We start from the raw sequence: 115,343 nt of genomic DNA, 5'->3' as shown, positions 1-115,343 counted from the left end.
CGCTGCAGGAACAACGCTGTATTACAGCTTGTATGCCGTGGCAATGACTCTGTTCGTCTTTACTTTGATCATGAACCTTGTTGCGCAATATATTTCACGCAAGTTCAGGGAGGAATATTAATATGAAATATATTGACAACACAGTGGTTGAGAGGAAAATGGGCAAGCGCCTTTTTGCCAATCGCATGGCGAAAATCCTTTTTCTGCTGGCGACGCTGTTTGGCATCGCCGTCCTGGCGGTCCTGATTTACAGGGTTGTTATGGACAGCATGGGTTGGATTGACAGCAGCTTTCTGCTGAACAAGCTCTCAACCGATCCACAAAGGGCAGGAATTCTTGGGGCAATCTACGGAACACTGTGGCTAATGGCCGTGGTTGCGCCAGCGACGATGATTCTCGGGGTAGGAACAGCGATTTATTTGGAGGAGTATGCGAAGAAAGGGAAACTACAGTCGTTTATCCAAACGAATATATCCAATCTGGCCGGCGTCCCATCCGTTGTATTCGGGATTCTTGGCTTGACAGTTTTCGTCCGGGCGTTCGGTTTGGGCTCGGTTGTCCTCGCAGGTGGCTTGACAATGGCCCTGCTCGTCCTGCCGGTTGTTGTTGTCGCGAGCCAGGAAGCGATTAGGGCTGTTCCGTATTATTTGCGGGAAGCATCTTACGGAATGGGGGCAACGAAATGGCAGACAATCAGGAATGTCGTCCTTCCCGCATCATTGCCGGGTATTTTAACAGGCGTCATCCTTGCATTGTCCCGGGCGATCGGAGAAACAGCGCCGCTTGTCGTAATCGGTATACCAGCGCTGTTAATACCACTTCCGAACAGCGTTTTTGACAAGTTCACCGTGTTGCCGGTCCAGATTTATTATTGGACAGTCGATTCCGCACTTACGGCTGAGTATGCGAACCTTGCGGCAGCTACTATTGTCATCCTGCTGGTCGTACTATTCGCGATGAACTCGGTTGCCATTTTAATACGAAACAAATTCCAAAAAAGATTCTAGGGCTGGAGGGAGTTACCTATGGGGATTACAGCAGGATATGCAAATGGAACATCTATTCAGGCAAGCGGCAAAAAGAATACCGTTTATCGTACAAAAGACCTCAACTTATGGTATGGCGAGGGCCATGCTTTAAAGAATATTAATCTTGATATTATCGAGAATGAAGTGACAGCCATCATCGGGCCGTCGGGATGCGGGAAATCTACCTATATTAAAACATTGAACCGCATGGTGGAACTTGTCCCGATTGTCAAAATTTCCGGAGAAATCCTCTACCGTGAAAAGAATATTCTCGATAAGGATTACAAAGTCGAGGATCTACGGACCAGGGTTGGAATGGTTTTCCAAAAGCCGAATCCATTCCCGAAATCCATCTATGAAAATATTGCGTACGGTCCGAAAATCCACGGGATAAAAAATAAAAAAATCCTTGATGAAATCGTCGAACAGAGCCTTCGCGGAGCGGCGATTTGGGATGAAGTAAAAGACAGGCTCCATCAAAATGCGTATGGCCTTTCAGGCGGACAGCAGCAGCGCCTTTGCATCGCTCGCTGCCTTGCAATCGAGCCGGATGTCATATTGATGGACGAACCAACTTCAGCGTTGGATCCTATTTCAACGTTAAAGGTGGAAGAGCTTGTCCAGGAATTAAAGAAAGACTTCAGCATCATCATCGTCACCCATAACATGCAGCAAGCTTCCCGCATTTCCGATAAAACTGCGTTTTTCCTGAATGGGGAAGTCATTGAATTTGCCGAAACAAGCACGATTTTTTCCAATCCTTCCGACAAACGGACGGAAGATTATATTTCAGGGCGGTTTGGCTGATTGGGGCCATTCCAGCACGGACAAGGTGGGATACAATGGGGATGAGAACCAATTTTGACAACAACCTGAACCAGTTGAAACAAATGCTGATGGAAATGGTGAAAATGGCAAAGGAGCAAGTCGAAGATTCGATCAGCACGTTCATTTCGCAAGACTTGGAAAATGCCAGAAAAATAATTGAAAAAGATGAAGAAATAAACCTTCTGGAAACGCAGATTACCGAAAAGGCGATTTTGCTCATTGCGACGGAGTCTCCTGTCGCGACCGATTTAAGAGCCATTCTGGCAGCCCTGAAAATTTCTTCGGAGGTTGAGCGGATTGCCGACAATGCCGTCAATATTGCCAAATCAGCCCTCCATATCGGAAAAGAAAAGCATATTAAAGAAATAAAGGATATCCCAAAGATGAAGGAACTGGTCGTTGACATGCTAGATTGCGCCCTGCAATCCTTTTATACAAACGATGCTGTTTTGGCAAAGAAATGCGCTGAAATGGATGACCGTGTTGATGAAATGTATGGAATGCTCGTCCATGAACTTTTGGGGTATATTCCAGGAAAACCCGAAGCGACAAACCAGATCGCGCAAATGGCGTTTACGTGCAGGTATTTGGAACGCATTGGAGACCATTCGACCAATATAGCCGAGCAAGTTGTGTTTTTGGTGACAGGTAAACGATACGACCTGAACCATTAAGGAATTGCAGATGGTGAAATTTGTCCCCTATTCGCAAAAAGAAGCAGTCATTTTGTCGAAAGAAAGAAGGGGAGAAAGAACTAAAGGCCCCGGGAAAAATTTTTTTAGCCCCCGGAAAGAGTGTGTGTACGGGCAGGCGATTTCCGACAATTTGCGTTTATTGTAAGCCTTATTGACAGGTGCTACCATTATTTATGAGAGCTGGCGGTATTAAAGCAGCCTTCAGCAGAATAGAATGGTTAGTTATCTAAAAAGGGCGGTAGTGGTCATGCTGAAAACAAAAACGGAAACAAGGCCTGGGCAAACAGAACTGGCGGCGGAAGGAATTGCCTATCCCGCGGAAAAACTCGCCATTGCAACCGGGTTATGGATTAATGGACACGTCTATGGGCGATTTGAAGCGAGAGAAACGCTCCTTTACGAAGAAAAACTCACACTAAAGGTATCCGAGGAATCCCCCCATTCAAAAATCGCTGTCCTGAATTACTTTATTTGCAATCATGGCAACGAAGAAAAAAGGATCAAGCTATTGGTTATGCACCTGCCAAAAACATTTATTATGAACCACTTTTCCTTTATCGCCCCCGCCGACCAAACGATTTTCCATCTTGCGGGGGAGAAGATGTTCCTCGTTGGCGGCCTTCCAGTGGAAGATGCAAAGTGGGAGGCAACAGTCATCCCGTCCTGGCATATAAGTTCAGACAGTATATGGGAGGATATAGGGAAGGGCACCCTAAAATATTCTCCTTTGGCAAAAGGAAATCCCGCCAGCATCCTTTCAACGGATATTGGAGTACCGCCCGGAAAAACGGTACGGTTGGCGTCATGGCTTATTTCAGGGGAAGACAAGAATGAGCTGGTTTCCCTTAGAAATGTACTTTTAAAAAACAGACTAGCATTTGCAAATGAAAAGTGATATTATATAAAAGTCGTATAACGAACATGCTGTGAATGTTTGGAGGGATAATAATGCGCGTGAATATTACGTTAGCTTGCACTGAGTGTGGAGAGCGCAACTATATTTCTAAGAAAAATAAACGGAATAATCCAGATCGCCTTGAGCTGAAAAAATATTGCTCCAGGGAAAAGCGTACAACTTTACATCGCGAAACAAAATAAGCAGTGGGGCTTCCTGCTGCTTTTTTTGTTGTCTAAAAATAGGTAAATAGATATAGGGGGAATGGAAAATGGAAGAAAAGCAGAATTCGCGACAGGCCATGATGGAGCGCCTCAAATCAATGGCCGATGGGGAATACCGTGAGCGTTCAGAACGAATCGCTTCTAACTTCTTCGGGAATCCCGTATGGGAGAAAGCCCAGGTAATCGGCATTACCATTTCCAGGCCGCCTGAAGTTGATACATACGGAATTATTGAAAAAGCCTGGCGGGAAGGAAAGCGTATCGCTGTTCCGAAGTGCCTCCCTGCTACAAGGGAAATGCAGTTCCGGTATCTTACCGATTTTTCTCAACTCGAGAAGGTTTACTATGGGCTTTTGGAGCCAATAGTAGAACAGACCGAGCACGCAGACTTGAATGATATTAGCCTGCTCGTTGTTCCCGGGCTGGCGTTTACCCGCGATGGATACAGGCTTGGTTTCGGAGGTGGCTATTATGACCGTTTCCTTGCTCGTTACAAAGGGGAAACGGCATCGCTTGCCTTCAACTGCCAAATCGTTGAACAGCTTCCAATCGAGGAGCATGATAGGCCGGTTGGGCTCATTTTGACGGAAGAGGCGGATTTTCACAAATGACTCCGGCAATGATTTTTTGCACAATCCTGATTTTTGCGGCGGCATGGACAGGATGGAAGCTTAACGCGCTTACTGTGACAGGTGCGATGGGTGCAGTAGGAATCGGGTTTATCACCTTGGCGGGCGCGGGAGCCGAGGGGCTTGTCCTGCTTGGGGCTTTCTTCGCTTCATCTAGCCTATGGTCGAAATTTAAAGCGAAAAGCAAGTCGGCAATGGATGAAAAGCTTGCAAAAGGGGCCACGCGTGACTGGAGGCAGGTCGCCGCGAATGGCGGTCCGGCCGCTATTTGCAGCGGAATATTCCTCGCAACAGGGAACCCGGTCTGGCTTACCTGTTATGCTGCCGCAATTGCCAGCGCCAATTCGGATACGTGGGCATCGGAAATAGGGCCCATTGGCAAAAGCGATCCAATTAGCATTAAAGGGTTTAAGCGGGCCGAACGCGGGACCTCTGGCGCTGTCAGCCTGCTCGGTACAGGTGCGGCCTTGGCTGGAGCCGGATTCATTGCGGTTGTTGCCAGCTGCCTCTTCAATCTGCCATACCATGCCGGTTGGATTATTTTTATTTCCGGGTTCATGGGGAACGTTGTCGATACGTTTCTCGGCGCCTATTTTCAAGTATCATACAAATGTCGCGTTTGCGGGCTTGAGACCGAGAAAGCCCGCCATTGCGGGGCAGCTACAGAAAAAATAAAGGGAAGCGCCCTGCTCGATAATGATGTGGTCAACTTTTTATCCTGCGCCGCGGCCGTAGTTGGAACGTACTTTGTCCTTTAATAGTTCATCCGGCATGGGACACTAGTGGAATGTGTATAAGGTATTGCCACAAAACTATACGGGAGGGCTATTTTTATGAGGCGAGTTAGCAGAGTTGCAATCATTGGAATGGGTTCGGTAGGTTCGAGCTACGCCTTTGCACTATTGAATCAGGGCATCACGGAAGAAATCGTTTTGATTGACCTGAATACGGCAAAGGCCGAGGGTGATGCGATGGATTTGAACCATGGACTTCCTTTCGCCCCTTCACGGACGAAAATCTGGCATGGGGATTACCCAGACTGCAAGGATGCGGACCTAGTCGTCATTTGCGCGGGAGCCAACCAGAGACCGGGTGAAACGCGGCTTGATCTTGTCGATAAAAATACCCGCATTTTTAAAGGGATTGTAGATAGCGTCATGGGAAGCGGATTTGACGGGATTTTTCTGATCGCCACCAATCCGGTCGATATCCTTTCCTTTGCCGTGTGGAAATTTTCGGGACTGCCGAAGGAGCGTGTCATTGGGTCCGGTACAATTTTGGATACGGCCAGGTTCAGGTTTTTGCTTGGCGAATATTTCAATATCGACCCGAGGAATGTCCATGCCTATATTATTGGAGAGCACGGGGATACTGAACTTCCTGTTTGGAGCCATGCGGATATTGCGGGTATGAAAATAGGCGTTTCGGCAAAAAAGAAGGACGATTTCACCCAGGAAGAACTCGACTCCATTTTTCCAAACGTCAGGGACGCCGCCTACCATATTATTGAGAGGAAGGGTGCCACCTATTACGGTATCGCAATGGGGCTTGTCAGGCTGACAAAGGCAGTCCTCGGAAATGAAAATTCGGTATTGACTGTCTCGGCTTGCCTACAGGGGGAGTATGGGCAGGAAAATCTCTATATAGGGGTTCCGGCAATTGTAAATCGGAGCGGGATAAAGGAAATAGTGGAACTTGATTTGAATTCGGAAGAAAAAGACAGGTTCGCCCATTCAGCCGGCATCCTGAAGGACATTCTTGAAAAAGCCATGAAACACTATTGACATCAATAAGCCTTTTCGTATAAACCTCCTCCTTCGGGAAACGATAAAAAGGGAGGTTGGTAATATGAATAAGGCGATTTCATCCGCCGTTATGTTCAGCGCGGCGGGGTACCTGATTTACAGGAACAGGTACAGGCTAATGAACATCCTGCTCGGCACAGGCTGGGTTAGGAAAGCGGCTGTCCGGACAATTATGGGCATGCCTGGGGTAAAAAGAAGAATGATGGATTCTGTATTTGGAGAGCCGAACCGGCTATAAGCCGGTCCGGCTCTTTCTCTTATTAGTATTAGTTCAACCTGACTTCGATTATAATGGTAGTGAGATAAGGCTTACTTATACAACAAGAAGCCTCGGGAAAGCAGGGAAGTTTTTTGAACACTCAGGAAGAAATTTTATTTTGGAAGCTTGCGGAATTATTTATCATTCACTCAGGCTACAGGATTGTGAAATTGTTTCCGGATGAAAAAGAGCTCTGGCTGGAAAAAGGCGAATCCGCCGAGGCCCCTATTATCCGTCTCTACCGTGAGGGTTTTGACTGGAGCAACAGAATGCAACGGGATATGGAGCTGACCGCGGCGACGGGGGCGAGAATCAGGAGCCAGTTGCGCATTAAAAATTTGCGGATCCTCAATGTTTATGTAAGCGAGCATCCTCCTGTAGATGATTACCAGCAAGTGTTGCTTGAGCCATTTATTTATCGGGACAGGGTTTCTGAAACGTCGGTCCACACAATCCTGTTTGCAAACGGAATTTATGGACAAGCGCTGGAACGGCTAACCGGTTTTGTGGATGCCAGCTCCCTTGATTTAAGCAATATGGAGGGGCCTAATTACGGGGATGCCGCTGAGACAAGGCGCAGGACGTTGGAGTTCGCCGAAAACGCGGCCAGGCGGGAACAGGCCATTTTTAAAGCGGGAAGGCCGATTTTCACCTACTTTTTCATGGCCTTGCAGGTACTGGTGTTTTTAATGCTTGAATTTTATGGAGGAAGTACAAATCCAAACACGCTCATAAAATTTGGGGCGAAATTCAATCCGTTAATTTTGGAAGGGGAATGGTGGAGATTTATTACCCCCGTTTTTCTTCATATTGGCTTTCTTCACTTGGCGATGAATACACTGGGGCTTTATTTTGTCGGGACAGCAGTGGAAAGGATTCTTGGGAGCGCGCGATTTTTGTTTGTTTACTTGTTTGCCGGTTTTGGCGGGTCGCTCGCCAGCTTTCTTTTCAGCCATGAGGTATCGGCTGGAGCGAGTGGGGCGATTTTTGGCTGCCTTGGGGCGCTTCTCTATTTCGGGATGGTTTACCCGCGTCTTTTTTTCAGGACAATGGGCCATACAGTCTTTTTAATCATCATTGTCAACCTCGCTTTCGGATTTTCGGTTTCTATGGTGGATAACGCCGGGCATCTTGGCGGCCTTGCCGCGGGATTCCTTGGAGCGGGCATTGTCCATTTTCCGAAAAAGAAAAAGCTATTAAGTCAAATCGTTTTTGCTGCGGTATCGATTCTGCTGGCTGCGGCAATGGTGCAGCATGGTTTCAAGGAAGGGCTTGGGCCAAGGGATGAACATTCCGTCATCCTGCATGCGGAAGAACAAGTGAACCAAAAGGATTATAATGAAGCTTACTCCATTCTTCGTAAATATGAGAAAGAAACCGAAGTATCCGAGAAGACCTACTTTCTGCTTTCCTATACGGAAATCAAATTGCAAAAATTTGCCGATGCCAAGGCCCATTTGCTAAAAGCGATTGCCTTGGATGACAGCTTTCCGGAAGCTCATTTTAATCTCGCGCTCCTCTACCTCGAAGAGCGGGATCTTGTTTCCGCGAAAAAGCATGCCGAAAAAGCGGCGGGCCTGAAACCGGGACAAAAGGAATATCAAAATCTTGTTGATGAAATTGACAAAGCGCTCTCTGCCCAGCGGGGAGCTTAACTGGAATGATTTTTGAAGTTACTTTAAGCATGGAGATTGAGGGGAAATTACGTGAAAACCATTTATGACATCCAGCAATTCCTGAAAAAGTACGGTGCCATTATGTATGTGGGTGACAGGGTCGCCGACTTGGAACTCATGGAAGAAGAACTGATCGAATTGTACAATTCCCAGCTAATTGAACACGGGGAATTCCAAAATGCCATCATGCTCTTGCGGCAGGAAATACAATTGGAAAAAGAAAAAAACAACAAAAAAACGGGTGAGTGAACATGGAAAAATGGTTGGCAGGAATCGACTTGGGAGGAACAACAACGAAGATTGCATTTATATCTTCCTATGGCGAAATTATCGACAAATGGGAAATCGCTACCGACAATTCGAATGAAGGCAGGAATATTGTCCTTAATATAGCAAAATCCATCGATGATCGACTGGATGCAATAGGGCAGGGCAAGGAGAAGCTTGCGGGTATTGGAATGGGTGCTCCGGGACCGGTCAATTATGCCACAGGCGTCCTATATAACGCGGTCAATCTTGGGTTGAAGGAAAATTATCCATTGCGGCAAATCCTAGAAGTGGAAATGTCCCTTCCGGCGGCTATTGATAATGATGCAAATTGCGCCGCAATCGGAGAAATGTGGAAGGGGGCCGGTGATGGAGCGAAAGACCTCGTCTGCGTGACCTTGGGAACGGGGGTAGGCGGCGGTGTCATTGCCAATGGCCATATTGTTCAGGGAGTAAGCGGGGCTGCTGGTGAAATTGGCCATATTACTTCTATTCCCGGCGGCGGCGCCCAATGCAATTGCGGAAAAACAGGCTGCCTTGAAACCATCGCATCGGCTACGGGCATCGTAAGGCTGGCAATGGAGTCCGTCAATAAGGGAGAGAAAGGAAGGTTGGCTGATATCTTTGCAGCCAATGGGATTGTTAGTGCGAAAGATGTATTTGATAGTGCTAGAGATGGAGATTTGGCTTCTGGGCGGATTGTGGACGAGGTTGCCTTCCATCTTGGCCTCGTTCTTGCGAATGTAGCCAATACGCTTAATCCAGAGAAGATTGTCCTGGGCGGAGGGGTTTCGCGCGCGGGTGATATTCTAATAAATAGGGTTAGGGAACAGTTTGCCCGCTATGCCTTCAAAAGGGTGGGGGAAACAACAACGATTGCTTTGGCGACGCTAGGAAATGATGCGGGAGTCATCGGCGCCGCGTGGCTCATCAAGAATCGGCTGTCACTATAGAGAATGTTGCATGAAGGCTCCCTTTTGAGGGGCCTTTTTATTTGTCTAGTAAATTATAGAATTGAACCTTGTGATAACTCGAATTAAGTTATTGTAATCCAGCTCCAGCGCCTAGCCCCTCGAGGTCATAAGCCGGTTCCCTCCGGAGGGCAGGCCCATCCTGCGGGCCCCGTCTTATGCTGGTCGGGGCTGACCAAGGCGCTTGCGCATCTTGTTCGTTACTTAGCTCTTCAACATAAGTTGTGGTTATCCTTCTTTAAGTGCCCAAAGGACGTGCTTTCAACAGCAGTTCGGGGCTAGATATTCTTTTAGTGATCGATGTACTGTTGGGGGTGCCGGCTGCTGTTCGGACGCTAAGCCATCCTTTAGTGCCAGAAGTACCGGCTGCCGACTGCGTTAAATCTTCTTTTAGTGAATTGCATGAATCCCTGTTATTTTCATACATTTTAATGAACCAACGCGTGAAGGCAATCATGGGCTAGGGGGAAAATCATGCTCATCAGCGGACTGCCTGGCAAGACTCCAGCAGATTATGGACGTATGTTTCGTTTGCATCCTGAACTGATCCGTGAATCCAATGGCCCTGGCAGAGTCCATTTGGAAATGGAGGGGGAGATTCGTATCCCCGGTTTTACCGGGATGCGTTATGATTTGAAAAATGGGGAGGCATTAGACTCGGTGGCTTCCAGTTTGCTTATTGATCCGGAAGGCATACACCTTTTGAATGGCGGTAACCTGAAAAATAACGATAGGAGCATTCTCATTCCCTATAGGGTAACAGCCCCGGTTCTGATTGGCAGGGCGAAATACTGTTCTGAAACTCTTGAAAGGGATCTGGAAGCACTGACAGAAACCTATCCATTTGCAAAAGCCTCGGTGATTGGCAGAAGTGTTTTAGGGAAACCGATTTGGGAACTGAAAATTGGGAGCGGAAGCCGAAAGATCCATTTTAATGGGTCTTTCCATGCAAACGAATGGATTACTAGCGGAATCCTTATGGAACTTGTTAATATGTATTTGCTTGCCCTTTGCGGCAATCGAACTTTATTGGGAAAAGAAGCGATATCGATTTTTGAAACCACCGAGCTTTCGGTCGTTCCGATGGTGAATCCCGATGGAGTAGACCTTGTCTTGCACGGTCCGCCTCCGGACTTGGATGGGATGCTAACGGCAATAAATGATGGCAAAAAAGATTTTTCCGGCTGGAAAGCGAACATCAGGGGGGTGGACCTGAATAATCAGTTCCCCGCCAATTGGGAAATAGAGAAAGAACGCAAGGAGCCAAAGTCTCCCGCCCCCCGTGATTTCCCCGGAACTTCTCCGCTGTCCGAGCCGGAAGCTGTCGCACTCGCCAGCCTCGCAGTAAACAGCGGCTTTGATATGGTGGTCGCATTCCATACGCAGGGCGAAGAGTTTTACTGGGGGTATGGAGGGAAAGAGCCCGCAGTTTCCTCGTCCATTGCCGCGGAATTCACCCGGCTAAGCGGATACAGGGCGGTCCAAACAATCGACAGCCACGCCGGATTCAAGGACTGGTTCATTCAGGAATACGAACGTCCAGGGTTTACAATTGAGCTTGGGAAGGGTATTAATCCTTTGCCGCTTTCGCAATTTAATAAAGTATATCGGGATGTCTCCGGGATTTTTCTATATGCAATAGGAGAACCTTTTTAAAATAGTGAGAAAAACAAAATAATATGAAACTATTGGCGTTGGTAAATCGTCTAATAAATATCTGCTAAAAAGGGGGAAGGAAATGGGCGAAAGTCTGCGTAACATATCCAATCAATTTTCAGCACCTGCCAGGCTACTATTCATTTGCCTCCTTTTCTTTTCCCTGGCGTCCTGTTCGCATCCAAAAGAGAAGGCACGGCCCACCGAACATGCCGGAAATCCGGCAGTGGAGGAGGGGCAGCCGGCGAACCCGAGGGAAGGCTGGAAGCTTCCGCTTAAAGTGCCGGAAGGAGAGTTTTTCAAGGTGTTCGGATGGCTTAGTGACAACGAAATCATTTTTGCCTCCAATTTATCTTCTAGCTCCAACCTTTATCGCTATTCCCTGGAAAAGGGGGAAAGCGAATTAATAGTAACGACCGGATATCCGATAGTTACTGTCTCTATCAATCCCCAAAAAACAAGGCTGATGGTCCATACTTCCCCATCTTCTTATGAAGCGGTTGTAACTATATATGATACAACCGGCAATGAATTGGCAAACCAGTCCTTTCCATCGTCAGAACTGCATAGCGAATGGAACCCCTATCGAGAAGATGACCTGCTGATTGTCGCTTTTAATGAGGATTGGACTTATAAAGCTTTTCGTATGAATGCCGCTGACAGGAAAGTAGATGAGATCGGCATACCCGATCCGTTTGTTGAATGGATTGGAAAAGACAAGTATGCCTATCTTGAATGGGATGAAGACACTCCGACGTTTTTCGCGCCGCTCGTTCTGCAGGACATCCAAGGGGAGAAAACAACTGCGCAAATCGTGAATCTCTACCATCTCGAAACGTATAAAGACCTGATTATGGGGATTAGAGCGGCTGGTGATGCGCTCGATAAAGCAATTTTTACGTTTTACGATACACGGCTTAGTGAATTATTTTCTTTCGAGCTTCCCCAGTTGGGCAGATTCTCAGGCTGGCTCGTTCCATTCATGGATTTTAATGGCAGCAAACAGGAATTTACCATTTTCGAGCCAGTCAAAAGCGGGGATGCGGACTCCTACACAGAGGGATTCATCCTTGCCTCCCATGCTCTCGGGGGAGGAAGGAAGGTTCTGTTGGAGGGGGCTGAAAATCAGCCGATTGAATCGTCACCAAACGGAGAAGCATTCCTATATGGCTACAGGTTCGAGAAGATTATTGATGCCGCGGGAAAAAAGGTTTTGAGCCTCATCCAGGAGTAAAAAAAGGACTGCCCACTCACAATGAGGGGAGTCCTTTTTGTCTTTTGTTTTTAAGTTCCAGCAGGGTAACCGCTATGCAGGATTGTCATAAAAGTAAACCAGCCAAAAACCAGGAGTGTCGCAACGGCAAAAAATAGCCCGAGGAAATTTTTATTTTTTAGTGCGGTAAATGAACTATATCCCGCCAGCAAAGTGACAAGCGCGAAAATAATAACAAGCCCTACTTTAAGCATATTTAAAAGCCCCCTTTACCATATAGTCTGCGGGCGGCCAAGCCCGGCCCAATTATGTAACAAATCATTTCCATTCGATTTCAATTCTATATTTTTTTATCGGATTTGTCGAGCGTTAGTGTACAATAAGGCTATCACATAGTGCAACAGGAGGTTTTCAGATGAATTGGTTTCCGATTCCGCTAGGCGGATTGCAGACGAATTGCTATGTCCTTTACCGTGAGGACCGGACATGCCTTATTTTTGATCCGGGGGAAGAGGCGAATAAACTTATCAATATCCTGGCGGAAAAAAAGCTTGAGCCGAGGGCGATCCTGCTGACTCATGCGCATTTTGACCATATCGGGGCGGTTGACACAATCAGGGACCGTTACCGCATCCCTGTTTATCTTCATGAAAGGGAGGCAAAATGGCTTGGCGATCCCGCTTTGAATGGTTCAGCCCTATTTCCTGTCGGGCCGCCGATGAAGGTAAGGGAAGCGGACCATTTACTAAAGAATGAAGGGAAAATGAACATAGACGATTTTACATTCGAGGTTTTCGAAACGCCAGGGCATTCACCGGGAAGCGTCTCCTTTTATTTTTCCGAAAAAGGACTTGTCGTTTCAGGCGATGCACTGTTCATGGGGAGCATTGGGAGAACGGATCTTCCTGGGGGAAACGAGAAGCAGCTTATGAAAAGCATCCATACAAAGCTTTTGTCCCTGCCTGAGGAAACAATTGTATTGCCCGGCCATGGCCCTGTGACAACGATTGGTGACGAAATGGATTCGAATCCATTCCTGCATGGATTTGGACTATAGCTTTTAAGCGGTAGATTAAGGATAGGGGAGAAATGCATGCTTGCTTACCTCGAGGATGTTATCGGGAAATCAAAAAATGGGCTGATTTCCTATGCGGATTATATGGAAATAGCCCTGTACCACCCAGTCCATGGCTATTATATGGGGGAAACCGAAAAAATTGGCAGGTCAGGCGATTTTATTACTACAAGCAATGTTTCGGATATTTTTGGGAGGGTTTTTTCAAAGTGGTTTGCCCGTCATGTTGAAATGAACGGCATTGTCCCAGCTGTTTGCGAAATCGGTGGTGGAAACGGCCGCTTTGCAAAAGCGTTCATGGAAGAATGGACAAACCATTCTAATGAAAACCTTATTTATTTGATTATTGAGGCAAGCCCTTATCACCGGAAGCTTCAGCGGGAGGCGCTTGGTGGCTTTCCTGGATTTTCCCAAGAGAGCGGGATGCATAACGTCCGGCATTTCAAAGGGCTCATCTTTTCAAACGAATTATTCGATGCCCTGCCAGTCCATGTCGTCGAAAAAAAATCCGGAGCACTCATGGAAGTGATGATTGGTATGGACAATGGCAAGCTTTATGAACAGCTTGTGCCATTAAAGAATGGGGATATCGCCCTATTTTTGGAGGAAAACGGGCTTGAATTGAACGAAGGGCAGCGGATTGAAGTACCATTGGCAATGGGGAAAATGGTGAGCGAAATTTCCCGTTCCCTGGATGAAGGGATTGTCGCCACGGTCGATTACGGGTATACGGCTGAAGAGTGGATGATGCCTGAAAGGAAACAAGGAAGCCTGCGGGGTTATATGAACCATCAAATGGTCCATGATGTGCTGGCCAATCCGGGAAGGATGGATATTACGACGCATATCCATTTCGATGCCCTCGTAAAGGAGGGGGAAAAACAGGGCCTTGAATCGCTCGCGAAGCTAAGGCAGGATGAATTCCTGATTGCCGCCGGAATCCTCGCCGAACTTGAGGAGCATTACGACCCGAACCCTTTTTCGGAAAAAAGCAGGAGGAACCGGGCGATTCGAAGCCTTGTCCTTCCTTCGGGGATGAGCGCCTTCTTCCATGTTCTTATCCAGGAAAAGGGGCTGCGGCTTGGTGCCGATCGGATTTTTCCGTAGTTTATCATTCATAAGGCTAAAAGGGAAAAACCGCCGGGGAGTGGCTCCCCGGCGGTTTTCTCGAGCATATTTGGCATTAATGGCCTCCGCCTAATGGCATCATAAAGGTAGTCCAGTAGGTGAATCCAGCAAAGAAGATTGTCAAATATGCCCCAAAAACGTACATATACATGCGTTCGGATAATTTAAGATAGCTTAAAAGAACAAAGAATCCGGTCTGTGCCAGGAAAAGCAGGGATGTTTTTGGCATATGCCCCAAGTAAAACATCACTGTGAAAATCCCGGTCCAGAACCCGAGCACCCTGTACATTCGCTCCATATGTAACCCTCCCTTTTACCCGCGATACCATCGTACCATATTATAAGATAAAAGAGATGGAAAAGTAAACTATCGACTAAAAAGTTAATTTGATACAAGCGCCTGATAAGTGCAAGTATCGCAGCCATTTGCGATATTTTGATGCTCAATCAGTTCGGCCGATTCAAATAACGCTTCAAACATGCCTTTCAAAAATTCGTGGTGCATGCTGCATACTGCTTCTGAATGGTCAACAGCGATTTCCTTGAACGGGCAGTTGTAGATTTGGAAAAAGATCTTTGTCTGGTTGTCATTCACTTCAAACTCGGGATAAAAGCCCGCAAGCGTGGCAGCGCTTTTCAAGATGGAGAGCTTTTGTTCAAAATCCAACTCGGATCCCGCCTGCAGCCTTTTGGAGATTTCCTGCTCAATTATTTCCGCTCCAAAACGCTTCCCTGTCATATATAAAGCTTTTTTTCCTTCTTCCCCAAGTGCCAGCATGGTTTGGATGGCTACTTTTGACAATAGCATATAGTCACGGTATGGAAAGTGGAGCTGGATGACATCGTCGGAAAGCCGGTAAAGCCTGCTCGGCCTGCCGCCTTTTCCGGTTTTCTTTGTTTCGGATGCGAGCATGTTTACATCCTCGAGCTTTGAAAGATGCAGGCGCGCGACATTCGGATGGATATTGAAATTGTCGGCTACCTCTTGAACAGTTACTTCCTGGTGGCGTTTAGTGATGTATTGATAGATGTAATACCTGGTTGGATCAGATAAAACGTTGGTTATTTTTAAAGTTTGCTCCATTATGGTTCACCTCGGACCCCTCAATTTACTCTATTATAATACAGCGCAAATCCCATTGGAATGAGGTTAACAATGTTAACACTTTATGTTTGGAAAGTGTTCACAATTCACCTATTGTCATTTAGCAAAATCTATACAAATGGTGAGCAAACTATATACGGTGTTTCTGTCAATACTCGTTTTCTGAACATTTGCATTAAATTCCACTTTTTTTCTGCGTGAAATAGTAAAAACCGGTTATGCTTCCAGTTTGCCCGGCAGAGTCCTCTTCCTGAGGTGCAAGTACCATCAATAAAGTAGGCCGCGGGCTTGTTAACAAAAAATTCACAAATTTTCGACGGCTAAAATTAGTAATTTTTTCGCATAGCTGTATAATAAAAATGAAAGGTGGTGTTTTCCATTGCTAGTGCCATAGAAGCTCTTGCCGACAGGATTATCGCCAATGCTGTCGAGTATCATGCAACAGATATACACATCCTCCCCCGCAAAGAAGATACGCTGATCCAGTTCCGCATTACGAACAAACTAAGCCCACGAATGACCCTTCCGAAAGAAGAATGCGACAGGCTCATTTCCCATTTTAAATTTACCGCCCATATGGATATAGGAGAGCGGCGAAGGCCCCAGAGCGGCGCTGTTTTTACCGAAGTCAATGGCCGTTCATTCGGGCTTCGGCTGTCAACCCTTCCATCCAATAACCGCGAAAGCATGGTCATCCGGCTCCTGCCCCAGCATGATAAATATTCCTTCGACAGATTGTCCCTCTTTCCGGACATGGCAAGAAAATTGCTGAGCCTGCTCAAGCATTCCCATGGCATGATTATCCTCACCGGGCCGACTGGAAGCGGCAAGACGACAACCCTTTATTCCCTGCTTAATGAAACAGCGAGCAAATACCAGCGTAGTGTGATTACCCTCGAGGATCCAATTGAAAAAGAATGCGGCACGGTTCTGCAGGTGCAGGTGAATGAAAAAGCAGGCGTAACGTATGCTGCTGGGTTGAAAGCGATTCTCAGGCATGACCCGGATATCATTATGGTGGGGGAAATCCGCGACGCTGAAACAGCCAGGGTCGCGGTGAGAGCCGCCATGACCGGGCATCTTGTCCTAACAACAATGCACACAAGGGACTCAGCCGGGGCAATCCATCGGCTCCATGAATTCGGGGTGAACTGGTTTGAGGTTGAGCAAACACTTGTCGCGGTCACCGCCCAGCGGATTGTCGAATTGAACTGTACTTATTGCAGCGGGGAATGTTCCCCTTTTTGCCATTCGGGCAGAGGGAGGAAACAGGCAAGCGTTTTTGAGCTCCTTTACGGAAAAGCCCTTGAAGCGGCTATTAAATCATCAAGGGGAGAAACGGAAAAGCTGGAATATGAAACTTTGGGCAAGGCAATCCGGAAGGGGATTGCACTCGGTTATATTAAAGAATCGGAATATGAAAGGCTGGTATTTTCCTATGAGGAGACGTAAATGGCCTTTAAAGGAACAGGCGGAATTCCTGAAAAAGGCGGGGGAATTGCTCCAAAGGGGATACCACATGTCGGAAGCGATCGAGTCACTATCGTATCAGCTTCCGGCAACACGGAAACACGATTTGGAAAATTGCTTGGGCCTTCTTAAAAACGGCGTCCCTTTCCATAAGGCTCTTGAAGGTATGGGGTTTAACAATGAGCTATCCGGATATGTCTACTTCGCGGAGCAGCATGGAAACTTTTCGGAAGCCGTACTCGAAGGGAGCAAAGCGCTTCTCAATCGGGACAGGGATGCAAGGAAGCTGATGAAACTACTGTATTATCCTCTGCTGCTTTTTGGATTTACAAGCATTCTACTTATATTTGTCCATGAATCTCTCCTGCCCCGCTTTTCACTTTTATTTGACTCCATGGGCCTAAGGGCGAACTTCTTCACAATCTTTATTTCTTCAATTGGACAAGCCATCCCCATTGCCGGGGGAATTTTATTAGCCTCGTTATTTATTGGCGGCGCACTTTATCAATTACGCTACAAAACCCTCCCGGCCCTTGACAAGAGAAAGCTTCTTCTTCAGATTCCATTCGCAGGGAGCCTGCTCAGAACCCTCCATACCCATTATTTTTCCATTCAATTATGTTATTTGCTCTCAGGGGGACTTTCTGTTTTTGAAGCACTGTCCTTTTTTGTGGAAAATAAGAAACAGAAATTTTACAGTGAAGCGGCGGCGCTCATTAAAGAACAGCTTGCTGGCGGCGAAAGGCTCGAATCCATCTTGGGCTCCTTGCCTTTCTTTGAACGGGAATTCCCATTGGTTGTCCGCCACGGGCAGGAAAACGGCAGGCTTGCGGAAGAACTGCGGTTTTACAGTAAACATTGCCTCATCAAGCTTGAGGGGAAAATAGAGAAACTGACCAGGATAATCCAGCCGGCTATGTTCCTGGTAATTGCTTTGCTCGTTATTTGTATGTACATGGCAATTTTACTGCCCATGTTCCACATGCTTGACGGTTTATAAAAGGAGGAGAAAAAATGAAACGAATACTCAAAAACAATCGAGGCTTTACATTGATTGAAATGATGGTCGTCATGCTTGTGATTTCAGTCCTGCTTGTAATCACCATCCCGAATATCGCCAAGCATAATGAAAATATCAACACGAAAGGCTGCGATGCGTATAAAAAAATGGTCGAAGCCCAAGTGCAGGCATATGAGCTCGAAAAAGGGAAATATCCATCCTCAATCGAAGAGCTTATCGCCGGCAAATATTTACCTGAAAATGCCGGTGGGTGCCCTGGCGGTAAAACAAAGCTGACAATCGGCGTAAACGGGCAGGTAGTTGAAACCACGGACGTTACAGCAGCCAAATGATGGCGTCTGAAAAGGGCTTCAGCATGGCTGAAGCCTTAATAGCATTGGCTGGGTTTCTGGTTATTTCAACATCCTGCCTCGCCACCGCGGTACCCCTGTATGAAACAGCCAGGAAGGAAGCGTTCTTTAACGTTCTGAAGGCGGACCTTTATTATTCACAGCTCTACGCGTTATCGCATCAGCGGGAAGTAGCATTCACTATCGCAAGCGATAGAAACTATTATTATGCCTACGAAAGATATGACATGCCGCACATCGCAGAACGTTCGTATCCGAAGGAAATCAATATTACAAGAGGAACCATGCCATTATTCTTTAAATTCCAAATGGACGGGAATGTAAATACGTTTGGCACGTTCTATATCTATGTCAAGGATGAGAAATACAAAATGACAATCCAAATTGGCAGGGGAAGATTTTATGTTGCAGCGGAGTAGGGGATTTTTTCTGGCTGAAATGCTTTTGTCATTAACCGCTCTTGGAATAGCGGCCTTGTTTTTAATACCCGCCCTCGGATTTCTTTGGGAGAAAGGGGAACGGATCAGCTTTGAAAAAACTGCCAGGCAACTGATGTATTCCGAACTGATCCGCACAGCTTCCGAGGGGTCAGGCCCTTTTTCCCGAAGAGAGACAATTGGCGGATATGAATATAAAGTCTTCGTTAGGCAAGATGGCAAAGGAAACAGAGAGGTGTGCGTGTCCTATGAACATTCAGCCAATGGAAACGGAACAGTTTGCGGATTTGTTGAATGAAAAAGGATTCAGCCTAGCTGAAATGCTCATCGCGTTAGGGGCTTTTTGTATCATTGCCTATTTGCTCGTTCCATCCGTATTCGTTATAGCTAGTAATCAGAAACATGCTGGCAATAGGCTGCAGGAAATGGAATGGGATGTTTTCCTTAACCAGGCGAAAAAGGAAATGAGAATGTGCAGCTCTGCCGAAGTGGTGGCAGGAAGGTTGGTCATGATCAACGGCAAAGATACGATCATTTATGAAAAGTATGGAAACCTGGTTAGAAGAAGGGTTAATAGTACCGGGCATGAGGTCCTGCTGCAAAATATCGCCTCAGTGACGTTCTCAAGGAACGGGCAAACCATCATTATTCTCCTCAAGGATGTGAATGGGAAAGAATACAAAGGCAGTATCCATTCTTTTGTGAAATGGGGGGCAACCTAATGCCTAAATGCGATAGGGGATTTACCTATCCGCTGACATTGGCGGTTCTTTTGGCTATCTCCGCCACGCTTGCCGCGGCATCGGAGCTTTTGCTAGTTGAAGCGAGGATGGTAAATGAAATTGAAACAATCCAAACCCAGGAATACTACATGGTTAGTTCCCTGAAAAAAATCGAAAAGTCCTTGAATGAAGGAAGCGGGGCACCGGCAAGCGGAAGCTTTGCTTATCGGAAAGGGCTTGTCGCATATACCGTATCGGCAGCATCTCCTGGCACGCTGAAGGCCACAATTTCCGTTAAAGTGGATGGCAGCGTTCCTGTTGAAGGATACGGCTATTATGACATAACGCTTAAAAAGATGGTAAAATGGGTGGAAAAAAACTAACGGAGCTGAATATGGAAACTATATTTTTAATCGGGTTCATGGGATCTGGCAAATCAACAGTCGGGAGGCTCTTGGGTGAAAAGCTCGGCCGGCGGTTTATTGACACGGATGAGGAAATTGTCAGGCAGGAAGGGAAAAGCATTAACGAACTTTTTGTGGAATTTGGGGAAGCCCATTTTAGGGAACTGGAAACAGCCTCGCTAAAAGCGCATCCAAAAAGCCAGACAGTAGTGGCGACTGGCGGGGGAGCACCGCTTAGCGAAAACAACCGGCGCGTCATGAAGGAAGAAGGAATTGTCATTTTCCTTGACGCCCCCGCTGATGAAATCTTATCGAGGCTCAAGGATGACCAAACGCGCCCGCTACTTCAAGGCAATAAAAAAAAGGAAATAGACGAGCGGCTAAGCCGGAGAATGCCAATCTATTTGGAATCAGCGGATATCCGAATCGACACGAGGGGGAAAAACCCCGAAAGAATCACCGAAGAGATTATTGCCAGTTTGAAAAAAAGGAGCCGAGGGCATACTTGCTAGCAGGGAAATGAAAGCAGGTGTGCGAAATGAAAACCAATGACTTTGTCAACTATATAGCCCAGTCGTTCGTAAAATATGCTGACCAGCCAAGAGATGAGCGCAAAAGGCTCCGTGCCGCCAAAAAAGAGGGCAGGGCCTCCTTTTGGTACCGGTGGTTTGGCATTTTGCCTTATATCGTCTATCTGGGCGTGAAAAGAAAAAAACAATGAGAAGCGGCCATCCCGTTTCCCATTGTTTTTTTTTACTCATTAATCTAAATGGCATCATCTTTCAAATAAAAAAGCCCTCCGTTTATGAGCGAAATAATCACCTTGGGTTCATACTGCTCCCGCAAGGCGGTCTTTTCAATTTTGTAGCTTTCTGGATCTTCTTCTGTTGACCCTTCGTAAAAATGAGTGAGAAGACGCTCGTCCTTTTCCCATCTTGCAATCGCCGCTTCCGCCCAGCTGTGGTCTTCGAGTTCGATACCTGACCTTAAATAATTCTCGACCCTGATGAAACCGCTCTTTGGCATAATTAGCGGGGAAATGGTATATGAGTAATCGGGAATTTTCGGCGTAAGAGGGATGGACAGCAGCCTATCATGAAATTCTTCTACCATTCTTCCGTTAATCATTTGGAGTCCCACCGACCGTATTACATCCCGCTTTCGATCGCATTTATAAGAGACTTTCACGTTCAGGACAAGCCATGGAAGAAGGGGAGTCTGCCGCCCCTCATTATGGAGATGGTATTGCCGGGTGAAGCACGAAAGTTTTTTTGCCGATTGAAAGATTTGGTGGAGGCGGGGAGAACCAAGGTGGATTTGCTCCCCTTTTAAATCCGGAGGGCATTTTTCCTGGTCGGTAATGAACGAAACCGACATCGGATTTGGAACCCCGCCAGTCTTTTCAAGGTAGTGCCAATAAAAGGGGCGGTTCATGAGCTCCTTATCAATTTCCTCGGTAAGCTGAACTGTTAAATGGCCAGGTGAATGTCCGGTTATGGCGCAGTCGTTCGCCTGGAAATAATCCGCGAGGAACTTATGGATTTCCTGCTGCAGCATGCTGTGCACCCTCCCTGTAACGATTCGCGAATTCAATCATCGAAGTTAAGTTTTCCATTTTAATTCTCATTTCTCCCTCTGATAGGGAATGGCCGAAAATATCGGCCAAATGGTCTTCCATATTTCCAAGTTCCAATTTTGCGAGGATATCGTCCAACTCGCCGATGACCTTTTCGAACAAGTGGATTTTTTCATACAAAAGCTTGAGGACATGTTCTTCCATCGTGTCTTTTACTGCAAAATTATAAATCATTACATCTTTTTCCTGGCCAAGCCGATGGACACGGCCAATTCTCTGCTCAAGCCTCATCGGGTTCCAGGGGAGGTCGAAATTGATAATGTGGCTGCAAAACTGCAAATTTATTCCTTCACCCCCAGCCTCCGTGGCAATAAGTACCTGGGCGTGTTTTTGGAACAACTCCTTCATCCAGTCCTTTTTCCCCCTTTTAAAGCCTCCGCGGAAGGGAACGGAGCTGATGCCATGCTGCTTCAGGTACCATTGCAAGTAAAGTTGCGTAGCGCGGTATTCGGTGAAAATAATCACCTTGTCCCCGATCGTCTTAATCAATTCCAGCGCCTTTTCTGCTTTTGAGTTCCTGTCCACACGGTTGACAAGCTCAATCAGTTCATTGATTTTACCTTCGAATTCGCTGGAAGGGCATTCCGCACGGAGAAGCATATTTTTCAAGGTGTAATAAACCGCTTCACGGCTACTGCAAGCCTCGCGCTGCAGGGTAATGAACGAGAATGCGCTTTTTGGGGCCCCATCCCCGGATAAACGCAAATCGGTAATGGCATCATAAAGGTTTCGCTCAGTCCCGGAAAATTCAATCGGTATGGTTTGGACATGGCGCTTTGTCCACTCAATGCCGGTATCGCCGCGCCGGTTCCGAATCATTACCTTATTAACAAGTTCTTTTAAATTGGCATCATCGGCCAGGGTGCGTGAATCCTTCCGGTATTTGTCGTAAAAGGATGACTCGTTCCCGAGGTGGCCAGGTTTCAGGAGCGATACTAAATTGAATATCTCGTCGACCTTGTTTTGAATTGGCGTTGCCGTCAGAAGGAGGCAGAATTTCTTTTTCAGGTTTTGGACAAATTCGTAATTTTTCGTTTTATTATTTTTCAATTTATGGGCTTCATCAATGATAACCATGTCATAGTCTTGCTTATAGACGAGGTCCCGGTGCGGTGGCCTTTTGGCAGTATCAATTGACGAAACAACGACATCGCATTGTTCCCACACGTATGCTTTTTTCTGGGGAACCGCCGGAATATGGAATTTCGAGTTCAATTCCATCGCCCATTGGGTAACGAGGGAAGCGGGGACTAAAATCAGCACTTTCCTGACCAGCCCCCGGATCATGTACTCTTTCAGGATTAAACCTGCCTCAATCGTTTTGCCAAGGCCGACTTCATCAGCAAGAATTGCTTTGCCATTCATATTTTCAACCACTTGCTTCGCGGCTTCAAGCTGGTGCGGGAGAGGCGTAAGCCCGGGAAGGTATTTTGGCGCCTGCAGACCTTCAAATTCAGGAATGGCCAATTGCTTTTCTGCGGCGGTGGCAAGTTTGAATAGCTCCCAATTCCCCCAGGGTCCGTCCTGGCTTATCCTTTGCAGGAAATCGTCGTGCCAGGAACTATCAATGTCAATTTGAACAGGCATGACGGTAAGCTCCTTTCCAAAAGGTTAAGAGAATCCACCAGAAAATGTAAACGCTTTCTGTTTTGGCCCCAAACCGGGGCAATAAACCGACAAAACCGTTGCGAGTGGGACTGGTTTAATGGTAGGATGAAGATGGTTTTAAAAGTTTCAATAATTGCAATAATCTCTGCTCTCACTTGTTTCCAGCACTGCAGGCAGGCTTTGGCCAAACCTGTATTGAAATGGGAATGCGGTGGACCAGGCTCCGCTTCTGATGCGAAGCTGGGAAATCCCATACTCGAAGTTTCGCTGAATGTTAGTATTGCCCGTTTGAAAAATATTATAATAGCGGATGATAACAAGGGGAGAGACTACGCCAGTAGCGCCGAAGGAGCAAGCAATTATGCGAATCTCTCAGGCAAAAGAACCCTTGTTGGACGCAGCTCTGGAGAGCGCTTTACATAAGATGAAGCCACCAAAGGGGAAAACCTGCTACAGGTAAACTTTCAGGTGAAAGGACAGAGACCTCTCTTACATTCAGGGGAGGGTTCTGTCCTTTTTTGCAGGTAAAAGTTGTTTCGGCTACGGGAGAAGCAACTAAACAACAAATGGGCCAGCGAATGCGGGATTTTGTGGAGAAGATTTGAAACTTGAGAAGATATCATCAAAGAAGGGGGATTAAGGGATGGCAGAACTCAAACGGACGCCGCTTTTCGAGGTCTACAAGGAATACGGCGGAAAGACGATTGATTTTGGCGGCTGGGAATTGCCTGTCCAATTTTCAGGGATCAAGGAAGAACATGAGGCCGTGAGGACAAAGGCAGGTTTATTCGATGTTTCCCACATGGGTGAAATCGAAGTGAAAGGACCAGACAGCTTGAATTTTTTACAAAAAATGATGACAAATGATGTTTCAAAGGTTCAGGACGGTGCCGCGCAATATACAGCGATGTGCTACGAAAACGGTGGTACGGTCGATGATTTGCTTATTTACAAAATGGGGCCGGACCACTATCTGCTTGTCGTCAATGCTTCCAATACGGATAAAGATTATGAGTGGCTAAAGGAACATCTTGAAGGCAATGTCACAATGGAAAACCTTTCTGATCAGTACGCCCAGCTTGCCATACAAGGCCCTCTTGCCGAGAGTGTCCTTCAAAAGCTTGCCAAGGAAGACGACCTTTCCGAGATTGGTTTCTTCAAGTTTAAGGATGGAGTGGACCTGAATGGCGCGAAAGCCCTTGTCTCCAGGACAGGGTACACAGGGGAAGATGGGTTCGAAATTTATTGCGGCCCTTCGGATGTGGTAAACCTATGGAATGCCATCCTCGAAGCAGGCAAGGAAGAAGGCGTGCTCCCTTGCGGCCTTGGGTCCCGTGATACGCTCCGTTTTGAGGCGAACCTTGTCCTATATGGACAGGAACTGTCGCCTGAGATTTCTCCTCTTGAAGCGGGAGTGGGTTTTGCCGTAAAGCTGAATAAGGAAAATCATTTCATCGGCAAGGAAGCGCTTAAGCAACAAAAGGAAAATGGCCTTCTAAGGAAAATCGCCGGCATTGAAATGATCGACCGGGGCATTCCGCGCCACGGATATCCGATTTACTCCGGCGATGAACAAATCGGCGAGGTTACGACCGGGACCCAATCCCCGACCTTGAAGAAGAATGTCGGGCTTGTCCTGATTAAATCTGAATTTGCCGGATTGGACAATGAAGTGGAAGTTGAAATTCGCGGCAAAAAGCTGAAAGCGAAAATAGTGCCAGTACCTTTTTACAAAAGGGCAAAGAAATAATTAGGGGGAAATCCTGATGAAACACCGCTATTTACCGATGACGGAACAAGACAAGGCGGCCATGCTCGAAGTGATTGGCGTCGAGTCTGTTGAGGAGCTTTTTAAAGATATCCCTGAGAAGGTTCGTTTCCAGGGCGAATACAACATTAAACCCGCCAAATCAGAAACGGAGCTAATGAAGGAGCTTGCTGCGCTTGCAGCCAAAAACGCGGACTTCAAAAGCCATGCTTCCTTCCTGGGCGCAGGGGTTTACGACCATTACATGCCTGTCATAGTCGACCATGTTCTTTCCCGTTCCGAATTTTATACGGCTTATACACCTTACCAGCCAGAAATTTCCCAAGGGGAACTGCAGGCAATTTTTGAGTTTCAAACAATGATTTGTGAGCTTACCGGAATGGATGTGGCGAACTCGTCAATGTATGATGGCGGCACCGCCCTCGCGGAAGCGGCAATGCTTAGCGCCGCTCAAACGCGCAGGAAGAAAATCCTCATTTCGGAGGCTGTCCATCCTGAATCCCGTGAGGTTGTAAAAACTTACGCGAAGGGACAGTACATTGAAGTGGTGGAAATCCCTGCAAAGGACGGGCTGACCGACCTGGATGCCCTGAAAGAACTTGCGGGAGGGGATATTGCCGCGGTTATCGTCCAGTATCCAAACTTCTTCGGCAGAATTGAACAGTTGAAGGAAATCGAAGAAATCGCGCATGAGCATAAATCGATGTTTGTTGTTTCAAGCAATCCGATGGCATTGGGCGTGCTTACACCTCCGGGCAAATTCGGAGCTGATATCGTCGTGGGTGACGCGCAGCCGTTCGGAATTCCCGCCGCGTTCGGAGGCCCGCACTGTGGGTATTTTGCGGTAACCGAAAAATTGATGAGGAAGGTTCCGGGAAGGCTTGTCGGCCAGACACATGACGAACAGGGCCGCCGTGGTTTTGTTCTGACCCTTCAAGCCCGTGAGCAGCATATCCGCCGCGACAAGGCAACATCCAATATTTGCTCGAACCAGGCTTTGAACGCACTGGCCGCGTCGGTCGCAATGACCGCCCTCGGCAAAAAAGGCGTCAGGGAAATGGCTGCGGCCAATATCCAGAAAGCCCATTATGCGAAAAAAGCCTTGAAGGAAAATGGCGTTGAAATCGTAATGGATGGGCCGTCCTTCAATGAATTTGTAATTAAGCTTAATAAACCTGTTAAGGAAATCAACCAGGCCCTTCTCCAAAAAGGGATAATCGGCGGCTATGACCTTGGCCGTGATTACAAGGATCTATCAGGCCACATGCTTGTCGCTGTAACAGAGTTGAGGACCAAGGAAGAAATTGATACATTTGCTAAGGAATTGGGGGATCTGCATGCATAACCAGGACCAGCAGCTAATTTTCGAGGTAAGCAAACCAGGCCGTATCGGCTACAGTTTGCCGGAAATGGATGTTCCCGAGCTTGATTTGAACGGCCTTCTCCCGGTGGGCTATGTACGTGAGGAGGAGCCGAATCTCCCGGAAGTGTCCGAACTTGATATTATGCGCCACTATACAGCGCTATCAACGCGTAATCACGGTGTTGACTCAGGCTTTTATCCGCTTGGATCGTGTACGATGAAATACAATCCAAAAATCAATGAGAATGTTGCCAGGTACAGCGGTTTTGCCCACATCCATCCGCTCCAGGACGAAAGCTCCGTACAGGGCGCGCTTGGCTTGATGTATGACCTGCAGGAGCATTTGATCGAAATCACCGGCATGGACGAGGTAACGCTTCAGCCGGCAGCCGGAGCACATGGCGAATGGACAGGGTTGATGATGATCCGCGCATTCCATGAGGCCAACAATGATTTAAAGAGAACAAAGGTTATCGTTCCTGACTCCGCCCATGGCACGAATCCCGCATCGGCGACAGTAGCCGGCCTTGAAACTATTACCGTAAAGTCCAACGAAAACGGCCTTGTCGATTTGGAGGACCTTCGCAGGGTTGTAGGCGAGGATACGGCGGCACTTATGTTAACGAATCCGAACACTCTTGGGCTGTTTGAGGAAAACATCCTTGAAATGGCCGAAATTGTCCATGGTGCCGGCGGTAAGCTTTATTACGATGGCGCCAATCTGAACGCGGTTCTGTCGAAGGCACGCCCGGGAGATATGGGATTTGATGTCGTCCACCTTAACCTGCATAAGACATTTACCGGCCCTCATGGAGGAGGCGGACCAGGATCAGGCCCTGTCGGCGTAAAAGCGGATTTGATTCCATTCCTGCCAAAACCGGTTGTAACAAAACGCGGCGATGAATATGTATTCGACTATGACAGACCTCAAGCAATCGGCCGCGTTAAGCCATTCTATGGAAATTTCGGCATCAATGTCCGTGCCTACACATACATCCGCTCCATGGGGCCGGATGGCCTGAAGGCAGTGACCGAATATGCGGTGCTGAATGCGAATTACATGATGAGAAGGCTGCAGCCTCATTTTGACCTGCCATTCGACCGCCACTGCAAGCACGAATTCGTATTGAGCGGCCGCAGGCAAAAGAAGCTGGGGGTCCGTACGCTTGATATCGCAAAGAGGCTCCTTGATTTTGGCTACCATCCGCCAACCATCTACTTCCCGCTTAATGTCGAGGAGTGCATTATGATTGAGCCGACTGAAACCGAGTCGAAGGAGACCCTCGATGGATTCATTGATAAGATGATCCAGATTGCAAAGGAAGCAGAGGAGAACCCGGAGATTGTACAGGAGGCACCGCACACGACTGTCGTCGGACGGCTCGATGAAACAACAGCGGCAAGGAAGCCGGTACTTCGCTACCGTCCCGAATAAAGATTTTTAAATGCAAAGCCCGCACAATTTTTTGTGCGGGCTTTCAGAGTGTTGAGAAACCCTAATTTTTTCTTGTTCATCCTAGAAAAAGAGGGTTTTTGCATGTTGAACTACCGTATTTAGCGGTTTGGTTTTAAAAGTAAATCTATATATAGTGGTGAAATGATCAAAAAATTCAAGATCAGACTTATTCAACAGCCTGAAAGCCCGCACAATTTTTTGTGCGGGCTTTTTATATGGCATGATGAATGAAATGTTCCTTCGGTTGACGGCTATGGCCATATTCGGGCGTTTTTTCAAAAATTAAAGGCCTCCTGCAACTCTGCAAGGGGCCCTGGCCTTAATTTTTTGCTTTAATTTTTCCAGACCATTTCTTGAATCCACCTGCAAGCTGGCTTAAATCCTTGTAGCCTTTCCTATAAAGGAATTGCGCCGCACGGCCGCTGCGCAATCCGCTTTGGCAATATAAATAAACCGGCATGTCGGGACGGATTTCCTTCATGCGTGTTTTCAATTGGGATAGCGGGATATTCCTAGCGCCAAGGATATGGCCTGCATTGAATTCATTCGTCTCGCGCACATCAATGAGCTGCGCTTTCCGGTAACCAGCCCGGAACTCGTCCTCCGAAAGCGTTTTGACGATTTTGCGTTGATAAAGCCACATGATGACCGAGTATACAAGGAAACCGGCAATCGCTACTAGCATAAAATAGAGTGGACTCACGTTTATGTACCCCTTTCAAGCTTTGCTGCACAACAAATACTATTATATAAGCCAAAGCTTGCTAGAGTAAAGGGCAATTCCTAAATTCTTTTCCTGCTGTGTTTTTGGCAATTCATACTGCTATGATTTTCAGTGCCATTCTGATAGACTAAAAATCGCGGCATTAACTAGTTAACCAGTAAAAGAGGGGCTTTTATGAAGGAAAAATGGTATTTCATTGATTCAGGGGCTGGTTCTCCCTCCTTTAACATGGCACTCGATGAATTGCTGATGGAGTGGCATAGCGAGGGGAAAATGCCGCCTGTGATCCGTTTTTACGGATGGAATCCCGCAACACTTTCAATCGGCTATTTTCAAAAAGCTGAAAAGGAAATTAATATGGAAGCTGTTCGTGGACATGGCCTTGGGTTTGTCAGGAGGCCAACTGGAGGAAGGGGCGTACTGCACGAAAATGAGCTTACATACAGTGTAATTGTATCGGAAGACCATCCGAAAATGCCTCCGTCGGTTACCGAAGCCTACCGGGTCATTTCCGAAGGCATCCTGCATGGGTTCAGGAATTTGGGGCTCGACGCTTACTTTTCCATCCCGAAAACGGAAGAAGAGAAGGATTCGCTCAAAAATCCAAGATCGTCCAATTGCTTCGATGCGCCAAGCTGGTATGAGCTTGTTGTTGAAGGGCGCAAGGTTGCCGGAAGCGCTCAGACAAGGCAGAAGGGGGTAATCCTCCAGCACGGTTCCATTCTTTTGGATCTTGATGAAGAAAAGCTCTTTTCGCTATTCCACTACCCGAGTGAACGGGTGAAGGAACGAATGATGGCTTCCTTCAAAAATAAGGCTGTTACTATTAATAAAGTCAGTAAGCGGCCAATCAGCCTGGAAGAAGCGAAGGCAGCATTCAAAAATGGATTTGAAACCGGACTGCAAATCGAATTGGTTCCCTATACCCTCACGGAGGGGCAACGTCTGGAAGTGGAAAAACGCGCTTCGGACGTTTATGAGAACGACGAATGGAATTATAAAAGATAAGGAGCGGACTGCCGCTCTTTTCCTGTTTTATTGGAAAAATATTCTTGTTCTTTATTGAATTATCCCTGTTAAGAGCAACCCTCGAAATATGTCAAAATTAATAATCTCATGTAGGAATTCCTGCGAAATCTCTAATTATCTCCGTTTTTTAATCAATTTTGATTTTGACAAAATTTTATTAATTTGTCTTATACCCAATATATAGTATTGATAAAAATATTTTAGGTACTATATATTGATTTTGTTGGTTTCGGTGTGTTAGGTTTAGGGTATTCCAAATGAACAACTGGACATAACATAACAACCAAGATTTCGACAACAGGGGAAAGATATTATTTGTACAAGGAGATGTGATCATGTCTGTTGCGTTGAGAAAAAAACTAAATATTGATTTTGAAAGGCTGAATGAGGATATCCGCCTATTTCCGCAGGTTCACCCTGTTACGCCGGATATGCACATTACCCATAAGGGTGTGTCCCGCCTGGTCATGCTTGACCGGTACACTTTCAAGGACACCGAAAAGATTACCCTGACTAAGGGAGATTTCATTGTCCTAACCGTGAAGGAGGACCCGAAATTCCCGGCAAGGGGACTAGGCTATATCCTTGATATCGACTGGGAAAAGAAAACTGCCCAGGTGATGGTGGAGGAAGAGTACCGCGGCGTTCTGGACACCCCTGAGGAAGTCACTACCGGCGTCATCACGAGGTCGCTCGATGTGATTGAAAAGCCTCTTGAAATCTTTTATGAACAGATTGCTCTAAGAAACGCTACAGGCCTGGCATCAGTTGAAAAAACAGAAGAAAAACGGCTTGAGTGGTTCAACAAGTTCTACGAAGAACTTGTGAACATGAACTTCATTCCGGCGGGACGTGTGCTTTACGGTGCAGGCGCCGGAACGGATGTAACATTCTTTAATTGTTACGTCATGCCTTTTGTGCAGGATTCGCGTGAAGGGATTTCCGACCACAGGAAACAGGTCATGGAAATTATGAGCCGCGGAGGCGGAGTGGGGACGAACGGTTCAACGCTCAGGCCGCGTGCGACATTGGCAAGGGGCGTAAATGGTAAGTCATCCGGTTCGGTATCATGGCTCGATGACATCGCCAAGCTGACACATCTTGTAGAGCAAGGCGGGTCAAGACGTGGTAAATAAGTGCCTCGTCTATAAATAAACCTCGTGAATTGCTGGGAACTCTTTAAATGGCTTGCTGGCTACAACGTAACTGGAAACGGTAAACGTGAATGCTTTAAAACAGCGAGTGGATAAAGACAATCAGCAGCCAAGCTCCTAAGTTCTTAAAGAATAGGGAGAAGGTCCAACGACCATCGAAACCACGCTTTATGCGGAAGGAAGTAGAGTAGGGGCCAAGCGGTTCCGAAGTGCGAGGGCACTCTTGTAGTGCAAGATATGGTCTGAACTCTAAGGTGACTTAGAGAGCTGAAGTAGCGATTCAGCGCAACATGATTGGCCCAGATGATCATGCTAGCGGACTGGCATCCTGATATTATTGAATTCATCATTTCAAAAATGCAAAACCCAAGGATCCTAAGGTTCCTTATTGATAACACAACCGATGAATGGATACAGAAACAGGCGAAAAACAAGCTTAAGTTCACCCCGCTCACTGAGCAGGAAAAAGCTATGTACCAGGGTATCATCAATTATAAACACATCCCTGGATACGGCGGATTCAGTGAAAGAATCATAGCCGATGCGGAAGAAAAGCTTGTGGAAGGCGGCAATTATACCGTCCACAATCTTGAATTTTTAACAGGGGCGAACATTTCGGTTACCCTGACAAAAGAATTTATGGATGCAGTCGAAAATGACGCCGAATATGAACTTCGTTTCCCGGCTGTCGAAAGTTACGACGAGGAAACGATGAAAATTTACAACGAAGAATGGCATAAAGTCGGCGATGTTCGTGAGTGGGAAAAAATGGGCTACAAAGTCCGTACTTATAAGAAGATCAAGGCAAAGGAACTTTGGAACTTGATTAACATATGCGCCACTTATTCGGCTGAGCCGGGAATCTTTTTCATCGACAATGCTAACGACATGACAAACGCCCGAGCGTATGGGCAAAAGGTGGTTGCAACCAACCCGTGTGGTGAGCAGCCTCTCGCACCATATTCCGTCTGCAACTTGGCTGCCGTAAACTTGGCGGCAATGGCGGACAAAGAAACAAAGACAGTAAATTTTGAAAAACTGAAGAAAACAGTCGCTACCGGCGTAAGGATGCAGGACAACGTTATTGATTCCACTCCATACTTCCTGGAGGCCAACAAGAAACAGGCCCTCGGAGAACGCCGCGTCGGACTAGGAGTAATGGGCCTTCATGATCTATTAATATACTGTGAAACAGAGTATGGATCCGAGGATGGAAACAAACTGGTTGATAAAGTGTTTGAAACCATCGCGGTAACCGCCTATAAGACCTCAGTCGAATTGGCGAAGGAAAAAGGAAGCTTCCCATTCTTAACAGGTAAAACACAAGAAGAAACCAATCGTCTTCGCGAAGCGTTCATTAACACTGGTTATATGAAAAAAATGCCTGAAGACATTAGACAATCAATCTTAGAGCATGGAATTCGCAACTCACACCTACTAACTGTTGCACCTAAATAATTTGGGCTTTTATGTGGTGACACATAATCGAAACCTCTTTAATTGCTGGGACACCCTAAAGCTGTTTCAACCACAACGTAATTGGTGACAATAAGCGTGATGGTTTGAAAATGAAACAGATATTACAATGGGCAATCAGCAGGCAAGTTATCTTATTTAGCAGTAATAAGATAAAAGCTTCAACGACTAGAGCGGCAGCTCGTACCGCGCAAGCTATTGGCGTGGGAAACAGGAGGGCACTCACCCGAGTGTTTGATATAGTCTATCCTTGTGTGAAAGCACAAGCAGCTTATAAAGCGGTATAAAGAGTAGCGTCTTTATATGAATAAAAGAGACAGGATCCACAGGTACGATGGTAGGTGTATCAACAGGACTTGAACCATACTTCTCCTTCTCTTACTTCCGAAGCGGAAGACTTGGAAAGTTCATCGAAGTTAAAGCAGATATCGTAAGCGAGTACTTGGAAAAGAATCCGGAAGCAGATCCAGAAAATCTACCACATTGGTTTGTAACAGCAATGGGATTAAAACCAGAAGCTCATGCAGATACACAATGTGTCATCCAACGCTGGATTGATAGCTCAATTAGTAAGACGGTTAATGCACCAAAAGGCTATAGTGTAGAACAAGTAGAAAAAGTATACGAGCGTCTTTACAAAGGTGGAGCAAAGGGTGGTACTGTCTATGTAGACGGTTCACGTGATACCCAAGTTCTAACCTTAAAAGCTGAAGAAAACCACGTGGACGATGTATATGATCAAAAACAAACACATACGGATACAACGGAGAAGCCACATGTAGTTTTACTAGATACCATTAATGATTTACGCTCGACTTCTGTTACAATCGGTTCAGAAGTAGGTGATACATGCCCGGTGTGTCGTAAAGGGAAAGTCGAAGAAATTGGTGGATGTAATACTTGTACAAACTGTAACGCTCAATTGAAATGCGGGCTTTAATTTTTCGAAAGATAAGAAGGTATGGCTTTTAAAGAAGTTTCAATGTTAATAAAATAGATCAATTAAAATAATCGTCTTGTATAGTGAGGAATGTTGTTAAATCAGCATTCCTTATTTTTTTTGAACAATTTTTCCTTACTATTTCTCTACTGTAAATTATTTGGCGAACATGTGTTTTTATCCTATAATATTATTAAACAACCTTAAACTTAAAAGTTTGAATTTACTTTTAATTTACATTTACTAATATAACAACTGACCAGTAAATAAAGAAATTAATAAATCCTATGAAATATGTATTTGATTTTAATATAGAACCAATAAATTAGGAGGGATAAATAATGAGTAACTATAAAGAGGAAAACGACTCTATGTTTAGTATTAGAAGTTATCCCCATTATAAGGAGTTTGAATATTATGAATGCATAATTTGCCAACGTGAGTTTCCTTCGCCCTTAAGGTACTCAAAAAAATTATTTACTTGTAGTAAATATTGTGAAAACGTAAGAAATGGACTGTTAAGAATTAAAGGATTTTATCGTCTTTGCAAAGTTTGTGATAAACCGATTTGGGTTATGTCCTGTCACTCTAAAACAAAATTCTTTTGCTCACAACTTTGTAAAAGTCTAAGCCAAACATTCTGTCGTTCGTTAATTTCTAATGGTTTAAAGACAGGTGCTAAAAAATATTACGGTCCCAATTGGATACAACAGAGGAAAAGGGCAAGAAAACGTGATAGTTATACATGTCAAAATCCAAATTGTCGAATAACAGAAAAAGAATACGGGCAGGAATTATCAGTTCATCATAAAAAACCATTTGTATTTTTTAAAGATTATTTTGAAGCGAATAAATTAGAAAATCTTATTTCATTATGCGAACCATGTCATCGAAAAGAACATGTTGGAGAACAACATCCTTTAAAATTTGATACGGAAAAGATTGTTTTTGAGAATGCCTTGAATAGGGTAGGAGCAAAACAGTTGGAAGTGGCAAAAAGGGTTGTTGATTTATTACTAAACACGGACAAATCCCTAAAGAACATATCTGAGGAAACAGGATTATCATATTTTAGAGTTCGCTCCATTTACATTGGAGAAAGATGGAAACAATTATATTCTAAACCGCCTATAGAGATAAGGCCGAGAACTATGGGCCTAGCTAAAGATCCGGATACATCAAGGGAAAAAATAAAAAAAGCCGTTTACTTACTGCTAAATACTGATTTAAAAATGGAGGAAATAGTTGAAAAAACAGGAGTATCGAAGACAAATCTGTACAGAATTTATAATGGAAAAACAAATCAGGATCTTTATGAAATTGCACCTCGTTTAGTTAGACCTAGAGGTAAGGTTAAATAATAAATAATGGATACCTAATTTTTATAAATATTGCTCAATGTTTCACAGAGAATAAACCCGTTTTAATCAATCTTTTTTTCAAAACGGGTTCTTTTAAGTTAACATAAGATGTGAGTTTTTGAGATATTTTTGATCAAACTTTAATTCAAAGCTACAGATGGAAATATTTTTCCGTCCTCTTTTTTTGTTTCCTTCCGTTCTTTTGCCAATACTAGGTTAAATACATTTTTGCAAAAGAAAGGGGCCGGAAGATGAAGCCATTCATGCCACAATTGGTTTATATCGAGCCGCAGGCCTTGGAATATCCGTTAGGCCGCGAACTGAAGGAAAAGTTTGAAGGAATGGGGATTGAAATCCGTGAAACAACTTCCCATAACCAGGTCCGGAACATCCCGGGTGAAAACGAACTACAAAAATACAGGAACGCAAAATCCACTCTGGTTGTTGGGATAAGAAGAACTCTGAAATTCGATACCTCGAAACCGTCGGCTGAGTACGCCATCCCCCTCGCTACCGGTTGCATGGGCCATTGCCATTATTGCTATTTGCAGACTACGCTTGGTTCAAAGCCGTATATTCGGACGTATGTGAACCTGGACGAAATTTTTGAGCAGGCACAAAAATATATGGATGAGCGCGCTCCGGAAATTACCCGGTTTGAAGCGGCCTGTACATCCGATATAGTTGGAATCGACCATTTAACGCATTCCCTCAAAAAAGCAATTGAATTCATCGGGAAGTCTGAGTTCGGGCAATTGCGGTTTGTGACAAAATTCCAGCATGTCGACCATTTGCTCGATGCGGAGCATAATGGCAAAACCCGATTCAGGTTCAGCGTCAATTCCCGTTTTGTCATTAAAAATTTTGAACCTGGGACATCCTCCTTCGATGAAAGGCTTGAAGCAGCAAGGAAGGTGGCCAATGCCGGTTATCCGCTCGGATTTATCGTCGCGCCGATTTACAGGCATGAAGGGTGGGAGGAAGGCTACCATGAGCTTTTTGAGCGGCTGAGGGCGTCGCTGGAGGGGGTTTCCATCAACAAGCTTTCGTTTGAATTGATTCAGCACCGGTTCACGAAGCCGGCCAAAAATGTCATCCTGAAGCGCTATCCGAAGACAAAGCTTGAAATGGATGAAGAAAAACGGAAATACAAATGGGGCCGGTACGGGATTGGCAAATACGTTTACCCGACGGAGCAAGCCGCTGAACTTGAAGAGACGATCCGCGGATATATTAACGATTATTTTCCGGAAGCCGAAGTGCAGTACTTTACTTGAACAATTGCCTTTTGTGGAAATTTTAAATTTGTCCATTGTACTAATTTGTCAGGAAGCCGCTTAAAGATGTAGGAGGAATACATCGACGGGAGTGGCTTCCATGCTGATTGATGGCGTTTTCTCCGGTGGCGGAATTAAGGGCTTTGCGCTTATAGGTGCTTACGGGGCAATAGAAGGGCGGGGTTTCAGGTTTTGCCGTGTGGCCGGAACAAGCGCCGGTTCGATAGTGGCAAGCCTGATCTCCGCCGGATACACGAGCATGGAAATGCATTCCCTGCTTGACGAGCTTGAACTGTCAAGGCTATTGGATCCGAGAAAGCTGCTAATCCCGGGCCCGATAGCAAAATGGATTCTTTTGTATTGGAAGTTAGGATTATATAAAGGCGAGGCTCTTGAAGAGTGGCTTGCTGAAAAGCTTGCCTTAAAAGGATTGAGGACATTTGGCGACATCCCCCCTGATGCGCTTCGCGTCGTCGCTTCCGACCTTACGAATGGAAAGATGATTATCCTTCCCGATGATCTGCCGAAGTACGGAATTTCGCCGGCAGACTTTCCGGTTGCGAAGGCGGTCAGGATGAGCTGCAGCATCCCTTATTTTTTTGAACCGGTCAAGCTTGCCGGGGCGGGAGGAAAGAACATTGTTGTTGACGGTGGGGTGCTTAGCAATTTTCCGATGTGGCTATTTGACAAGGAAAACGTGAAAAAGGTAAGGCCGGTTCTTGGAATCCAGCTAAGCCATGAGCCGGAGAACCATCCGAAGCACAAAATAAAAAATGCCATCCAGCTCTTTGAGGCGCTGTTTGAAACGATGAAGGATGCACACGATGCAAGGTATATTTCAAGGAAACACGCAAAAAACATAATATTCATCCCGACAGCAGGGGTGGCCTCCACGGAATTTGGGCTAACCGCTGAGAAAAAAGAAAAGCTTATCCTGCACGGCAGGCAGTGTGCGGAGAACTTCTTTAAAAAATGGAGCTATTAATCTCGGAAAAGAAAAACCGGATTTCCTAAAAGGAAGCCCGGTTTTTCTTTTTGCCTTTTTTGCCTTCTATTACGGTCAGATGAGCCGCAGTTTTCTTTTTCGGCTTCCTTAATGATGCGAGTGAACCATGGACCACATTACGCCCGGCAGAGTCATTTTTATGTCCGTTCCGTTTTCTGGATTCCCTGGCAGCTTTGAGGAATGCCCGTTGCTCTTTTCTTGCGGGACCGGGACCGGCTCCCATAAATCGGCGGAAAACAAAAAATACAATAAAGCTGATTAGGGCAATGAATGCGATTCTCCGAATAAAGCCTGCTGGATTATCGACAAGCATTTCAACCAAGCCAATTGCCGCCAGAAGTATAAGTGCGCCTGCAAAAAGAACGGATTTCCGTTTTTTCAAAATAGCCACCTCCCTAAGAGCATCATAAGCATATTCCCCCGATTTTAAACACACGCCAAAAGGAATTTAGACAATTTCTTCTGTCTCTTCTGGTTTCTCACTATCCTTTTCCATTTTTAGAAGTTCTTTAAACGAAAGGATGGCAATTTCCGCCTGGCTGTCATCCGGTTCTTTTGTTGTCAAAAGCTGAAGCCACAGGCCAGGAAGCCCAAGCCATCTCAGTACGGGAACATCTCGCAATTTATTCGTCAGCTGGAGGACTTCAAAGGAAATACCAAGTACAACAGGGATGAGCGCAAGACGGTTTAAAAGGCGCACCCATAATGGTTCTGCCGGAACAAGCATATAGACGAAAACTCCGACAATCACCGTAAACAATATAAAGCTTGAACCGCAGCGGTAATGGAGGCGGGAGCTTGACTGGACGTTCTTTACGGTCAGCTCCAATCCGTTTTCAAAGCAGTTGATTACTTTATGCTCCGCGCCGTGATATTGGAATACCCTTTTTACGAGAGGGGTAAGCGATACGGTGTATATATATGCGAGAAGAAGAATCAGTTTGATTAAGCCTTCAATAAGGACCTGTGCGGTACGGCCGGGAAAAATTGGCGATGCCAGGTGGGCAAGGAAGGCGGGAATCAGCGTGAAAAGGAATTTCCCGAATAAAAAGGAAATTACCCCGATAGCGGCGACGCCCAGGTACATGGAAAGCTTTGAAGTTTCCTGCTTTTCGATCTGTTCGTCATCCTTTGGGTCCACATCAAAGCGCTCTGTCGAGAAATTCAAGTGTTTGGAGCCGTTTGCGCTCGCTTCCACTATGGCGGCAATTCCCCGCAGGAATGGTATTTTCTTCAGAAAAGCGACAAACGGGTGCGTTTTGCGGGGCAGCCGGAAATAGTCGACCGTTCCATCTTTCCGCCTGACTGCCGTAACGTAGTGATATTTTCCGCCAAACATGACACCTTCGACGACTGCCTGGCCTCCGTATATTGGTTTAGTTCCACTTGCCATTTTGACACCAACCTAATCATGAAGTTGCACATTCAGCTGTAGGCTGGATGTACTTACCTATATTTTACTAGAAAAACGCCAAAACAACTAGGTATGAGTTCCTGAACCTCATGAAAAAATGCCAATTATGAAGGAAAAGCATATAAACGTACATACTAAGCCTGACAGCGATAATTTCTTTTAAAAGGATTGGTCTATGTGGAGAATAGCAATGGCAAAGAAAAAAAGGGTTTTTCGGTTGAAGGCGGGTTTGCAAAGCTTGTCGTGCTTACAGGCCTTTGGGGTGGTTTGTTCTGGAGCTTTATAGGGCAGATCGGATATTATTTTCATTTTACGAAAATTACCCCAAGGGAAATTCTTGGCCCATGGGCGCTTGGTTCCTGGAAAAACGGCTGGCTGGGAACGCTCATTGCAATTTTGCTTATTGCGATTGTATCGATCGGTGCGGCATTTGTTTATTCCGCCTTGTTCAAGAAAATGGATGGGTTGATATCCGGAATCCTGTATGGGGCAGTGTTATTCCTGCTTGTCTTTTTCCTGCTTAATCCTATGTTTCCCGGCATATTGCCGTTTGGGGCGCTTGATAAAAATACTTTGGCGACCTCTATTTGCCTGTTCATCCTTTATGGCGTTTTTATCGGTTATTCAATTTCCTGGGACTACCACCATCGGGATGAGTGGTGACAGCTGTCCCAGTAGGAGAATGAAAGGGAATATGGTAGAATGAGTTAGAAAATAACCGTCCCTTTGCGGGGAAATTTAGGATTTGGGGAAATCGGGATATGAAGAAAATCATGTTGTTGAATGGACCGAATTTGAATATGCTTGGCAAACGCGAGCCCGGCGTATATGGCCAGGGGACTTTACAGGATGTCGAAGCCGCCGTTGCCAATCTCGCAGCAACCCATGGCGCGGAGGTGGACTGCAGGCAATCGAATCACGAAGGGACCCTTGTTGACTGGCTTCAGGAAGCAGATGAAGCAGGCTTTGCAGGGGTTATTTTTAATCCAGGGGCCTATACGCATTATAGCTATGCAATCCGGGATGCGATTGCAGGAATTCGGGTGCCTGTTATCGAAGTACATATATCGAATATCCATGCACGGGAAAATTTCAGGCATACTTCTGTTACAGCCGCTGTTTGCAAAGGGCAAATTAGCGGCCTTGGCACAAAGGGTTATGAACTTGCATTTTTTGCCCTCATGGAAATGGAGAAGGAGAGGGAACTGTAATGTCAAAACTGGAGAAACTGAGAAGTGAATTTGGCAAATTGGGAATTGACGGCCTGTTGATTACGAGCGGGTTTAACCGCCGTTACATCTCTAATTTCACGGGGTCCGCCGGCGCTGTGCTGATTAGTGGTGAAAAAGCGCTCTTCATAACGGATTTCAGGTATGTTGAGCAGGCGTCGAAACAATGCGTGGGCTTTGAAATTGTAAAACACGGAGGCGTGATGCAGGAAGAAGTCGCCCAGCAGGCAAAGCAATTGGGAATAACCAAGCTTGGCTTTGAGCAAAATCATGTTACATATGCATTATACAAGTCGTATGATAAAGAGTTTGATGGAGAACTCGTTCCGGTCGATGGCGCGATTGAAAAGTTGCGCTTGATTAAGACGGATGCAGAGATTAAGATATTAAAGGAAGCAGCGGGCATTGCAGATGCTGCATTTGCACATATCCTGGAGTTTATCCGCCCGGGCAAAACAGAACTTGACGTTTCAAATGAGCTTGAATTTTTCATGCGGAAGGCGGGTGCCGCCTCCTCTTCATTCGACATCATTGTCGCTTCCGGCCACCGTTCGGCTTTGCCGCATGGCGTTGCCAGCGATAAAGTGATTGAGGCGGGAGATTTTGTAACTCTTGATTTTGGTGCCTATTATAAGGGATATGTATCCGATATTACCAGAACCGTTTCGGTGGGTGCTGCGGACCAGAAATTAAGGGAAATTTATGATATAGTGCTTGAAGCCCAGCTGCGCGGCATGGCGGGCATTAAGCCGGGAATGACCGGGAAGGAAGCCGATGCGCTTACCCGAAATTTTATTGCCGAAAAAGGCTATGGAGAGTATTTCGGACATTCCACAGGGCACGGCATCGGGCTTGAAGTCCATGAAGGCCCGTCCCTGTCGAGGGTTTCCGAAACGATCCTCGAACCTGGCATGGTTGTGACAGTGGAACCTGGCATTTATATTCCGGGGCTTGGCGGCGTCCGTATCGAGGATGATACCGTGATAACGCTTGACCACAATGAATCCCTAACACATTCACCGAAGGAACTGATCATTCTTTAAGGAACTAGGAGGAACACACATGATTTCAGTAAACGATTTCCGCACAGGGCTAACGATTGAATTTGACGGCAGCATTTGGCGGGTTATGGATTTCCAGCATGTGAAACCGGGGAAAGGCGCGGCTTTTGTCCGTTCCAAGCTTCGTAATCTTCGCACTGGCAACGTAAATGAAAAAACATTCCGTGCAGGGGAAAAAGTCGCGAAGGCGCAAATTGACAACCGCAAGATGCAATATCTTTATGCAAGCGGCGACCAGCATATTTTCATGGATAATGAATCCTACGAGCAAATCGAACTGCCTGCAAGCGCGATTGAATACGAATTGAAATTTCTAAAGGAAAACATGGAAGTTTTCATTATGATGTACCAAGGAGAAACATTGGGTATTGAACTTCCGAATACGGTTGAACTGGAAGTAACGGAAACAGAGCCGGGAATCAAGGGAGATACAGCTTCCGGCGGCTCCAAACCGGCAACAATGGAAACAGGCCTTGTTGTCCAGGTGCCATTCTTCGTCAACCAGGGCGACCGTCTGATTATTAATACATCCGACGGAAGCTATGTATCACGCGCATAATTTGCGGTAATTATTTTTCAAACGAGCCCGGCCCTGCCTTCAAGCAGGAGCCGGGCTTTTTTTCTTTTCATTTTCCCGGTATGCCCTTAGTAAGCACACACTTATGAAGATATTGTGAAGATTTCCCTGTGTAATTATGAACATTTTTCAAAAAGCGATGGAGGTAACTAGTCAGTAGTGGCAAGGGCGACTACAATGGAATCAATCGACAGTAATTAAGTGGGAAATGCAATTATTGGATTGGCAATCGGCCGCCTGATCCGGTAGTTCCGTGGCACCCAGAATAAGGGAGGCTTCAGCTTGATGGAAAAACTGAAAGTATTAATTGTTGATGTGAATTATATGTTTCTTAAAGGGCTTGAATCGATTTTAAAAGAGGAGCCTTCCGTTGAACTGGTTGGTGAAGCGAGGACAGGATGCGAGGCTGTGGCACTTGCAGCCAACGTGAAGCCGGATGTCATTCTTATGGATGTGAATATGCCAGCCGAGGATGGAATCGGGGTAATGAAAGGGATTATCGAAAAATTGCCCGAAACGAATATACTTGTACTTGCCGTAGACGGTAATGAAGAAGAAATGATAGAAGCACTTCGCAATGGAGCAAAAGGTTATTTGCTGAAAAGCCTGCTCCCAAATGAACTTTTGGCGTTCATCCAGATGGCTAACCGGGGTGAATATATCATTTCCGGGCCCGTAGCCAAGGAAATCATCAATAATCTTGCAAAACTCGATCACCTTTATACTTCTCGCAATTCTTTGCCGAATAGCGATTTGTTAACGAAAAGGGAAAAAGAAATTCTTTCTGAGGTTGTAAAAGGGATGACAAACCGGCAAATTGCCTGCACCCTCTTCATCTCTGAAAACACGGTAAAGAATCATATCCGGAATATTATGGAGAAACTTCATATGAATAGACGCGGGCAAGTGGCAGCCCTTGCGTTGCAGGAGGGCTGGCTGCAGAAAACTGTGTAGCCGACTCGAAGCCCTGCCTGCTTTGAAAATCAGACAAGAAAAAAATTGACCGAATGCAATGAAGGGCTTTGGCCTAACTACCGTTTCTTGGGCCAAAGATAGGGTGCTGCCATGAAAAAGAAAGTATTAATCAGCATTTATATTTTAACCGTTTTGATTGGGGTCGCCGTTTTTATTACGGCGAATGGTTTCAAAGGGAAAAATACAGAAGCTGTCCAGGCGGGAGAAAAAGTATATAAACTGCAATGCGCCGTTTGCCACGGTGAAACAGGAAAAGGCGAAGGTGCCAAAGTGGGTACAGCGATCAATAGCCAAATATTTTTAAGTTCCGCGAGCGACGAAGACCTCAGCAACTATATTAAATATGGAAGGCCCGAAGCTGCAATGCCTGCTTATGGGCCAAGGCTCAGTGAAGAAGAATTGCAAAATGTCGTTGCGTTCATCCGAAATTGGCAAAACGGCGAGATGAAATTGGAAGTACCGGACCGGGTCGTTGGAAATCCTGAAAATGGTGAAAAGATTTACAACATGTCATGCATCCAATGCCACGGGGAAAGAGGGGCAGGGAAACAAAAGATGGGCACCGCCCTTGCAAACCGTGAATACCTGAAATACAGCACCGACGAACAAATCTGGATTAACACTGCCTACGGGCGGGAAAATACAAGAATGGCACCATCCCTGAAAGGGCTAGAGGGTGTCCGCCAGTTAAGCAAAAAGGATATTTCGGATGTCGTTTCTTACATCAGGTCCCTTGAAAAACAATAAAAAATGAAACCCCCGCCAACTTGGCGGGGGTTTCATTTTTCGTTTATTGTTCAATTTCCCCGGTCCAGGCATTCATTCCTCCCTCCATATTGAGAACCCTGAACCCTTTGGACGCAAGAAGCTCGCTTGCCTGCCTCGACCTGTTTCCGCTTCTGCAAACAATAAGATAGTCCTCATCCTTGTCGAGGTTTTCCGCCATGCCGCCAAGAACCTGAAGGGGAATAAGTTCGGAGCCCGGAATATGGCCCCCTTTGTATTCTTCGGGAGTCCGTACATCCAGGACCTTAACCTCACTTTTCTTAACCAACTCCATCGCTTCATCAACAGAAACTGACTCATATTCGGCTGCGCCGCATCCAGCCAGCAGCAATCCGAACAGAAGGATAAAAAGTTTCCTCACCATAAATCACCTCATGATTTTATTATAGGGCACGAACGAAAGCACGTACATTGGGCAAATAGAAGGGTCGCCAGGTTTAACAAAATAGTCAAAAACTAGCTAACTGATAAAAAACAATAAGCTTTATAGTTATCATGTGGCAGAAAAAGGGTTACGCCGTTTGAATGGCGGATAACAATTGCCTTCCGTTCAGGAAAACGCGATTGGTAAAGGGTTCATTAGGCTTTACTTGGCCACCATAACAGGCGATGTTTATCGGCAGATTATCCCGTTTATTGGCAAGAAGGGGAATTGTGAACAATTTATGTTGTTTTTTTGTCCAAACCGCAACGTTTTCCACCCTTTAACAAAATGTTCAAGAGTGCCTCAACAATTGGGTTGTCCTGTCGATTATATTTATTCCAAAGAGGACTATAGTGAAAAGTAGTACGTCCTAGTCATATGCTTTTCACTACCCAAGGAGGACTACTATGCTGAAAAAACTGATTGTGTTTCTACTGATTGTTTCGTCCGGTTTTTATGTGGGCGCTTCCGGTACAAAGGCGGAAGGGAAATTTACTCCTGAGCAATTCCCATACAAGGAAATGCAGATCCAGGTAATGCCGGAGTTCGATTATCCGGAAAATTGGCCAAAGGAAGAACCATCCCTTTTGGTCGGCCAATACGGAACGATTGTAAACAAAACCGGCCAGGATTTCAGCGGAAAGATTGAAGTTCCGGTGCCGGCGAACGAGAAAAACTTCCAGGTTTACCTAGTTGCCGAATTTCCTAGTGACGATAAGCCGGAAGTACAGCGGCCCTTCGAAGTAGATAAAGAAAAAGGCGTAATCTCTTTCGCCCCGGAGAATCCGATAAAGAAGGATGCGGACTATAAGTTTGTTGTTGAATACTATTCCAATCCTATAAACGTGATGGAAAAGAAAAGCTTTACCTATGAATATACTGCTCCCGCAGCCATTGAAACGCTGGATGTCATTGTATACGCACCTTTGAAATCAACCGATATCACCCTTGAACCAAAACCCGCCAGTACGCAAAAAAGCGATTATGGGGAACAAATTGCGTTTTATCAAGTAAAGGCGGCCGAAAAAGGAAGCAAACATAAATATACTGTTTCCTATAAAAAGGAAGGGGATGCTTCCACCCTCTCGATGATTGATAAAAATAAAGCTCCTAACGACGAAAATCATAATGGCTCATCAGCAACAGATCAGCTTGCGGCGAACAGCGGTGGAACTGGCGGGGACAACAGACGCCCAATCATTGGGGCAGCAGGCGGAGTCATCATCGGCGTATCGATCATCATTGCCGGGATGTTTGTCTTCTTTGGCTTAAGAAACAAACAGGAAAAAAGGAAAAACCCCGCTGTGTTTAAGAAGGATAAGGGCAAAAAAACCCTGCAAAAGCAAAAGATGAAGCCATCAAACGATGAAGAAATCAAGGAACTTCGGAAAAAGCTAGTGAATGGGAAAATTGACCAGGAAACGTACGATGAACAAGTAAAAAAACTAATTTAAGGGGGAGAAGGTTATGAAAAAAAATACAATTGTCATGCTTGGCGGATTTATCATTGCAGGGGCAATCGTCTTTCTCTTGATGGCCGCGACTCCGGGTTCGAGCGGGGTAGAACTGACTTTGAAAGACTTGCTTGCCAGCCAGGATAAGCATAAGGATGATTTTGTCACAGTGGAAGGATTGCTCATTGAAGAATCCATCAAGTGGGATGCAGATAAAATCGAACTAAAATTTGATGTAAAAGATAACGAAGGTAATGTCATGCACGTAATCCACAATGGCGTTAGGCCAGACAATTTTTCGGAAGGCGTCATTACAATTCTCCAGGGGGCGCCGACAGGCAATGATACATTCACAGCCGAAACGGTTAAAACGAGATGCCCGTCCAAGTATGAAGGCGAAGACATGAAGAACTACGACCCTGAAAAGCACAAGGATAAGTTAAATAAAATGCCTTCCAGCGAAGAATAGAGGCCAAAACTAAAGAAGGTGGAGACAAATGTATTTATTTGCGAACGCTACAATCTATGTTGGCCTTGCACTGGCTGTGTATGCTTTGCTTGTGACAACTTACGGCATTGCCGTTAAAAATCAAAAGCTGATCAATAGTGGAAAAGGGGCAGTCATTGGATTGTTCATCAGCACCGCCCTGGCAATGGCTTCATTGCTCTATTTGCTTGCTACATCGCAATTCCAATATGAATATGTCAATGATTATACGAGCAGCGAGCTTCCTATTATTTATAAGCTTACTGCACTATGGGCTGGAAATTCCGGATCGCTCCTATTATGGACTTTCTTCCTGACCCTTTACATCGTGATGGTTGTTTTCTCTCGGAAAATGAAAGGGAACCCGATGATTCCCTATATCCTGTCAATCCTGGTTGGGAACGCTGTATTCTTCTTCCTGATTCTCGGTTTTGTCGCAAAACCTTTTGCACTCTTACCTAATGTGCCGATTGAAGGAAAGGGCCTTAACCCGATGCTGCAAAACCCGGGGATGATCATCCATCCAGTTACGCTTTATTTGGGATATGTTGGCCTGGCGGTACCATTCGCATTCGCGATGGCGGCGTTAATCCTGAAAAACATGGATGATTTTTGGATTAAGATGACGAGAAGATGGACCATTATCGCATGGCTATTTTTGAGCCTTGGCAATATTTTCGGAGGCCAATGGGCTTATGTGGAGTTGGGATGGGGCGGTTACTGGGCATGGGATCCAGTTGAAAACGCATCCTTCATGCCATGGCTGACTGCCACCGCATTCCTGCATTCCGTCATGATCCAGGAACGCAAGAACATGCTGAAGGTATGGAATATTAGCTTAATCATAATCTCTTATGCTCTTACTCTCTTTGGAACCTTCCTTGTACGAAGCGGCGTCCTTACATCGGTCCATGCATTTGCGAATTCAAATCTGGGCTTATATTTCCTGATTTTCATGGGAGTGGCCGTCATAGGCGCGATGTATGTCCTGATGAGCCGTTACAACCTGATAAAGCGGAGTGCAGGCGAATTCAATTCATTCGTTTCAAAGGAAAGTTCTTTCTTAATCAATAACCTGCTGCTTGTCGGATCGGCATTCGCCGTATTCTGGGGAACGATATTCCCACTCGTATCAGAGGCCGTCCGGGGAACGAAAGTAACGGTCGGTATCCCGTTTTTCAATGCGGTTCAGGCACCAATTCTGTTGTCCATGATGTTTGTCATGGCTGTCTGCCCGCTCCTTGCCTGGCAGAGATCGTCTTTGAAAAACTTGAAGAAAAACTTCCTGATTCCAGCCATTCTGGCGGTTGCCGCAATGGTATTGATGGTTGTGCTCGGAATCCAAAAGGCATGGGCTGTCATCGGTAATGGCGTTATCATTCTTCTCCTAATTACACACTACCTCGAATTCTACAGAGGCGTAAAGGCAAGGAGGAAAATGACCAGCGAGAACGTGCCTGTAGCCCTTTACAGGCTAATGACTAAAAACCGGCGCCGCTATGGCGGTTACATCGTCCATTTGGGTATTGCTTTCATAGCCCTTGGAATAATCGGGTCGCAAAACTATGACCATGAAACGATGAAAACAATTCCAATTGGCGGGTCGATGGAGATAGACGACTACCGGATTAATTATGACAAGCTTGACCAAAAGTCGGAAGGCATCAATGATATTGTGTATGCCGATCTGACGGTTTTCAAAAACGGGAAACGCCTTGGAAACTATGAAGTAGAGAAAGTATTCTATGGAAATTGGGATCAGCCTTCTTCGGAAGTAGCCTTGATATCCAGTGCCAGAGAAGACCTTTATATCATTCTCAGTGCGTGGGAGGATGACGGAAGGGCAACCTTTATTGTAAAAGTCATCCCAATGATGGCCTGGATGTGGTTCGGTTCATTCCTTATCGTAATTGGCTCGATATTCGCAGTCTGGAATGGCAGGTTCCAAGGCGTAACGCCAAGGTACACCGGCGCTTCCAGGGAGGTGGCCTAACATGGCGGGGAAAGTAWATCCGGTAATCCTGCTCGTCCTGATTTTGGTTCAGGCGGCAGGGTTCCCTGCATTCGCGAAGGAATTTGATTACAAATCGAAAGAATTCAAGGCGGTCGCCTCCCAGTTTTCCTGTACGTGCGGCTGCGGCCAGGACCATTATGAATGTGACCCGAACACGTGCAACCTGACAGTTGAATTTAAGAAAGACCTTGTTGACATGATGAACAAGGGCATGGATAAAGATGAAATCCGTGCATATTATGTTGGTATTTATGGTGAGGAAATCCTCACGGCCCCTGAAAAAGAAGGGTTTAGCCTGACAGCATGGGTCCTTCCGTTTGTTGCGCTTGGAGGAGCGGGGACTGCACTGTTCTTTGTTATCCGGAAGTGGGTCAAAAAGAAAGGGCCAGCCTCGGGGCTGGTTGAAGAAGCGACCGGGCAGGACGAAGTGGAAAGTGAAATTCTTTCTTCGATCATTGACGAGGAACGAAAAAAGTATCTTTAGGATGTGAACAGGATGGAAGATATTTCAATCATTTCAATGCTGCTGACCGCAGTATTTGCGCTCGGCTGCCTCTACCTTGTGGTAATGCCGTTTTTTAAGGAAGAAACATTCCTGGACCATACGAGGAAAAGCAAAACCAATGGGTCGACAAGGGAAGCATTGCTTACAACACTGAATGAAATAGAGTTTGAATATAAAATGGAAAAACTATCTGAAAGCGATTATCGCCAACTAAAAAAACAGTATGAGAGCCAGGTAGCGAAGCTGATGCGGGATGAAGATGCTTCCGATGAGAAGGCAATCGACAAGGATTTAATGGCTGAAGTCGAGCGGGAAATTGAGGCTTCCATCCAGCAGAAAAGGCAAAAGGGGGGAGGAAAGTGATTAAGAAAATCACGGTTCTCCTCCTCGGCCTCCTGATTCTGGCGCCTGCCCGAGCGTGGGCCGATGCCGAACCGAAAATCACGGTCGATATGCATTATATCGTCGTAAGCCCAGCGGAAGATGGCTCCGCGAATATGATGAACATGGTCAATTACACCAATTTGGATTCTTCTGAATATAAGGGTGACGGCAAAAGTGAAGCTGTACTGACGGTGACATTGCCTGAAGGAAGCATGGGCCTGAATTTTCTTGATGGAAAAATAGCCATGAAGCAAACTGGAAAAGGGTTTATTACAACCGACCCAATCCCGGGGAGCCAGACGATTGTCCTTCCATACAGCTACCGGATGCCAGCGGGAAAAGAAATCAACCTCTCCTTTGATTACCCGGTTCAATTGATGCAAGTGCTAGTACCCGAGGGAATGGGCAGCATTGAATTCAAGGGTGTGGAAGCGACGAATCAGGGAGTATTCAATTTTGAGGACCAGAAATATGTCGGATACAGCGTGGAAGCGATTCCCGCCCACGAGCCGCTTACCATGGTTTACAACAAGGACATCCAGCCGAAAGCCGGGGAAGCAAAGCAGGCGGGGGCGGCTTCGGAAAATGGAAGCGTCGTGACAAAACATGCGCCCGCCTTCCATAATCCTGGCCATTTGCGAATGTGGTACCAATCACCATTAAAAAGCTTTAATCCCCATGTTTTAATGATTGTGCTCGGAGCCATCGTTATCGCTGGAATCTCCTACTTTTCCTACTTCAGCATTAAGAACAGGGCCAAGGCCGAGAAACTGGAAAATGATACGGATGAAAAAGCTTTTAAACTTCTCATGGCCAAGCAAAATACGATAATGGATAAAATCCTTGAACTTGAGGAGACCTTCGGAAACGGGCTGCTCACCGAAGAGGAATACAACGCCAAAATTGATGCCTACAAGCAGCATCTTGTAAAAGTGAAGCTGGGACTTAGAAGATTCGTAGAGTAACGGCGGAGCGGGAGGGTCTCTGTATGATAGAAATAAAAAAGCTAACAAAACAGGCGGATAATAAGATGATCCTAAAGGGGATCGACCTCTCCATTCGTAAAGGGGAAACAGTCGGCATACTTGGTCCGAATGGTGCTGGAAAAAGCACTCTTCTAAAAGTGCTGGCCACCCTTATTAAACCGTCATCCGGGGAAGTGGCAATCGGCGGGTTCGACCTGAAAAAGAACGAGGGGGAAATCAAGAAGCTGTTTGGGTATCTCCCCCACTCCAGCCTGCTCTATGAACACTATTCTCCCCTTGAAAACCTTGTTTTTTTCGGAAAAATCTACGGGGTGAAAAATGCGGAAGAACGCGCTGTCCAGCTCGTCAAGGAAGTAGGATTGTCATTCTTCCTGAACGATCCCGTAAAGAATTTTTCACGGGGGATGATTCAAAGGATTGCGATTGCGCGCGCGATTATCCATGAACCCGACATCCTGTTGCTTGATGAGCCGCACACCGGGCTCGACCAGGGCGCAATTGGCATTTTGAACAATGTAATCGTTGAGATGAGGGAAAAGGGTGCCACCACCTTAATGGTCACCCACGACTTCAAGCAGGCGGCGGAACTATGCGACAGGATTATCATTGTCAAAAACGGAAAAATAGCCGAAGATTTTAAGCTGCTAGATCGAAAACTCAGTACTTTGAATGAGAAATATTTGTACCAGGTGGAGGGAGTCTCATGAACATTTTCAGGCCTGCCCTCTTAATCGCAGCAAAAGAACTGAAATCAGAACTGAAAACAAAACAAGTGTTGGCAACCATGCTCATTTTTGCGGGCCTTGTCATCCTGATTTTCAGCATAGCCTTTGACCCGCAAAACAATTTTACAAAAGCGGTCGTTCCCGGAGTCATTTGGGTTATCATCGTTTTCTCCGGAATACTTGGGCTCAATAGATCGTTTATCTCTGAACAAAGAAACGATACGATGCAGGGGCTTCTCATCGCTCCGATTGAGGCATCGGGCATTTATCTTGGGAAGATGCTCGCAAATTTCGCAATGATGCTCATTGTTGAAGTTGTTTCATTGCCGTTTTTATTCCTTCTCTTTGATTTTAAATACATGGGAAGCTTTGCGTATTTCATTCTTGTCCTATTTATCGGAAGTTTTGGCTTTATCGCCATCGGAACATTTCTTGCGGCGTTGGCCGCGAATTCAAAGAGCAGCGAAATGCTCTTGCCGCTCCTGTTATTTCCGATAACAAGCCCGATCTTAATTGGCGCAGTCCAGTCGACAAAGATTATCCTGACCAATATTGAAAAGCTGCCGACAGCGATTGCGTGGATGCAATTAATCGGCGCTTATGATGTGATTTTCTTCGTCCTTTGCTTTTTGTTAATAGACTATGTGTTGGAGGTATAGGAGATGAGCGTAAATCTCGAAAAGCAGCATCCGCCGCTCACCCATTCGGGCGTGGCGGAGATAGGAAAACCGGTGATGCCAAAAATCCTGTTCGGTGGAACCATTGTATCCGTACTCACTGCAATTTATCTTATATTTATGTATGCAAAGATTGAAGTAACGATGGGGGCCGTCCAAAAGATATTTTATATCCATGTCGCGTCCGCCTGGACAGGGTTCCTCGCATTTTTTGTAACGTTTGTTTTCAGCATTTTATACTTGTTTAAAAGAAAGCGCATTTTTGATACGTATGCCTTCGTTTCAGCGGAAATCGGTGTCGTTTTCACGACAATCGTCCTGACAACAGGCCCAATCTGGGCGAAATCATCCTGGAATACGTGGTGGGCATGGGAGCCGCGCCTGACGACGACACTCGTACTTTGGTTCATCTACATGGCTTATATCATGATCCATCAAATGGACGGCGTATGGGAGAAAAAGGCCCGCCTGGCTGCTGTATTCGGAATTATTGGTTTCGCGGATGTTCCGATTGTCTGGTTCGCGATCCGCTGGTGGAATTCGAAGTTCCATCCAATTGTTTTCGGTGAAGGGCCATCCCAAAAGGGCGGCGGCATCGACGACACCATGCTGGTTGCCTTGCTAGCGACCATCACAGCCCTGACCTTCTTCTACGCGTTTTTGCTGAATAAAGGTGTAACCATTGAAAATATGAAAATAAAAGTTTCACAGTACAAGGAAAAACTAAGGGAATCAATTGAAAATTAGGAGGAAACTAAAATGGAATACATGTATGCGGCTTATTCGGTAGCCTGGATTGTGATTTTTTCGTACCTAGTGGTTTTGGGCAAGCGCCAAAGCAACCTTCAGAAAGAAATTGAGTTTTTGAAACTGCACGATAAATAGATTTCTGCCTGTGATGGAACGAGACGGATACCGCCAATGGTTCCACCGCGACTGCAGGGATCAGGCAATTTGGATTTGGAGGAAATACCATGATGCAGGAAGAAATCAAGGTAAATACGGAAGAGGTTCAGCCTGGAGAAATGGCCAAGATGGCTCCGGCCAGGAATCGAATCATCAAGCTGGCCATTCTCTTGCTGGCAATCGGAATGTTTGGCTATTTTTCGCACACAATGGCGAATAAACCGGATATCCCGCGCCAAGGGGATCGCGCTCCAAAGTTTGAACTTGAAAACCTTGATGGGGAAATGGCCAGCCTGTCCGACTATGAGGGAAAAGTTGTCGTCCTTAATTATTTTGCGACCTGGTGCGTTCCTTGTGTTGATGAAGCTCCGGAACTCGAAGCCTTTTCTAGGGAATATGGTGATCAATATGAATTGCTTATCATCGACAGGGGCGAAACCCGCGACCGTGTGAAAAAGTTCATTGAAAAGCACGATGCCGGATCATCAACTTATTTATTCGATTATAATTCAAAGGTTTCAAAAATGTATGGCGTGCTGAAGCAGCCTGAATCATTCGTGATTGATAAAAAAGGGATTATACGCGAATACATCCAGGGGCCGATCACCAAAATGGAACTCTATAATCTTGTCAGCAAATATGATTAAAGGATTAAGCTCTCCGGGGCTTAATCCTTTTTTTTATTTATCCGCCATCAAAAAGGTATTCCGAGATGACTGCCGCTTCAATTGTGAGTTTCCCGGGCTGGATTTGGGTGGTCGAAATGCCTTTAACCATCGGGGTATGGAATTCGGTAACCGGCCGCGGGAATTCGTTCCCTTCAATCACCTTCAAGGGTACCGGATTCAGTTTCACGCCAAGTGCAGCGCTGATTGTTTTTGCCTTTTCGTATGCGTTTTGCACTGCAAGCGCCAAGGCTTCCTTGTAATAGGCATCCTGTTTGCTTGTTGTAAAATGAATGTCCGAAACATAATTGGCCCCATTCCTTACCGCAGTATCGATAACAGTTCCAGCCTTATCCAAATCGGTTATCTTTACTTGAAGGAGATGGGTGACTTTATATCCGCGAAAAATTTGCACTCCCTCTTTGAAATCATACAGGGATTCGATCCTGTAATCGAAGGTCCGTATATTCCCGGCTGGAATCCCGAGGGCAAGCAAGGCGTTCACAACCCATGTGGATTCCCGGGCATTTTGCTGCTGGCCGGCCACCAGATCTGTTTGTTCCGTCGAAACGCCGATAACAGCTGTCGCGAGATCGGGCCTCGTTGTTGCCGTTCCCTCCCCCTTAACCCTGATTGTTTTTCCGATGGATGGCCCTTCCGTATCAATTGGCATCCTAATATCCCCCTTTTGAAAATGTCCTCTTTCCTCCATTAGAAGCTTACGGACTTTTTTGTGAAAAATGACCGTTCCGTTTATTTCCATTGTAGCTGAAATCAGCGAAACAACTGACGCTCACCCATCCATAAATGGAGGGGGTTCCACCTTTAATCAACCTCATCTCTTCCTTATCCTGAAAAAAAACCCAGAAGAAGAACTTCAATTTGGTCTAAAAGGCTTCGACAGCCGAAATCGTTCTAATGCAAATAATCGAAACAGGACTATTTACATGGGCTCGGATTTTCCTTGCCACTCACAACTTATTGACCGTTTCGGGGTACGTCTGCACCGAGAGAGTTAACCYATTCTCAAAGGTTGTTTATAATCCAAATGTAGGATTGAACTTCTTTTCTGACTTCATTTTTTTCATTTTTGCTATACACTCATCCAGGACCATGGAAAATCGATCCCATTYYTTTTTCGCCTGTTCCAGTCCCAGACGATTGGTTGTTGTGACAAACCTGGCTAGAAATGCACTGTATAAATCGCGTTGTGCTTCAACGCCGCATTCACAACTATGCCAACGCTCTTTTAGTCGTTTTTTCTTCACTGCWCCRCAATGAYAGGACTGGGATAACTTTGTGGAGTAGGTAGGGAATTCYCTGAACATTCCCCCTTGCGATTTCACTTTTCTCTTTAACATGTTCAAAAACATACTTGGTGCTTTCCTGCCAATACTTTTGCCGAACATCTTCTGAAATGCTTTATACGAGAGTTTTTCTGTTTGGATGGAGGAGGCTAGTTGAAGGATTTGATTCGTATCCCGTCCATGGAGCTGTTTTCTCACTTCTTTTATCCTGCGTTCCAGTTCCCTGTATGCTGAACGGGTCTTGATGTAATGATGGGAGTTGGTCCATTTCTTTTTCCCTTTTTTCACAACGCCRTTGCTGTGGTAATTGTTTGGGTTATTTGCCCGGCGTTGGCGGTCTAACTTGCGATGTAGTTTTCTTTTTTCTTTATCTAGATAAACGACTTCCTCACAAAAYTCCTTTAACTCGGCTTTGGATTCCCCGACAATCGCGATTGTGGATGGACCGATATCCAGCCCGACTTTTTCTTTTCCTAATTGATATTTCCGAAAGGGATGTCCTTCCAGGATTAGTTGGACATAAAACCGATTTTTCCCCTTAACTTCCTTTTTAATCAGCCGGCAATATTTTATCCTTTGCTTTAAAGCGTGCTGCATCCATTGGTCTTTGGGGTCGATCAGGCATTTCAACGATAGGGTCTTCCCAACGGAGAGATAACCATTGGAATAGGWAAGAAAGGTTTTGTTGTTTTTGCCCTCTAAAGAGACAAACTCTCCTTTTCGTTTAAACCTTACCTTTTTCGCTTTCTTAAAGGCCAATCTTTGTACCGCTTTAAAGGCTCTTGTAGAGATTTTTTGGCAGATGTGTGTCCCTAAATGTTCCGCAATAAACTTTGAATCATTTTTCGTTTTTGTYCCGAACGACTGAATCGAATAATCAGTAAAACCAAAGGTTTCATTAAGATAGGCAAAGTTTGCCCGGCGTTTTTCAATMTCTTTCTCGAGAGTTTTGGATAATTGAATYGTCTCTTTATACAATTCARTGGATTGGATCGCTTTCAGTCTCTTCAAACTTTCCCCGAGACAGGCATTGTAAAGCTGTCGAGCACATTCTGACAGCACCAAAAGCTGTTTTCCTGCTTTCGTATCCGTTTTTAGCCGAATCGTGGCAATAAAAGAGGGAGTCCGATCTTTTGGTGCAGCCATGGCCTTACACTCCTTTTTGATTTTCTATGTACTGCTTTACGACATCAAGCGTAGTACCGCCTACAGTGGAAACAAAGTAGCTATTCGTCCATAAGGAAGGRATTCTACTTTTTAACCACGGGAATTCGCTGCGGAGGTAGCGGGAACTTCTTCCTTTCATCATTCTAATTAGTTTATTAATGCCAAACTGCGGGTCGCATTCAACGARAAGATGAACATGATCAGGCATAATCTCCATTTCGATTACTTCCGAATTCGTCTCGGCAGCAACCTCCATTAGAATAGATTTAAGMCGTTCATCTACTCCATCSACCAACACCTTCCGTCGATACTTAGGACACCAAACCACATGATACTTACATGAATATACAACGTTATTATTACTTTTATATTGTATTAGACTTTTCATACTTCTATTATATCAAATGGATAAAACGAATACAATTATTTTGAGAACATTTGTTCGAAAAAATAAACAACAACCTTACCCCATGCATGAATGCAGGGGGTAAGGTTGTTTGTTTTTGTCATATCGGGCCTGTACAAGCATACATTTTAACAATGGTGCTAGCATTGGGGAGGTGTATGCCAGTGGATATGATTAAGCCGTTTTTGCCGCATGCAGTCGCGAATGCTATCGAAGGCATCCCTTCTGCGGATAGAGAAAAGGTCGAGGAAATCAGGATTAGGGTCAACAGGCCGATTGAAGTGACAGTCAGGGGAGCTCCTTTGTTCCTTCCCTATAAGACGAACCAGGGGGATGCAGATTTGCTTTTGCAAAAAATCAGCCAGCATTCAATTTATGCGATGGATGAAGAGTTGATGAGGGGCTATATCACAATTGCCGGCGGCCACAGGGTCGGGTTGGCGGGAAAAGTCATCCTCGAAGACGGAAAAGTGAGGGCTATCAGGGATGTATCTTCGTTCAATATCAGGATTGCAAGGGAAAAAATTGGGATTGCCAATCCGCTTGTTCCCTTTTTATATAAGAACGGAAGGTGGGCGCATACGCTGATTATCGGCCCTCCCCAAACAGGAAAGACCACTTTATTAAGGGATTTCGCAAGGCTCGTGTCAAGCGGCAATGGGGGAGTGTCTCCACGAAAGGTTGGCATCGTTGATGAACGATCTGAAATTGCCGGATGCGTCAACGGAGTACCCCAGCTCACATTCGGCACCCGGATCGATGTCCTTGACGCTTGTCCGAAAGCGGAAGGGATTATGATGCTGATCAGGTCGATGAGCCCCGAAGTCATCATTGCGGATGAAATCGGCCGGCGCGAAGACTCGGAAGCCATCCAGGAAGCCGTCCACGCGGGAATTAAAATCATTACGACAGTACACGGCGGCTCGCTGGAAGAAATAAGGAACAGGCCGACACTTGATGGCATAATCGGCACGCGCGTTTTTGAAAGATACATCATTCTTGGCCGCAGGGAAGGGCCGGGAACAATCAACGAAATACTGGATGGCACGGGGTTGCCGCTCGCCGGAAAAGTGAAGGTGATGTAAATGGTGAAACTGTTGGGAGCCCTTTTTATTTTGGCAGCCACTACTTGGACGGGCTTTGAATTTTCCCGCCACCTAAGCGAGCGGCCAAAACAGCTCCGCCAGCTTAAAACGGCGCTCCAATCGCTTGAGGCCGAAATCATGTATGGCCATACCCCTTTACATGAGGCAGCAAGGCGCCTTTCCGTCCAGCTTCCAAAGCCTTTGTCCTTTTTGTTCGAGTCTTTTGGCTCCAAGCTGACACGGACGGAAACAACGGTAAAGGACGCCTGGGAAGCAAGCCTTCGGGAAGTTTGGAAGCTGACCGCCCTTGGGGAAGGGGAGCTTGAAATCATGTTTCAATTCGGGGAAACGCTTGGCAGGCATGACCGCTTTTCCCAACAAAAGCAAATCCAGCTCACGCTTACCCATTTGGAAAGGGAAGAATCGGAAGCTCGGGACCGGCAGTCGAAATATGAAAAAATGCTGAAAAGCCTCGGCTTTCTATCCGGACTGTTGCTCATCATTGTATTGATTTAGGGGGGATTGGAATGGGATTGGAAGTGGATATCATTTTTAAAATCGCCGGGGTGGGCATTGTTGTTGCCTTTTTGCATACAGTCCTTGATCAGGTAGGAAAAAAGGAATATGCCCAATGGGTCACATTGTTCGGTTTCATATATATCCTGTTCCAGGTAGCTGTCATCGTCGACGGCCTGTTTCAAAAAATCAAGTCGGTCTTTTTGTTCCAATAGAGGGGAGGGGCTTTCCAATTGAAATCTTAAAAATCGTGGGCATTTCGCTTACAGCCACTTTCCTGGCGATGATCCTCAAGGAGCAAAAACCGAATTTCGCATTTCTTCTTATCCTTTTTGCCGGTTGCATGATATTCCTTTTCCTTGTCGATAAAATCTATGAAATTATCGCGATGATTGAACGGATTGCCGTGAACGCAAAAGTAAATCTTGTTTATGTCGAGACGATTCTGAAGATCATCGGTATTGCATATATCGCTGAATTTGCAGCACAGGTTACAAAGGATGCAGGCCAGGGGGCGATTGCCTCGAAAATTGAGCTTGGAGGCAAAATCATCATCCTCGCGATGGCTATCCCCATCTTGACGGTCCTGATTGAAACTATCATTAAGCTCATACCAAATTAGCCGAATACCCTGTATTGCAGAGGTGGAAACATGAAGCACATTACTTGCCAGGCCGCAGTAGCGATCCTAATTATTTTTTTCGTCTTTTTGCCTGAAGCGCATGCGTCCCCGAATACACAGTCGACGCTTCCCGATGAACTTGTGGATGCCCAGCTCAAATCAATGGATATCTCGGAATTGATGGGTTTTTGGGATGGGCTATCACAAAAATATGGAGGTTTCCTGCCTGAAAGCCAGAAAGGGAGCCTTTATGATTTTTTAAAAGGGGACAAACAGTTTTCACCAAGCGAGTGGGGAAAGGGATTTTTGAAATTTGCGTTCCATGAATTCATCGCAAATGGAAAACTCCTCGGGTCGCTTATTTTGTTGACCGTTTTCAGTATGTTTTTGCAATCCCTGCAAAACTCTTTTGAAAAAAGCACCATCAGCAAGGTAGCATATTCGATTGTTTTTATGGTACTCGTGATTCTCGCGTTGAATAGCTTCCATATTGTCATTGAATTTGCTAATGAAACAATCAGGACGATGACTTCGTTTATCCTTGCGCTCATTCCTCTTTTGCTGGGCCTAATAGCGTCATCCGGGGGCGTTGTCTCGGCGGCGTTCTTCCATCCGGTCGTCCTTTTTCTGATGAATACGAGCGGGGTGCTCATTGAACATATCGTCCTGCCGCTCCTGTTTCTCTCAACATTGCTCAGTATTGTTAGCGCCATGAGCGAACAGTACAAAGTCAGCCAGCTTGCAAGTTTACTAAGGAACTGGAGCATCGGGCTTCTAGGCATTTTCCTCACTGTCTTTCTTGGCGTGCTGTCAGTCCAGGGCGCTTCAACCGCGGTATCGGACGGGATTGCAATCAGGACCGCCAAATTTGTGACCGGGAACTTTGTGCCTGTCATTGGAAGGGCATTTACCGACGCGGCGGACACAGTCATAGGAGCTTCCGTTCTTTTAAAAAACACAGTCGGCCTCGCCGGGGTAGCGATTCTGCTCATTATCGTGGCATTTMCCGCGATAAAAATCCTGATGATCGCGTTTATTTATAAATTTGCCGCCGCAATCTTGCAGCCTCTCGGCGGAGGCCCGATCATTTCCTGCCTCGATACGGTCGGCAAAAGCATCATCTATGTATTCGCTTCCCTTGGGATTGTATCCCTCATGTTCTTCCTTTGCATCACTGTAATAGTCGCGGCCGGAAATATAACGATGATGATGAGGTGAAAGGAGGAACCGGCGTGGGATTTTTAATAGAGTGGGTTACGAACATCATCGTTTTCATCCTGCTGGCGACAGTCATTGATATGCTATTGCCAAATTCGTCCATGCAAAGATACACAAAAATGGTGACCGGCCTCCTTTTGATAGCGATCCTTCTCGGACCGGTACTGAAGGTTGTTTCAGGAGATTTCGAGGATGCGATGCTCTCGCTGCCGGCTCTGCAGGCCACGGCCGGAATGGAAAATAGTAAAAATTTAATAGAAGTGAAGAAAAAAGAAATACAAGCGTCCCAACAAGCATATATTTTAGAACAAATGGCTGTCCGGTTAAAAAAGGACGCCGAGGAGGAGTTGATGGAACGCTTTGGCCTCCAGATTGCCGGTTTGGAGATTGATGCCGGAAATAAGGACGGGCAGGGCCTGGCGGGGTCCATTGAACAGGTGGCGGTAAGGCTTTCCAAGCCTGAAGAGGAAAGTGGCAATGTCAAGGTGGTGGAGGCCGTCGTCATCAACGCATCTTCCCCGGCCAGGGATAATGGGGATGATGAATTGCGGGAATCGGTAGCCTCATTTTTAGCGGAGAAATGGAGTATCCCTGAAAATGCGATAGAGGTAGCCATTGAAGGGGGGTGACGAGGGTGGTGAAAAACAAAAACAGCCCGATTGACTGGCTGAAAAGCAGGCTGTTTGACGGACAGCCGCAAGGAAAGAAAACGAAGTACCAGTATATGGCCCTGGTCCTCTGCCTCGGCGCGGCCTTCATGCTGATTGGCAACTTGTTTTTGCCAGGTGGCAAGGAGGATGAAGCGGCCCTCCAAGTCGCCACAGGACAAGGGAGCGGGGATGTTGCCGCTTTCGGGCAAAAAAAACAAGCCAGGAAATCAACATTATCCGATTATGAACAAGCATATGAAAACCAACTGAAGGAAGCCCTCGAAGATATGCTTGGAGTGGGGGAGGCCACCGTGATGGTCAACCTGGATTCCACCGAGTCGAAGGTACTTGAAAAAAATACCGTTACAAAAAGGCAAATGACAAATGAGCGTGACCGTGATGGCGGTACAAGGGAAGTTGAGGATGCTTCAGTCGACGAACAGCTTGTCCTCATCCGCAATGGCGATAAAGAAGAGCCAATCGTCATTGAAACAAAAAAGCCGGAAATACGGGGAGTGCTTGTTGTTGCCAAGGGTGCGGATAACATAGAAGTGAAAAAGCGAATCATTGAAGCGGTCACCAGGGCTCTCGGAGTACCAAGCCACAGGGTCGCAGTGATGGCCAAAAAAAATTAAGGGGGAAACAGTAGGATGCTTTTGAAAAAACAGACCGTTTGGCTTTTGACGATGCTGAGCCTCGTTATCGTGTTATCGGTTTATTATATTACTTCAGAGCCGCAGGGTGATAATAACCTCACTGCTGTTGGGGAAAAAGCAAAAGAGACCAAGACCGCGAAAAAAGAGGCGGCTTCCAAAGTAACGGATGGAAAAACAGTGATTACGGAAGCTTCTGCGGGTGAAGGTTTTGAAGAATTGCGCCTGAAGCTGACCGATCAGCGCAATCAATTGAAGGAAGACCTCGAAACGCTTGTCGGGACAACCAATCTGCCGGAAAGTAAGCGGAGCGAGTACCTGAATAAAATCGATGAATTGAAAGATATCGGCGTTCAGGAAGAACTGCTGGAAACGCTGCTGAAGTCAACTATGGGCTATGAGGATGCCCTTGTCATGGCGGACGGTGGAAATGTCCGGGTGACAGTGAAGTCGAAAAACGCGGCTTCGGAACAAGCTGCAAACGAAATCATCCAGCTTGTCCGGAAAGAAATCGGTCCAACGGCAATTCCATCCGTCGAATTCAAGCCTGCGAAATAGCAATGTGCAGAAGCTAACCTAAAGCGGACTGAAAAAGTTAAAATAGGATGTAGAAGAAAAGCCGGCATGCGCACGGCTTTTTCTTTTTCATACTGGAATTTCTGAGTTTTTACCTGTGAATAATTATCGGGGGGAATTTCCGGTACTAACTTTGGGAGATAAATCATTGTCTATATAGAGCTGAATTAAGTTTTGCTTAATGTAAGTTGATTGGAGCAGAGGGCACCGACTCCTGCGGGATGCAGCGGCAAGGTGGAGACCCCACAGGCGCTAGCGCCGAGGAGGCTCCACTGACGCCCCGCGGAAAGCGTGTGCCAGGAGCGGAAATCAACAGCAAGGTTCCATTTGAATATAAAATTTTGGGTTCAACCAATAAAGCTTTCGGAGATAAATCATGGACTAGTAGATCGGAATCTCCAAGAGAAGTGGCACGATTTTATTTTTTACGGGAAAAGGATTAAAATAAGGTGATGGGCATTGAACCTTGATTCATTATTGAATTTTTACAAGGTGTTATCGTATAGTATTAATATCTAGTCTTAATTACTAAGGAGTGCTGAAAACTGTGTTAAAAGTACAGGAAATTCGTGAAATAATTAAACTAATAGACCAATCAAGCATTGACGAATTTGTTTATGAAACAGAAGGATCCAAAATTAAAATGAAAAAGCATGCCCAGGAGGTTACTGTCCAGCAGCAGCCGGTACAGGTAGTCCAGGCAGTTCCTGCCCAGGTTCAGGCAGCTCCGGCCGGCATGTCCCAAGCCCAATCAGTTGCCCCTGGAACCCAGGCTCCTGCCCAGCCGGCCGAAACGCCTGCAGAGCAAAAAGAAGATGACTTGCACAAAATTGTATCGCCTATGGTCGGTACGTTCTACCAATCCCCATCGCCTGATGCCGACGCATATGTGAAGCCAGGTTCAAAAGTAAGCCCTGATTCAATCGTTTGTATTGTTGAAGCCATGAAGCTCTTTAATGAAATTGAAGCGGAAGTAAGCGGCGAAATTGTAGAGATTCTTGTAAAAGACGGGCAGCTAGTCGAGTACGGCCAGCCGTTATTCCTAGTAAAAACGGCCGGGGAGCGATAAGCAGAATGATTAAAAAAATATTGATAGCAAACAGGGGGGAAATCGCGGTCAGGGTAGTGCGCGCTTGCCGGGATCTAGGCATCGAATCCGTTGCTGTTTATTCCGAAGCAGACCGCGAATCCCTGCATGTACAACTTGCAGACGAAGCATACTGCATTGGGCCTACTTCATCGAAGGATAGTTACTTGAATTTTACAAACATCATCTCAGTCGCGAAGCTTACAGGCTGTGACGCCATCCACCCCGGCTACGGTTTCCTTGCCGAAAATGCCGCTTTTGCGGAATTGTGCCGCGAATGCAATATCATTTTTATCGGTCCGAGCCCGGAAGCCATCAACAAGATGGGCACGAAGGATGTTGCCCGTGAAACGATGCGTGAAGCAGGAGTCCCAATTGTACCGGGCTCGACGGGAATCGTTAAGGATGTAGACGAGGCCATTGAAATTGCCGGCCAAATTGGATACCCGGTCATTATCAAGGCTACCGCTGGCGGCGGTGGAAAAGGGATTCGAATTGCCCGTGATGAGCAGGATCTCATTAAAGGGATCAACATCACCCAGCAGGAGGCAATGACCGCGTTTGGCAACCCGGGGGTCTACCTTGAAAAGTTCATTGAAGATTTCCGCCATGTTGAAATCCAGGTTATGGGCGATTCCCATGGGAACACGATCCATCTTGGCGAAAGGGACTGTTCCATCCAGCGCCGCCTGCAAAAGCTGCTTGAAGAGACGCCTTCCCCTGCGATTGACTCGGAAATGCGTGAAGAAATGGGCAATGCGGCTGTTAAAGCTGCCAAAGCGGTTGATTATACAGGCGCGGGTACGGTAGAATTTATTTATGACTACCGCGACCGGAAATTTTACTTCATGGAGATGAATACACGGATCCAGGTTGAACATCCGGTCACTGAAATGGTAACAGGAGTCGATCTCATAAAGGAGCAAATCAAGGTTGCTTCCGGAGAAAAGCTGAGCATAAGCCAGGAAGAGGTCACTTTTACCGGCTGGTCCATCGAATGCCGGATCAATGCCGAAAATCCAGAAAAGAATTTTATGCCATCCGCGGGKAAAATAAAAATGTACCTTCCGCCGGGCGGAATTGGAGTAAGGGTTGATTCAGCTGCGTATCCGGGGTATACAATTCCCCCTTATTATGATTCAATGATAGCAAAAGTCATCACGTATGGAAGCACCCGTGAAGAAGCAATTGCCCGAATGAAAAGGGCTTTGTCCGAATTCGTTATCGAGGGCATCCATACTACGATTCCTTTCCATYTAAGGCTTCTTGAACACGAGAAATTCGTTGGCGGGGAATTCAATACAAAATTCCTTGAATTGTATGATGTGATGAAATCCTAGATCTACCTGGAGGTGTCTGGAATGTACGAAAACGGTGTTTTGGAAATGAATGAAGGAATGGGCGGCCACGGCAAGGTGGAAATCGCGCCTGAGGTAATTGAAGTAATCGCCGGAATTGCAGCATCCGAGGTTGAAGGTGTCGCCTCCATGAGAGGCAATTTTGCCACAGGTGTCGTGGAACGCCTCGGCAAAAAAAACCATGGTAAAGGAATAAAAGTTGAACTGACGGATTCCGGAATCAAGGTTGACGTATTCTGCATGATGAAATTTGGCGTTTCAATCCCTGTGGTGGCGCAAAAAGTGCAGGACAATATCCGCCAGACACTGCTGAATATGACCGCACTTGAAGCGGAAGAAGTCAATATCCATATTGTTGGCATCCAGTTCGAGAACCTGAAGCAGGAAATGCCGGAAATCGAACAGGAAATGTAAACAGGCAAATGATTCCGTGGCATGCAGCGGAAATCAACTTCCATTTTACAGAGCACATATTAACGGGGGAACCGGGGCATCCTTGCTTCTGGTTCCTTTTTTTGCCCGTTCGCACTGCATTCGCGAGAGGTTTATGCTATTATTTCCTTGGGGGAGTCCTCGTAGATTCATACGTGGAAAATGTGCGAAAATTGTCCAAATTGACTTATTTTTCTAAAAGGAGCTAATTGTATAATGAAGAGAAGGACAGCAAGAGAAAAGGCACTTCAGGCGCTTTTTCAAATTGATGTAAGCGAAGCTGACCCGGCGTCGGCAATCGAGCATGTGCTTGAAGGGGATGCCCCTGATCCATATCTATCCAGGCTTGTGAACGGCGCGGTGGAGCAAAAGCCGGACATTGACGGATTAATCAGCAAGAATCTAGAGAAGTGGTCGATGGAAAGGCTTGCCGCTGTTGACAGGAACCTGCTTAGGCTGGGTGTGTATGAATTGAAATATTGCCATGATGAAGTGCCTGCCAATGTGGTTTTGGATGAGGCTATCGAAATAGCCAAGCTTTACGGAGACGATCAATCAAGCAAATTCATTAACGGCGTCCTTTCAAAGGTGAAACAGGAATTGGTTTAACTTTGAATGCGGGATGGTCTTCTCCACAACTAAGGAGGAATCGGGATGGTAGCGAAAGTGATTGATGGGAAAGAAATCGCGAAGAAAAAAAGACAGGAAATCGCAAGCGAAACGAAGGCGCTGAAAGAGGAAAATATTACGCCGGGGCTTGCTGTAATCCTTGTTGGAAACAACCATGCTTCAAGGACGTATGTCAATAATAAGGAAAAGGCCTGCAAGGAAGTCGGGATTGAATCCTTCCTGATTGCCTTACCTGAAGATATCAGCCAGGATGGGCTTTTAAAAGAAATCGATGAGTTGAATAAGCGTGAGGATGTCCATGGCATTCTCGTCCAGCTCCCTTTGCCTGCTCATATCGAAGAAAAGAAAGTCATCGAAGCCATTATTCCCGAAAAGGATGTGGATGGTTTCCACCCTTTGAACATCGGAAGGATGATGACGGGCCAGGACTCTTTTCTCCCTTGTACTCCTTATGGGGTCATGGTAATGCTGGAGGAAACAGGCATTGAAGTTTCCGGAAAGCATGTGGTCATCGTCGGCAGAAGCAACATCGTCGGCAAGCCGGCAGGACAGCTTTTTCTGAATAAAAACGCGACTGTTACATATTGCCATTCGAGAACGCAGGATCTTGAATTCCATACAAAACAGGCGGACATCCTTGTCGCGGCGCTCGGAAAGCCAAACTTTATTAGGTTGAACCATGTTAAAGAAGGCGCTACCGTCATTGACGTAGGAATTAACAGGGATGAACACGAAAAGCTATGTGGCGATGTCCATCCGGAAGTTGCCGAAAAAGCTGCCTACCTGACTCCTGTCCCTGGCGGAGTGGGCCCTATGACAATCACGATGCTTCTTTTTAACACCCTGAAGGCTGCCAGGCAGTCCAAAGCTTTAAGCAAAGCGTAGTCCCGTAATTTCACAGCAAAGCATTTCGGATTTTCATCCATTTTTTCAAATTGCCCTGGTCCATTGTAGTTGGATTTCTTGCCCGTGACGGATAGGGAATCTAAACTTATAATGGAATAGGGCAGTTTTTCTTTTTTTTAAAAAAAGAGCTGTATAATTGGCGGTGTGATTTGGCGTAGGGCACAGGCTCCTCTAAATATGTGCCTGAAGCGGAAATCAACAGCCAGTTTTCCGGAAGAAAGTATGGCAGGGAGTTTTTATTATGCAGGAAACCAACCGTTTTGTAACTGTTACTGCACTGACAAAATACATAAAGCGTAAATTCGATGCCGACCCGCATCTTCAGGATATTTTTATCAAAGGGGAAATTTCAAACCTGAAACAGCATTCAAGCGGCCATATTTACCTCACCTTGAAGGACGAGCGTTCCCGAATTCTTGCTGTCATGTTCGCCGGCAACGCCCGGACAATGAAATTCCATCCTGAAAATGGAATGAAGGTCATTGTCAGGGGCGAGATTTCCGTCTATGAAGCAAGCGGGCAGTATCAGGTTTATATAAAAGAGATGAAACCGGATGGCATAGGCGAGCTATTTCTTGCCTATGAGCAGCTCAAGAAAAAGCTAGAAGCGGAGGGCCTATTCCGCGTTGAGAGGAAAAAACCGCTTCCACCATTCCCGCGGACGATCGGAATCGTCACCTCCCCAACAGGAGCGGCGATAAGAGACATCATTACGACGATTAGAAGGCGCTACCCGATCGGCAAAATGGTCGTGTTCCCAGCTCTTGTGCAAGGTGAAAATGCGGGAAAATCAATCGCCGGGGCAATTCAAAAGGCAAATATGGGCGGAGATATCGATGTCCTGATTGTCGGACGGGGCGGAGGTTCAATTGAAGAACTATGGGCCTTCAATGAAGAGCAGGTCGCAAGGGCTATTTTTGCCTCCGCCATCCCGGTCATTTCTGCTGTAGGGCATGAAACGGATTTTACGATTGCCGATTACGTTGCGGATATGCGCGCGCCGACTCCAACCGGGGCCGCCGAGCTTGCCGTTCCGCATATCGAGGAACTAATGGAGCGTGTCCTGCAGCGGCAGGCCAGGCTGATGAGGGCTATGAAGGAGAAATTCAGCTTCCAAAAGGGCCGCTTTGAGCGGATCCAGCGGTCATATGCATTCCGCTACCCCCGCCGTCTTTATGAGCAGAAGCTTGAACAGCTGGACAGGCTGACCGAAAACCTATACCGTGGCGCAGGCCGGCTGGCGTTAGTGAAAAAGGAGCAATTCGGCAATATGGCAAGAAGGCTTGAGAGGAACAGCCCGGTTCAGCTCCTTGGCCAGGCATCCGAGAGGCATGGACGCGCAGAAAAGGAACTTTTAAGAGCCATGAACCAGATTCTTCTTGGGAAAAAAGCGGTATTTGGCCGGACCCTTGCATCGTTCGAAGCGTTAAATCCCCTGAAAATCATGGAGCGGGGCTATAGCCTTGCGTATACGGAAGATAACCAATTAATTAAAAAAATTGGCCAGGTTGAGGAAAATGACAAGGTAACCATTCAGGTGACGGATGGAAGCCTATTATGCAGAATAGAGGAGAAAAGGGAGGTTGAAAAAAATGGCTGAGGAAAAGCAACTGACGTTTGAACAAGCCATGGATCAGCTTGAACAAATCGTGGAACGGCTTGAGGAAGGGGATGTCCCCCTTGAGGAGGCAATCTCCTTTTACAAGAAGGGAATGGAGCTTTCAAAATTGTGCCATGATAAACTGAAAAACGTCGAGGAACAACTGGCCCAAATTATCACGGAAGATGGACGAAAAGAAAGCTTTTCAATCGACGGGGAGGAATAAAAGTGGGAAAAGGACTTTTGGACGATGCAATTGTTAAATACAGGCAGCTGTTGGAAGAAGAACTCCGTTCATCAGTCCGCAGGCTGGAAGCGCCCGAATCGCTGAAGGAAGCGATGCTGTATTCACTTGAAGCAGGCGGGAAAAGAATCCGGCCCATGCTTGTCTTTGCGGCAATGGACGCGTTCGGGCGGAATCCAGAGGAAGGGATCGCCGCTGCTGCTGCAATAGAAATGGTCCATACATATTCGCTGATTCACGACGACCTCCCAAGCATGGATGATGACGACCTGAGAAGGGGAAAACCGACGAATCACAAAGTGTTTGGGGAAGCGTTGGCGATCCTTGCTGGCGATGCCCTGTTGACGTATAGCTTTGAACTGCTTGGAGATATGGACGCTGCCCCCGAAACAAAACTCAAGCTTGTGGCGGGACTCGCAAAAGCGGCTGGAGCTGCCGGAATGGTGGGTGGGCAGGCCGCGGACATGGAGGGCGAGGATAAAGAGCTGACGCTTGAACAACTCGAACACATACATATTAATAAAACAGGCCGGCTCCTAACCTTTAGTGTGCTTGCTGGGGCGATTTTGTCAGATGCGGACGAGGAGAAGCTTGGCATGCTTTCAAGGTTTGCGTTCCACCTCGGCCTGGCGTTCCAGATACGCGATGATATCCTTGACCTTGAAGGGGATGTCGGAACCATTGGAAAGCCTGTCGGGAGCGACACAGCAAACCATAAAAGCACGTATCCGAAACTCCTGACACTTGAAGGGGCGAAGGAAGCTTTGGAAACCCATATTATAAAGGCAAGGGAAGAGCTGGATAAAACGGGGCTTGACACCAAGCTGCTGCTTGAAATCACAAGCCTTATCGCCACGCGAAACCATTAAACAGCCCATTTGAGCACCGGGCCTAATTATGATACAATCGGGGTCATACAGTGAACCTGCCATCCAGGATGAATAATCCTCGCTGATGGATGGGCACCGTTAAGTTGGATTAAGTAAACACTGACTATGTTGCCGTTATCACGACTGTGCTAGCGGCATATTTTTTACCCGGAGGAAGGAATAGCGGGGATTTAGGGAAATAATAGGTGAAATTCCGATATTGCCTTGAGGATTCCGCTTATTCCTTTATAATAAAAGGGATTAATGTTAGTTTGGTGAATATGCAATGAAAGTGAGTGGTCCTAATTGGATCTTACATCAATAAAAGATCCATCCTTTCTTAAAAGGATGACAAACAAGGAGCTTGAAAAGCTAAGCAAGGAAATCCGCCGGTTCCTTATTAATAAATTATCGATAACAGGCGGGCATATCGGGCCGAATCTTGGGGTTGTGGAATTGACAATCGCCCTTCATAAAGCATTTAACAGCCCAAAGGATAAAATTATTTGGGATGTCGGACATCAGTCCTATGTGCATAAAATCCTTACTGGAAGAGCGTGTGAATTCGACACTTTAAGGCAATTCAAAGGTCTTTGCGGCTTTCCAAAACGGTCTGAAAGCGAGCATGATGTATGGGAAACCGGGCATAGCTCGACTTCGCTGTCCGCTGCGATGGGAATGGCGATTGCAAGGGATCTGAAAAAAGAAGACAGCTACATCCTTCCGGTAATCGGCGATGGCGCATTGACCGGGGGCATGGCCCTTGAAGCGCTCAACCATATCGGGCATGAAAAGAAAAACATGATCGTAATCCTCAATGATAATGAAATGTCCATTGCCCCGAACGTGGGCGCCCTTCACAACGTACTTGGCAGGCTGAGGACTTCCGGAAAATACAATGGGGTAAAAGATGAAATCGAGCTACTTATCAAGAAAATCCCTGCAGTAGGCGGAGTGCTTGCCGCTACTGCCGAAAGGGTCAAGGACAGCCTGAAGTATATGCTTGTTACAGGCATGTTTTTTGAAGAATTGGGTTTTACCTATCTGGGACCGGTAGATGGCCATGATTTTGAAGATCTATTTGAAAATATTGCCTATGCGAAGAAAACCGATGGCCCGGTCATCATCCATGTTATTACGAAAAAAGGAAAAGGCTTCTATCCTGCCGAGACGGATACAATCGGCACATGGCATGGAACCGGTCCATATAAAACGGACACAGGTGATTTTGTCAAGCCCACTTTCACCCCTCCCCCATCTTGGAGCGGCCTTGTAAGTGAAACAGTTCGCAAAATCGCCAGAACTGATGAACGGGTCGTCGCAATTACGCCGGCCATGCCTGTTGGCTCAAAACTGGAAGGGTTCGCAAAGGAATTCCCGGACAGGATGTTTGACGTCGGCATTGCCGAACAACACGCGGCCACGGTAGCGGCAGGTTTGGCAACGCAGAATATGAAGCCATTCCTGGCTATCTATTCAACCTTCCTTCAGAGGGCGTATGACCAGGTCGTACACGATATTTGCAGGCAGAACCTGAATGTATTCATCGGGATAGATAGGGCGGGGCTTGTAGGCGCCGATGGGGAAACCCATCAGGGCGTTTTCGATATTGCTTTCCTCCGCCATGTCCCTAATCTGGTGCTGATGATGCCGAAGGACGAAAATGAAGGGCAGCATATGGTTTATACGGCGCTAACCTATGATGACGGTCCAATTGCGATGAGATTCCCGCGCGGCAATGGAATTGGGGTCCCTATGGATGATACGTTCAAAACAATTCCGATTGGTACTTGGGAAGTTCTCAAGGACGGCCGCGATGCCGCCATTCTAACTTTTGGGACGACAATCCAGATGGCATTGGATGTAGCGGCGGAAATGGAAAGCAGGGGTGTGTCTGTAAAGGTTGTGAATGCCAGATTCATCAAGCCGCTTGACGAAGAGATGCTTGCCGGCATCCTCGAGGACGGAATGCCAATCCTGACGATTGAGGAAGCTGTCCTCCAAGGCGGGTTTGGGAGCAGCGTTATTGAATTCGCGCATGACCAAGGCTATTTTAAAAATGTCATTGACAGKWTGGGGATTCCAGATAAGTTCATTGAGCATGGAAGTGTTGATAAGCTTCTTGACGAAATCGGCTTTACCGTTGATTCGGCCATCAGCCGCCTGTCCATTCTCGCGGCAAAGAAGCAGCAGAGGGCGTAGAGCATGAAAACGAAAAAAGAAAGACTTGATGTCCTCCTTGTTGAAAGGGGGCTCGTGGAGACACGTGAAAAAGCGAAGCGGGCCATTATGGCCGGCCTCGTATATTCAAATGAACAACGGCTCGATAAGCCGGGTGAAAAAATCAGCGCCGATTCGCCCCTGGCCGTTAAGGGGAATGTCCTCCCATATGTCAGCAGGGGAGGATTGAAACTCGAAAAAGCGCTGCGTGTATTCAAAATCGACGTTTCCGGTAAAACAATGCTCGATATTGGTTCTTCCACCGGCGGATTTACGGACTGCGCGCTGCAAAATGGGGCCAAAATGTCGTATGCGCTTGATGTGGGATATAACCAGCTTGCCTGGAAACTTCGCCAGGATGAACGGGTTGTAGTAATGGAACGGACGAATTTCCGGTATGTCACCCCAGCCGACCTGCAAAAAGGGATGCCCGATTTCGCTACGATTGACGTGTCTTTCATTTCCCTTTCCCTTATCCTGCCGGTATTGGCGACTTTGCTGGTCCCTTCCAGCGACGTGATTGCCTTGGTTAAACCCCAATTCGAGGCAGGGCGTGAACAAGTTGGTAAGAAAGGGATTGTAAGGGATGAAAAGGTCCATATTGCCGTGTTGGAAAAAACGATCCGATTCGCGCTTGCTTCCGGTTTTAATGCGGCCGGCCTATCGTGGTCGCCAATTACTGGCGGGGACGGAAACATTGAATTCCTTCTTCACTTAAGATGGGAAGGAGCGGGAATGGGAGGTAAAAACCTTCTGGATGTCAGTCCGGAGGAAATTGCCAAGTCTGCACACGATGATTTAAAAACAAAACATGGGGAACAAGAAGGATAGGCATTCGCTTATCCTTTTCTTTCGGTTTTATGCTTTTGGTAAAGAATCATTGTACAAGACTGTACAAATCGGCTAACATATGTGTAGAACCGACATTTTTTTAATAGCCACGAAATGTTTTGATCACCTAATGGAGTGATAATGAATGAATAAAGGCCAACGCCATATTAAAATCAGGGAAATCATTACAAACAATGATATTGAAACGCAGGACGATCTTGTAGATGAACTAAAAGGACAGGGTTTCAACGTTACCCAGGCGACTGTTTCGCGGGATATTAAGGAACTCCATCTTGTGAAGGTCCCACTTTTGGATGGAAGGTATAAATACAGCCTTCCCGCCGACCAACGGTTCAATCCGCTGCAAAAATTGAAACGGGCCCTCATGGACGCGTTCGTCAAGATTGATGCGGCTGGCCATTTGCTCGTCATGAAAACACTGCCGGGAAATGCGATGGCGATAGGGGCCCTGATTGATAATCTTGATTGGGAAGAAATTCTCGGAACCATTTGCGGGGATGATACACTCTTGATTATTTGCAGGACGCCCGAGGATACGGGGGCTATTACCGAAAGGTTCCTTGAAATGCTGTAAGTGGGGGAATGCTTTTTGTTAACGGAATTATCCATAAAGAATTTTGCAATCATTGAGGCCCTTTCCGTTTCATTTTCAAAGGGCCTGACTGTCTTGACAGGGGAAACCGGTGCCGGAAAATCGATTATTATTGATGCCATCCATCTCCTTGTCGGTGGAAGGGGCTCATCAGAATTTGTCCGCCATGGAGAGGAAAAGGCGGAGATTGAAGGGCTTTTCATCCTTGATGACATGAAACACCCATGTGTTGCGAAAGCTTTGGAATATGGCATTGAAATTGAAGATGCAATGGTTGTGCTTCGCCGGGATATATCCCAAAATGGGAAAAGTGTTTGCAGGATAAATGGAAAGCTTGTTACGTTAGCTGTTTTAAGGGAAATTGGCGGCACGCTTGTCGACATCCACGGACAGCATGAACATCAGGAATTGATGAATGAAGCACTCCATCTGTCACTTCTCGACCAATTTGGCCATCAGGGCATCTTTCCCTTCCTTGAGTCGTATCAGCGGGTTTTTGGGAGTTACGAAGAAACGCTTGGTAAGCTCCGCAAGCTAAGTGAAAATGAACAGCAAATGGCCCATAGGCTCGACCTGATTCAATTTCAGTACGAGGAAATTACCAGCGCTAATCTTAAGCTGGATGAAGACGAAGAACTTGCCGAGGAAAAGCAACGGCTTGCCAATTTTGAAAAAATATTCGAATCTGTCCAATCGGGCTATAACGCCCTGAAAGGCGATTCCCGCGCGCTGGACTGGACCGGGGAGGCGATGGGCCTCCTTGAAGGAGCGGCGGCCCTTGACCACGCTTATAAGGACACATTTGAAGCGATCTCAAACAGCTATTATTTGCTGGAAGACGCGGCCACAACGCTTCGAAACAAACTGGAGCTTCTGGAATATGACCCGGAAAGGCTGAATGAAATTGAGGCGCGCCTGACCGAAATCAATCAATTAAAGCGAAAATACGGGAAAACGATCCCGGAAATCCTCTCTTATGCCAGCAAGATCAGCGCCGAAATCGACGCGCTCCAGAATAAAGAAACCCATATCGGGAAACTTGAAAAAGAACTTGCCAATTTGAAAAAACAGCTTACCGCTGAAGGGTCTAGCCTAACTTCCATCAGGAAAAAATGGGCTGGAAAACTTGAAAAGCTTATCCATAAAGAGTTGAAGGACCTTTACATGGCGAAAACAGTATTCGAAATCCGTTTTTTGAAGGAAGGTTCCCATTATACACGGATGGGCGCGGACAAAGTGGAATTTTTCATTTCCACAAATCCTGGAGAACCTTTAAAGCCGCTTTCAAAGGTGGCTTCTGGGGGTGAGCTGTCCAGGATTATGCTTGCCTTGAAGAGCATTTTCTCGAAACACCAGGGGGTTACGTCAATTATTTTTGATGAAGTTGATACCGGTGTAAGCGGAAGGGTGGCCCAGTCAATCGCCGAAAAAATTTCGCGTGTTGCAAAGGGTTCGCAGGTTCTCTGTATTTCGCACCTTCCACAGGTTGCCGCGATGGCCGATACCCATTTGTTCATTTCAAAAGTGACCAAAGGGGGCAGAACAAAAACATCTGTCGTCCCATTAAACGAGGAAGAGAAAATCGCGGAAATCGGCCGGATGATTTCCGGAGTAGAAATAACCGACCTGACAAAGGAACATGCGAAGGAGTTGCTGCTCCTCGCCTCCAAAATTAAAAACACATGAAAAGCTATCCAGTATGGGTAGCTTTTTTATTTGCACTCGAGTTATAAATGCTTCTTAACCCGGCAAAATTATAACTGTAGCCATTTTTTAAGGACAGTACCCGAAGCGAGGAGAGTGATGTATTTGAATAAAGAAATACTGAGAAAAATTATCGGTGGAATTCTCCTTGTTTCAATCATCGCTTTAGTAAGCTGGAAGCCATTTCAAATGTATCTCGAAATTCCAAAACAAATTACCGTCTTTCAGGGCGATCAAGTTTCCTTCGGCAAGGCGCCAGCAGTCAGCGCAGCTGTAGCCGCGAGCCCCGAAACAATCGTCCTTAACCAAACCGAGCACCTTGTCTCCGTGTCGGCTAAGGAATCGGGAAAAAGCGAAGTAATCCTCGACCTGGCGGGGATACCAATTAAAAAGGTCGATGTAAATGTTTTAAAAGGCTTTAGGGTTTATCCCGGGGGCCAATCGATTGGGGTAAAATTAAATACCGTTGGCGTCCTTGTCGTCGGCCATCACCAAGTTGAAACGGATAACGGAAAAAAGTCCCCCGGTGAAATGTCAGGGATAAAAGTCGGGGACATCATTACTGAGATAAATGGCCAAAAAATCGAAAAAATGTCTGATGTTGCCCCATTTGTTCAGGAGGCCGGAAAAAACGGTAAGCCGCTGAAAGTTCTTATCTCAAGGGAAAAGGGAAAATTCAAGGCAGAGCTTATGCCTCTTAAGGAAAAAGGGGCTTCCAATTATAAGCTTGGCCTGTATATCAGGGACTCAGCCGCTGGGATTGGCACGATGACGTTCTATCAGCCGGGTTCAAAAAAATATGGGGCGCTAGGCCATGTCATTTCCGATATGGATACCAAAAAGCCTATAGTAGTTGAGGATGGCCAGATTGTCAGGTCGACCGTAACATCGATTGAAAAGGGAAGCAATGGAAACCCAGGCGAGAAACTCGCAAGGTTTTCAGATGATAAAGAAATAATCGGAAATATAAACAGGAATAGCCCATTTGGGATATTTGGAAAATTAAACACGGATATTGAAAATGGCATAATGGACAAACCAATGCCTATCGCTCTATCCCATCAGGTAAAGGAAGGGCCGGCAAAAATTCTGACGGTCGTCGATAATGATAAAGTGGAAATGTTCAACATTGAAATTGTCAGCACCATCCCGCAGAAGTTCCCGGCAACAAAAGGAATGGTTATTAAAGTAACCGATCCAAGGCTTTTGGCGAAAACAGGAGGAATTGTTCAGGGGATGAGCGGAAGCCCAATCATCCAATCCGGGAAGATTGTCGGGGCAGTTACCCATGTCTTTGTTAACGACCCCACATCGGGCTATGGCGTCCATATTGAATGGATGCTGACGGAAGCGGGAATTGATATATATGAAAAACCGGAATCAAAAGCAAGCTGAACAATTGGGCCCCTCTGAGGGCCTTTTTGTTTAGTTGCGGATGAAAGAGGATATACAGAAAATGAAGAATTTTCGACAAATATGAAAAGAAAAACGAAAATGGTCGAAAAACGGAGAAAAATAAAGATATTACCTTTTTTCGTGGGTTTTTTGAGAAAAATTTAATTGTTCGCAGGATTTCCTGTTGCATTGTCGAATTTGTCATTTAGAATAGAAAATAGGTTATACAAAATGAATCTTTTATGGAATCCAAGGAGGTAACTGGGAGTGAAAAAAATTAAAGTATGTGTGGTGGATGATAATAGGGAGCTGGTAGGGCTGCTGGAGGAATACATATCTTCACAGGAAGACATGGAGGTTGCCGGCATTGCCCATAATGGCCAGGAGTGCCTTGAAATGCTTGAGGAAGTGAACCCGGATGTCCTCGTACTGGATATCATTATGCCTCACCTGGATGGGCTTGCAGTTTTGGAAAGAATGCGTGAATCGAAAAACGGCCCATTGCCTAACGTTATTATGCTTACCGCATTCGGGCAGGAGGATGTTACGAAGAAAGCGGTTGAATTGGGGGCATCCTATTTTATCCTTAAACCTTTCGATATGGAAATGCTCGGAAACCATATCCGCACCGTAAATGGAAAAACAAGTATCAGCAGGAAAGGCCATTCACCAGGATTCCGCTCCAATTCCGAACAAAAACCTAGAAACCTTGACGCCAGCATAACAACTATCATCCATGAAATCGGGGTCCCAGCCCATATTAAGGGATATCTCTATCTCCGTGAGGCAATTTCCATGGTATACAACGATATTGAACTCCTTGGTTCCATTACAAAAGTCCTGTATCCGGATATTGCGAAAAAGTACAACACGACCGCAAGCAGGGTGGAGCGCGCCATCCGCCATGCGATCGAGGTAGCCTGGAGCAGGGGGAACATCGAATCCATTTCATCCCTTTTCGGCTACACGGTAAGCATGTCAAAAGCAAAGCCGACGAATTCGGAATTCATTGCAATGGTCGCCGATAAATTGCGCCTTGAGCACAAGGCATCCTAACAGGAGCCTTTAATCTGGAATCATTTTTCCCCCTTCACGAAACGTGCTTGGGGGATTTTTATGGTTGGAACCAAAAAGGGAGCATAGCTGCTCCCTTTCCTATTTCCGTTTGAATCTGTCCTGGACCTTGTTCCGTTTCCGGTCCCGGTGAAGGATAAACCCGGCCACGAAACCAAGCCCAAGGATAAACAAAATGAACCCGATTAGAAATTGGAGCCAAAGATAAGCGAACGGCTGCTGCAACTTCCCAAAAACCATGTCTCTCATTAATTTTATCCCAAGGGCCGCCAAAAACCCAGGAACAAGCATTACAACGAGGGCTGCTATACGCTTCATGCAAACATTCCTTCCCCGCACTCTATAGGATTAGTGCCTCAGCAAAATCATAGTCCAAGAACCAGATTTGTCAAGAACCATAATAAAAGCTACAATTAGCATGAAAAAGGTTGCATGCGCTTATAAAAAAACATGAAATTATTTGCCGGAAAAGCGGCAAATCCTTCATGAAGGGGGCATGGGGTTGCCAAATGCAATGATTATCGGTGCTGGCAAAGGCGGTACTGCCATACTGAGGATGCTAAAGGAAACAGAAGTGCTTGATGTGAAGGCGGTCATTGACAGAAACGAAGATGCCCCCGGAATTCTGCTTGCCCAAAAAGCGGGCATTCCGACAGGCACAGATTGGAAAGCGTTCCTGGATGAAAAAATTGATATCATTATTGAGGTTACAGGTAATCCGGCCGTTTTTCCCGAGCTGAGGGAAGCCGCCGGGTGGGAGTCGATTCTTATTCCGGGAAGCGTAGCATTTTTGATTTCAACCTTGATGGAAGAAAAAGAAGATTTGATTGAAAGGCTAAAAAATGAATCATATAAGCATGATTTAATATTTAATTCCACGGACGATGGAATGATCGTCATTAATAAAAACGGCATCGTGACCCTCTTGAACCGGCGGGCCTCTGAAATGGTCAACTATGACAGTAAAAAAGCCGTCGGCAAGCATATTTGGGAAGTCATACCTTCGAGCAGGCTGCCCATCGTAATGGAAACCCGAAGGATTGAAGCGAATCAGGAGATGGCCCTTGAAAACGGTGCGAAAATAATTACAACGAGGATTCCGATTATAGATGAAAACGGCGGATTAATCGGTGCTTTCGCAGTATTCAAGGATATTTCGGAAGTTGTCCATTTGGCTGAAGAAATCACCAATCTGAAGGAAATCCAGACGATGCTTGAAGCAATCATCCAATCAAGCGATGATGCAATATCGGTTGTCGATGAAGAAGGGCGTGGAATTCTTGTTAACCCCGCCTATAACCGGATTACCGGCCTCACAAGGGAACAGGTTATTGGGCAGCCTGCGACAGCCGATATTTCCGAAGGGGAAAGCATGCACATGAAAGTTTTAAAAACCCGCCGGCCAGTCCGCGGGGTCCCCATGCGGGTAGGCCCAAACAAAAAGGAAGTCATTGTAAATGTTGCGCCAATCATTGTAGAGGGAAAGCTAAAGGGTAGCGTCGGCGTTATCCATGATATGTCCGAGATAAAATCATTGAACAGGGAATTAACCAGGGCCAGGCAAATCATCAGAACGCTCGAAGCAAAGTATTCCTTTGAGGATATAATCGGACAATCCGAAGAAATGCTGCTTGCGATTGAACAGGCAAAACTCGCGGCAAAAACGCCGGCCACCGTCCTGCTTAGGGGGGAATCGGGTACAGGCAAGGAATTGTTTGCCCACGCCATCCATAATGCAAGTGACAGGCGCTTCAATAAATTTGTAAGGGTCAATTGCGCCGCCTTGTCGGAGACTCTTTTGGAAAGTGAGCTGTTTGGCTACGAAGAAGGGGCTTTCTCCGGTGCGAAAAGAGGCGGGAAGCCGGGACTGTTCGAAGAGGCAAACAACGGAAGCATTTTCCTTGATGAAATCGGTGAGCTTTCGGCGAATACCCAGGCAAAGCTGCTTCGGGTACTGCAGGAAAGGGAGATTGTCCGTGTCGGAGGTACAAAACCGCTGCCAATCAATGTACGGATTATTGCCGCCACAAATGTAAACCTTGAAAAAGGGATCGCATCCGGGACATTCAGGGAGGACCTTTACTACAGGATCAACCGGCTGCCAATCCATATTCCGCCTTTAAGGAACCGAAAGGAAGAAATACCGGTTTTATGTGAAAGGCTAATTCAAAAAATCAACCAGGATTACGGCAGGAATGTAGAAGGTGTAACAGAGGAGGCGATCCTCCGCCTTCAGGAATACGGCTGGCCTGGAAATGTCCGTGAACTGGAAAATATTCTTGGCAGGGCGATTATTTTCATGGCATACAATGAAACGGTCATTGATGGAAAGCATTTGCCTGAATTAAAGAACAAGGAAGCCGGGCGAAAGGAACACTCTGGTTTACCGGAGGAGGAAAGTGGAGCAGCTTTGTCCCTCGCCGAGATGCTCGACCGGTATGAAGCGGAAATTATTAGCCGGACAATGGAACGGGCAAATGGAAATAAAACAAAGGCTGCAAAAATGCTCGGACTTTCGATTAGAAATTTGTATTATAAGCTTGAAAAATATAAACTTGAAAATTAAAGCATGCAATAATTTGCATGGAGTGAATTTTTTTGCATGAAAAAATTCCTTTAAAAAAGTGCCGGGTAGAACAGCTCAAGATAGGCGGACGTGAGTTTTTAAAAATTTTTACTTGTTTCCGCAACCTTTATTATGATGCGGACGAAAAAATCGCTATTTTGGCACGGAACTTGCATCTTAGGATAACGGGGAAGAGTTGCCCATCAAAGGGGATGATTGCACATAATGTTTCTTGAATCGTTAATCGGAAAAGCTGTGGAGAACGGAAAAAAAACAGTGGCTGTAGCTGCGGCCGGAGATCACGAAGTACTTGAGGCGGTTAGCCTTGCAGTAAAACGGAATTTGGCAAATTTTCTTCTGTACGGTGACCGGGAACAGATTGAATCCATGTACGGATCTTCGTCCGATAGATCAATCAGCATCATTCACAGCCCAGACCCGCAAAAGGCGGCAGAAAATGCCGTGAAGGCAGTAAGCAGCGGGCGGGCGGATGTTTTGATGAAAGGAAATGTACAGACTTCCGTTATCCTAAAGGCAGTATTGAACAAGGAATTCGGCCTGCGGACAGGAAAGATCCTTTCGCATACGGCGGCTTTTGAAATTGAAGGGTATGACAGGCTAATCCTTGTTACCGACGCGGCTATGAACATTGCACCAGATTTGGAACAAAAAGCCGGCATCATAAGGAACGCCGTAGCATTGGCGAAATCCATCGGGGTGGATAACCCGAAAGTGGCACCCCTATGTGCGGTTGAAACGGTCAATCCGGCCATGCACGCGACGCTTGATGCAGCCTCCCTATCGGCAATGAATAGGAGAGGGCAAATTGTCGGCTGTATTGTAGATGGGCCGCTGGCTCTTGACAACGCTGTATCGGCCCTGGCCGCTGAGCATAAAGGAATTTGCGGCGCTGTCGCCGGGAAAGCGGACATCCTGCTTGTACCATCAATTGAAACCGGAAATGTCCTATATAAGTCGCTCGTTTATTTCGCCAAGGCAAAGGTCGGGGCAGTCATCTGCGGTGCGAAAGCGCCCATTATCCTGACTTCCAGGTCCGATTCTTCCGAAAGCAAGCTTTACTCACTCGCTCTCGCATTATGCTCTGTAAATGCACAAATTGAAGATTAGGGAGGAAAATGAAAATGGAAATCTTTAAATATTTGGAACAGTATGATTATGAACAGGTAGTTTTTTGCCAAGACAAGCAATCTGGGCTAAAAGCCATTATTGCCATCCATGACACCACGCTTGGCCCGGCTCTTGGTGGAACAAGAATGTGGACATATGAATCAGAAGAGGCAGCAATCGAGGATGCCCTCCGCCTGGCCCGTGGAATGACATACAAAAATGCGGCGGCCGGATTAAACCTTGGCGGCGGAAAAACAGTCATCATTGGCGATCCCCGCAAAGACAAAAATGAAGAAATGTTCCGTGCTTTCGGAAGATATATCCAAGGCTTGAATGGCCGTTACATAACCGCCGAGGATGTCGGCACGACCGTTGCCGATATGGACCTCATCCATGAAGAAACAGACTATGTCACCGGAATTTCACCGGCATTCGGGTCTTCGGGAAATCCATCCCCGGCAACCGCTTACGGTGTATTCAGGGGAATGAAGGCTGCCGCCAAGGAAGCTTATGGTTCGGATTCACTTGAAGGAAAGACAGTTGCCATCCAGGGAGTAGGGAACGTAGCCTACAATCTATGCCGCCACCTCCATGAAGAAGGGGCCAGGCTGATTGTCACGGATATTAACAAAGAAGCCGTTCAAAGAGCGGTAGAGGAGTTCGGCGCGAAGGCAGTTGAACCGGATGAGATATACAGTGTCGTTTGTGACATTTACGCTCCATGCGCGCTTGGTGCTGTCATAAATGACGAGACGATTCCACAATTAAAAGCAAAGGTTATCGCGGGTTCGGCGAATAACCAGCTGAAGGATACTCGCCATGGGGACCTGATCCATGAGCTAGGCATTATTTATGCACCGGATTATGTCATCAATGCTGGCGGGGTTATCAATGTAGCGGACGAACTGTATGGCTATAACCATGAGCGGGCTATGAAAAAAATTGAAACCATTTATTCCAACATTGAAAAAGTCATCGAAATTGCAAAGCGCGATGGCATCCCTACGTATAAAGCGGCAGACAGGATGGCGGAGGAGCGGATTGAAAGAATGCGCAATTCCCGAAGCCAATTCCTGCAAAATGGCCACCATATCCTGAGCAGACGCTAAGAAACTAATTGGCCGGCCTTTCCGCGTAGGCGGGAGTCTACCCCTGTCAAAAGGGGAGGCCGGTTCCGATTGCTAGCTGCTTTTTGTTTTAGCAGCATAGTTGAACCAATCGGTTTCAAAGCAGCCCATCTACGCCCTTGCGTAATTGGAGCGGCAGCAGGAAGGGGCTAACTATCAGTGGGAAATCACCACTTATCAGCTTTCTGGAGGTCCTGAATGGTGCAAAACAAAGACTATCGGATCCTGGTAATCAATCCGGGCTCTACATCCACGAAAATCGGCATCTTCGACAATGAGCGATCGGTACTCGAAAAGACGATTCGCCATGACTCTGAAAAAATTACTTCCTTTGAGAGCATCATCGATCAATACGCATTCCGTAAAGAAACGATCCTGGAAACGCTTGATAATGAAGGATTCAACTTATCGAAATTAAACGCCGTTTGCGGGCGGGGCGGCCTGCTTCGCCCGATAGAAGGTGGTACATATTCGGTCAACAGCACAATGCTTGAAGACCTGAGAAACGGTTTTGCGGGCCAGCATGCCTCCAATCTTGGTGGAATCATCGCCTACGAAATCGCGGAGGGGCTGAATATCCCGGCCTATATCGTCGATCCTGTTGTTGTAGATGAGCTCGATGATCTTGCCAGGGTATCCGGGTTTTCATTAATAGAGCGAAAAAGCATTTTCCATGCACTGAACCAGAAAGCCGTCGCCAGAAGAGTATCAAGGGAATTGGGGAAAAGCTATTATGACCTTAATTTGATAGTCGTCCATATGGGTGGCGGCATAACCGTTGGCGTGCATAAGGGCGGTAGAGTCATCGATGTAAACAACGGGCTGCACGGCGATGGGCCATTCAGCCCGGAACGTGCGGGGACAGTTCCCGCCGGCGACCTTGTCAGCCTCTGCTATTCAGGTGAATACTACCGCGACGAAATCATGAAAAAACTCGTCGGACAGGGTGGGCTGGTCGGCTACCTTGGAACGAGCGACGCCGTGCAGGTAGAGAAAATGATTGAAAAAGGAAACAAGAAAGCCAGGCTAGTCTATGAAGCAATGGCTTACCAGGTTGCCAAGGAAATCGGTTCGGCCAGCGCAGTCCTTGCTGGCAAAGTTGATGCAATTATCCTGACCGGCGGGCTTGCATATGGAAAATCGTTTGTAAAATTAATTACCGAAAGAATCAACTGGATTTCGGATGTGATTGTCCACCCGGGAGAAAATGAGCTTCAGGCCCTCGCTGAAGGCGCCCTGCGCGTCCTAAAAGGCGAAGAGGAAGCCAGAATCTACCCAAATCCGGCAAAAATGCATACAGCAACTACTTAACAGGGGGCAAAATCAATGGCACAGGAATACGATTTGGTCATTTTAGGCGGGGGCACCGGCGGCTATGTCGCTGCTATACGCGCATCTCAATTAGGGCTTAAAACAGCAATTGTCGAAAAAGGAAAACTTGGGGGTACCTGCCTCCATAACGGCTGCATTCCATCCAAAGCCCTCCTCAGAAGCGCGGAGGTTTATGCTACTGCTAAAAAAAGCGAGCAGTTTGGCGTTATCACATCGGATGTGACAGTTGATTTCGGCAAAGTACAGGAACGGAAGGAATCAATCGTTGCCCAGCTCCATAAAGGGGTCCAGCACCTCATGAAGCAAGGGAAAATAGATGTTTACGAAGGGATGGGAAGAATCCTCGGCCCATCCATCTTTTCGCCGATGCCGGGAACGATTTCAGTAGAAATGAATGATGGCTCGGAAAATGAAATGCTCATCCCGAAAAATGTCCTGCTCGCGACTGGCTCAAGGCCGCGTTCATTGCCGGGCCTTGATATCGATGGGGAGCTTGTCCTCTCCTCGGACGAAGCGCTTAAAATGGACTCCCTGCCTTCTTCAATTATCATTGTAGGCGGCGGCGTTATCGGAATCGAGTGGGCTTCAATGCTTTCCGATTTCGGGGTAGAGGTGACCGTGCTTGAGTATGCGCCGCGCATCATTCCGACCGAAGACCATGAAGTGTCAAAGGAAATGCAGCGCTTGATGAAAAAACGGGGTGTCAAGATTGTTACTGGCGCAAAGGTGCTGCCGGAAACACTTTCCAAAGGTGAAGGCGTTACAATTTCCGCTGAAGTCAAGGACGCCTTAAGAGAATACAAGGCCGATAAGCTCCTTGTTTCCGTCGGGCGGCAGGCGAATATCGAAGGAATTGGCCTGGAAAACACCGAAATTGAAATAGAAAAAGGGTTTATTAAGACGAATGAATTTTTCCAAACAAAGGAATCCCATATTTATGCTGTAGGGGATGTTATTGGAGGTCTACAGCTTGCGCACGTGGCCTCACACGAAGGCCTGGTCGCGGTGGAGCATATCGCGGGAAAAGATCCGCAGCCAATAGACTACACAATGGTTTCGAAATGCATTTACAGCCATCCTGAAGCGGCCAGCGTCGGCTTGACAGAGGCGGAAGCGAAGGAATTGGGCCATAAAGTAAAGACTGGGAAATTCTCGTTCAGGGCGATTGGCAAGGCGCTTGTTTTCGGGGAGTCGGACGGATTCGTCAAAATCGTGGCCGACGAAGAAACGAACGACCTGCTAGGCGTCCATATGATCGGCCCGCATGTGACGGACATGATATCCGAAGCGGGTCTCGCAAAAGTACTGGATGCGACACCGTGGGAGATTGCCCATACGATCCATCCGCATCCAACGTTGTCGGAGGCGATAGGAGAGGCCGCACTGGCAGTCGACGGAAGGGCAATCCATTCCTAAATTTCTTTTTGAAGATGGAAGGCCACGTTTCCGACTTTTTTATTACGAATACTTGGGAGGTTTGTGTTAATGGCTGAAAATCGCCACCATTCATTGGGGCTAAGCGACGAAACCGTACTGGAAATGTACGAAACAATGCTTATGTCCAGACGCCTTGACGAACGGATGTGGCTCTTGAACCGTTCGGGAAAAATACCGTTTGTCATTTCGTGCCAGGGGCAGGAGGCCGCGCAGGTTGGCGCAGCTTTTGCCCTGGACAGGGAAAAGGATTATGTCCTTCCTTATTACAGGGACATGGGAGTAGTCCTGACGTTTGGAATGACGCCGACGGAATTAATGCTTTCGGGATTTGCAAAAGCGGAAGACCCGAACTCCGGCGGGCGCCAGATGCCGGGCCATTTCGGCCAAAAGAAAAACCGGATCGTGACCGGTTCATCCCCGGTAACAACCCAGGTTCCCCACGCGGTAGGTATCGCCCTCGCAGGGAAAATGGAGAAAAAAGATTTTCTCACCTTCGTCACATTCGGTGAAGGTTCATCCAACCAGGGGGACTTCCACGAAGGGGCGAATTTCGCGGGCGTCCATAAGCTGCCTGTCATTTTCATGTGTGAAAACAACAAATATGCCATCTCGGTTCCGATTGAAAAGCAGCTTGCCTGTGAAAATGTCTCCGACCGGGCGATTGGCTACGGCATGCCGGGAGATACTGTCGACGGAAATGACCCGCTTGAAGTTTACAAGGTTGTAAAAGAAGCCGCCGACCGTGCCCGGCGCGGTGAAGGGCCAACGCTTGTCGAAACGATTACATACCGGCTGACAGCCCATTCATCGGATGATGATGACAGGGTCTACCGGGCACCGGATGAAGTGGCGGAAGCGAAAACAAAGGATCCGATCATTACTTTCGGCGCCTATTTGAAAGAAACCGGCGTCATGGACGATGAACTCGAGAAAACCATTAACGACCGGATTATGAAGCAAGTGAACGAAGCGACAGATTATGCCGAGAAAGCGCCATATGCCAATCCGGAGGATGCGCTGAAATATGTCTATGCGGAAAGTCAGGGGGATGCATAAATGGCCGTAATTTCTTATATTGATGCAGTCACGATGGCGATACGTGAAGAAATGGAACGGGATCCAAGGGTATTCGTCCTTGGTGAGGATGTCGGCAGGAAGGGCGGCGTCTTCAAAGCGACAAATGGATTGTATGAACAATTCGGGGAAGAACGCGTGATTGATACGCCGCTTGCTGAATCAGCGATCGCCGGTGTTGGCATAGGTGCGGCGATGTACGGGATGCGCCCGATTGCCGAAATGCAATTCGCCGATTTCATYATGCCTGCTGTTAACCAGATTATTTCGGAGGCAGCCAGGATCCGGTACCGTTCAAATAATGACTGGAGCTGCCCGATGGTCATCCGCGCTCCTTATGGCGGAGGAGTCCATGGCGCTTTGTACCATTCCCAGTCGGTCGAGGCTATTTTTGCGAACCAGCCCGGCCTGAAAATCGTCATGCCGTCAACTCCATATGATGTTAAAGGTTTGTTAAAGGCGGCAATCCGAGATGAGGACCCTGTTTTGTTCTTTGAGCACAAACGGGCATACCGCCTCATCAAGGGTGAAGTGCCGGAGGACGATTACACACTTCCAATTGGCAAGGCCGATGTAAAAAGGGAAGGGGAGGACATTACGGTCATTACATATGGCCTGTGTGTCCATTTCGCCCTCCAAGCCGCAGAAAAGCTGGCGAAGGATGGAATCTCCGCCCATATCCTCGATTTGAGGACGGTCTATCCGCTGGATAAAGAGGCAATTATCGAAGCGGCCTCCAAAACAGGCAAAGTCCTGCTTGTTACCGAAGATAATAAGGAAGGAAGCATCATGAGCGAAGTGTCGGCAATTATTGCCGAGCATTGCCTGTTCGAGCTAGACGCGCCAATCAAAAGGCTTGCCGGCCCGGATGTACCGGCGATGCCTTATGCACCGACAATGGAGAAGTTTTTTATGATGAATCCTGAAAAAGTTGAAAAAGCCATGCGGGAGCTTGCCGAATTTTAAGGACTGGCACCCGAATATGTTTGAAGGAGTGACCTCACTTGGCAGTTGAACAAATTAAAATGCCGCAGCTGGGAGAAAGCGTAACGGAAGGCACAATCAGCAAATGGCTTGTATCCCCTGGTGACAAAGTCAATAAATATGATCCGCTTGCAGAGGTCATGACAGATAAAGTGAACGCCGAAATCCCATCCTCCTTTGAAGGGACAATCAAGGAACTGATTGCCGGGGAGGGTGACACACTCGCGGTAGGAGAAGTAATCTGTACGATAGATGCTGGCGGGGAAAATGAAGCTCCCGCCGCTGCTGCCCAGCCTGCTTCAGCAAATGCCGAAGAACAAGCCGGTAGTTTGTCAGAGGCGGGAGCGGATGAACAAACTGGTAGCAAATTGCGCTATTCACCAGCGGTCCTGAAGCTTTCCCAGGAGCATGGAATCGACCTTGGCCGGGTGAAGGGTTCCGGAGCCGGCGGGCGAATTACCCGGAAGGATCTTTTGAAATTGATCGAATCCGGAAATATTCCAGTAGCGAGTGAACAAAAAGCCGAAGCGGTTGGCAGTCAAACCCCGGGTGCACAGGTTTCCCAACCGGCAGCCCAAGACGCAAAGCCTGCGGCAGCTGCTGCTGCGCCGATAAGCATACCTTCAATGCCTGGCGATATTGAAATACCGGTAACAGGCGTTAGGAAAGCAATCGCGGCCAATATGCTAAGAAGCAAGCATGAAGCCCCGCACGCCTGGACAATGGTTGAAGTCGATGCGACAGGGCTCGTTGAATACCGCAATTCGCTAAAGGACGATTTTAAAAAGAAGGAAGGCTTCAACCTTACATTCTTTGCGTTTTTCGTAAAAGCGGTCGCCCAGGCGCTGAAGGAATTCCCGCAAATCAATTCCATGTGGGCAGGCGACAAAATCATCCAAAAGAAGGATATTAATATTTCTATTGCGGTGGCGACAGAGGACGCGCTTTTCGTGCCTGTCATCAAGCATGCCGATGAAAAGACGATCAAAGGAATCGCCCGTGAAATTACCGAGCTCGCGGCAAAAGCCCGCGGCGGCAAGCTGACAATGGATGAAATGCAGGGCGGTACCTTCACGGTTAACAACACTGGCTCTTTCGGCTCCGTGCAGTCAATGGGCATCATTAACTATCCGCAGGCGGCAATCCTTCAGGTAGAATCGATTGTTAAGCGCCCTGTTGTCATGAACAATGGCATGATTGCTGTTAGGGATATGGTGAACCTGTGCATGTCGCTCGACCACCGTGTACTGGACGGCCTGGTTTGCGGCCGCTTCCTGCAGCGGGTCAAGGAAATAATTGAAAACACATCGAAATCGAATACGTCCGTTTATTAATAAAATGTGAAAACCCGCTTCCGGTTGGAGGCGGGTTTTCAACTGGGCTAGGAACCACAACGAAAGATGTTTACATAAGGTACATTTCGTTAACAGAGGGGTTTTGGTTATCAAAAAGGCAGTGCCGGTTCTGCGTTGCCTCAACCCGGCCGCTATACTACAATAAAAGCAGCGACTATTTAGAATTTTTGGAACGGCAATGAAAGGGGGGACCGTCTCCGCGCCTGGGGACGAACGAGTATGGGGATGGACAAAATAATGGCTTATCGCTTTCCCGAAACAACAATCGATGATTGGAAAAACAAAGCCGAACAAACCTTAAAGGGCAAATCAATTGACTCTTTAAACAGCCATACATATGAATCGATTATTTTGAAACCGCTTTACTACCGAGAGGATGGAAAAATGCCGGGTTATCCTGGCAGCCCTGATTTTAGGAGGGGAATCAACCCGCTCGGTTTCAGAGACAGGAAATGGCATATCGCCCAGCAAATCTCCTGGGGGTTACCAGAAGAACTGGCCCATAAGCTAGTGGATGCTTTTGCGAAAGGACAGACCGCAATTTCTTTTAAAATGAAGAAAGGGCTTGAGCGGGAAGCTGCCCTTGGCACGGCCCGTTTTTCGGCATCCTATCCGTTCGCGGTGAATGCAGGCGGGGGACAGGCGGAATTTATTGCCGTATTGGAAGAAGCCAATGGGGCAGGCGGGTTAACCGGGTACATCGGGTATGACCCGCTTGCTGATTTTGCAAAAAAGATTGGGGGCAACCCGTCGGAATCCGGCTGGGAGAAAACTATTTTCGAAACAGCCGTGAAGCACCCGAGTTTAAGGACGGTCTTCGTGGATGCGGGCGTCTATCATCATGCAGGCGCCAATGCGGTCCAGGAACTGGCTGCGGCTGCCGCATCAGGTGTGTTCTATATTGAACAGCTCCTGAAGGCTGGCATGGACTTAGAGGCCGTTTTTTCAAAAATTGTTTTTAGCTTTGCTATAGGCGCAAACTTCTTCATGGAAATTGCAAAGCTTCGCGCAGCAAGAATCATGTGGGACAGGATCAGGGAACTATATGGCGCTTCGGAATCTGTTCGTGGAATGGTCATTGCTGCTGAGACATCAAGGTTTACAAAAACGCTGTACGACCCGCATGTGAACCTGCTTCGTGCTGGCAATGAAGCATTTGCCGCAGTGCTGGGCGGCGTCCAGTATGTGCACGTAGAGCCGTTTGATTCGCTTGAGGGTGCCACTCCTCTATCTGAAAGGATCGCGAGGAATATCCAGCTGATCCTTCAGGAGGAAGCCTACGTGGATAAAGTTGCGGATCCGGCCGGAGGTTCCTGGTATATTGAAGAGCTGACCGAGCAATTGGCGGAAAAGGCGTGGGAGCTTTTTGGAAAAATGGATGCCCTAGGAGGCATGCCTGCTGTCCTTGAGTCGGGATGGCTGGAAAAGGAAATTGCCGCAACGCTCGCTCAAAGGATGGCCGATGCAAAGGCGAGAAAGCAGAGTATCGTTGGCACAAATGTTTATGCAAACTTGGCTGAAACAGCGAAGGCAATACCGGAGCACCGGGATGTAGCGGATTATGGAATCCGGGGAACGCGGCTCTCGATTCCATTTGAGGAATTACGGTTGAAAGCGGCCATTCTTGAACAATCGGGGAAAAAGGCTTCGATTGGCCTCATTTGCCTGGGCACCCTGAAAGAAAGCAAGCTACGCGCGGATTTTGTTGAGGGCTTTCTGGCTCCTGGCGGCATTAGGGCTGTTCGGAGCGGACAGGTTCTTTCCGTGGCGGATGCAGAAGCGTTTATCGCCGAATCCGGGCTTACCCGTTATTGCTTCTGCTCGACGGATGAGCGGTACACGGAGATAGGGCTTGGGATGTTAACCGAAATGAAGCGGCGGTATCCGAAGATGTTGTTTTACCTTGCGGGGCAGCCTGGGCCGGATGAAAAAAATCGATGGCTGGAAGCGGGGCTGAAGGATTTTATTCATATCAGAAGCAATTGCCACGACTTTTTGGCGAATGTGATTGGTGAATTGGAGGCGGCAGGAAATGAGTAAAAAACCCGATTTTCAGACGGCGGACCTATTCGGTGCCCGCCGCGTTTCCAGAAAAGAAGAATGGAAGGCTGAATGCGAAAAGCTTGCTGGGAAACAAATTGACCAGCTTTTGTTTGAGACGAATGAAGGGATCGGCCTGAAGCCTGTTTATTCCGGAGAGGATCTTGACGGACTTGAACACCTGGACGGGAAGCCTGGCCTGCCGCCATTTACACGCGGACCTTATCCGACGATGTATGTCAACAGGCCGTGGACAGTGCGGCAGTATGCAGGTTTCTCAACGGCCGAGGAAAGCAATGCTTTTTATAGAAGGAATCTGGCGATGGGGCAAAAAGGGCTTTCGGTTGCATTTGACCTCGCGACCCACCGTGGTTATGATTCCGACCATCCACGGGTAGTCGGCGACGTAGGTAAGGCCGGTGTTGCGATTGATTCCGTCCTTGATATGAAAATCCTGTTCGATGGCATCCCACTCGACCAAATGTCCGTCTCGATGACAATGAACGGTGCCGTGCTGCCTGTTCTGGCATTCTACATTGTTACGGCCGAGGAACAGGGCGTCAGCAGTGAGCAGCTGGCGGGGACGATCCAGAATGATATTTTAAAAGAATATATGGTCCGGAACACTTATATTTACCCGCCTGAGATGTCGATGAAGATTATCGCCGATATCTTTGCCTATACATCAAAGTATATGCCGAAGTTCAATTCGATTTCGATCTCCGGCTATCATATGCAGGAAGCGGGCGCGCCAGCGGATATCGAACTTGCCTATACGCTCGCGGACGGCCTTGAATATGTAAGGACTGGCTTGAAGGCTGGAATTGATATTGACTCGTTCGCACCAAGGCTCAGCTTTTTCTGGGGAATCGGCATGAATTATTTTATGGAAGTCGCGAAGATGAGGGCAGCCCGTTTCATTTGGGCGAAAATGATAAAGGAATTCAATCCGAAAAACGAAAAATCTTTGGCGCTCAGGACCCACTCTCAAACGTCAGGATGGAGCCTGACAGAACAGGATCCGTTCAATAATGTAATGAGGACGCTCCTTGAGGCGCATGCCGCAGCAATGGGGCATACCCAGTCGCTGCACACGAACGCGCTTGATGAAGCGATTGCGCTGCCGACAGACTTTTCGGCGCGGATCGCCCGCAATACCCAATTATTCCTTCAGGAGGAAACCGGGATTACAAAAGTCATCGATCCGTGGGGAGGCTCCTACTATGTCGAGGCGCTTACGGCTGAACTGATCAAAAGGGCAACCGCCCATATTGAAGAGGTTGAAGCGCTCGGCGGGATGGCAAAGGCGATTGAGACCGGGCTGCCGAAAATGAAAATTGAAGAAGCAGCGGCCAAGAGGCAGGCAAAAATCGATTCTGGCAAGGAAACAATCGTCGGCGTTAACAAATACAGGCTTGAGCAAGAGGAGCCATTGGATATCCTCGATATCGATAACACTGCCGTCCGGAACAAGCAGATTGAAAGATTGAATCAATTAAAGGCGAACCGGGATGCGCGTGCGGTTGAAGCAGCCCTGTCCGCCCTTGAGGAAGCGGCCAGTTCTGGCGAAGGCAATCTGCTCGAATTCGCTGTTGAAGCCGCGAGGGCAAGAGCCACCCTCGGCGAGATTTCAGATGCGATTGAAAAAGCGGCCGGCCGCCATCGTGCTGCGATTCGTTCTATTAGCGGAATTTACAGCTCGGCATTTTCAAATGAAGAAGAGATTGCCAGGGTTAAGGCAATGGCCGATGAATTCCTAGAAAATGAGGGAAGAAGGCCGAGGATCCTGATTGCGAAAATGGGCCAGGACGGCCATGACCGTGGCGCGAAAGTCATTTCAACCGCTTTTGCCGACCTCGGCTTCGACGTTGATATCGGCCCGCTATTCCAGACCCCGGCCGAAACGGCGATGCAGGCTGTGGAAAACGACGTCCATGTTGTCGGCTTCAGCTCGCTTGCCGCCGGCCATAAAACCCTATTGCCGCAGCTGGTCGAGGAGCTTCGGAAACTTGGGCGTCCGGATATTCTCGTCGTTGTTGGCGGGGTTATACCGGCTCAGGATTACGCGTATTTATATGACCACGGCGCGGCTGCGATTTTCGGACCAGGCACTGTCATCCCTGTTGCCGCACAGAAAGTGATCAAGGCAATTTACGAAGCACTAGGGTACGAGGAAGTAGAGCTTTGATGGGGAATGATTTTGGAAAAAGGGGCGGCAGGAGCGCCTTCCGGAAAAAAGCCGGGTCTTCAATGTCGGTTGATAGCCTAGCCAGCGGTATCCTTGCGGGGGAAAGAAGCGCCCTTGCACGCGGGATAACGCTCATCGAAAGCAATGCGGGCCATCATTTCAAGGAAGCCCAGGAGCTTTTGCAAAAATTGCTCCCGTCCAGCGGAAACTCGGTCCGAATTGGTATTACAGGTGTTCCCGGGGCTGGCAAAAGCACATTTATTGAAGCGTTTGGATCATTTCTTTGCGAACAAGGCCATAAAGTGGCCGTCCTAGCCGTCGATCCAAGCTCAACAGTAAGCGGGGGCAGCATCCTCGGTGACAAAACGAGAATGGAAAACCTGTCCCGTGAGCCGAATGCATTCATCAGGCCATCCCCATCCGGCGGAAAGCTTGGCGGGGTCCATCGGAAAACGAGGGAATCAATGCTGCTGTGCGAGGCGGCCGGGTTTGATGTCATCCTTGTTGAAACAGTCGGGGTCGGGCAGAGCGAAGTGACAGTCAGGGGAATGGTCGATTTTTTCATCCTCCTCGTCCTAACTGGCGCCGGCGACGAGCTTCAGGGTATGAAAAAAGGGATCATGGAGCTTGCCGATGCCATAGTGGTGAACAAGGCAGACGGATTGAATGAACCGCTCGCCGAACAGACCCGGATGGAATACAAGCGGATCCTCCATTTCCTGCAGCAGGCGACCCCAGGCTGGGACACACGGGCACTCGCATGCTCGGCCTTGACCCATAAAGGCATATCGGAAATCTGGTCGGTTATCGGGGAGTTCAGTAAGGTAACCAGAAGTACAGGCTTTTTCGAGGAAAGGCGCAAGTCGCAAATGCGCGACTGGTTCCACACCGTCATTTCCGACCAGCTCCACTACAGCTTTTATCAAAATGAAGGGGTTAAGCAACTTTTGCCCGGGCTGGAGAATGATATCCTGGCTGGAAGAAAAACGGCGGCCAGCGCTGCGGAACAACTTTTTGGGGTTTTTTATGGGCGGGGAGAATAGGGGTTGTTAACCAGGCGCTGTCCAGGGAGGAAGTTAGTTAGTTTGTTGGTCAACCAGGCCGGTGTACAATATGGAGAGTCATATCGATTTTCAATTAGATTTTTAACTTTAACATGGAGCGGGGCGTGTAACCCGCTTCTTTTTATTTAGCTTTTAGATGAATATTGGGGAAAAGCCTCAAACCATTTCCACGGGCAGGAAAAAGTTAACAAAAATTTCACAGCAATAAGGGAATTTTTTTAATAGAATGGGCTTACCGACTTGGAAAGGAAGTGGCTTATGTTTTTAAAAAACAGAACGGAACCAGAGGAACTACTGGTTTTAAGGAGTTTGAGTAAACGGATGGATCTTGCTCCAGATGATAGGAAGCGACTCTCCAATTTGGAAAGAGGGTTCGAAGGGGAAATGCAGTTTGACCTCCTCGCAAAAAATATCGTCGAAGAACGGTATATCCTCAATGATTTGCGGCTGGAAGTAAACAATATGGAACTACAAATTGATTCATTAATCATTTCGCAGGGCATTTCGTACCTGTGAGATGTGAAAAACTTTTATGGTGATTTTTACATTGACGGCGACAAATTTATCTCCATTAGAACCGGGGAGGAATACAAAAATCCTCTTGACCAGTTAAAAAGAAGTGCGCTGCTCCTCCGCCAGCTTTTCAAGACCTATAACTTCAATTTCCTCATCGAACCCTACGTTATCTTCATCAATCCTGAATTCACCTTGTACCAGGCTCCTATGAATCAACCATTCTTTCTCCCAACACAGGCTAACCGATTTATCCGGGAAGTGAACGAATTGCCATCCAGGCTAAACGATGGCCATCGAAAACTCGCGCAGACCCTTCAATCACTCCACCAGACCAAAAACCGATTTCAAAAGCTGCCAGTTTATCGGTATGAGCAGCTAAGGAAAGGGATGCTTTGTGGAAACTGCGGATGTTTATTTTCGATTATTGAACATTTCGATTTGGTATGCGGAAATTGCGGCGGGCATGAAAAGTTCGAATCCGCTATATTGCGTCATACCGAGGAATTTAAGCTGCTGTTTCCGGAGCGGAAGGTTACGACTAGTGGTATTCATGAGTGGTGTAACATTGACTTGGCTAAACGAACAATTACTAGAGCCTTAAAAAAGAATTTTAATTTAGTAGGAAGTACAAGTAACACATATTTTATTTAATTACTATCCAAAACGCGTTATATACTTCATTCGTTAGAAGAATAATTTTGCGAAAGAAAATTCTGTTGTCACCTGTTTGGACAGCAAATTAATTTTTCGAGGGATGTGTGTCCAAAGATGCCTCATGTTTGGACAGCCAATAGAATTTTCGAGGGCTGTGTGTCCAAAGATACCTCATGTTTGGACAGCAAAGTGAATTCTCAAGGGTTGTGTGTCCAAAGATGCCTCATGTTTGGACAGCAAATAGAATTTTCGAGGGAAGTGTGTCCAAAGATGCCCGATGTCTGGACAGCAAAGTGGGAACCACGTTAGCAGGCTGCCAAAATCACTTTATTTTGTGCTGCTGTCATCGCAGAAACAAAAAAAGCGGATAGCGCAAATGCGCTATCCAAAAAATTAGGGAGTTTAGGGGTATGGATCTAGCTGTAGTTCTACCTTTCCCCGAGCGGGAAGGAAATAAACCTGTCTGCACAATTTTTCTCAATAATTGAAAACCCCTTCCGTGCCCTGTATGATAGAAATAGGTATTTTTATTTCAGTTTACAGGGAGTGATTCCATTGAATATGAATTTTAATTTGTTTATGAACGACGTTGTCCAACAGGCGCGCCAGGAAATCTCGGCTTCGGGTTATACTGAGCTGAAAACCCCTGAAGAAGTGGATGAAGCGCTTAGCCGCAAGGGAACGACGCTTGTTATGATCAATTCGGTTTGCGGATGTGCGGGAGGCATCGCGAGGCCTGCTGCGGCGCATGCAATCCATTATGATAAACGCCCGGACCACCTTGTTACCGTTTTTGCCGGCCAGGATAAGGAAGCCACTGAGAAGGCTAGGAGCTATTTTACCGGCTACCCGCCATCTTCTCCTTCATTCGCGCTTTTGAAGGACGGTAAAATCTGCACGATGATTGAGCGCCATGATATTGAAGGATTTGACCCAATGAATGTTATCCAGAAGTTGCAGCAAAGCTTTGACCAGTACTGCGAAGAGCTGTAACGCTGCAGGGAAAAACCCTTACGTTTCGAGAAGCTTTTAACGGTCTGTTGTGCCCCTGCACAACAGGCCGTTTTTTGGGGTGCATGGCGGCAATTTCACGGCACCTGGTCCTGGATCTGGAAAAACGAGCGGCCATTGGATTTCCTCATCCCTATAAAAAAGCCATGACTTGTTTATCCTCCGCAAACCAGGACCGCTCATCTCTCGCAAAATCGGACCCCGCTAGCATACCCCATACTTCAATGCCGCTACCCAAAGGAGCCACTTGCAAAAATACCCCAGCTAAATACCCAAACTAATATGTCACACCCCAAAAAAACCATCCGAAATCCATTCATACTACAACGCTACAGCTGAAAATCCTTCCACACCAACTTTTCTTTAAATTTCCAATGTGATTTTTAAAAATACTATTGCATAATTATTTATACGTGTTAAAATTCATTAATGTGAATAATTATTACCCGGTGTTTTTACTTGTAAAAAGGGATTTTTCACGTTTAAAATGGGTAGTAATAATGAAGATAGAAAATTTTCAGTAAATTAGGGAGGTCAACTTCAATGAAAAAAAGCATTCTTTTATTTTTAAGCGCAGTCCTGCTTGCGGGCGTCCTTTCAGCTTGTGGGACGAAGAAAGACGATGCGAAAACCGGGGACGGAGGAGAAGATAAGAAAACTCTTATCATGGGTACTTCTGCCGATTACCCGCCATTTGAGTATATCGAAACTGAAAAAAGCAATGAAATTATTGGGTTCGACGTTGACCTGGCGAAAGCTCTGGCCAGTAAGCTTGGCTACGATGTGCAAGTGAAAGACATGGACTTCAACGGACTTGTGCAGGCGCTTAAATCCGGCCAGGCAGACTTTGTTCTTGCAGGTATGACCCCGACGGAAGACCGCAAGAAGAATGTTGATTTTACCGATATCTACTACACCGCTTCCCATATGATCGTTACGAAAAAGGACAGCGGCATTAAATCACTGAAGGATCTTGAAGGCAAGACAGTCGGCGTCCAGCTTGGATCGATCCAGCAAGGAAAAGCCGAGGAAATCCAAAAAGAAGTGAAAATTAAAATCGAAGACAGGAACAGGATTCCTGATCTGATCCAGGAAATCAAATCCGGCCGGTTCGACGCCGCCATCATTGAGGACACAGTTGCCAAGGGATTCTTCGCACACGAAAAAAACCTTGAAGGGTTTACCATTTCGGATGATCCGGAAGAAGCCGGCTCCGCAATCGCGTTCCCTAAGAATAGCGAACTGACTGAGAAATTCAACAAAGAACTGCAAAAAATGAAAGAAAATGGTGAACTCGATAAACTGGTTGTAAAATGGTTTGGCGGGGAACAATAAAGGGAAAGCATGTAAACGTTCAGGAGGCATGTCCTCTCTGAACGTTTTTACAGTTGAAGCAGAGAGGAATGGTTTTTAGAATGGGATTGGATTTTGGGCAAATTGTCCCCTCTATTCCGTATATATTGGAAGGGATCCTTGTTACGCTGCGCATTGTATTGATAGCGGGCATACTCGGATTCGCATTTGGAATTGTTTTATCACTATTTAAAATAAGCACAATTAAGCCGCTGGGCTGGCTGGCGGATGCCTATACAAGTATTTTTAGGGGTACGCCGCTCGTCCTACAGCTAATGATCATCTATTTTGGCTCCCCTCAAATTCTTGGATTTCAGATTGAGCCTTATACCGCAGCCATCATTTCATTCGCGCTTAACTCCGCGGCGTATATTTCCGAAATCATCAGGGCGGGGATTCTTGCGGTCGACAAAGGACAAAGGGAAGCAGCCCTTGCGCTGGGCGTTCCATACAGGCAAATGATGTGGGATATTATCCTGCCGCAGGCGTTGAAAAATATTCTGCCTGCACTTATGAATGAATTCATAACCCTCACCAAGGAATCAGCCATTGTTACAACCATCGGGGTCATGGATATCATGCGCCGTTCCTACCAGGTAGGGGCCCAGTATTATTCATACTTTGAACCTCTTATTGTTGCCGGCTTAATCTATTACCTCATGGTCATTATCTTGACCTTCCTTGGCAAGCTGGTTGAAAGGAGGATGAGGCGCGGTGATTAAAGTTGAGGATTTGCGCAAAAATTTTGGAAAGCTTGAGGTTCTCAAAGGAATAACGACCTCTATAAAGGATGGAGAGGTGGTCGCCATTATCGGGCCATCCGGTTCCGGGAAGTCAACATTCCTGCGCTGCATGAACATGCTTGAGGTGCCTACAAGCGGACGGATTTGGATCGGGCCAAGCGAAATTACGGACAAGAAGACCAATATCAACAAGGTACGTGAAAATGTCGGGATGGTATTCCAGCATTTTCACTTATTCCCACATAAGACGGTCCTGCAAAATTTAACATACGGCCCGATGAAGGTAAAAGGATTAACAAAGGCCGAAGCGGAAAAAGTAGGCTATGAACTGCTAGAGCGAGTCGGACTTTTTGAAAAAGCAGGGGAGTATCCTGGCCGCCTCTCAGGAGGGCAAAAACAGCGGGTCGCGATTGCAAGGGCTCTGGCGATGAAGCCGCAAGTCATGCTGTTCGACGAACCGACATCCGCGCTTGACCCGGAAATGGTTAAGGAAGTTCTAGACGTCATGAAGTCGTTGGCACATACAGGGATGACGATGGCAATCGTCACACACGAAATGGGCTTCGCCAAGGAAGTTGCCGACCGGGTTCTGTTCCTTGATGGCGGTGTCCTGGTCGAGGATGCGGCTCCGGAGCAATTTTTCTCAAACCCAAAAAGCAAAAGGGCTCAGGAATTCTTGCAAAAAATGCTTTAATGAGGATATGCTAGGAAAAGATGGTCGCTATGATCATCTTTTTCATTTGTTTTTTTTTGCAGGGAGGGACAAGTCTATGAAATACAGGATTGGCTACAGGACGGCCAAAACCGCGATTGGTACAGCGGCATCCATCATCATCGCACAGCAGTTGGGAGCCCATAACTTCGCTTCGGCTGCGATCCTGACAATCCTATGCATCAAGCCGACGAAAAGAAAGTCGCTTAGGGCGGCATGGGACAGATTTCTAGCCTGCACTTTGGCAATGCCTTTCTCCGCGCTTTTTTTTGAGTCAATTGCCTACCATCCGCTCGTCATCGGTTTAATGCTATTTTTCTTTATCCCTACAATTGTGATGCTAAAGGCCAATGATGGGATTGTGACAAGTTCAGTCATCATCCTTCATATTTATTCAGCGGGCCATATTTCAAAAGATATTATTTTGAATGAGCTCATCGTGATTATGGTCGGGATTGGGGTGGCGCTTGTGATGAATCTGTATATGCCGAGCCTTGAAAAAAAACTGTATGAATACGGGAACCAGATAGAAGACAACTTCAGGAAAATTTTTCTGGAAATGGCCCGATATTTGCGGACGAATGAAAGCACCTGGGATGGAAAGGAAATAGATGAAACCTCGAAGCTTTTGAATAAAGCGAAATCACTCGCTTTCCGCGATGTCGAGAACCATCTGCTCCGTGAGGAAAACGACTATTATCGTTATTTTATGATGAGGGAAAAACAGTTTGGAATCATCGAACGGATATTGCCAATCTCTGCTTCGCTTACCCGATCAGTCGAACAGGGCAGGATGATGGCTGATTTTATTGAGGAGCTTTGCGAGAACATCCATCCCGGCAATACGGCGTACATCTACCTTGATAAATTAAGAAACTTGAAGAAAGAGTTCGAAGTGATGAAGCTTCCGCGAACGAGAGAGGAATTTGTGGCAAGGGCAGCGGTCGTCCAAATGGTTAATGAGCTTGAGGACTACCTTCTCATAAAAAGCTCTTTTAAAGGGATTAAGGGAACGGAAAAGGAGAATCGAAGCGGGGCATTTGGCGCAAACTAGGGAAAAATGGCAAGGGTGGTATGTATGGCAAATTTACTTGCTATGCTTTTATCTGTCCTGTTTGTTTCACCAATCTGGCCGCTTGGCCCAAATCCGCTCCCGGGCGATACGTTTATCATCATCAATAAAAAGACAAACGAAATGGCTTTTATTGATGACAACCGGGTCCAGACTGTCCTTTCGGTCGGTACGGGGAAAAGCGCCGGACTGACTCCGGAAGGGCTGTTTACCGTAACAGTCAAGGCCGAAAATCCGTATTACCGTAAGAAGGACATTCCTGGTTCTAGCCCGGCCAACCCGCTTGGAACAAGATGGATCGGCTTTGACGCCAAAGGAACGGATGGCAGGACTTACGGGCTCCATGGCACAAATGATCCTTCATCCATCGGAAAGTATGTATCAGAGGGCTGCATTAGGCTTCAAAATGAAGGAATTGAATCGCTCTATCCGTTCATTCCGCTCGGCACGAAAATTTTGATCACATCCTCAAATCGGCCTTTTGCGGAATTGGGAATTGAATATGGTGCCATTCAATAGGAAAAAAGGGACCGTCCACTTAATGGGCGGTCCCTTTCGTTTTTTTAAATATAAAAGTTTGTCTAGATCAACACTACTGCAACATAGCATCAATCACTAAACGGGTGCTTCCGCTTTTCTTATAGAAATGAAGATAATCCGAGCAGGAGTGTCGATGCGAGCATCGCGAACAGCATCAGGTAGACAATGACCTTTCTGGACTTCCGGTTATTCATATAATTTCTCCTCCCTTAATGAGTTATGGGATACTATTATTGTACCGGGAAAAAGGGCAATGGACAACCTTGCAAATTGGGAAGGATTTATGACACTTTTGGGAGAATACAATAATTGTCGAAATTTTAGGGGGAAACCGGAGACTGTTTCGAAAAAAAAGCGGATACCCGCCGACAAATGCAAAGGGGATGAAACTATGATCAACAAAGTGGACCATATCGGGATTGCCGTCAAATCCTTAAAGGAAGCGCTTCCTTTTTATACAGATGTCCTGAAACTCCCGCTTTTGGCAATCGAGGAAGTGGAGAGCGAGAAAGTGGTTGTCGCCTTCCTTGATGCAGGTGGGACGAAGCTCGAACTGCTTGAACCTTCCTCATCGGAAAGCGCGATTGCAAGGCATATTGAAAAAAGGGGGGAAGGCATCCATCATGTCGCTTTCGGCGTTACCTCCATCAAGGATAGGATCAATGAAATGAAGGAAAGCGGAATCAGGATGCTCCAGGACGAGCCAAAGCCGGGTGCCGGTGGGGCGCAGGTTGCATTTATGCACCCAAAATCAACCGGCGGGGTGTTATACGAGTTTTGCGAGAAGAAAGGGATGGAGAGGTAAATGGCAGATATTTTTGAAAAAATCAATGAACTCTATGATAAACGCCGCGAGATTGAGATGGGTGGCGGCGATGAAAGAATTGCCCGGCAGCATGCCAAAGGGAAGCTGACAGCAAGGGAAAGGATCGACATTCTTGTTGATGAAGGGACGTTTATTGAACTGAATCCGTTCATTGAGCACAGGACGACCGATTTTGGGATGGACAGGCAGAAGGGGCCAGGGGACGGTGTCGTAACTGGCTATGGTAAAATCAATGGCCGGCCAGTGTATGTGTTTTCCCAGGACTTCACCGTGTTTGGCGGTGCGCTTGGCGAGATGCACGCGAAGAAAATCGCGCACCTGATGGACCTGGCCGCGAACAATGGAGCGCCGGTAATTGGGTTAAATGATTCGGGCGGTGCGAGGATCCAGGAAGGGGTTGTGTCGCTGGATGGGTATGGGCAAATCTTTTACAGAAACGCGATTTATTCAGGAGTCGTCCCGCAAATTTCCGTGATTATGGGCCCATGCGCGGGCGGAGCGGTCTATTCGCCGGCCATCACGGACTTCGTCTTTATGGTCGAAGGCACAAGCCAAATGTTTATTACCGGCCCTAAGGTCATCGAAACAGTGACTGGTGAGAAAATTTCGCCGGAGGACCTTGGCGGGGCAAAAGTACATAACTCCATTTCCGGGAACGCCCATTTCATGGGAAAAACAGAAGAAGAAGTGCTGGAATCCGTCCGGAAGCTATTAAGCTACCTGCCCCAGAATTCCCGGGAGAAGCCTCCGCATGCCGAAACCGTGGATACAGGGGATGATTACAGGGCTGACCTGGTGGACTGCATTCCGTTCGACCCAATCAGGCCGTATGATGTGCGGGTAGTCATCAATCATGTTGTGGATGAGGGAAGCTTCATGGAAATCCATCGTGATTTCGCGAAAAATATTGTCGTTGGCCTGGCCAGGATCAAAGGGGATACAGTCGGCCTTGTTTGCAATCAGCCAAAAGTAATGGCCGGCGGGCTCGATATCGACTCATCCGATAAGGCGTCCCGGTTCATCCGGTTCTGCGACTCCTTCAATATCCCGATTATTACATTTGAGGACGTCACAGGCTTTTTTCCAGGGGTTAAACAGGAACATGGCGGAATCATCCGGCATGGGGCGAAAATTTTGTACGCTTATTCGGAAGCGACAGTACCGAAGCTAACGGTTATTTTAAGGAAGGCATACGGGGGCGCGTACGTTGCGCTGAACAGCAAATCCATTGGCGCCGATCTCGTTTTCGCATGGCCGAACGCCGAAATCGCCGTAATGGGGCCACAGGGGGCCGCGAACATTATTTTTGCAAAGGAAATCGAAAACAGCCCTGATCCGGAAAAGGTACGCCAGCAAAAAATTGAAGAATACCGTGAAAAATTCGCAAATCCTTATGTGGCGGCCGCAAGGGGTATGGTCGACGATGTCATCGACCCCCGAGAAACGAGAATTAAGCTAGTACAGGCGCTTGAAATGCTAAAAAACAAGCACGAATCACGACCTCCGAAAAAACACGGCAACATTCCGTTATAATTCGGGATGTTGATGATGGAGCACCCGGAAAGGTATACTAAAATAGCGAGTACATATTTAGTCGACGGAGGTTTTATGGATGATTAACAGCGAACGGTTGTTGAATGAATTTCTTGAGCTTGTCCAAATCGATTCCGAAACAAAATTCGAGGCGGAAATCGCAAAGGTTCTGAAGGAGAAGTTTTCTGCGCTTGGATTGGATGTTTTTGAAGATGACACTACCTCCATTACTGGGCACGGGGCAGGAAACCTGATCTGCACCTTGCCCGCCACAAAGGACGGGGTGGATCCGATTTATTTTACGAGCCATATGGATACTGTCACTCCTGGCAACGGCGTTAAGCCTTCAATCAAGGAAGGCTATGTCGTGACGGACGGGACGACAATCCTCGGCGCGGATGATAAGGCAGGGCTTGCCGCCATGTTCGAATTGATTCGCGTCCTTAAGGAACAATCGATTCCCCATGGTGAAATCCAGTTTATTATTACAGTTGGCGAGGAGTCGGGCCTAGTGGGCGCAAAAGCACTTGATCCATCGAAGATAACGGCCAAATACGGCTATGCGCTTGATAGCGACGGGAAGGTGGGCAATGTCGTCGTTGCCGCGCCTACGCAGGCAAAAATCAGCGCGGTCATTTATGGAAAAACCGCGCATGCGGGGGTCGCACCTGAAAAGGGCATATCTGCGATCACAATTGCAGCGAAGGCAATTGCGAAAATGCCACTCGGAAGGATTGACAGCGAAACGACGGCAAATATTGGGCGGTTTGCTGGAGGCCAGGCGACGAATATCGTAGCTGACCGTGTCGATATTTTAGCAGAGGCAAGATCGCTTGTTGCTGAAAAAATGGAAGCACAGGCCGCGAAAATGAAGGAAGCATTTGAACAGGTTGCCGAACAGATGGGAGGCAGGGCGGAAGTAGAAGTAAAAGTCATGTATCCCGGTTTCAAGTTTGGCGCGGGCGACCATGTTGTCGAGGTAGCCAGGAAGGCAGCCGCAAGGATAGGGCGCAGCTGTGAGCTCCAGCAAAGTGGGGGAGGCAGTGATGCGAACGTGATTGCCGGCTTTGGAATCCCAACTGTCAACCTCGCTGTAGGGTACGAGGAAATCCATACGACAAATGAGCGGATGCCGATTGAAGAACTTGGCAAGCTTGCTGAAATGACGATTGCGATTGTCGAGGAAGTCGCCAATCAATAATTCCATGCGAAAAGGGAGCCTGGCTTACATGCCGGGCTCCCTATTTTTTTGGGCAATGTCGATGTGGATGTAATTTTCGCTCCACTAGGAAAGCTTTTGAGAAGATTCATTGCATGCATAATTCCTCGGGCAGCCTACCAATCTCCCGGTTCGATGCTGTCAAGTTCCGTTGTTACACTCGTTTCATTGCCAGAGGCATCTTTGAGGTAAAACGATTTTTTAACAATTCCGAGCCCCGGGGCCCAGCTGTTTTGAACGATGCTCCCATCCTCGCCAATTTTCTCAAGGATGATTGCCTTGGAAACTTTTCCAAATGGGATTGTGACCGTGGCATTCAGTTCCTTCACGATCCATCCATCGAATTGCTGATTGAGCCTAACGGAACCTGGCAGTAGAAGCTTCGATTTAAAATCCGGCTTGAACTTTGCGATGTCGGGAGGATCTTCCGAATAGTATTCAGGCTCTTCGTATACAATCGATATTCCCTCTTTGCCAAGCCGGTAAATCCTAAGGATACTTGTTCCCCCGTTTTCGGTTACCGTTGAAATGAATTCCCCTTCCTTGGAAAAGACCCTTTCTACCTCTGCAGCAAATTCATTTCCGGTTCCTCTAAACATTTTTATTTGATTGGGGGTGGGCAGGTAGGCAGCGGTTTGGATTGAATTGCCTGTTCCATTTTCGTTTCTATTTTTGCCATTGCCAGCTTTGCCCCCATTCTTATCCGGGGTTTTCCCTGCGCCTGGGCGGGTTTGCCCCTTACCGCCATCATCTGATTGATTTGTATCTTTGGCCTGTTTGGGAGTATCCCCAATCGCGCAGCCTCCCAAAAGGAAAAGCACGCCAATTACAGCCAGCCACTTTCTCATACCATCACTTCCTTGCTGAAATAAACAGTTATACTCATTTGACGTATTTTATGTTAGCATGTTTCGTTTATATTACAAAATAGGCCGAGGAATCACAAGTTCATCCGGAAATGAATTGCCTTCACGATGGGATGCGGGGACGCCCTGTTTTTGTTAAACTAAGAGAAAAGAGAACGGGGGTGATGGCCATGAAGGAGATGTATCCGAAAAAGGGCAGGGTTATTTTGCATGTCGATATGAACAGTTTCTATGCATCGGTGGAAGCAGCCCATGATTCGTCCCTGAAGGGGAAACCCCTGGCCATTGCCGGCAATCCGGAGGAACGGCGTGGAATCATCGTGACATGCAGCTATGAAGCCAGAAAGATGGGGATCAGGACGACAATGCCACTATGGGAGGCGAAAAAGCTTTGCCCGCAGCTGATTGTGATGCGGCCGAACTTTGATCGTTACCGGGCAGCCTCAAAGGCAATGTTTGATATCCTTTCCCAATTTACACAGTTAGTCGAACCGGTATCAATTGATGAGGGGTATCTGGATATTACGGAAAGCTATGAACTCGGAAGCCCGCTTGATATCGCGAAGACGATCCAGAAGCGGATCATGGCGCAGCTTGATTTGCCATGCAGCATTGGGATCGCCCCGAACAAATTCCTTGCCAAAACAGCTTCGGATATGAAAAAGCCGATGGGGATAACTGTACTCCGGAAACGGGATGTACCGACAGTCCTTTGGCCAAGGCCGGTCGGCGATATGCACGGAGTGGGCGCGAAAACAGCGGATAAGCTGAAAGGAATCGGGATTGAAACGATCGGGGCGCTTGCTTCCGCCAACGATATACAATTGAAGATGCTTCTTGGGATTAACGGTCCCAGGCTGAAAGACCGCGCGAATGGAATTGACCCGCGCCATGTGGATCCTGATTCCGTATCTGATTTTAAAAGCATCGGGAATTCCACGACGCTGCCGAGGGACATTGCAAACCAGCACGAGCTTTTGGCGGTGCTTGACGGCCTTGCGGATAAAGTTGCCACAAGGCTGAAAAGGAAACAGGTTGTTGCCAATTCCCTCTCCATCACAATCCGCTACAAGGACAGGAAAACGGTCAACCGCGGCAGAAAGCTTACGAACCCTGTAGCCGGAAAGGAAGAAATACTGGAATTTGCCAAACAGCTACTTATTACGAACTGGAACGGCGATCCTGTCAGGCTGCTGGGCATTACGGGATCGGATTTGGCGGGAGCGGAAGAGGCTGTCAAACAGCTCGACTTGTTTTCCTATGAAAAGGAAGCGAAAAAGGAACCGCTTTATAATACCCTTTCCGTGCTAAAAGAGAAATATGGGAAAAACATTATTGCCAATGCGGGCACCTTGAAGGAAACCGATCCAAATAAAGGAACGGAAACAAGCTTCAACAAGGATTTTCTTCGCGGATTCAGGCCTGGGGCCCGGGAAGAAGAGAATAAAGTTGACTAGCCACTAGAGCTAAAATAAGCCTGTGAAAAATGCCGCCCATAGAGCCGGGCGGCATTTTATTTGATGGTTCTCATACAATACTACACTATTAGGCGGAACTCTTATTACCGAACACTGTAAAACACCTTTAGAGCCCGAAAGCCCCGCTGGGTGTTGCTGTTCGGTCGCTAAGTCATCGTTTAGAGCCCGAAAGACCCGCTTGCCGTTGAAGTTCGGTCGCTAAGCCATCGTTTAGTGACCAAATGCCTAACAACCGACTGCTGTTCGATATATTTGCCAATAGTCGGGCTTCTAGGAATAAAATCACCGCTAATCAGCTGATGCCTTCCAATAGCAATATCCTCGCCGGGGCGGCATCGGTTCCCTGCAGCTTAAGGGGCGCGGCAACCATGAAATATTCCCCTTGACGGACATCTTTCAGGCGGAGCCCTTCAATGATGATGATATCCCGTCCCATTAACGCTTTATGGGTTGGATGGCCTTCCTGGGCGCGTTCAATCCCAAGCGCATCAACTCCCACGCCGGCAACCCCAATTTCTGCAAGCCGTTCGGCAGCGTCACTGGCGACAAAAATAAAGTCAAAATTGAATTCCTCTTCAAAGGAGTTTTTTGTTTTGAACAGGACAAAATCCCCTTTTTCAATATCGAGCCCTTCCAGGTCCCCGGCGGAAATCCTGTCAGCCACATGGGTCATGTCAAATACCTTGCAGCTTCTTACAAGCTCCTCAATCGAAATTGTTTCAAAGGTTTTCCCTTCATTTATCATGTGGAGCGGTGCATCAATATGCGTACCTGTATGTACGTCAATGCTCAGCCTTGATTCTGTAACATGGCCGTTTGTTATTGTTTCAAGCTTCGGCTGTTTTTCAGGCTTGTTTTTATAAACTGTCATTCCTTCGAATATTGGCGCGGTAATATCATGGATTTTCATATTTTCCCCTCCGGTCGATACAGTTTTCAATAGAACTTTTGACACTAACTCTAGCATCTTTCTACTTTCAGGTCCCGTACACGCCACCAGAAAAAGCCATCCTTCGCAAGCAGCTCCTCCGCCGCGGCTGGGCCCCTTGCACCCGGTTCGTAGTTCGGGAAGCTCTCGTCTTTCGTGCTCTCCCACGCATCCGAAATCTTGTCCACGAAACTCCACGAAAGGGCGACCTCGTCCCAGTGTGCGAAATTTGTCGCGTCGCCGCGCATGCAGTCGTACAGCAGCAATTCATATGCTTCCGGTGTGTTCATTTCATTGACCTCGTTATTGGCGTAGCTTAATTTCACTTCCGTCGCGTCCATTCCCTGGCCCGCCTTTTTGGCGTTCAGGTGGAGAGTGATTCCCTCCTCGGGCTGGATATGGATGACGAGCAGGTTGGGATTCAATGGTTTATTAGGCTGGTAATACAGGTTCATCGGAATATCCTTGAACTGGACGACGATTTTCGTTGATTTGGCGCCAAGGCGTTTCCCTGTCCGAATATAGAACGGGACACCGGCCCAGCGCTGGTTGTCGATCATAACTTTTCCCGCCACATATGTTTCCGTATTGGAGTTTTTATCTACATTCGGTTCGTCCCGGTAAGCCGGAACTTCTTTGCCGTCCAAAACTCCGGAACCATACTGCCCACGGACGAAATATTCGGATACTTCCTTGCCCTCGATCGAGCGGAGGGAGCGGAAGACCCTGATTTTTTCCGAGCGGATTTCATCGGTGGTAAGCTTGATCGGCGGCTCCATTGCCAACAGCGCGACCATCTGCAGCATATGGTTTTGGACCATATCCCTTAGAGCCCCGCTAGTTTCATAATATCGTCCCCGTTCCTCGACCCCAAGCGTTTCGCTTGATGTAATCTGAATGTTTGAGATATACCGGTTGTTCCAGAGAGGCTCAAAAAGAGCGTTTGCAAAACGGATAACTTCAATATTCTGGACCATCTGCTTGCCGAGGTAATGGTCAATCCGGTAAATTTCATCTTCACCGAAAGCCGTGCGTATTTGCTCATTCAGTTCAATGGCCGACTCAAGGTCATGGCCGAATGGCTTTTCAATAACGAGCCGTTTGAAACCGGATACGTCCGTCAGGCCATCACTTTTAAGATGAAGGGCAATCGGGCCGAAGAATTCGGGTGCCATTGCCAAGTAAAAAATCCTGTTACCGCCAAGCCCATAATGATTGTCCAGGTCTTCGGCTATCTGTTTCAATGCTGCATATGAAGCAGAGTCTGTGACATCATGTGAATGGTAATAGAAGTGGGAAGCGAATTGGCCGATGCTCTCGCCATTTTCGCCGGCTTCAAGGACCGAATTTCTCACATTTTCCTGAAATTGCTCGTTTGTAAGCGGCCTTCTGGCGACCCCAATTACCGCAAACTGCTCCGATAAAAGGCCTTTTCGGAAGAGCCTGTACAAAGAAGGATAAAGCTTCCGGTTCGCGAGGTCGCCCGTCGCCCCGAATATCATAATCAATGATTTTTGTTCTCCATTTTGTGGCAAGGAAGAAAACTCCTTTACGAAAATAATTTTCCAAATGCATCATGTCTATTCAAATACAAAAGTGTAGCCGTTTCTGCCCTATTACGCAAATGATTCGCAATCGATGTTCCTCGTAGAGTGCGCCGGAAGCCACATCGTTTAAAGGCGGCATGGAACGTGAAGTATGGTATAGTAATAAAAAATAACAATACAGTACGTAAGCCTACCCCGGGCCAACTACAGCGGTTGGGGCAGGCTTTTTCGAAAAAGAAAGAGGTTTTTACGTTGGAATTATTATTCCTTGGAACAGGGGCGGGCATTCCCGCGAAACTTAGGAACGTGACGTCGATGGCGCTGAAGCTGCTTGATGAGCGGGGGAGCGTCTGGCTTTTTGATTGCGGGGAGGCGACCCAGCACCAAATCCTCCATACGTCCCTGAAGCCGCGCCGAATAGAAAAAATATTCATCACCCATTTGCACGGCGACCATATTTATGGCCTCCCCGGGCTTTTATCAAGCCGCTCTTTCCAGGGAGGGGATTCAGAGGTTGAGGTTTTCGGCCCAAAAGGGATTGAACTTTATATTAAAACAAGCCTGTCCATCAGCGGTTCATATTTAAAATATCCCCTAAAGATTACGGAGATTGAAGAAGGGGTGGTTTTTGATGATGGACAGTTCCGGGTCGAAGCCCTTCACCTTGACCACGGCATCCCTTCATACGGATACCGGATAACCGAAGCGGACCGACCGGGCACATTGCTTGCCGAAAAGCTGGAAGAGGCGGGGATTCCCCCTGGCCCGATTTATAAAAAGATTAAAAGCGGCGAAAAGGTAACGCTTGAGGACGGCTCGATTCTTGATCCTTCCCACTTCCTTGGCCCCCGCCAAAAAGGACGGATTGTTGCCATCCTTGGCGACACCCGCTATTGCGAAAATGCAATCAGCCTCGCAAAGGCTGCCGACCTTCTCGTCCATGAAGCGACGTTCGCTGCCGGCGAAGAAGAAATGGCACATGAATATTTCCATTCCACGACCGCACAGGCTGCCGGGGTGGCAATAAAAGCAGGTGCAAAAAAACTTTGCCTGACCCATATCAGCTCCCGCTATGATCGCCATGCCTCAAGGGAGCTTCTCGAGGAGGCGCGGGGGTTTTTCAGAGAAACAGAATTAGCGGAAGATTTTAAAGAAATTGTGATACCTTTGCATCAGCCGTAAAGTTAAAGTGCCTGGCCCGATTAATGGGCCGGGTTCTTTTTATAAAAAAGGGGTCCTGCCGCTCTAAAATGCATACGCCTTTATTCAATTTTTTCTATTTTTTCCTATACGCCTTCCAGGCGGTTTTCATTGCGGCATAGTTGCCAATTGCAGCATATCCGTAAAACCAGCCCATGAACAATCCGGCAAGCAGGCTGGAAGGGTGGCTGATCAGGACGGAAAACAGAATGCCGGCAATAAGCGCCACGGCAGGAACATACTCTTTTGGAATACCAAAATAAAGTTTAAGGATTTGGGTAATTGCCATGATGGCCGGGACTGCGATAATCGTATCCCAAACGTTCGTATGTATGACAGGAAACTCCAATTGCATCATCCTCCCGGCAAGCTGCTAACGCTTAGTTTGCTCTACTGGGGGACGAATCAACCATAGACGTCTGAATGAATGGGCATTCATCGCTTATTTTCGGGAAAACTGAAAAACTTTATGAACGCATGCTTAACTTAAGGATGGAAGGGGTAAAAGATAGGGTAGATTACTTCTGGGAGGGACTATCGTGGAAGCGTTTATCCTCATTGGGACATATATTTTAATTATGGGGTCAATTGTTTTATTGTTAAGCGGCGTTATCAGTTTCTTTATTCCAAGAGTCCATTTTTTATACATATTGGGCATAAGCGCATTGGCCGGGCTAGTTTTTGGTTTCTTGCTTGAGCTTGGCGGGCTGGCATTTTTCGCGGCGGCCTTCAATGTTTTCCTTTCGGCCATTGCAATCGGGCTGGCGAAATACGGGCTTTATTTAAAATCGAAAACCGACTTTGAAGCTGATAGATTATTTAATTAAACAACAGGGCGCCTTTTCTTCACGGAAGGGCGCCCTGTTTGTGGTTTAGGCTATTTCCAGCCACGCTCATACTGCTTTGGCGCTTCAATTTCGAACCCAAGCTGTTTTGCAGCTGTCCGCGGCCAGTATGGGTCACGCAGGAACTCACGCCCGATGAGGATCAGGTCCGCGCGCTCATTTTGGAGGATTTCTTCTGCCTGTATCCCCGAAGTAATCAGGCCGACCGCGCCGGTTGCAATTTCGGCTCCTTCGCGGATCGTTTCCGAGTATTTCACCTGGTATCCAGGGTACACATTGATTCGGGCTGGAACAACAGCGCCAGAACTTACGTCAATCAAATCGACGCCCTGTTCTTTCATCCATTTTGCAAACTGGACATAATCCTCGGGAGTCAGACCGTCTTCGTGGTAATCGTGAGCCGATACCCTGACGAATAGCGGGCTATCCCAAACGGTGTTGACTGCTTCAATAATCTCACGGAGGAAGCGATAGCGGTTTTCTGCAGAGCCGCCGTACTCATCCGTTCGCGTGTTTGAAAGAGGGGAAAGGAATTCATTGATCAGATAGCCATGGGCACCGTGCAATTCAATGACATCAATGCCGGCTTTTTTTGAACGTTCGGCTCCTTTTTTAAACGCTTCGATCGTTTCCTCAATTTGAGCTTTCGTCATCTCTTTCGGGGTTTTTGATTTTTCATTGAATGCGAGGGCGGAAGGCGCAAGAATGTCGCCTTCAAGAACAGCCTTTCTTCCCGCGTGGGCAAGCTGGATTCCGATGGCCGAGCCTTGTTCGTTTACAAGGCCCGCGAGCTCCCTTAGGCCCGCGATGTGATCATCGCTCCAAATACCGAGGTCATTCGGTGAGATCCTGCCCTGGGGTGTTACCGCTGTCGCCTCGACGATAATCAGGCCAGCCTGACCGACAGCCCTGCTAGCATAATGCGTCCGGTGCCAGTTTTCGACCATGCCGTCCCTATTGTGGCATGAATACATGCACATTGGCGACATCACAATCCTGTTCTTGAACGTAACTCCCTTAACTGAGTAAGGGGTAAACAATTTCGCTCCCATTATGTAGCCTCCTTATTAAAGCAGGGGATGGGATTTCTGCCTCAATCCCCAATCTCTTTTATCTTGAAATGCTAATTTTAGTATAGCAAAGCTTTTCCCTTTTTATAAAATTTACCGCTTGCGCAATTCATTCAGGCTGTACTTTGTTCCTCGCCAGATAATACCGCCGCGCCTGAAAGTGAGGTAGCTCGCCCGGATAATGCTGTAAATGAAGATGGATGCCGTCAGCGGAAAGGCAATAAAGAATACGGGAGTAAAACGGGTCATTTTTTTCAAAACAAGCAGGTAAAGCGCCAGTATCCCGAAGATATTTCCGATGCTTAACAGAAAAATTTGCCTATCGGGCACAAACAATGTGAAAAACGGCAGCACCTGTGACGCAAATGTGCCAAGCACCGCGAAGACTACCATCGACAGGCGGTAATGGAGGCCTGCGAAGGTGTTTTTCTCAAGGCCGGCCAATGCCTCGCCGAGCGAGCCGTACCATTCAACCTCCATTAGGTCCAGGGCGCTGACAATCCGCTGCCTACGCCCAGCCTCCTTGATTTTCATGCCGAGCTGAAGGTCATCGTCGGGCCTCATTTTAATCGCTTCATGGGTTCCGAACGATTCGTAACCTTCTTTTGAAACAAGATTGAAGGCGCCGATGCCTATTCCGTTTTTTGACTTCGGATTGTTTGCGGTCCAAGGCCGTTTGTAATAGGAAAAGCCGAACAGGAAAAAGGCGACGAACGATTTCAGCCAAAAACCGTTTGCTTTCATATTCGGCGCCGCGGTCATGTGGTCAAGCTTATTTCTTTCAAAATACCCGAGTGCCTTTGCAAAAGCATCCTCCTGGTACTCAACATCCGCATCGGTAAATAAAATCCGTTCGCCATTAGCGGCAAGGTATCCTTTGTAGAGCGCATGATTCTTGCCGAGCCAGCCGCCTGGCAATTCGGTAATATGAAGGACCCGGATCCTCGGGTCAACCGTTTTTAATTCTTCCATTGCCCCGCCGGTCCCGTCGGTCGACCTGTCATTGACAAGAATCCATTCTGTATTCCTGTACGTTTGGCACAATTGGCTGAGGACACTCTTCTTTATTTGCTCTTCTTCATTTTTTGCCGCAACAACGACCGAAAGGAGGGGGTCATCCCGAAGAGGGAGTTCCTCCTCAAGCCGGTCAAGCGTTCTAAATCCTATCATCGCATCAGCAAGGAAAACTATCCAAATGAACAAACTAAGAGATAATAAAAATATCAGCATCGCATAATCTCCGTTGGGTTTTCCTCAATTGTACCATTTTAAGGGGCTTGAAGCGGGGAGCGGAGTGAATACCGGAGACGTCTCACATACCTTAATGCCTTGGGCGTGTATTTCCGGGCATACTGCTCTTTCTGCTATACGTAATTATGCGGAAATAATGACAATATGTACCTGAATCTGTAAACTGGAAGAAAAGGCGTCCGCCAAATTGCGGGCTCCTTATTTGAAAATAATGTTGCGAGGGAAAAGACATGGCTGAATGGAAGGAAAACATCGCTAAAATCACGCTTCAAACCCCGTTTGCGGTTGGAGATGTTAATGTATACGCAATAAAAAGCGACAGGCTCGCCCTTGTCGATGTGGGCCCGAAAACGGATGAGGCTTGGGCTTCATTGAATCGCCAGCTGTCGGAGCTTGGCCTTGCCCCGGAAGATATCGAGATGGTTGTCCTGACCCATGACCACCCTGACCATGCTGGGCTTCTCGACTATTTTCCTAAATCACTCGAGGTTTATGGGCATCCTATCGCTGAAAGATGGATTAACCGGACTGATGAATTTATGGCGGCGCATGACCGCTTTTACCTTGGCCTGTTCACTGAATTTGGAATTCCCGAAACGTATCTCAGGCTTGCCGGCCAGCTGAAAAAATCGCTTAAATACTCCTGCAATCGATCACTTACTGGAGAGCTTTTGGAAGGGGATAAGCCTCCTGGTTTGCCGGACTGGCAGGTGATCGAGACGCCGGGCCATGCCCAAAGCCATATCGCGCTGTACAGGGAAAAGGATGGTGTGCTTCTTGCCGGCGACCATGTAATCGCCCATATCTCACCGAACCCGTTGCTCGAACCGCCGATTGCCAAAGGAATCGAGCGGCCTCGTCCGCAGCTTCAATACAACCGATCGCTTGCAAAACTTCGCGATTATCCGATCGGAATGGTCTACACAGGGCATGGGGCAAATGTTTCGAAGCTGCCTGAACTGATTGAGAGAAGGCTCGCGCGCCAGCATGAACGTGCAATGAATGTGAAAAATATGCTCGAGGACAGACCGAAAACGGTGTTTGATATATGCCGGCAGCTGTTCCCCGCCGCCTTTGAACGCGAACTTGGCCTAACTTTGTCCGAAACAGCCGGCCAGGTCGATTATTTGCTTTCCCTTGGTGAAATCGAGCCAATTTTGGATGATAAAATAAAGTATTATAAAATCAGGTGAGGTGAACTGCTATGGGGAATTTGACAGGAAAGAATATCGTCATAACAGGCGCTTCGGGAGGAATCGGCGCTGAAATCGCCAGACAGTCAGCAGCCAAGGGAGCAAACCTTGCCCTGCTTGCGAGAAGCGTTGACAAGCTTGAGAAACTGAAAGGCGAGCTTGAGTCCGCCTATGCTAGCAAGGTTCTGGTCTATAGACTTGATGTATCCGATACAGTTGAGGTAGAAGCTGTATTTGCCCGAATATATGAGGATTTGGGCTTTATTGATATCCTTGTCAACAATGCCGGATTTGGCATCTTCCGCTTCGCCCATAAAGCGGATATCGACGAAATTAAGGCGATGTTCGACGTCAATGTCATCGGGCTTATGGCATGTACAAGCGCTGTTCTCCCGAAAATGACGGCCCGCCGTTCGGGACATATCATCAACATCGCTTCCCAGGCCGGGAAAATTGCCACGCCGAAATCGAGCGTGTACTCGGCAACGAAACATGCCGTCCTCGGTTATACAAACAGCCTGAGGATGGAGCTGTCCGATTTCAATGTTCATGTGACCTCGGTCAATCCCGGGCCGATTGAAACGAACTTCTTCAATATCGCTGATGAAAGCGGGTCCTACGTGAAAAATGTAAAACGCTGGATGCTGAAACCTGAATATGTTGCCGAAAAGGTTGTCGCCAGCATGATAAAGCCGGTCCGCGAAATCAACCTGCCTGGCTGGATGAACGCGGGCAGCGTCTTTTACGCGCTGTTTCCCCGGCTGTTCGAAAGGCTTGGGAAAAAGGCATTTAATCAAAAATAGTTTCGAACCGCCCATTCTATATCCCGGAAATGGGCGGTTTGTATTTGAATGCTCTTTCACGCACTTTTATAAGCAGTGTGGTGTTGGCAGTACCAACTCACTTAGTTTTTCCCGCCTCAATACCAGTTTCAAGCTTCCACTCAAACCATCGTCCATGGCCGTCAGTTATGGCTGCGAGCTGATGCCTTTTTTGCCCTCCAACGAAGGAATCCAGATGAAGATTTGCATCATTCATATTGTTATAAAGGTGGAAAACATCACGGCTTTTTGCGATTCCTTCAGCATTCTCCAGAAGTTTTAATTTTGTTTCCATCGGCATTTGATTGGCCACATGCGTATGGAATACCACAATTGCGGAGTCATCCGGAATCTGTTCGATTAGTCGCGGAAGGAGCTCGACGCCATCCCCCTCGATAAAGGTGATTTTTTCCCGGTTGGTTCTCATGCTTTGTACGGCGCCCTCGAATAATTCCCTTCTGTCCCGGTGCTCCGGCCAGATGAGCGCCTTCATCCAAAGGGAATCCTCGTCCTTAGTCACATCATTGATATGCAAATCCAGTCCGTAGCGGGCGGATACCGGAGCAATTCGCTTATTAAAAACCGGCTGTACATCCCCATTTACCGCAGCATGGATTTTTACTTCCGCTCCTTCTATGCCAAATTCAACTCCATCCCCGTACGTATAGCTGTAATGGTCCCAAAGCAGCTGGAATCCGGCGCTCGTGCCGATTTCAATAAGCGCCAGCGGCCGGGCAGCGAGTTCGTGTATGTAATTGAAAAGGGGAAAGAGGTAGGCGCAGCGCCTGACTTCGTTTGTCTGGACCAGCCTTGTTTCAAGAAGTTCAATTATTTCCATCCGGTTCTCAAGGCAAAAGTGTTTAAAATGCGGGAATGACGCTTCGGCCGGATGCGGTGTCTGTTCAATGCTGGCATAGAAACCTCTTAATGGATGGTCCGCGCCCTTCAGCAGCAAATAATGGACAGCGCCAAACAAAAGGTTTGGAACCGGCTGTCCTTTCCGGGCATGCGAACAGAGTTTGAGGAGTTCGGTATCACCGGCAATTTCTTTCGAAAGATATTCGTACAGCGCACTTGACCCTTTGCATTCCTTTTCGGCAAACGTCATAAAACGGTTTGATAAAAACTTAAGGTCCATATTTTCTCCTCACTTTGTCAATTTGAAAACTGCCCCCCCCAGAGAGAAAAGGATTTTGCACTCTTTTGGCGAATTATGGATACAGGTGGAAAAGTTTTTGCAGGGGAGGCTGCTCTTATGAAAAAAGTTTATTTTTTACTACTGATCTTATTGCTTGTTTTGCCCTTCAGCGCTGTTCCAACTCCTTTTCAATCTCTTCATTTGAAACCTTTGGCGGCTTCTCTGGCTCAATATTTAAGTGCTTCATAATCAGATTCAATTTGTGTTTGCTGGTTGAAAGGCTGAATACCACGTAAACCATCCAAAGTCCAAGAAGGATGAATCATACCATACTCATTACCCCTTACCTTTTTGACTATAAGTATAGCGCTTTCATGGAATTTATACAGGGGAATCTTGTCAGGGGGGATTTTAGATTCGCTTTTCTGAATTGCACCCAATTTTATACAATCTGAGGATTAAGCAAAAGCAAATTTTTCGCCATCTCGAGGATTTAGGTGCGGGAAAAAAGTTTGCCGTATGCATTTCAAATGAAACCTTGCCTTTTGCCTGTAAAAAGCATCAATCTCTCCTGAAGAGGAAACTCGGCGACAGCGACCCGAAGCTTCAGGAAAACAAAATCGTCAACATTTCAATTGCCTCAAAAGCAATCGACGGGATTGTAATCAGCCCCGGAGAGACGTTTTCCTTCTGGAAGCTTGTCGGCTCCCCTTCAGCGAAAAAAGGGTATATTGAGGGAATGCTTCTGTCGATGGGGGAAGTAAAGACCGGAATTGGCGGGGGAGTTTGCCAGCTCGCCAACCTGCTCTACTGGATGGCGCTCCATACCCCACTTCTTGTTGTGGAAAGGCATCACCATAGCTTTGACCCGTTTCCCGATGAAGGAAGGGTCCTGCCATTCGGAAGCGGAGCGGGGGTCTTTTACAATTATGTTGATTTGCGGTTTCACAATCCAACAAGCCAGCCTTTTCAAGTTAAAGTCTGGCTGACGGACAAACACCTGAAAGGTTCGATCCACACCAATCACGACTGGCCATTTGCTTATCATATCGAGGAGCGGAACCATAAATTTTTGCAAAAAGACGGCAGGAATTATCGGCAAAACGAAATTTGGAGAAAGACAATCGACAAGGTGACAGGCAATCATATTGGTGAAGAATTGCTCATTAAAAATTTTTCCGAAGTAAAATACGAAGTGGATGGAGCGCTGATTGAGAAGGCGGAGTAGGTTCCTATCCGATTTCGGGATTGGTTGGGAACATAAGTTATGAAGGCATTTTTTCGTGCTGTTGGGGAGTGAAACTGTCTTCATCAGGTTCATGAAGACAGTTTGGCCTCGCTTTTTGAGTGAAAGTGTCTTCATCGGGTTCATGAAGACAGTTTGGTGTGGATTTTTTGAGTAAATGGGTCTTCATCCAGTTTATGAAGACGGTTTGAAGCTAGT

The 115,343-nt window shown here is 47.0% G+C and carries 123 protein-coding genes, 3 pseudogenes and 2 riboswitches (1 of these 128 only partly in view); of the genes and pseudogenes, 105 read left to right on the top strand and 21 right to left on the bottom strand.

What is annotated here, in order from left to right:
* The 15 genes from pstC to ADU24_RS13550 all read left to right on the top strand — a co-directional run.
* A protein-coding gene (pstC, locus tag ADU24_RS13615) for a phosphate ABC transporter permease subunit PstC (protein ID WP_053368934.1) crosses the window boundary here: on the top strand, positions 1-121 show its end. The gene continues 785 nt to the left of window position 1, outside the view; 121 of the gene's 906 nt are visible here — the last part of the coding sequence; its start codon lies off the left edge, out of view; the stop codon is at positions 119-121.
* Between the two features lies 1 nt (position 122).
* A complete protein-coding gene (gene pstA, locus ADU24_RS13610) occupies positions 123-1,007 on the top strand; it encodes a phosphate ABC transporter permease PstA (RefSeq protein ID WP_053367146.1) in 885 nt (294 codons plus the stop codon).
* 18 nt (positions 1,008-1,025) lie between these two features.
* Positions 1,026-1,835 (top strand): phosphate ABC transporter ATP-binding protein PstB, encoded by an 810-nt coding sequence (pstB, locus tag ADU24_RS13605; RefSeq protein ID WP_053367145.1) that lies wholly within the window; start codon positions 1,026-1,028, stop codon positions 1,833-1,835.
* A 35-nt stretch (positions 1,836-1,870) separates the two neighbouring features.
* Positions 1,871-2,530, top strand: coding sequence for a phosphate signaling complex protein PhoU (gene phoU, locus ADU24_RS13600; protein ID WP_053367144.1), 660 nt, complete (start codon positions 1,871-1,873; stop codon positions 2,528-2,530).
* Between the two features lie 268 nt (positions 2,531-2,798).
* Entirely contained in the window at positions 2,799-3,446 is a 648-nt protein-coding gene (locus ADU24_RS13595; protein ID WP_053367143.1) for a hypothetical protein, read from the top strand.
* A gap of 53 nt (positions 3,447-3,499) precedes the next feature.
* Entirely contained in the window at positions 3,500-3,649 is a 150-nt protein-coding gene (gene rpmG, locus ADU24_RS22620; protein WP_082306913.1) for a 50S ribosomal protein L33, read from the top strand.
* 68 nt (positions 3,650-3,717) lie between these two features.
* Positions 3,718-4,281, top strand: coding sequence for a 5-formyltetrahydrofolate cyclo-ligase (locus ADU24_RS13590; RefSeq protein ID WP_053367142.1), 564 nt, complete (start codon positions 3,718-3,720; stop codon positions 4,279-4,281).
* Complete coding sequence (locus tag ADU24_RS13585) at positions 4,278-5,057, top strand: DUF92 domain-containing protein (protein ID WP_053367141.1); 780 nt, start codon at positions 4,278-4,280, stop codon at positions 5,055-5,057. Before ADU24_RS13590 ends, ADU24_RS13585 begins: the two co-directional genes overlap by 4 nt.
* Before the next feature lie 75 nt (positions 5,058-5,132).
* Positions 5,133-6,083: an L-lactate dehydrogenase gene (locus tag ADU24_RS13580; protein WP_053367140.1), complete on the top strand. Its 951-nt coding sequence runs from the start codon at positions 5,133-5,135 to the stop codon at positions 6,081-6,083.
* Positions 6,084-6,147: 64 nt separating this feature from the next.
* Positions 6,148-6,342 (top strand): hypothetical protein, encoded by a 195-nt coding sequence (locus tag ADU24_RS13575; RefSeq protein WP_053367139.1) that lies wholly within the window; start codon positions 6,148-6,150, stop codon positions 6,340-6,342.
* A 113-nt stretch (positions 6,343-6,455) separates the two neighbouring features.
* Complete coding sequence (locus tag ADU24_RS13570) at positions 6,456-8,018, top strand: rhomboid family protein (protein ID WP_053367138.1); 1,563 nt, start codon at positions 6,456-6,458, stop codon at positions 8,016-8,018.
* Positions 8,019-8,069: 51 nt separating this feature from the next.
* The gene (locus ADU24_RS13565; RefSeq protein WP_053367137.1) at positions 8,070-8,288 is read left to right on the top strand and encodes a YqgQ family protein; all 219 of its coding nucleotides are present in this window, start codon (positions 8,070-8,072) and stop codon (positions 8,286-8,288) included.
* Between the two features lie 2 nt (positions 8,289-8,290).
* Positions 8,291-9,259, top strand: coding sequence for an ROK family glucokinase (locus ADU24_RS13560; RefSeq protein WP_053367136.1), 969 nt, complete (start codon positions 8,291-8,293; stop codon positions 9,257-9,259).
* 492 nt (positions 9,260-9,751) lie between these two features.
* Entirely contained in the window at positions 9,752-10,933 is a 1,182-nt protein-coding gene (locus tag ADU24_RS13555) for a M14 family metallopeptidase (protein ID WP_053367135.1), read from the top strand.
* Positions 10,934-11,015: 82 nt separating this feature from the next.
* Complete coding sequence (locus tag ADU24_RS13550) at positions 11,016-12,167, top strand: hypothetical protein (RefSeq protein ID WP_053367134.1); 1,152 nt, start codon at positions 11,016-11,018, stop codon at positions 12,165-12,167.
* A gap of 50 nt (positions 12,168-12,217) precedes the next feature.
* Here ADU24_RS13550 and ADU24_RS13545 read toward each other — a convergent pair whose 3' ends face one another.
* A complete protein-coding gene (locus ADU24_RS13545; protein WP_053367133.1) occupies positions 12,218-12,400 on the bottom strand; it encodes a DUF2759 domain-containing protein in 183 nt (60 codons plus the stop codon).
* A 161-nt stretch (positions 12,401-12,561) separates the two neighbouring features.
* Between ADU24_RS13545 and ADU24_RS13540 the strand changes: the two genes are divergently transcribed.
* Entirely contained in the window at positions 12,562-13,203 is a 642-nt protein-coding gene (locus ADU24_RS13540; RefSeq protein ID WP_053367132.1) for an MBL fold metallo-hydrolase, read from the top strand.
* 36 nt (positions 13,204-13,239) lie between these two features.
* Positions 13,240-14,328 carry a class I SAM-dependent methyltransferase gene (locus ADU24_RS13535; RefSeq protein WP_053367131.1) on the top strand — a complete coding sequence of 363 codons (1,089 nt, stop codon included), beginning with the start codon at positions 13,240-13,242 and terminating at the stop codon, positions 14,326-14,328.
* 76 nt (positions 14,329-14,404) lie between these two features.
* Here ADU24_RS13535 and ADU24_RS13530 read toward each other — a convergent pair whose 3' ends face one another.
* Together ADU24_RS13530 and ADU24_RS13525 are read right to left on the bottom strand one after the other, a co-directional pair.
* Positions 14,405-14,647 (bottom strand): DUF2626 domain-containing protein, encoded by a 243-nt coding sequence (locus tag ADU24_RS13530; RefSeq protein WP_053367130.1) that lies wholly within the window; start codon positions 14,645-14,647, stop codon positions 14,405-14,407.
* A gap of 84 nt (positions 14,648-14,731) precedes the next feature.
* Positions 14,732-15,433: a helix-turn-helix transcriptional regulator gene (locus ADU24_RS13525; protein WP_053367129.1), complete on the bottom strand. Its 702-nt coding sequence runs from the start codon at positions 15,431-15,433 to the stop codon at positions 14,732-14,734.
* Positions 15,434-15,823: 390 nt separating this feature from the next.
* On the opposite strand from ADU24_RS13525, the gene comGA reads away from it, so the two are divergent.
* The 9 genes from comGA to ADU24_RS13480 are packed head-to-tail and all read left to right on the top strand — an operon-like array spanning position 15,824 to position 20,579.
* A complete protein-coding gene (gene comGA, locus ADU24_RS13520; RefSeq protein WP_269432237.1) occupies positions 15,824-16,906 on the top strand; it encodes a competence type IV pilus ATPase ComGA in 1,083 nt (360 codons plus the stop codon).
* Positions 16,872-17,924: a competence type IV pilus assembly protein ComGB gene (gene comGB, locus ADU24_RS13515; RefSeq protein ID WP_331457050.1), complete on the top strand. Its 1,053-nt coding sequence runs from the start codon at positions 16,872-16,874 to the stop codon at positions 17,922-17,924. Before comGA ends, comGB begins: the two co-directional genes overlap by 35 nt.
* Before the next feature lie 14 nt (positions 17,925-17,938).
* Positions 17,939-18,277 carry a competence type IV pilus major pilin ComGC gene (gene comGC, locus ADU24_RS13510; RefSeq protein WP_053367127.1) on the top strand — a complete coding sequence of 113 codons (339 nt, stop codon included), beginning with the start codon at positions 17,939-17,941 and terminating at the stop codon, positions 18,275-18,277.
* On the top strand, positions 18,277-18,714 hold the full coding sequence (gene comGD, locus ADU24_RS13505; RefSeq protein ID WP_156324583.1) for a competence type IV pilus minor pilin ComGD: 438 nt from the start codon (positions 18,277-18,279) through the stop codon (positions 18,712-18,714). Before comGC ends, comGD begins: the two co-directional genes overlap by 1 nt.
* Positions 18,698-19,030, top strand: a complete 333-nt coding sequence (locus ADU24_RS23360) for a type II secretion system protein (protein ID WP_053367125.1) — start codon at positions 18,698-18,700, stop codon at positions 19,028-19,030. Before comGD ends, ADU24_RS23360 begins: the two co-directional genes overlap by 17 nt.
* Entirely contained in the window at positions 18,981-19,454 is a 474-nt protein-coding gene (comGF, locus tag ADU24_RS13495) for a competence type IV pilus minor pilin ComGF (RefSeq protein WP_053367124.1), read from the top strand. The genes ADU24_RS23360 and comGF overlap by 50 nt, the downstream gene beginning before the upstream one ends.
* Complete coding sequence (comGG, locus tag ADU24_RS13490) at positions 19,454-19,837, top strand: competence type IV pilus minor pilin ComGG (protein ID WP_053367123.1); 384 nt, start codon at positions 19,454-19,456, stop codon at positions 19,835-19,837. The genes comGF and comGG overlap by 1 nt, the downstream gene beginning before the upstream one ends.
* Positions 19,838-19,848: 11 nt before the next feature.
* Positions 19,849-20,370, top strand: coding sequence for a shikimate kinase (locus ADU24_RS13485; protein ID WP_053368932.1), 522 nt, complete (start codon positions 19,849-19,851; stop codon positions 20,368-20,370).
* Positions 20,371-20,396: 26 nt separating this feature from the next.
* Positions 20,397-20,579: a YqzE family protein gene (locus ADU24_RS13480; protein ID WP_053367122.1), complete on the top strand. Its 183-nt coding sequence runs from the start codon at positions 20,397-20,399 to the stop codon at positions 20,577-20,579.
* Between the two features lie 44 nt (positions 20,580-20,623).
* Here the strand turns inward: ADU24_RS13480 and ADU24_RS13475 are convergent, their stop codons facing one another.
* Both ADU24_RS13475 and ADU24_RS13470 read right to left on the bottom strand, forming a co-directional pair.
* Positions 20,624-21,415 (bottom strand): YqhG family protein, encoded by a 792-nt coding sequence (locus ADU24_RS13475; RefSeq protein ID WP_053367121.1) that lies wholly within the window; start codon positions 21,413-21,415, stop codon positions 20,624-20,626.
* A complete protein-coding gene (locus tag ADU24_RS13470) occupies positions 21,393-23,081 on the bottom strand; it encodes a DEAD/DEAH box helicase (protein ID WP_053367120.1) in 1,689 nt (562 codons plus the stop codon). Before ADU24_RS13470 ends, ADU24_RS13475 begins: the two co-directional genes overlap by 23 nt.
* A 331-nt stretch (positions 23,082-23,412) precedes the next feature.
* Positions 23,413-23,500, top strand: a riboswitch (glycine riboswitch).
* Between the two features lie 3 nt (positions 23,501-23,503).
* Positions 23,504-23,584: riboswitch (glycine riboswitch) on the top strand.
* Positions 23,585-23,745: 161 nt separating this feature from the next.
* On the opposite strand from ADU24_RS13470, the gene gcvT reads away from it, so the two are divergent.
* The 3 genes from gcvT to gcvPB are packed head-to-tail and all read left to right on the top strand — an operon-like array spanning position 23,746 to position 27,668.
* Positions 23,746-24,852, top strand: coding sequence for a glycine cleavage system aminomethyltransferase GcvT (gcvT, locus tag ADU24_RS13460; RefSeq protein ID WP_053367118.1), 1,107 nt, complete (start codon positions 23,746-23,748; stop codon positions 24,850-24,852).
* 16 nt (positions 24,853-24,868) lie between these two features.
* The gene (gene gcvPA, locus ADU24_RS13455; RefSeq protein WP_053367117.1) at positions 24,869-26,215 is read left to right on the top strand and encodes an aminomethyl-transferring glycine dehydrogenase subunit GcvPA; all 1,347 of its coding nucleotides are present in this window, start codon (positions 24,869-24,871) and stop codon (positions 26,213-26,215) included.
* A complete protein-coding gene (gcvPB, locus tag ADU24_RS13450; protein ID WP_053367116.1) occupies positions 26,208-27,668 on the top strand; it encodes an aminomethyl-transferring glycine dehydrogenase subunit GcvPB in 1,461 nt (486 codons plus the stop codon). Before gcvPA ends, gcvPB begins: the two co-directional genes overlap by 8 nt.
* Positions 27,669-28,008: 340 nt before the next feature.
* On the opposite strand, the gene ADU24_RS13440 is transcribed toward gcvPB, so the two are convergent.
* The gene (locus ADU24_RS13440) at positions 28,009-28,374 is read right to left on the bottom strand and encodes a rhodanese-like domain-containing protein (protein WP_053367114.1); all 366 of its coding nucleotides are present in this window, start codon (positions 28,372-28,374) and stop codon (positions 28,009-28,011) included.
* A 213-nt stretch (positions 28,375-28,587) separates the two neighbouring features.
* On the opposite strand from ADU24_RS13440, the gene ADU24_RS13435 reads away from it, so the two are divergent.
* From ADU24_RS13435 to ADU24_RS13400, 7 genes and pseudogenes are all read left to right on the top strand, one after another.
* Positions 28,588-29,421 carry a lipoate--protein ligase family protein gene (locus tag ADU24_RS13435; RefSeq protein ID WP_053367113.1) on the top strand — a complete coding sequence of 278 codons (834 nt, stop codon included), beginning with the start codon at positions 28,588-28,590 and terminating at the stop codon, positions 29,419-29,421.
* Positions 29,422-29,777: 356 nt separating this feature from the next.
* A pseudogene (locus ADU24_RS13430) lies at positions 29,778-30,569 on the top strand (ribonucleotide reductase N-terminal alpha domain-containing protein); the annotation flags it as partial.
* A 321-nt stretch (positions 30,570-30,890) separates the two neighbouring features.
* A pseudogene (locus ADU24_RS13425) lies at positions 30,891-32,048 on the top strand (vitamin B12-dependent ribonucleotide reductase); the annotation flags it as partial.
* A 340-nt stretch (positions 32,049-32,388) separates the two neighbouring features.
* Positions 32,389-33,012 (top strand): annotated as a pseudogene (locus ADU24_RS13415) (vitamin B12-dependent ribonucleotide reductase); the annotation flags it as partial.
* Positions 33,013-33,353: 341 nt separating this feature from the next.
* Positions 33,354-34,373, top strand: coding sequence for an HNH endonuclease (locus ADU24_RS13410; RefSeq protein ID WP_053367111.1), 1,020 nt, complete (start codon positions 33,354-33,356; stop codon positions 34,371-34,373).
* A gap of 251 nt (positions 34,374-34,624) precedes the next feature.
* Complete coding sequence (gene splB, locus ADU24_RS13405; RefSeq protein WP_053367110.1) at positions 34,625-35,650, top strand: spore photoproduct lyase; 1,026 nt, start codon at positions 34,625-34,627, stop codon at positions 35,648-35,650.
* A gap of 100 nt (positions 35,651-35,750) precedes the next feature.
* Positions 35,751-36,635: a patatin-like phospholipase family protein gene (locus ADU24_RS13400; protein ID WP_053367109.1), complete on the top strand. Its 885-nt coding sequence runs from the start codon at positions 35,751-35,753 to the stop codon at positions 36,633-36,635.
* A 25-nt stretch (positions 36,636-36,660) separates the two neighbouring features.
* Here the strand turns inward: ADU24_RS13400 and ADU24_RS13395 are convergent, their stop codons facing one another.
* Together ADU24_RS13395 and ADU24_RS13390 are read right to left on the bottom strand one after the other, a co-directional pair.
* The gene (locus ADU24_RS13395) at positions 36,661-37,047 is read right to left on the bottom strand and encodes an SA1362 family protein (RefSeq protein ID WP_231689615.1); all 387 of its coding nucleotides are present in this window, start codon (positions 37,045-37,047) and stop codon (positions 36,661-36,663) included.
* A 57-nt stretch (positions 37,048-37,104) separates the two neighbouring features.
* Complete coding sequence (locus tag ADU24_RS13390; RefSeq protein WP_053367107.1) at positions 37,105-38,049, bottom strand: DUF1385 domain-containing protein; 945 nt, start codon at positions 38,047-38,049, stop codon at positions 37,105-37,107.
* 198 nt (positions 38,050-38,247) lie between these two features.
* On the opposite strand from ADU24_RS13390, the gene ADU24_RS13385 reads away from it, so the two are divergent.
* The 6 genes from ADU24_RS13385 (at position 38,248) to ADU24_RS13360 (ending at position 42,659) form a co-directional block, all read left to right on the top strand.
* Entirely contained in the window at positions 38,248-38,733 is a 486-nt protein-coding gene (locus ADU24_RS13385) for a YqhR family membrane protein (RefSeq protein WP_053367106.1), read from the top strand.
* Between the two features lie 98 nt (positions 38,734-38,831).
* On the top strand, positions 38,832-39,281 hold the full coding sequence (gene aroQ / locus ADU24_RS13380; RefSeq protein ID WP_053367105.1) for a type II 3-dehydroquinate dehydratase: 450 nt from the start codon (positions 38,832-38,834) through the stop codon (positions 39,279-39,281).
* Positions 39,281-40,342 (top strand): M24 family metallopeptidase, encoded by a 1,062-nt coding sequence (locus ADU24_RS13375; protein ID WP_053367104.1) that lies wholly within the window; start codon positions 39,281-39,283, stop codon positions 40,340-40,342. The genes aroQ and ADU24_RS13375 overlap by 1 nt, the downstream gene beginning before the upstream one ends.
* 19 nt (positions 40,343-40,361) lie before the next feature.
* Positions 40,362-40,919, top strand: a complete 558-nt coding sequence (gene efp, locus ADU24_RS13370) for an elongation factor P (RefSeq protein WP_053367103.1) — start codon at positions 40,362-40,364, stop codon at positions 40,917-40,919.
* A 303-nt stretch (positions 40,920-41,222) separates the two neighbouring features.
* Complete coding sequence (locus ADU24_RS13365) at positions 41,223-41,891, top strand: response regulator (RefSeq protein ID WP_053367102.1); 669 nt, start codon at positions 41,223-41,225, stop codon at positions 41,889-41,891.
* 111 nt (positions 41,892-42,002) lie between these two features.
* Positions 42,003-42,659 (top strand): c-type cytochrome, encoded by a 657-nt coding sequence (locus ADU24_RS13360; protein ID WP_053367101.1) that lies wholly within the window; start codon positions 42,003-42,005, stop codon positions 42,657-42,659.
* Between the two features lie 43 nt (positions 42,660-42,702).
* On the opposite strand, the gene ADU24_RS13355 is transcribed toward ADU24_RS13360, so the two are convergent.
* Positions 42,703-43,062, bottom strand: a complete 360-nt coding sequence (locus tag ADU24_RS13355; protein WP_231689614.1) for a rhodanese-like domain-containing protein — start codon at positions 43,060-43,062, stop codon at positions 42,703-42,705.
* Between the two features lie 467 nt (positions 43,063-43,529).
* Here ADU24_RS13355 and ADU24_RS13350 point away from each other — a divergent pair, with 467 nt between their 5' ends.
* From ADU24_RS13350 to ADU24_RS13305, 11 genes are all read left to right on the top strand, one after another.
* On the top strand, positions 43,530-44,576 hold the full coding sequence (locus tag ADU24_RS13350; RefSeq protein WP_053367100.1) for a hypothetical protein: 1,047 nt from the start codon (positions 43,530-43,532) through the stop codon (positions 44,574-44,576).
* Between the two features lie 13 nt (positions 44,577-44,589).
* Positions 44,590-45,045, top strand: a complete 456-nt coding sequence (locus tag ADU24_RS13345; protein ID WP_053367099.1) for a cytochrome c maturation protein CcmE — start codon at positions 44,590-44,592, stop codon at positions 45,043-45,045.
* Positions 45,046-45,073: 28 nt separating this feature from the next.
* Complete coding sequence (locus ADU24_RS13340) at positions 45,074-47,056, top strand: heme lyase CcmF/NrfE family subunit (RefSeq protein ID WP_053367098.1); 1,983 nt, start codon at positions 45,074-45,076, stop codon at positions 47,054-47,056.
* Position 47,057: 1 nt separating this feature from the next.
* Positions 47,058-47,561 carry a cytochrome c-type biogenesis protein gene (locus ADU24_RS13335; protein WP_053367097.1) on the top strand — a complete coding sequence of 168 codons (504 nt, stop codon included), beginning with the start codon at positions 47,058-47,060 and terminating at the stop codon, positions 47,559-47,561.
* A gap of 12 nt (positions 47,562-47,573) precedes the next feature.
* Complete coding sequence (locus ADU24_RS13330) at positions 47,574-47,945, top strand: hypothetical protein (RefSeq protein ID WP_053367096.1); 372 nt, start codon at positions 47,574-47,576, stop codon at positions 47,943-47,945.
* Complete coding sequence (locus ADU24_RS13325) at positions 47,942-48,931, top strand: hypothetical protein (RefSeq protein ID WP_053367095.1); 990 nt, start codon at positions 47,942-47,944, stop codon at positions 48,929-48,931. The genes ADU24_RS13330 and ADU24_RS13325 overlap by 4 nt, the downstream gene beginning before the upstream one ends.
* 23 nt (positions 48,932-48,954) lie before the next feature.
* A complete protein-coding gene (locus ADU24_RS13320; RefSeq protein ID WP_053367094.1) occupies positions 48,955-49,659 on the top strand; it encodes an ABC transporter ATP-binding protein in 705 nt (234 codons plus the stop codon).
* Positions 49,656-50,336, top strand: coding sequence for a heme exporter protein CcmB (locus tag ADU24_RS13315; protein ID WP_053367093.1), 681 nt, complete (start codon positions 49,656-49,658; stop codon positions 50,334-50,336). Before ADU24_RS13320 ends, ADU24_RS13315 begins: the two co-directional genes overlap by 4 nt.
* Positions 50,337-50,339: 3 nt before the next feature.
* A complete protein-coding gene (locus tag ADU24_RS13310; RefSeq protein WP_156324580.1) occupies positions 50,340-51,101 on the top strand; it encodes a cytochrome c biogenesis protein in 762 nt (253 codons plus the stop codon).
* Between the two features lie 12 nt (positions 51,102-51,113).
* Positions 51,114-51,239: a CcmD family protein gene (locus tag ADU24_RS22615; RefSeq protein ID WP_082306909.1), complete on the top strand. Its 126-nt coding sequence runs from the start codon at positions 51,114-51,116 to the stop codon at positions 51,237-51,239.
* Positions 51,240-51,328: 89 nt separating this feature from the next.
* Positions 51,329-51,907, top strand: a complete 579-nt coding sequence (locus ADU24_RS13305) for a TlpA family protein disulfide reductase (protein WP_231689613.1) — start codon at positions 51,329-51,331, stop codon at positions 51,905-51,907.
* Positions 51,908-51,944: 37 nt separating this feature from the next.
* Here the strand turns inward: ADU24_RS13305 and ADU24_RS13300 are convergent, their stop codons facing one another.
* The 3 genes from ADU24_RS13300 to tnpA form a co-directional block, all read right to left on the bottom strand.
* On the bottom strand, positions 51,945-52,598 hold the full coding sequence (locus tag ADU24_RS13300) for an SIMPL domain-containing protein (RefSeq protein WP_053367092.1): 654 nt from the start codon (positions 52,596-52,598) through the stop codon (positions 51,945-51,947).
* A gap of 364 nt (positions 52,599-52,962) precedes the next feature.
* Positions 52,963-53,862 (bottom strand): zinc ribbon domain-containing protein, encoded by a 900-nt coding sequence (locus ADU24_RS23055; protein WP_156324579.1) that lies wholly within the window; start codon positions 53,860-53,862, stop codon positions 52,963-52,965.
* Positions 53,863-54,382: 520 nt separating this feature from the next.
* Complete coding sequence (gene tnpA, locus ADU24_RS13290) at positions 54,383-54,787, bottom strand: IS200/IS605 family transposase (protein WP_053367090.1); 405 nt, start codon at positions 54,785-54,787, stop codon at positions 54,383-54,385.
* Between the two features lie 182 nt (positions 54,788-54,969).
* Here tnpA and spoIIIAA point away from each other — a divergent pair, with 182 nt between their 5' ends.
* The 22 genes from spoIIIAA to spo0A all read left to right on the top strand — a co-directional run bounded on the left by spoIIIAA (position 54,970) and on the right by spo0A (position 75,070).
* A complete protein-coding gene (spoIIIAA, locus tag ADU24_RS13285) occupies positions 54,970-55,890 on the top strand; it encodes a stage III sporulation protein AA (protein ID WP_053367089.1) in 921 nt (306 codons plus the stop codon).
* Positions 55,891-56,406: a stage III sporulation protein SpoIIIAB gene (gene spoIIIAB / locus ADU24_RS13280; protein ID WP_053367088.1), complete on the top strand. Its 516-nt coding sequence runs from the start codon at positions 55,891-55,893 to the stop codon at positions 56,404-56,406. It abuts the gene before it with no gap.
* 11 nt (positions 56,407-56,417) lie between these two features.
* Positions 56,418-56,621 carry a stage III sporulation protein AC gene (spoIIIAC, locus tag ADU24_RS13275; RefSeq protein WP_053367087.1) on the top strand — a complete coding sequence of 68 codons (204 nt, stop codon included), beginning with the start codon at positions 56,418-56,420 and terminating at the stop codon, positions 56,619-56,621.
* 17 nt (positions 56,622-56,638) lie between these two features.
* On the top strand, positions 56,639-57,028 hold the full coding sequence (spoIIIAD, locus tag ADU24_RS13270; protein ID WP_269432248.1) for a stage III sporulation protein AD: 390 nt from the start codon (positions 56,639-56,641) through the stop codon (positions 57,026-57,028).
* 30 nt (positions 57,029-57,058) lie between these two features.
* Positions 57,059-58,246, top strand: a complete 1,188-nt coding sequence (gene spoIIIAE, locus ADU24_RS13265; protein WP_053367086.1) for a stage III sporulation protein AE — start codon at positions 57,059-57,061, stop codon at positions 58,244-58,246.
* Positions 58,247-58,260: 14 nt separating this feature from the next.
* Positions 58,261-58,875 carry a stage III sporulation protein AF gene (gene spoIIIAF / locus ADU24_RS13260; protein ID WP_053367085.1) on the top strand — a complete coding sequence of 205 codons (615 nt, stop codon included), beginning with the start codon at positions 58,261-58,263 and terminating at the stop codon, positions 58,873-58,875.
* A gap of 5 nt (positions 58,876-58,880) precedes the next feature.
* Positions 58,881-59,531: a stage III sporulation protein AG gene (gene spoIIIAG / locus ADU24_RS13255; RefSeq protein WP_331457046.1), complete on the top strand. Its 651-nt coding sequence runs from the start codon at positions 58,881-58,883 to the stop codon at positions 59,529-59,531.
* Between the two features lie 15 nt (positions 59,532-59,546).
* Positions 59,547-60,107: a SpoIIIAH-like family protein gene (locus tag ADU24_RS13250; RefSeq protein ID WP_053367084.1), complete on the top strand. Its 561-nt coding sequence runs from the start codon at positions 59,547-59,549 to the stop codon at positions 60,105-60,107.
* Between the two features lie 565 nt (positions 60,108-60,672).
* Positions 60,673-61,194, top strand: a complete 522-nt coding sequence (gene accB / locus ADU24_RS13245; protein ID WP_053367083.1) for an acetyl-CoA carboxylase biotin carboxyl carrier protein — start codon at positions 60,673-60,675, stop codon at positions 61,192-61,194.
* Between the two features lie 5 nt (positions 61,195-61,199).
* Positions 61,200-62,552: an acetyl-CoA carboxylase biotin carboxylase subunit gene (gene accC / locus ADU24_RS13240; RefSeq protein WP_053367082.1), complete on the top strand. Its 1,353-nt coding sequence runs from the start codon at positions 61,200-61,202 to the stop codon at positions 62,550-62,552.
* Positions 62,553-62,573: 21 nt separating this feature from the next.
* Positions 62,574-62,984 (top strand): Asp23/Gls24 family envelope stress response protein, encoded by a 411-nt coding sequence (locus ADU24_RS13235; protein WP_053367081.1) that lies wholly within the window; start codon positions 62,574-62,576, stop codon positions 62,982-62,984.
* Between the two features lie 234 nt (positions 62,985-63,218).
* Positions 63,219-63,611, top strand: coding sequence for a transcription antitermination factor NusB (gene nusB / locus ADU24_RS13230; protein WP_053367080.1), 393 nt, complete (start codon positions 63,219-63,221; stop codon positions 63,609-63,611).
* Positions 63,612-63,656: 45 nt separating this feature from the next.
* The gene (gene folD, locus ADU24_RS13225) at positions 63,657-64,517 is read left to right on the top strand and encodes a bifunctional methylenetetrahydrofolate dehydrogenase/methenyltetrahydrofolate cyclohydrolase FolD (protein ID WP_053367079.1); all 861 of its coding nucleotides are present in this window, start codon (positions 63,657-63,659) and stop codon (positions 64,515-64,517) included.
* A gap of 262 nt (positions 64,518-64,779) precedes the next feature.
* Positions 64,780-66,138, top strand: coding sequence for an exodeoxyribonuclease VII large subunit (gene xseA / locus ADU24_RS13220; protein WP_053367078.1), 1,359 nt, complete (start codon positions 64,780-64,782; stop codon positions 66,136-66,138).
* On the top strand, positions 66,131-66,364 hold the full coding sequence (locus tag ADU24_RS13215) for an exodeoxyribonuclease VII small subunit (RefSeq protein WP_053368926.1): 234 nt from the start codon (positions 66,131-66,133) through the stop codon (positions 66,362-66,364). Before xseA ends, ADU24_RS13215 begins: the two co-directional genes overlap by 8 nt.
* A 2-nt stretch (positions 66,365-66,366) precedes the next feature.
* Positions 66,367-67,251 (top strand): polyprenyl synthetase family protein, encoded by an 885-nt coding sequence (locus tag ADU24_RS13210; protein ID WP_082306906.1) that lies wholly within the window; start codon positions 66,367-66,369, stop codon positions 67,249-67,251.
* A gap of 306 nt (positions 67,252-67,557) precedes the next feature.
* Entirely contained in the window at positions 67,558-69,453 is a 1,896-nt protein-coding gene (gene dxs / locus ADU24_RS13205; RefSeq protein WP_053367077.1) for a 1-deoxy-D-xylulose-5-phosphate synthase, read from the top strand.
* A gap of 3 nt (positions 69,454-69,456) precedes the next feature.
* Entirely contained in the window at positions 69,457-70,302 is an 846-nt protein-coding gene (locus ADU24_RS13200) for a TlyA family RNA methyltransferase (RefSeq protein ID WP_053367076.1), read from the top strand.
* A gap of 145 nt (positions 70,303-70,447) precedes the next feature.
* Entirely contained in the window at positions 70,448-70,897 is a 450-nt protein-coding gene (gene ahrC / locus ADU24_RS13195) for a transcriptional regulator AhrC/ArgR (RefSeq protein ID WP_053367075.1), read from the top strand.
* A gap of 15 nt (positions 70,898-70,912) precedes the next feature.
* On the top strand, positions 70,913-72,601 hold the full coding sequence (gene recN / locus ADU24_RS13190; protein WP_053367074.1) for a DNA repair protein RecN: 1,689 nt from the start codon (positions 70,913-70,915) through the stop codon (positions 72,599-72,601).
* A 117-nt stretch (positions 72,602-72,718) separates the two neighbouring features.
* Positions 72,719-74,014: a SpoIVB peptidase gene (gene spoIVB / locus ADU24_RS13185; RefSeq protein WP_053367073.1), complete on the top strand. Its 1,296-nt coding sequence runs from the start codon at positions 72,719-72,721 to the stop codon at positions 74,012-74,014.
* Positions 74,015-74,281: 267 nt separating this feature from the next.
* Positions 74,282-75,070, top strand: coding sequence for a sporulation transcription factor Spo0A (spo0A, locus tag ADU24_RS13180; protein WP_053367072.1), 789 nt, complete (start codon positions 74,282-74,284; stop codon positions 75,068-75,070).
* Positions 75,071-75,169: 99 nt separating this feature from the next.
* Here the strand turns inward: spo0A and ADU24_RS13175 are convergent, their stop codons facing one another.
* Entirely contained in the window at positions 75,170-75,406 is a 237-nt protein-coding gene (locus tag ADU24_RS13175) for a DUF2627 domain-containing protein (RefSeq protein WP_053367071.1), read from the bottom strand.
* Between the two features lie 178 nt (positions 75,407-75,584).
* Between ADU24_RS13175 and ADU24_RS13170 the strand changes: the two genes are divergently transcribed.
* From ADU24_RS13170 to ADU24_RS13080, 20 genes are all read left to right on the top strand, one after another.
* Entirely contained in the window at positions 75,585-77,654 is a 2,070-nt protein-coding gene (locus ADU24_RS13170) for a sigma-54-dependent Fis family transcriptional regulator (protein ID WP_053367070.1), read from the top strand.
* A gap of 32 nt (positions 77,655-77,686) precedes the next feature.
* On the top strand, positions 77,687-77,890 hold the full coding sequence (locus ADU24_RS13165; RefSeq protein ID WP_053367069.1) for a hypothetical protein: 204 nt from the start codon (positions 77,687-77,689) through the stop codon (positions 77,888-77,890).
* The gene (gene yqiS / locus ADU24_RS13160; protein ID WP_053367068.1) at positions 77,880-78,782 is read left to right on the top strand and encodes a phosphate butyryltransferase; all 903 of its coding nucleotides are present in this window, start codon (positions 77,880-77,882) and stop codon (positions 78,780-78,782) included. The genes ADU24_RS13165 and yqiS overlap by 11 nt, the downstream gene beginning before the upstream one ends.
* A 14-nt stretch (positions 78,783-78,796) precedes the next feature.
* Positions 78,797-79,891 (top strand): branched-chain amino acid dehydrogenase, encoded by a 1,095-nt coding sequence (gene bcd / locus ADU24_RS13155; protein WP_053367067.1) that lies wholly within the window; start codon positions 78,797-78,799, stop codon positions 79,889-79,891.
* Positions 79,892-80,107: 216 nt separating this feature from the next.
* A complete protein-coding gene (gene buk / locus ADU24_RS13150; RefSeq protein WP_053367066.1) occupies positions 80,108-81,220 on the top strand; it encodes a butyrate kinase in 1,113 nt (370 codons plus the stop codon).
* Positions 81,221-81,235: 15 nt separating this feature from the next.
* Positions 81,236-82,657, top strand: a complete 1,422-nt coding sequence (gene lpdA, locus ADU24_RS13145; protein ID WP_053367065.1) for a dihydrolipoyl dehydrogenase — start codon at positions 81,236-81,238, stop codon at positions 82,655-82,657.
* A gap of 69 nt (positions 82,658-82,726) precedes the next feature.
* Positions 82,727-83,734 (top strand): thiamine pyrophosphate-dependent dehydrogenase E1 component subunit alpha, encoded by a 1,008-nt coding sequence (locus ADU24_RS13140; protein ID WP_053367064.1) that lies wholly within the window; start codon positions 82,727-82,729, stop codon positions 83,732-83,734.
* Complete coding sequence (locus ADU24_RS13135; protein ID WP_053367063.1) at positions 83,735-84,718, top strand: alpha-ketoacid dehydrogenase subunit beta; 984 nt, start codon at positions 83,735-83,737, stop codon at positions 84,716-84,718.
* A gap of 38 nt (positions 84,719-84,756) precedes the next feature.
* Positions 84,757-86,070: a dihydrolipoamide acetyltransferase family protein gene (locus ADU24_RS13130; protein ID WP_053367062.1), complete on the top strand. Its 1,314-nt coding sequence runs from the start codon at positions 84,757-84,759 to the stop codon at positions 86,068-86,070.
* Positions 86,071-86,328: 258 nt separating this feature from the next.
* A complete protein-coding gene (locus ADU24_RS13125) occupies positions 86,329-88,131 on the top strand; it encodes a methylmalonyl-CoA mutase family protein (protein WP_231689612.1) in 1,803 nt (600 codons plus the stop codon).
* The gene (gene scpA, locus ADU24_RS13120) at positions 88,124-90,319 is read left to right on the top strand and encodes a methylmalonyl-CoA mutase (RefSeq protein ID WP_053367061.1); all 2,196 of its coding nucleotides are present in this window, start codon (positions 88,124-88,126) and stop codon (positions 90,317-90,319) included. Before ADU24_RS13125 ends, scpA begins: the two co-directional genes overlap by 8 nt.
* Complete coding sequence (meaB, locus tag ADU24_RS13115) at positions 90,319-91,362, top strand: methylmalonyl Co-A mutase-associated GTPase MeaB (protein WP_053367060.1); 1,044 nt, start codon at positions 90,319-90,321, stop codon at positions 91,360-91,362. The genes scpA and meaB overlap by 1 nt, the downstream gene beginning before the upstream one ends.
* Before the next feature lie 330 nt (positions 91,363-91,692).
* A complete protein-coding gene (locus ADU24_RS23550; protein WP_231689611.1) occupies positions 91,693-91,899 on the top strand; it encodes a nuclease-related domain-containing protein in 207 nt (68 codons plus the stop codon).
* 3 nt (positions 91,900-91,902) lie between these two features.
* Positions 91,903-92,550, top strand: coding sequence for a nuclease-related domain-containing protein (locus ADU24_RS23705; RefSeq protein WP_331457045.1), 648 nt, complete (start codon positions 91,903-91,905; stop codon positions 92,548-92,550).
* Between the two features lie 558 nt (positions 92,551-93,108).
* Entirely contained in the window at positions 93,109-93,546 is a 438-nt protein-coding gene (locus tag ADU24_RS13105) for a BrxA/BrxB family bacilliredoxin (RefSeq protein WP_053367059.1), read from the top strand.
* Between the two features lie 561 nt (positions 93,547-94,107).
* A complete protein-coding gene (locus ADU24_RS13100; RefSeq protein ID WP_053367058.1) occupies positions 94,108-94,899 on the top strand; it encodes a transporter substrate-binding domain-containing protein in 792 nt (263 codons plus the stop codon).
* Between the two features lie 80 nt (positions 94,900-94,979).
* Positions 94,980-95,639, top strand: a complete 660-nt coding sequence (locus tag ADU24_RS13095; RefSeq protein ID WP_053367057.1) for an amino acid ABC transporter permease — start codon at positions 94,980-94,982, stop codon at positions 95,637-95,639.
* Positions 95,632-96,354 (top strand): amino acid ABC transporter ATP-binding protein, encoded by a 723-nt coding sequence (locus ADU24_RS13090; protein WP_053367056.1) that lies wholly within the window; start codon positions 95,632-95,634, stop codon positions 96,352-96,354. The genes ADU24_RS13095 and ADU24_RS13090 overlap by 8 nt, the downstream gene beginning before the upstream one ends.
* A gap of 76 nt (positions 96,355-96,430) precedes the next feature.
* A complete protein-coding gene (locus ADU24_RS13085) occupies positions 96,431-97,426 on the top strand; it encodes an aromatic acid exporter family protein (RefSeq protein ID WP_053367055.1) in 996 nt (331 codons plus the stop codon).
* Positions 97,427-97,450: 24 nt separating this feature from the next.
* The gene (locus ADU24_RS13080; RefSeq protein WP_053367054.1) at positions 97,451-97,963 is read left to right on the top strand and encodes a L,D-transpeptidase; all 513 of its coding nucleotides are present in this window, start codon (positions 97,451-97,453) and stop codon (positions 97,961-97,963) included.
* Between the two features lie 119 nt (positions 97,964-98,082).
* On the opposite strand, the gene prli42 is transcribed toward ADU24_RS13080, so the two are convergent.
* A complete protein-coding gene (gene prli42 / locus ADU24_RS23050) occupies positions 98,083-98,178 on the bottom strand; it encodes a stressosome-associated protein Prli42 (protein WP_156324576.1) in 96 nt (31 codons plus the stop codon).
* Positions 98,179-98,375: 197 nt separating this feature from the next.
* Here prli42 and mce point away from each other — a divergent pair, with 197 nt between their 5' ends.
* From mce to ADU24_RS13065, 3 genes are all read left to right on the top strand, one after another.
* On the top strand, positions 98,376-98,789 hold the full coding sequence (mce, locus tag ADU24_RS13075) for a methylmalonyl-CoA epimerase (protein WP_053368923.1): 414 nt from the start codon (positions 98,376-98,378) through the stop codon (positions 98,787-98,789).
* Positions 98,790-100,343: an acyl-CoA carboxylase subunit beta gene (locus ADU24_RS13070; protein ID WP_053367053.1), complete on the top strand. Its 1,554-nt coding sequence runs from the start codon at positions 98,790-98,792 to the stop codon at positions 100,341-100,343.
* A 79-nt stretch (positions 100,344-100,422) separates the two neighbouring features.
* Positions 100,423-101,544: a M20/M25/M40 family metallo-hydrolase gene (locus ADU24_RS13065; RefSeq protein WP_053367052.1), complete on the top strand. Its 1,122-nt coding sequence runs from the start codon at positions 100,423-100,425 to the stop codon at positions 101,542-101,544.
* 134 nt (positions 101,545-101,678) lie between these two features.
* On the opposite strand, the gene ADU24_RS13060 is transcribed toward ADU24_RS13065, so the two are convergent.
* Positions 101,679-102,410 (bottom strand): hypothetical protein, encoded by a 732-nt coding sequence (locus tag ADU24_RS13060; protein WP_053367051.1) that lies wholly within the window; start codon positions 102,408-102,410, stop codon positions 101,679-101,681.
* A 188-nt stretch (positions 102,411-102,598) separates the two neighbouring features.
* On the opposite strand from ADU24_RS13060, the gene ADU24_RS13055 reads away from it, so the two are divergent.
* Complete coding sequence (locus ADU24_RS13055) at positions 102,599-103,885, top strand: DNA polymerase IV (RefSeq protein ID WP_053367050.1); 1,287 nt, start codon at positions 102,599-102,601, stop codon at positions 103,883-103,885.
* 313 nt (positions 103,886-104,198) lie between these two features.
* Here ADU24_RS13055 and ADU24_RS13050 read toward each other — a convergent pair whose 3' ends face one another.
* Positions 104,199-104,816: a cyclase family protein gene (locus ADU24_RS13050; RefSeq protein ID WP_053367049.1), complete on the bottom strand. Its 618-nt coding sequence runs from the start codon at positions 104,814-104,816 to the stop codon at positions 104,199-104,201.
* Positions 104,817-104,866: 50 nt separating this feature from the next.
* Entirely contained in the window at positions 104,867-106,336 is a 1,470-nt protein-coding gene (gene zwf / locus ADU24_RS13045; RefSeq protein ID WP_053368922.1) for a glucose-6-phosphate dehydrogenase, read from the bottom strand.
* A 297-nt stretch (positions 106,337-106,633) separates the two neighbouring features.
* On the opposite strand from zwf, the gene rnz reads away from it, so the two are divergent.
* Positions 106,634-107,563: a ribonuclease Z gene (rnz, locus tag ADU24_RS13040; RefSeq protein ID WP_053368921.1), complete on the top strand. Its 930-nt coding sequence runs from the start codon at positions 106,634-106,636 to the stop codon at positions 107,561-107,563.
* A gap of 94 nt (positions 107,564-107,657) precedes the next feature.
* On the opposite strand, the gene ADU24_RS13035 is transcribed toward rnz, so the two are convergent.
* Positions 107,658-107,930 carry a hypothetical protein gene (locus ADU24_RS13035; RefSeq protein WP_053367048.1) on the bottom strand — a complete coding sequence of 91 codons (273 nt, stop codon included), beginning with the start codon at positions 107,928-107,930 and terminating at the stop codon, positions 107,658-107,660.
* 190 nt (positions 107,931-108,120) lie between these two features.
* Between ADU24_RS13035 and ADU24_RS13030 the strand changes: the two genes are divergently transcribed.
* Positions 108,121-108,408: a hypothetical protein gene (locus ADU24_RS13030; protein WP_053367047.1), complete on the top strand. Its 288-nt coding sequence runs from the start codon at positions 108,121-108,123 to the stop codon at positions 108,406-108,408.
* A 50-nt stretch (positions 108,409-108,458) separates the two neighbouring features.
* On the opposite strand, the gene namA is transcribed toward ADU24_RS13030, so the two are convergent.
* Both namA and ADU24_RS13020 read right to left on the bottom strand, forming a co-directional pair.
* Entirely contained in the window at positions 108,459-109,478 is a 1,020-nt protein-coding gene (gene namA, locus ADU24_RS13025; RefSeq protein WP_053367046.1) for an NADPH dehydrogenase NamA, read from the bottom strand.
* Between the two features lie 111 nt (positions 109,479-109,589).
* Positions 109,590-110,726, bottom strand: coding sequence for a glycosyltransferase (locus tag ADU24_RS13020; protein ID WP_053367045.1), 1,137 nt, complete (start codon positions 110,724-110,726; stop codon positions 109,590-109,592).
* A gap of 251 nt (positions 110,727-110,977) precedes the next feature.
* Here ADU24_RS13020 and ADU24_RS13015 point away from each other — a divergent pair, with 251 nt between their 5' ends.
* Together ADU24_RS13015 and ADU24_RS13010 are read left to right on the top strand one after the other, a co-directional pair.
* The gene (locus ADU24_RS13015) at positions 110,978-111,940 is read left to right on the top strand and encodes an MBL fold metallo-hydrolase (protein ID WP_053367044.1); all 963 of its coding nucleotides are present in this window, start codon (positions 110,978-110,980) and stop codon (positions 111,938-111,940) included.
* Between the two features lie 11 nt (positions 111,941-111,951).
* Positions 111,952-112,743 (top strand): SDR family NAD(P)-dependent oxidoreductase, encoded by a 792-nt coding sequence (locus ADU24_RS13010; RefSeq protein ID WP_053367043.1) that lies wholly within the window; start codon positions 111,952-111,954, stop codon positions 112,741-112,743.
* A 97-nt stretch (positions 112,744-112,840) separates the two neighbouring features.
* Here the strand turns inward: ADU24_RS13010 and ADU24_RS13005 are convergent, their stop codons facing one another.
* Positions 112,841-113,899, bottom strand: a complete 1,059-nt coding sequence (locus ADU24_RS13005; protein WP_053367042.1) for a DUF2332 domain-containing protein — start codon at positions 113,897-113,899, stop codon at positions 112,841-112,843.
* 117 nt (positions 113,900-114,016) lie between these two features.
* Between ADU24_RS13005 and ADU24_RS23680 the strand changes: the two genes are divergently transcribed.
* Positions 114,017-114,148, top strand: a complete 132-nt coding sequence (locus ADU24_RS23680; RefSeq protein ID WP_269432235.1) for a hypothetical protein — start codon at positions 114,017-114,019, stop codon at positions 114,146-114,148.
* 181 nt (positions 114,149-114,329) lie between these two features.
* Positions 114,330-115,127 (top strand): VanW family protein, encoded by a 798-nt coding sequence (locus ADU24_RS13000; protein WP_231689610.1) that lies wholly within the window; start codon positions 114,330-114,332, stop codon positions 115,125-115,127.
* The last annotated feature ends 216 nt before the right edge of the window (positions 115,128-115,343 follow it).

It is taken from the genome of Bacillus sp. FJAT-27245 (genome assembly GCF_001273955.1).
Taxonomy (GTDB): Bacteria; Bacillota; Bacilli; order Bacillales; family Cytobacillaceae; genus Bacillus_D.
Note: the sequence above shows the minus strand (reverse complement) of the source record. Positions and strands in the feature narration are given on the sequence as shown.

Excerpts from the sequence above, each read along its gene's own strand:
- ADU24_RS13485 (WP_053368932.1), top strand. The coding sequence starts at position 19,849 with ATGGAAACTATATTTTTAATCGGGTTCATGGGATCTGGCAAATCAACA.
- spoIIIAB (WP_053367088.1), top strand. The coding sequence starts at position 55,891 with ATGGTGAAACTGTTGGGAGCCCTTTTTATTTTGGCAGCCACTACTTGG.
- ADU24_RS13360 (WP_053367101.1), top strand. The coding sequence starts at position 42,003 with ATGAAAAAGAAAGTATTAATCAGCATTTATATTTTAACCGTTTTGATT.
- ADU24_RS13525 (WP_053367129.1), bottom strand. The coding sequence starts at position 15,433 with ATGGAGCAAACTTTAAAAATAACCAACGTTTTATCTGATCCAACCAGG.
- ADU24_RS13555 (WP_053367135.1), top strand. The coding sequence starts at position 9,752 with ATGCTCATCAGCGGACTGCCTGGCAAGACTCCAGCAGATTATGGACGT.
- phoU (WP_053367144.1), top strand. The coding sequence starts at position 1,871 with ATGGGGATGAGAACCAATTTTGACAACAACCTGAACCAGTTGAAACAA.
- ADU24_RS13170 (WP_053367070.1), top strand. The coding sequence starts at position 75,585 with ATGGGGTTGCCAAATGCAATGATTATCGGTGCTGGCAAAGGCGGTACT.
- ADU24_RS23360 (WP_053367125.1), top strand. The coding sequence starts at position 18,698 with ATGTTGCAGCGGAGTAGGGGATTTTTTCTGGCTGAAATGCTTTTGTCA.
- ADU24_RS13530 (WP_053367130.1), bottom strand. The coding sequence starts at position 14,647 with ATGGAGCGAATGTACAGGGTGCTCGGGTTCTGGACCGGGATTTTCACA.
- ADU24_RS13560 (WP_053367136.1), top strand. The coding sequence starts at position 8,291 with ATGGAAAAATGGTTGGCAGGAATCGACTTGGGAGGAACAACAACGAAG.
- ADU24_RS13345 (WP_053367099.1), top strand. The coding sequence starts at position 44,590 with ATGAAAAAAAATACAATTGTCATGCTTGGCGGATTTATCATTGCAGGG.
- ADU24_RS13440 (WP_053367114.1), bottom strand. The coding sequence starts at position 28,374 with ATGCTAGTAGCGATTGCCGGTTTCCTTGTATACTCGGTCATCATGTGG.
- pstA (WP_053367146.1), top strand. The coding sequence starts at position 123 with ATGAAATATATTGACAACACAGTGGTTGAGAGGAAAATGGGCAAGCGC.
- ADU24_RS13125 (WP_231689612.1), top strand. The coding sequence starts at position 86,329 with ATGGCTTATCGCTTTCCCGAAACAACAATCGATGATTGGAAAAACAAA.
- ADU24_RS13435 (WP_053367113.1), top strand. The coding sequence starts at position 28,588 with ATGAAGGAAAAATGGTATTTCATTGATTCAGGGGCTGGTTCTCCCTCC.
- ADU24_RS13070 (WP_053367053.1), top strand. The coding sequence starts at position 98,790 with ATGGCAGATATTTTTGAAAAAATCAATGAACTCTATGATAAACGCCGC.
- buk (WP_053367066.1), top strand. The coding sequence starts at position 80,108 with ATGGTGCAAAACAAAGACTATCGGATCCTGGTAATCAATCCGGGCTCT.
- nusB (WP_053367080.1), top strand. The coding sequence starts at position 63,219 with ATGAAGAGAAGGACAGCAAGAGAAAAGGCACTTCAGGCGCTTTTTCAA.
- ADU24_RS13020 (WP_053367045.1), bottom strand. The coding sequence starts at position 110,726 with ATGCTGATATTTTTATTATCTCTTAGTTTGTTCATTTGGATAGTTTTC.
- ADU24_RS13375 (WP_053367104.1), top strand. The coding sequence starts at position 39,281 with ATGTCAAAACTGGAGAAACTGAGAAGTGAATTTGGCAAATTGGGAATT.
- efp (WP_053367103.1), top strand. The coding sequence starts at position 40,362 with ATGATTTCAGTAAACGATTTCCGCACAGGGCTAACGATTGAATTTGAC.
- ADU24_RS13330 (WP_053367096.1), top strand. The coding sequence starts at position 47,574 with ATGGAAGATATTTCAATCATTTCAATGCTGCTGACCGCAGTATTTGCG.
- splB (WP_053367110.1), top strand. The coding sequence starts at position 34,625 with ATGAAGCCATTCATGCCACAATTGGTTTATATCGAGCCGCAGGCCTTG.
- aroQ (WP_053367105.1), top strand. The coding sequence starts at position 38,832 with ATGAAGAAAATCATGTTGTTGAATGGACCGAATTTGAATATGCTTGGC.
- ADU24_RS13305 (WP_231689613.1), top strand. The coding sequence starts at position 51,329 with ATGATGCAGGAAGAAATCAAGGTAAATACGGAAGAGGTTCAGCCTGGA.
- ADU24_RS23680 (WP_269432235.1), top strand. The coding sequence starts at position 114,017 with ATGAAAAAAGTTTATTTTTTACTACTGATCTTATTGCTTGTTTTGCCC.
- meaB (WP_053367060.1), top strand. The coding sequence starts at position 90,319 with ATGGGGAATGATTTTGGAAAAAGGGGCGGCAGGAGCGCCTTCCGGAAA.
- ADU24_RS13545 (WP_053367133.1), bottom strand. The coding sequence starts at position 12,400 with ATGCTTAAAGTAGGGCTTGTTATTATTTTCGCGCTTGTCACTTTGCTG.
- ADU24_RS13100 (WP_053367058.1), top strand. The coding sequence starts at position 94,108 with ATGAAAAAAAGCATTCTTTTATTTTTAAGCGCAGTCCTGCTTGCGGGC.
- scpA (WP_053367061.1), top strand. The coding sequence starts at position 88,124 with ATGAGTAAAAAACCCGATTTTCAGACGGCGGACCTATTCGGTGCCCGC.
- ADU24_RS13095 (WP_053367057.1), top strand. The coding sequence starts at position 94,980 with ATGGGATTGGATTTTGGGCAAATTGTCCCCTCTATTCCGTATATATTG.
- ADU24_RS13355 (WP_231689614.1), bottom strand. The coding sequence starts at position 43,062 with ATGGTGAGGAAACTTTTTATCCTTCTGTTCGGATTGCTGCTGGCTGGA.
- comGF (WP_053367124.1), top strand. The coding sequence starts at position 18,981 with ATGAACATTCAGCCAATGGAAACGGAACAGTTTGCGGATTTGTTGAAT.
- ADU24_RS13475 (WP_053367121.1), bottom strand. The coding sequence starts at position 21,415 with ATGCTGCAGCAGGAAATCCATAAGTTCCTCGCGGATTATTTCCAGGCG.
- lpdA (WP_053367065.1), top strand. The coding sequence starts at position 81,236 with ATGGCACAGGAATACGATTTGGTCATTTTAGGCGGGGGCACCGGCGGC.
- ADU24_RS13400 (WP_053367109.1), top strand. The coding sequence starts at position 35,751 with ATGCTGATTGATGGCGTTTTCTCCGGTGGCGGAATTAAGGGCTTTGCG.
- spoIIIAC (WP_053367087.1), top strand. The coding sequence starts at position 56,418 with ATGGGATTGGAAGTGGATATCATTTTTAAAATCGCCGGGGTGGGCATT.
- rpmG (WP_082306913.1), top strand. The coding sequence starts at position 3,500 with ATGCGCGTGAATATTACGTTAGCTTGCACTGAGTGTGGAGAGCGCAAC.
- ADU24_RS13340 (WP_053367098.1), top strand. The coding sequence starts at position 45,074 with ATGTATTTATTTGCGAACGCTACAATCTATGTTGGCCTTGCACTGGCT.
- comGD (WP_156324583.1), top strand. The coding sequence starts at position 18,277 with ATGGCGTCTGAAAAGGGCTTCAGCATGGCTGAAGCCTTAATAGCATTG.
- ADU24_RS13200 (WP_053367076.1), top strand. The coding sequence starts at position 69,457 with ATGAAAACGAAAAAAGAAAGACTTGATGTCCTCCTTGTTGAAAGGGGG.
- gcvPB (WP_053367116.1), top strand. The coding sequence starts at position 26,208 with ATGCATAACCAGGACCAGCAGCTAATTTTCGAGGTAAGCAAACCAGGC.
- ADU24_RS13410 (WP_053367111.1), top strand. The coding sequence starts at position 33,354 with ATGAGTAACTATAAAGAGGAAAACGACTCTATGTTTAGTATTAGAAGT.
- ADU24_RS13540 (WP_053367132.1), top strand. The coding sequence starts at position 12,562 with ATGAATTGGTTTCCGATTCCGCTAGGCGGATTGCAGACGAATTGCTAT.
- ADU24_RS13080 (WP_053367054.1), top strand. The coding sequence starts at position 97,451 with ATGGCAAATTTACTTGCTATGCTTTTATCTGTCCTGTTTGTTTCACCA.
- ADU24_RS13350 (WP_053367100.1), top strand. The coding sequence starts at position 43,530 with ATGCTGAAAAAACTGATTGTGTTTCTACTGATTGTTTCGTCCGGTTTT.
- ADU24_RS13235 (WP_053367081.1), top strand. The coding sequence starts at position 62,574 with ATGTACGAAAACGGTGTTTTGGAAATGAATGAAGGAATGGGCGGCCAC.
- ADU24_RS13175 (WP_053367071.1), bottom strand. The coding sequence starts at position 75,406 with ATGAAGCGTATAGCAGCCCTCGTTGTAATGCTTGTTCCTGGGTTTTTG.
- folD (WP_053367079.1), top strand. The coding sequence starts at position 63,657 with ATGGTAGCGAAAGTGATTGATGGGAAAGAAATCGCGAAGAAAAAAAGA.
- gcvT (WP_053367118.1), top strand. The coding sequence starts at position 23,746 with ATGGCAGAACTCAAACGGACGCCGCTTTTCGAGGTCTACAAGGAATAC.
- ADU24_RS13580 (WP_053367140.1), top strand. The coding sequence starts at position 5,133 with ATGAGGCGAGTTAGCAGAGTTGCAATCATTGGAATGGGTTCGGTAGGT.
- ADU24_RS13050 (WP_053367049.1), bottom strand. The coding sequence starts at position 104,816 with ATGAAAATCCATGATATTACCGCGCCAATATTCGAAGGAATGACAGTT.
- ADU24_RS13585 (WP_053367141.1), top strand. The coding sequence starts at position 4,278 with ATGACTCCGGCAATGATTTTTTGCACAATCCTGATTTTTGCGGCGGCA.
- ADU24_RS13470 (WP_053367120.1), bottom strand. The coding sequence starts at position 23,081 with ATGCCTGTTCAAATTGACATTGATAGTTCCTGGCACGACGATTTCCTG.
- ADU24_RS13065 (WP_053367052.1), top strand. The coding sequence starts at position 100,423 with ATGATTAACAGCGAACGGTTGTTGAATGAATTTCTTGAGCTTGTCCAA.
- yqiS (WP_053367068.1), top strand. The coding sequence starts at position 77,880 with ATGTTTCTTGAATCGTTAATCGGAAAAGCTGTGGAGAACGGAAAAAAA.
- namA (WP_053367046.1), bottom strand. The coding sequence starts at position 109,478 with ATGGGAGCGAAATTGTTTACCCCTTACTCAGTTAAGGGAGTTACGTTC.
- ADU24_RS13310 (WP_156324580.1), top strand. The coding sequence starts at position 50,340 with ATGAGCGTAAATCTCGAAAAGCAGCATCCGCCGCTCACCCATTCGGGC.
- prli42 (WP_156324576.1), bottom strand. The coding sequence starts at position 98,178 with ATGAATAACCGGAAGTCCAGAAAGGTCATTGTCTACCTGATGCTGTTC.
- ADU24_RS13590 (WP_053367142.1), top strand. The coding sequence starts at position 3,718 with ATGGAAGAAAAGCAGAATTCGCGACAGGCCATGATGGAGCGCCTCAAA.
- comGG (WP_053367123.1), top strand. The coding sequence starts at position 19,454 with ATGCCTAAATGCGATAGGGGATTTACCTATCCGCTGACATTGGCGGTT.
- zwf (WP_053368922.1), bottom strand. The coding sequence starts at position 106,336 with ATGATATTCGGGGCGACGGGCGACCTCGCGAACCGGAAGCTTTATCCT.
- ADU24_RS13480 (WP_053367122.1), top strand. The coding sequence starts at position 20,397 with ATGAAAACCAATGACTTTGTCAACTATATAGCCCAGTCGTTCGTAAAA.
- ADU24_RS22615 (WP_082306909.1), top strand. The coding sequence starts at position 51,114 with ATGGAATACATGTATGCGGCTTATTCGGTAGCCTGGATTGTGATTTTT.
- ADU24_RS13085 (WP_053367055.1), top strand. The coding sequence starts at position 96,431 with ATGAAATACAGGATTGGCTACAGGACGGCCAAAACCGCGATTGGTACA.
- comGB (WP_331457050.1), top strand. The coding sequence starts at position 16,872 with ATGAAAGGCTGGTATTTTCCTATGAGGAGACGTAAATGGCCTTTAAAG.
- ADU24_RS13215 (WP_053368926.1), top strand. The coding sequence starts at position 66,131 with ATGGCTGAGGAAAAGCAACTGACGTTTGAACAAGCCATGGATCAGCTT.
- ADU24_RS13575 (WP_053367139.1), top strand. The coding sequence starts at position 6,148 with ATGAATAAGGCGATTTCATCCGCCGTTATGTTCAGCGCGGCGGGGTAC.
- ADU24_RS13010 (WP_053367043.1), top strand. The coding sequence starts at position 111,952 with ATGGGGAATTTGACAGGAAAGAATATCGTCATAACAGGCGCTTCGGGA.
- ADU24_RS13365 (WP_053367102.1), top strand. The coding sequence starts at position 41,223 with ATGGAAAAACTGAAAGTATTAATTGTTGATGTGAATTATATGTTTCTT.
- ADU24_RS13060 (WP_053367051.1), bottom strand. The coding sequence starts at position 102,410 with ATGAGAAAGTGGCTGGCTGTAATTGGCGTGCTTTTCCTTTTGGGAGGC.
- gcvPA (WP_053367117.1), top strand. The coding sequence starts at position 24,869 with ATGAAACACCGCTATTTACCGATGACGGAACAAGACAAGGCGGCCATG.
- mce (WP_053368923.1), top strand. The coding sequence starts at position 98,376 with ATGATCAACAAAGTGGACCATATCGGGATTGCCGTCAAATCCTTAAAG.
- ADU24_RS13390 (WP_053367107.1), bottom strand. The coding sequence starts at position 38,049 with ATGGCAAGTGGAACTAAACCAATATACGGAGGCCAGGCAGTCGTCGAA.
- spoIVB (WP_053367073.1), top strand. The coding sequence starts at position 72,719 with ATGTATTTGAATAAAGAAATACTGAGAAAAATTATCGGTGGAATTCTC.
- ADU24_RS13250 (WP_053367084.1), top strand. The coding sequence starts at position 59,547 with ATGCTTTTGAAAAAACAGACCGTTTGGCTTTTGACGATGCTGAGCCTC.
- ADU24_RS13315 (WP_053367093.1), top strand. The coding sequence starts at position 49,656 with ATGAACATTTTCAGGCCTGCCCTCTTAATCGCAGCAAAAGAACTGAAA.
- ADU24_RS13320 (WP_053367094.1), top strand. The coding sequence starts at position 48,955 with ATGATAGAAATAAAAAAGCTAACAAAACAGGCGGATAATAAGATGATC.
- ADU24_RS13005 (WP_053367042.1), bottom strand. The coding sequence starts at position 113,899 with ATGGACCTTAAGTTTTTATCAAACCGTTTTATGACGTTTGCCGAAAAG.
- ADU24_RS13015 (WP_053367044.1), top strand. The coding sequence starts at position 110,978 with ATGGCTGAATGGAAGGAAAACATCGCTAAAATCACGCTTCAAACCCCG.
- ADU24_RS13535 (WP_053367131.1), top strand. The coding sequence starts at position 13,240 with ATGCTTGCTTACCTCGAGGATGTTATCGGGAAATCAAAAAATGGGCTG.
- ADU24_RS13140 (WP_053367064.1), top strand. The coding sequence starts at position 82,727 with ATGGCTGAAAATCGCCACCATTCATTGGGGCTAAGCGACGAAACCGTA.
- comGC (WP_053367127.1), top strand. The coding sequence starts at position 17,939 with ATGAAACGAATACTCAAAAACAATCGAGGCTTTACATTGATTGAAATG.
- ADU24_RS13595 (WP_053367143.1), top strand. The coding sequence starts at position 2,799 with ATGCTGAAAACAAAAACGGAAACAAGGCCTGGGCAAACAGAACTGGCG.
- ADU24_RS13055 (WP_053367050.1), top strand. The coding sequence starts at position 102,599 with ATGAAGGAGATGTATCCGAAAAAGGGCAGGGTTATTTTGCATGTCGAT.
- ADU24_RS13550 (WP_053367134.1), top strand. The coding sequence starts at position 11,016 with ATGGGCGAAAGTCTGCGTAACATATCCAATCAATTTTCAGCACCTGCC.
- ADU24_RS13300 (WP_053367092.1), bottom strand. The coding sequence starts at position 52,598 with ATGCCAATTGATACGGAAGGGCCATCCATCGGAAAAACAATCAGGGTT.
- xseA (WP_053367078.1), top strand. The coding sequence starts at position 64,780 with ATGCAGGAAACCAACCGTTTTGTAACTGTTACTGCACTGACAAAATAC.
- bcd (WP_053367067.1), top strand. The coding sequence starts at position 78,797 with ATGGAAATCTTTAAATATTTGGAACAGTATGATTATGAACAGGTAGTT.
- pstB (WP_053367145.1), top strand. The coding sequence starts at position 1,026 with ATGGGGATTACAGCAGGATATGCAAATGGAACATCTATTCAGGCAAGC.
- ahrC (WP_053367075.1), top strand. The coding sequence starts at position 70,448 with ATGAATAAAGGCCAACGCCATATTAAAATCAGGGAAATCATTACAAAC.